This window comes from Pseudoduganella sp. SL102, from assembly GCF_027856995.1.
In the GTDB taxonomy this organism is placed as follows: domain Bacteria; phylum Pseudomonadota; class Gammaproteobacteria; order Burkholderiales; family Burkholderiaceae_D; genus Rugamonas; species Rugamonas albidiflava.
The window spans coordinates 512576-627918 of sequence record NZ_CP115554.1; the positions used below are offsets into that span (position 1 = coordinate 512576).

Below are 115343 nucleotides of genomic sequence, written 5' to 3' on the forward strand. Positions count from 1 at the left end.
CATAGCGCAGCCGGTCCGCTGCCGGGACGGGGCGGCCGTCGAGGATGTCGGCGCCCACGCGGCGCGCCACTTCCATGAAATGATGGAACATCCGGCGTTTCAATGTGCCCGCATCTTCCATGCGGATCATCACCTGCGTCAGCATGCCTTCGAAGATGCGCGGCGGGGCGAAATAATAGGTGGGGCCGATTTCACGCAGGTCGATCGTCACCGTTTCCGCCGACTCCGGGCAATTCACGGTGAAGCCCGCCACGAGTGCCTGGGCAAAGGAAAACAGGCAATCGCCCACCCACGCCATCGGCAGGTAGGACAGCACGTTTTCACTGTCCGTCAGCCGTTCGAAACCGGTGCCGCCGGCGCCGGCGGCGATCAGCGCCGCATGCGTCTGGCAAACGCCCTTCGGCTTGCCGGTGGTGCCGGAGGTGTACAGGATCACCGCGTTGTCCGATCCGCGGCCCGCTTCCACGGCGGCGTCGAAACCGCCCGGGTTGGCCTGGTCCCACGCGCGCCCCGCTTCCTGCAGCCGCGCGAAGGACACCAGTTCGCGCTGGCGGTAGTGGCGCATGCCGCGCTCGTCGTCGTAGGCGATGTGCTCGATGCCGCCGTATTCGGCCTTCAGCTCGAACAGCTTGTCGACCTGTTCCTGGTCTTCCACGATCGCATAGCGGATCTCGGCGTTGTCCAGCACGTAGGCCATGTCCGCCGCCGGCGCATCCTGGTACAGCGGCACGGCCACGCCGCCCAGGCATTGCGCGGCCAGCATCGCCCAGTAAAGGCGCGGCCGGTTGTCGCCGATGATGGCCAGGTTCATGCCGCGCGTGAAACCAAGCGCGGCAAGGCCGCAGGCCAGGGCGCGTACTTCGTCGCCCGCCTGGGCCCATGTCCAGGCCTGCCAGATGCCCAGGTACTTTTCCCGGTAGGCGCACTTGTGCGGCCGGGTCCGCCCGTGTTCCAGCAGCAGGCGGGGGAATGTCTCCGGTATTGCGTCCATCAGTATCTCCCATTCGGATGCAGGGTGCGAGACGCGCTTTTTATGCAATGATATTAACTGCGATGCCTGCCCGGCGGTTGTCGTTTCAAAGACAATCGCCGCCACTTTCGATGGTGCGTTGCAATATGGGGCACATCATGAAGACAGCACGAATACAGCATAAACACAGCATAAACACAGCATGGATGAAGTGTGGACGACAAAATTCCCAGCCTGAAAGAAGCATTGCGCGGCGCCCTGTGGGCGCAGGCGCTGACGCCCGAGCAGATGGCGCGCGTGGAAGCCACCACGTTCGAGGTCTTCGTGCCGAAAGGCGGCTTCGTGTGCCACAAGGGGGAACTGGTCGACAACTGGATCGGCATCATTGCCGGCATGGTGAAGATGAACAATTTCTCGCCGTCCGGCAAGAGCGTCACCTTTACCGGCGTGCCGCCCGGCGGCTGGTTCGGCGAAGGCTCGCTGCTCAAGGACGAGCGCCGCAAGTACGATGCGATGGCCCTGCGCGACAGCCGCATCGCCCGCATGCCGGCCGACACCTTCCACTGGCTGCTGGAAACCAGCCTGCCGTTCACGCGCTTCCTGCTGATGCAGCTGAACGAACGGCTGGGCCAGTTCATCGGCATGGTCGAACACGAGCGGCTGCTCGATCCCGATACCCGGGTGGCGCGCTGCCTGGCCTCGCTGTTCAACACCCACCTGTATCCCGGCAGCGAGCGGCTGGTGCAGATCTCGCAGGAAGAAGTCGGCCTGCTGTCCGGCGCGTCGCGCCAGCGGGCCAACCAGGCCCTGCAGGTGCTGGAGCGGGAAGGGTTGTTGCGCGTGGATTACGGCGGCATCCGCATTCTCGACCTGGAAGGGCTCAGGAGCTTCGAGGCGCATGCCTGAACCGCGCCATCCCTGCAGGTTCTTGGCCTGATTTTCCATGGCTGTCCCAGCCGTGTTGTAAACGATTCGCGTTCTGTGTTAGTGCCTTAACAAATGGCAGCTCCTTCCTGCTTTAGCCTGTCTCGGACACGGTGAATCAGGAGCTTTTCATGTTACAGCTGAGCAGAAAACAAGCGGGGTGGGCGGCAGTGGCAGGGGCGCTGGCGGCCGCCTACATGGTGGTACGGACCAAGACGAAACAGGCCGAGGCGGAGAATCCCCCGGCTGGCCAGTTCGTGACCGTCGACGGGGTGAAGCTGCATTACCTGCAGCGGGGTGCCGGCCCCGTGGTCGTGCTGTTGCACGGCAATGGCGCCACGTCGCAGGATTTCGAACTGTCCGGCCTGATCGACATGCTGGCGCGCGACCATACGGTGATCGCCTTCGACCGCCCGGGCTTCGGCTACAGCGACCGGCCACGCAGCACCATCTGGACGCCGGCCGAGCAGGCCACCTTGCTGGCCGGGGCCCTGAAGACCTTGCAGGTCGACCAGGCCATCGTGCTGGGCCATTCCTGGGGCACGCTGGTGGCGCTGGCGATGGCGGTCGACAACCCCGCGCTCGTGCGCGGCCTCGTGCTGATGGGCGGCTATTACTACCCGAGCCCGCGCGCGGATGCGGTGCTGATGTCCGGCCCGGCGATCCCCGTGGTGGGCGATGTGATGCGCTTCACGGTGTCGCCGCTGCTGTCGCGCCTGCTGTGGCCGGGCCTCGTCAAGAAAATGTTCAGCCCGCGCCCGGTGGCCGACAGTTTCGAGCGCTGGCCCAAGTGGCTGTCGCTGCGCCCTTCGCAACTGCGCGCGTCCAGCGCCGAAGCCGTGATGATGATTCCGGGTGCCGCCAGCCTGCGGCATCGCTATCCGGAGATCACGATGCCGGTCACGATCTTCTCCGGCGACGGCGACAAGATGGTCAACCACGAGCACAATGCCGAGCGGCTGCACCGCGAACTGCTGCAAAGCCAGCTGCATACGGTGCAGGATGCCGGCCACATGCTGCATTACGTGGCGCAGGACGAGATCGTGCGCGCGGTACGCGATATCGCCGAGGGCCGCCCGCGCATGGCCTTCCAGCAGACCACGCATCCGCTGGACGTGGACAACGAGCAGCCGAGGGTGCTGCACTAATGAGCGGCTGCGCGGTATCATTCGGCCACGTGTCTTTCGCATGTGCCACCGATACCCACCATGTCCACCCTTGCTGCTTCCACCATCGCTGATTCCACCGCCGCCGACCGCCTGGCCGCGCTGCGCCAGGCCATGCGACACCACGGCGTCGATGCCGTCGTGGTGCCGTCGTCCGATCCGCACCTGTCCGAGTACCTGCCGCCGCGCTGGAAAGGGCGCGAATGGCTGTCCGGCTTCACGGGATCGGTCGGCACCTTCATCGCCACGCAGGATGTCGCCGGCGTGTGGACCGATGGCCGCTACTGGACGCAGGCTGAAAGCGAACTGGCCGGCACCGGCATCGCGCTGATGAAGATCTCGTCCGGCGCCAGCACGGAATACGTGAACTGGCTGGCGGCCACCATGGCCGCCGGGCAGGTCGTCGCGGTCGACGGCGCCGTGCTGGGCCTGGCCATCGCCCGGCTCCTGCAGGCGGCGCTCGATGCGAAAGGCGTCACGCTGCGCACCGATGCGGACTTGCTCGACGAAGTGTGGCGCGACCGGCCCGGCCTGCCGCACGATCCCGTGTACGAGCACGCGCCGCCGTATGCCGCCACGCCGCGCACGGAAAAACTGGCCGCGCTGCACGCGGCGATGCGCGAGCAGGGCGCCGACCGCCACCTGGTTTCCACGCTGGACGATATCGCCTACCTGTTCAACCTGCGCGGATCGGACGTGAACTTCAACCCTGTCTTCGTCGCGCATGCGCTGGTGGGGCTGGACCACGCCACGCTGTTCGTGGACGACGGCAAGGTCAAGCCATCGCTGGCGGCGAAACTGACGGCCGACGGCATCACCGTCGCGCCGTATGCGCGCGCCACCGCCGCGCTGGCCGAACTGCCGCCAGGCACCGTGCTGCTGCTCGACCCGCGCCGCATCACGCACGGCACGCGTCAGGCCGTGCCCGGCCACGTGAAAGTGGTGGAAGCGATCAACCCCAGCACGTTCGCCAAGTCGCGCAAGACCGAGGCGGAAGCCGTGCACGTGCGCGCCACGATGGAGCAGGATGGTGCGGCGCTGTGCGAATTCTTCGCCTGGCTGGAGGAAGCGCTGGCGCGCCGCCACGAAGCGCCGCTGGACGAGGTGGACATCGACCGCCACATCACGGCTGCCCGGGCGCGCCGGCCGGGCTTCGTCAGCCCCAGTTTCGGCACCATCGCCGGGTTCCGGGCCAACGGCGCGATCATGCATTACCGCGCCATCGAAGGGCAATGCGCCGTCATCGATGGCGATGGCCTGCTGCTGATCGATTCCGGCGGCCAGTACATCGGCGGCACCACCGACATCACGCGCGTGGTGCCGGTGGGCGACATCACGGCCGAACACCGGCGCGACTTCACGCTGGTGCTGAAAGGGATGATGGCATTGTCCGCCACCCGTTTCCCGCGCGGCACGAAGGCGCCGCTGCTCGATGCCATCGCGCGTGCGCCGATCTGGTCGGCCGGCATCGACTTCGGCCACGGCACCGGCCACGGCGTGGGGTTCTTCCTCAACGTGCACGAAGGACCGCACGCCATCACGCCTTCGATGATGCCGGAGGCGCATACGGCGATGGAACCGGGCATGATCACGTCGATCGAGCCGGGCATCTACCGGCCCGGCAAGTGGGGCATCCGCATTGAAAACCTGGTGCTGAACCGGGCCGACGGCACCACCGAGTTCGGCGAGTTCCTGCGCTTTGAAACGCTGACGCTGTGCCCGATCGACACGCGCTGCATCGACCGCGCACTGCTGCGCGACGACGAAATCGCGTGGCTGAACGATTACCATGCCACCGTGCGCGAGCGCCTGGCACCGCTGGTGAGTGGTGCCGCCCTCGCATGGCTCAATGAAAGGACCAAGGCATTATGAGTTCCCGTTCCACCAGGGCATCCAACGCGATCGACCGGCTCAAGCAGCGCAGCGGCAATCCGGGCTGGTCGATGTCGATCACCGGCAGCGGCCACTTCTTCCTGACCGAGGGGCCGGGCAAGCCGCCGCTGTGCCCGCCGATGGAGCTCGACGAATTCGTCGCCTTCGTCAATGCGCAGGGGCCGCAGACGCCGAAGCGCATCAGCAAGAACGATGTCGAATTCGAAAAACAGCTGGTGAAGAAGCCGCCCAAGGCCTGACATGACGCGCGACCTGCTGGGGGCCTACTGGACGTCCGCCGAACTGGTGACGAACGGCGTCATCTTCCTCAACCTGCTGGGCGCGCTGCTGCTCGGCATGCTGGTCGGCTACGAGCGCTCGTACCATGGCCGCGCCGCCGGCATGCGCACCTATGGACTGGTGTGCATGGCATCGGCCGCGCTGACGGTGATCGGCGGCTATCCCGAGCACTGGTTCGGCGGCCAGATGACCGCGCTGGTGGGCACCGATCCCACCCGCGTGATCCAGGGCATCGTTACCGGCATCGGCTTCCTGGGCGCCGGCGTCATCATGCGCGAGGGATTCAACATCAGCGGGCTGACCACGGCGGCATCGATCTGGGCATCGTCGGTGATCGGCATCCTGGTCGGCGTGGGCTTCTATGCGGCGGCGATGGGGCTGTCGCTGCTGTCGGCCGTGGTGATGATCTACCTGTCGAAGATCGAGGCGTGGTTGCCGTCGCGGCACGCGATCGCGATCACGCTGCGCTTCAAGCCGGGCTACGAACCGCAGGAAGCGCGGCTGCGCGCGATGGCGAACGAGCGCGGCTACGAGATCGCCGGCGGTTCGCTGATGATCGCGCTGCAAGGGGGGCGAATGGAGTGGCGCTTCGTTGCGCTGGCCCACAGCAAGCGCAGCGGCGCCCCGCTGGGCAAGCTGGCGGAGGAGATGGCGCACTACGAAGGCGTGGAAGGGTTCCAGATCACGCATGCCCGCAACTGAAAAAAATTTCGTGAGACCGGGGGCAGACCCAGATGCTGCTTGGATAAGCTCACCCCAAGTGCAAATTCCGGGGTCAGGGAGGAATACTGGCATGCATGCCAGGACTCCCTCCTGACCCCAGCCCTTCGCTGTTGGGGTGCATGCATGCACGTCCAATGCATTCAAAAACGGTGACAGGCTCCGATTTTCCTGAAACAGCCTGGCGCATCACATCGAGGACAACAATGCTCGTCACATCGCAAGACGTACTGGATTTCTGGTTCCTGCCGATTGGCGTGAAGGGCCATAACACGCAGCGGCCGGAATGGTTCCGCAAGGACGATGCATTCGATCGCCAGGTGTTCGCCGAGTTTGGCGATGCCGTGGAAGATGCGCTGGCGGGCGGCCTGCGCCAGTGGGACGACGAAGGCACCCAGGGTGCGCTGGCGCGCATCCTCGTGCTGGACCAGTTCACGCGCAATATCTACCGCGGCACGCCGAAGGCGTTCGCCGGCGATACGCTGGCGCTGGAAGCGGCGCTGGCGATCGACAACTCGGGCGCCAACCAGACACTGCCCCCGGTGCAGCGCGCGTTTTCGTACATGCCGTTCGAACATGCCGAGAACCTGTCGATGCAGGACCGCTCGGTGATCCTGTTCGACAAGCTGGCGGCATCGGCCACGGGCTTCGAAAGCATGCTCGATTTCGCGAAACGCCATCGCGACGTGATCCGCAAGTTCGGCCGCTTCCCGCACCGCAACGCGATCCTGGGCCGCACGTCGACGCCGGAAGAAGTGGAATTCCTGCAAACGCCGGGATCGGGATTCTGATGCGCACGCTGGCCATCGTCGGCGCCGGGCACGTTGGCCGCACGCTGGGGCGCCTGTGGCAGGCGGCCGGCGTGTTCGACATCGCCGGCGTGCTGGCCCGTTCGCCGGCCTCCGCGCAGCGCGGCGTGGACTTCATCGGTGCGGGCGTTCCCGTCGCGCACCCGGCCGACCTGCCCGCGGCCGACATCTACCTGCTGGCCGTGACGGATGACCAGATCGTGCCCGCCTGTGCGGCACTCGCGGCCACGCGGCCGCTGCAGGGCGCCATCGTGTTCCACTGCAGTGGCGCGCTGGCTTCCGGCACGCTCGAGGCGGCGCGGCAGGGCGGCGCGCTGCTCGCCAGCGTGCACCCGGTGCGCAGTTTCGCCGACCCGGCCGCCGTGGTGGCCGCGTTCGCCGGCACGTTCTGCGGCACGGAGGGCGACGCCGCTGCACTGGCCGTGCTGGTGCCGGCGCTGGAAGCGATCGGTGCGCGGCCGGTGGCGATCGATCCGGCGGCCAAGACGGTCTACCATGCCGCGGCCGTCTTCGCGAGCAATTACCTGGTCACCGTGCTCGATGCCGCGCTGCGTGCCTACCAGGCGGCCGGCATCCCCGCGGACGTGGCGCGCGAGCTGGCGCAGCCACTGGCGCAGGAATCGCTGTCGAATGCCTTCCGGATGGGCGCGGCCGAGGCACTGTCCGGCCCCATCGCGCGGGGCGATTACGCGACCGTACAGCGGCAGCAGGCCGCCGTGTCGGCCTGGGATGCCGATACCGGAACCCTGTATGGCGCACTCGTGCCGCCCACCGCCGCGTTGGCCGCTCGCAAGCCTCGATAACCGCCAGTTAATCTTGTCGTGTTGACGTCAAAGCGTTGCGCCCGAGCAAAAAAACTGTCACGATCATCGACAAAATTGGCGCGAGGCAATAAGCTAGGTCCTCTTATCACTTATCACCGACCGGCGCCGCGCCGGACAGGGGACCGTTATGTTATTTCTGAAGTCCACGACCGTTACCAAGGCGCCCGGTATCTACGAGGTCGACATTGCCGCGAAACCGCCCGGCAAGACCTATGGCGTCTACCTGGCGACCGACCCGGACAATCCGCCGACCGCCGTGCTGGAGGCGCTGGCCGCCGCCGGCTTCCTGCAGACCCACAGCTCCGCCTACACCCACAAGGATCGCGGCAAGGTGCTCGACCTGCATTTCCAGAAGGATGGCACGGACCTGTTCAAGGGCTGGAAGCTGGAAGAGTGCGAAGCCAACATGGCGCAGATCAACAAGATCTTCGGCGATGTCGGCGTGGCCTTCACGCCGCGTGTCATGAGCCTGGCCGAAGCCTACGCCTAAGCGAAAAAGTTTCCTGGAAAATCGGGTACGTCCCCATTTTCCAGGAAGCCTGCGCGTAACGGCAGGGACAAGAATCAGGGGCGGTCCGGTAATCCGGTCCGCCCCTGTTTTTCATTCCCGCCCCCGCCGATAGCTCAAGCCACATCGATGTGGTACAGGGCCCAGGGGCAGGCGCCGAAGCGCTCCGCCACGGGGCGCGCCGCCATCTCGGGCACCCGGTCCGCATCGTAGACCGCCCACAGCGGCCCCAGTCCGCCGAGCGCCATCGGTGCGCCATCCAGGTGCGTTGCGACAATGAAGCGCTGCTTGCGGGCCTGGGCGCCGGTAACGGATGCCGCGTAGCCGTCGACGGCGCGCAGCGTAATGCGGGTGCCGTCGGCCACGGCGACGCCTGCCGCCTTCAGCACGTCGGCCAGCAGTGGGCCGGACAGCGTGTGCACCTTGCCATCGTATTCCAGCGTGGGCCGGATCGTCAGCGCCGGCAGCGCGGCCAGCGCCCCGTAGTCGAATGCCCATGCCTTGTCGAACGACAGCTTCTGCTTGAACATCATCTGGTCCGCCACCGGGTCGAACCTGGCGCGGTTGGCTTTCGGAATAGTGCCCGTGACCGTCAGCAATGCCGGGCCGCGCTGCGCGGTCTTCGGCGCGGCCAGCGCCGGCGCCGCGCCGGTGGCCGCCAGCGCGGCCAGGAAGGTACGTTTCTCCATCAGGTTTCCTTGTTGTTCTCGTTGCGGGAGTGGCCCACCCGCGGCCGCTCAGCGATGGCCACTCAATGGTGTCCGCTCAGCGAGGTCCATTCACATATGTCCCTTCACTTGTGTCCATTATCATAGCGTGATGGACCTGTTCCCCGCCGATGCTACCCTGCAGCCGATCCCGATCGAGGATGGCGAACTGGCGTTCCTGCCGCAACTTCCCCTGTCCCTGCCGAACGCCGCGGTATTGCGCCAGCTGCTCGATGACATCGCCTGGCGCGAAGAAACCATCTACCTGTTCGGCAAGGCGCAGAAACAGCCGCGCCTGTCGGCCTGGTATGGCGAGGCCAGTTACACCTACTCTGGCCGCACCTTCCACCCGCTGCCATTCACGCCGCTGCTGCAGGACATCCGGCGCGCCGCCGAAGCGGCCACCGGCAAGCGGTTCAACAGCGTGCTGCTGAACTGCTACCGCAACGAACGCGACAGTATGGGCTTCCACAGCGATGACGAACCCGAACTCGGCCCCGAACCGGCGATCGCCTCCATCACGTTCGGCGCCACGCGCACCTTCATCCTGAAGCACAAGAAGCAGCCGGCCACGGTGAAACTGGACCTGACCGACGGCAGCCTGTTGCTGATGGCGGGCGCGCTGCAACAGCACTGGCGCCACGGCATCAACAAGGAAAGCAAGCCGCGCGGCTTGCGCATCAACCTGACATTCCGCCTGATTCGGTAGAACCGTTCCGCGACGACACTTTATTAGGGTTTCTTAAGGAAACGCCGTCAGTTTGGGCGCGTCCGCTTCGTTTCAATAGCCATTACATCTTCTAACAATTATTACGGAAATGGACCTTTTATAAATATAGTCCGGTGTTATCTTGGTCTCGTCGCGGTTCCAAACACACTGAACAGCGATCCCGCAGCACTGTAAAACCAACCATTTTGCTGAGAGATCAACCATGAAAAACACCCTTCTTGCCCTTGTCGCTTCCGCTGCCGCCTTCGGCGCCGTGTCCGCCCATGCCGCCGATGGTTCGCCCTATGTGGGTATCGGTGGCGTCGTGTCCGAGCACCGGTACAACAACATGGCCGGCGACACCACCGGCGCCGACAACGCCAAGCACGAGTACGGCGGCAAGTTCTTTGCCGGCTACCAGATCAATCCGATGTTCGCCGTGGAAGCCGGTTACACCGACTTCGGCAAGTCCGATTACAACTATGCGGTCAACGGTGCCCGCGGCCGTGGCGAGGCGGATTCGAAATCGTATTACCTGGCGGGCAAGGCCAGCTACCCGGTGGCTGAAAAGGTCAACGTGTTCGGCAAACTCGGCGTCGCGCACAACAAAAATGACGTGAGCGTTTCCGGCCTGGCCGGCAACTACCGAGGCGAGTCGAGCCGCAATGCCGCGTATGCCGCGCTGGGCGCGGAATACGCGGTGACGGAAAAGGTCGGGCTGTCGCTCGAATACGAGCACTACGGCAAGAACGAAGTGGATATCGGCCGCAGCAAGGGTGCCGTGTCCCTGAACGCGCGCTACAGCTTCTAAGCTGCGGCGCGGTGCACAGGTCGAGGCCGGGCGCGACAGCCGGGCCGCGTGTTCGATGCGGCCCAATGTCCCTGTGCCCGCCTCCCCGCAACACCTTTCTTCGTGACGGAAGAAAAAACGGACTCCCTCGGGAGTCCGTTCTCGTTCGTGCGGCCAGCATTGAAGCCGGCAGGATTCAAGCAGCCAGGATTCAAGCAGCCAGAATCCATGCGGCCCGAATTCTGGCGGCCAGAGTTCAAGCGGCCATCGTTCAGTTCGTGAGTGGCTTGTAGCGGATACGCTTCGGCTTGGCGCCTTCCTCGCCGAGGCGCTTCTTCTTGTCCGCTTCGTATTCCTGGTAGTTACCGTCGAAGAACGTGACCTGCGAATTGCCTTCGAATGCCAGGATGTGCGTGGCGATGCGGTCCAGGAACCAGCGATCGTGGGAAATCACCATCACGGAACCGGCGAATTCCAGCAGCGCATCTTCCAGCGCGCGCAGGGTTTCCACATCCAGGTCGTTCGACGGTTCATCCAGCAGCAGCACGTTGCCGCCCTTGAGCAGCGTCTTGGCCAGGTGCAAACGGCCGCGTTCGCCGCCGGACAGGTTGCCGACGATCTTCTGCTGGTCGCCACCCTTGAAGTTGAAGCGGCCCAGGTAGGCGCGCGACGGCATCTCGAAACGGCCCACGCTCAGCATGTCGGCACCGCCGGACACGTCTTCGAACACGGTCTTGTTGTTGGCCAGTTCGTCGCGGTTCTGGTCGACCAGCGAGACTTTCGCGGTCTTGCCGATGACGACTTCGCCGCTGTCCGGCGTGTCGATGCCGGCGATCATCTTGAACAGCGTCGATTTACCGGCGCCGTTCGGGCCGATGATGCCGACGATCGCGCCCGGCGGCACGATGAACGACAGGTTGTCGATCAGCAGGCGGTCGCCGAACGCCTTGGACACGTTCTTGAATTCGATGACATCGTTCCCGAGGCGCTCGGCCACGGGAATGAAGATCTCCTGCGTCTCGTTGCGCTTCTGGTATTCGTATTCGGACAGCTCGTTGAAGCGGGCCAGGCGGGCCTTCGACTTGGCCTGGCGCGCCTTCGGGTTCTGGCGCGACCATTCCAGTTCCGTCTTCAGCGCCTTCTGGCGTGCCGATTCGGTGGATTCTTCCTGCTGCAGGCGGGCCTGTTTCTGGTCCAGCCACGAGCTGTAGTTGCCTTTCCACGGGATGCCGTGGCCGCGGTCCAGTTCCAGGATCCATTCGGCGGCGTTGTCGAGGAAGTAGCGATCGTGGGTGATGCCGACCACGGTGCCCGGGAAGCGCAGCAGGAATTGCTCGAGCCATTCGACGGATTCGGCATCCAGGTGGTTGGTCGGTTCGTCGAGCAGCAGCATGTCCGGCTTGGACAGCAGCAGCTTGCACAGCGCCACGCGGCGTTTTTCACCGCCGGACAGCACGCCGATTTTCGCATCCCAGGGCGGCAGGCGCAGCGCGTCGGCGGCCATTTCCAGCTGCAGGTTCAGGTTGCCGCCATCGGCGGCGGCCAGGATCGATTCCAGGCGCTGCTGCTCGGCGGCCAGCGCGTCGAAGTCGGCATCTTCCTCGGCGTAGGCGGCGTACACGGCGTCCAGCTTCGCTTGCGCCTCGAACGCTTCGCCCAGGCCCGATTCCACTTCCTGGCGCACGGTCTTTTCCGGGTCGAGCTGGGGTTCCTGCGGCAGGTAGCCGATCGACAGGCCCGGCATCGGGCGCGCTTCGCCCTGGATGTCCGTATCGATGCCGGCCATGATTTTCAGCAAGGTCGACTTACCGGAGCCGTTCAGGCCCAGCACGCCGATCTTCGCACCCGGGAAGAACGAGAGCGAAATGTCTTTCAGGATCTGGCGCTTGGGCGGGACGATTTTGCCCACGCGGTTCATGGTATAGACGTAATTTGCCATTGAGAAATTCTCGAATTGAGTGATGTAACTTTAAAGAAGGTCAACAAGGATACGCCAAACGGTGCCGGAGGGCCAGTGAGCCGCCAGTCAGGCCGCCGTCCGCCGGCTGGCCCAGAACCCTTCCGCGATGTACAGTGCCAGCGCGCTCCAGATCACGATGAAGCCGGCCAGCCGCGCTGTCGAGAACCTTTCGTGGAAGACGAGCAGCCCGAGGATCATCTGGATCGTCGGCCCGATGTACTGCAGCATGCCGAGCACCGACAGCGGGATCTTGCGCGCGCCGGCGGCGAACAGCAGCAGCGGGATCGCGGTGATCGGGCCCGCAGCCACCAGCAGCGCGCGCGTCCAGTCGCTGGGCGTGTTGACGAAGGTGTTGGCGCCATGGACCGTCAGCCAGATGACATAGCCGCCGGCAAGCGGAAACAGCAGCAGTGTTTCGAACGACAGGCCTTCCAGCGCCGCCAGCGCGGCGGTCTTGCGCAGCAGGCCATAGGTGCCGAACGTGGCGGCCAGCGCCAGCGCGATCCATGGCAGGGCGCCGGCCTGCCAGGTGAGCCAGGCCACGCCGGTGGCGGCCACGCCGATCGCCAGCCACTGGCCGCCGCGCAGCCGCTCCTTCAGCACGAACAGGCCAAGCAGCACATTGAACAGCGGCGTGATGAAGTAGCCCAGGCTGGCGTCGATCACATGGCCGTTGTTGACGGCCCAGATGTAGATGAACCAGTTGGCCGACAGCAGCAGCGCGCTGGCGGCGAAGGTGGCCACGATCCTCGGCTGTTTCAGCACCGTGGGCAGCCATTTCCACTGCCGGCGCACGCTCAGCACGATGCACAGGAACAGCAGCGACCAGACCATGCGGTGCGCCAGGATTTCCAGCGGCGGCACTTCGCCGATCGCATGGAAATACAGCGGGAACAGCCCCCACAGCAGGAATGCGGTGGTGGCGTTCAGCACGCCGCGGTAGCTGTCCTCCTTGTGCGCCGCCTGCGTCATGCCAGTTCCAGGTGCAGGATCGGATACGGGTGGCCGAAGGGATCGCGCGCCGAGCGGCCAACCTGGCGAAAGCCCATCCGCGCGTAAAAGCCGGCGGCCTGGGCATTCTGCTCGTTCACGTCCACCCTGGTGGCGCCCAGGGTGCCGATCGCGAACGCCGCCAGCGCGCGGCCGGCGCCGCCGCCGCGCCGGTCCGGGTGCACGAACAGCATTTCGATGTTGCCGTCGGCCACGCCGATGAACGCATAGGGCGCGCCGGCAACGTCGCGCAGGCAGTACAGTGGCGCAAACGTGCCGAGCAGTTCGCGCACCAGTGGGACCAGCGTGGCCAGGGCTTCCTCGGACAGGAAATCGTGGGTGGCCCGCACCGCTGCCTCCCATATCTCGAACAGGCGGGGGGGATCGGCGGCGGTGGCCTTGTCGATTTGCATGCTGTCATCCTTCATGAGGCGCGACCTTATCACAATGGCGTAGCATGCGCTGGTCGTCGCCGGCTTGCTTTTAGAGGGCGGTTGGCCTATTGTGCAGTGCGCAAAAACATAATACGGGTGCAATTTTGACAGACAAAAAAAGCAGCCTCGCCACGCTGACGCTGGCGGCGGTAGGCATCGTCTACGGCGACATCGGTACCAGCCCTCTCTACACACTGAAAACCATCTTCGATCCCGACCATGGCCTGGCGCTGAACGAAGCCAACCTGCTGGGTGTCGTGTCGCTGATCTTCTGGGGACTGACGATCGTCGTCTCGCTGAAGTACGTCACGCTGGTGCTGCGTGCCGACAACCGGGGCGAGGGTGGCATCATGGCCCTGATGGCGCTGGCGCTGAATTCGGTCAGCAAGCGCTCCGGCTGGCATTTTCCCCTGCTCGTCCTGGGCGTGCTGGGCGCCACCATGTTCTACGGCGACAGCGTGGTCACGCCGGCGATTTCCGTGCTGAGCGCGATCGAAGGCCTGGAAGTGGCCACCCCTGCACTGGAGCACTACGTGGTGCCGCTGACCATCGTGGTGCTGGTGTCGCTGTATTCGGTGCAGCGCCACGGCACGGCCGGCATCGGCCGTTTCTTCGGGCCCGTGATGGTGCTGTGGTTCGCCGCGCTGGCGATCATGGGCATCGTCAACATCGTCGAACGGCCCGATATCCTGCGCGCCCTCAACCCGCTGCACGCGGTGCACTTCATGATCGACAACGGCTTCGTGGCGTTCGTCGGCCTGGGCGCCGTGGTGCTGGCGTTCACCGGCGCCGAAGCGCTGTACGCGGACATGGGCCACTTCGGCAAGCGGCCGATCCGCATGGCATGGTTTGCCGTGGCATTTCCCGCGCTGTCGCTGAACTATTTCGGCCAGGGCGCGCTGCTCCTGCACGCGCCGGAGGCGATCTCGAACCCGTTCTTCCAGCAGCTGGGCAGCTGGAGCATCTACCCGCTGGTGGTGCTGGCCACGATGGCCACCGTGATCGCCTCGCAGGCGACGATTTCCGGCACGTTCTCGATGACCAAGCAGGCCATCGCCCTGGGCCTGCTGCCGCGCATGCGCATCATGCACACGTCCGAGCACCAGATCGGCCAGATCTACATCCCGGCCGTCAACTGGCTGCAGCTGATCGTCGTGCTGATCGCCGTGATCGGCTTCGGTTCCTCGGATGCCCTGGCCGGCGCCTACGGCATCGCCGTCTCGGCCACGATGCTGGCCACCACGATCCTGACATTCTTCGTGATCCGCTACCGCTGGCACCTGCCGCTGCCGCTGTGCATCGCCGCCACCGGCTTCTTCCTGGTGATCGACGTGCTGCTGTTCTCGGCCTGCACGCTGAAGCTGTTCCATGGCGGCTGGATGCCGCTGCTGCTCGGTACCGCGCTGTTCACGATCATGCTCACGTGGCGCACCGGCCGCCAGCTGGTGTTCCAGAACCTGGAAAAGCATGCGATCCCGCTGGAAGACTTTCTTTCCTCGCTGTTCGTGGCGCCGCCGGCGCGGGTGCCCGGCACCGCGGTGTTCCTGCGCGGCGAAAGCGATGGCGTGCCGCATGCGATGCTGCACAACCTGTCGCACAACAAGGTGCTGCACGAACGGGTGGTCTTCCTTACCGTGCACATCCTGGAAGAACCGTATGTGGCGGCGGCGGACCAGGTGCGCATCACCGACCTGGGGCACCAGTGCTTCCAGGTCAACGTGGACTACGGCTTCAAGGACGAGCCGGACATTCCCGCCATCCTCGACCGGTGCGCCGACTACGGCCTGCGCTTTGAGATGATGGAGACCTCGTTCTTCATCGCCCGCCAGACCGTGATCTCGGCGCCGCAGCAGGGCATGGCGCCGTGGCGCGAACACCTGTTCGTGGCGATGTCGCGCAATGCCCGCGCCGCGGCCGACTATTACCAGATCCCGCCGAACCGCGTGATCGAGCTGGGCACCCAGGTGGAGATTTGAGATCGTTGCCGTGAATTTGTAAAGAAATGTTGTGCCAGGGGAGCGGCAGTGGCAGTCTGTTAAACTTTCGCTCCACCGGCAACCTGCCATCCACCGTTTTCAACGAATTTTCAACGAATTTCCAATCCAGGTAAGAGTGACCATATGAAATCGATTTTCCAAATTCTCGCGACGCTGGCCTGCGCGCTGTCCCTGACTGCTTGCGGCGGCAGCGACGACGCACCGGTGACGACCCCTGCCGCCCCGACCGTGACGAAGGTCGACCTGGCCGTGGGCACCGGCATCGAAGCCATCGCCGGCGACACCCTCACCGTGGCCTATACCGGCTGGCTGTACGATGAAACCAAGCCCGAAAACAAGGGCGCCCAGTTCGACCAGGCTGTCGCAGCCACTCCGTACACCTTCCAGCTCGGCAAGGGCATCGTGATCCCCGGCTGGGACCAGGGCGTGGTCGGCATGCGCGCGGGCGGCAAGCGCCGCCTGATCATCCCGGCGGCCCTGGGCTATGGCTCGGTGGCGCGCGAGAAGATCCCCGCCAACTCGACGCTGATGTTCGAGATCGAAGTGCTGACCATCAAGCGCTGAGCTTCGGTACAAAAAAATGGCGGCCTGCGGGCTGCCATTTTTTTTGCCGCGTTCGCGCCCGTCAAAGTCAGTCGCGCAAGGCGCCCACAGGCGCCAGCCGCAACGCGGCCAGCGTATGGCGCGCCGTGGCCAGCAGCGCCACCAGGGCCGCCAGCAGCGTTGCCGCCACGAGCGGCCACTGGCCCAGCGGCGCGCGCTCGACGAAGCCGGCCAGGTAGCGCTCGATCGCCAGCCAGGCCAGCGGCAAGCCGAGCAGTGCGCCGGCCGCCAGCAGGGCGGCGAATTCGCGGCCCAGCAGCCGGGCGATGGCGCCCTTGCCGGCGCCGTACAGCTTGCGCAGCACGATCTGCCGGCGGTTGCGCTGCACGCTGTAGGCGGCCAGCACATAGATGCCGAATGCGGCCAGGCCGACCGCGAGCGCGCTGGCCGTTCCCAGCATCCTTGCCAGCCGCGCATCTTCCTGGTAAGTCTGCGAGAACGGGGCGGCCGCCGGCTGCACGGCCATGATCCGGTCCGGGAAATAGCGCTGCCATATTGGTGCCAGCGCGCGTTCCGCTTCGTCCACGCCGGCCGCCGTGCGCAACGTGAGCACGCCATACTCCGGCGCCAGGATGTAGACGATCGGTTCGGTGCGCTGGCGCAGGTCGTTGTGGCGGATGTCCGGCGCGATGCCGACGATCGCGCCGCGCTCTGCGAACGGCGCCTGGCCGACCGCGGCTTGCGGAGCAGGGAAGTCCAGTGCGGTGGCGGCCGCGGCGTTCAGCACGAGGGCATTGCCATTGGCCCGGTCGGTATCGGCCCGGTACAGGCGGCCGAACTGCGGCCGGATGCCGTACACCTCGAAGAATTCCGGCGACACCGGCTTGATCTCGAAGCGCAGGTCGCGCCCGTCGCGGGTGCGGAAACCCTGCACGATCTTCCTGCCATCGCGGCCGACCGCCTCGGCCGACAGGGCCACGCCACCGGCCAGTGGCAAGCGGCGCACCGCTTCGGCGAAGGCCAGGATGGCCTCCGGCTTGGCATCCTGCGGCAAGTCCACCGTGACCAGCTGCCCGGGATTGAAGCCGGGATCGGCCTGGCTGGCGAAGCGCGTTTGCCATGCCACGGCGATGGCCATGCCGCCGAGCGCGATCGCGGTGGCGAACTGCAGCGCCGTCAGCCCCCGGCGCAGCCATAGCCCGCCTACCGTTTCGCTGTTGTCGCGCCCCGCCAGCGCCGCCGCCGGGCGCACGCGCAGCGCCACCAGGGCCGGCCAGCCGCCAGCCAGCACGCCGGTCAGCAGCGCCGCCAGCAGGGCAAGGGCGATACGCGCCGGGGCGAAGAAGCCTTGCAGCGTGCGGTCGACCAGGCCGGCAAAGGTGGGCAGCAGCATCCACGCGAGCATCATGCCCAGCACCGCGGCCAGCATGGACACCAGCACCGATTCGGCAAGGAACTGCGCCGCCATGCGCGGTGCACTGGCGCCGAGCAGCTTGCGCAGGCCCGATTCGCGCTGGCGCTGCTGGGCACGCACGGTAGCCAGGTTGACGTAGTTCGTCACGGCCAGCAGCAGCACCAGCAGCGCGATGCCAGCCAGCGCCAGCACGGTGGAACGCTTGCCGTAGCTGTCGCCGCTGCGGCTGGCCGCCATGTCGGGATCGAAATACGCATCCGGCAACGCCACGATCTTGACCTCGGTGCCGGGACCCTGCATGGTCTTGCCCATCGGGCCGCTGCGCATGCGCTGTTCCATCGGCGAGGCGTCGACGGCCGCCTGCAGCAGCGCTTCCAGTTGCCTGGCATCGGCGCCCGCCTTCAGCTTGAGGAAGACACCGCCGCGCTTCCAGTCCGGTACCAGCGTCCGTTCGGCCGCCGGGCGTGCACGACTCAACGGTCCGGCCAGCGCTTCCCAGCGGGTCGTGGCGTTGGCAGGCGGATCGGGCAGCACTGCCGCCACCCGCAGGGTCTCGCCGTTCACCTGCACCGTGCGGTCCAGGACGCCTGCCGCCGTGCCGAACAGCCGGCGGGCGGTTTCCTGCGTCACCGCCAGTGCATCGGGCCGGGACAGGACCGCTGCGACGTCGCCGGCCACGGGCACGATGCCGAAAATCCCGGCAAACGCCGGGTCGACGGCCAGCAGCGCCACTTCGTGCAGGTGTTCGCCGGCCCGTATGGGTGTGTCCAGCGGCACGGCGATGCTGGCCTGTTCCACCATGCCGCTGTCCAGTGCCACCTGGCGCAGCGGCAGCATCGCACGGGTATTCCAGTCCGGGCGGGGGAACCAGTTGATGCGCTGCTTCAGTTGCACCACCCGCGCGGCGTCGGGCACGTGGCTGTCGTAGCTGAAGCAGTAGCGCACGTAGCCGAGCAGCAGGAAGCACGCGGCGAAGGCCAGCGCCAGCCCGAGCACGGTCACCAGGGAAAAGCCGGGCTCGCGCAGCAGCAGGCGCCAGCCGATACGGAAATCACGCAACGTCATCGTTTCTCCTTCAGGATCGCAGGATGGTCCCGGGCGTGGCGCGCAGCGCCGCCACGGTATGGCGCAGGGTGGCAAGGGCGGCTACCAGCACGGCGATGGCGGCGGCGCCCAGCAGCGTCCAGCCGCCGATCGGCGCATGGTCGACAAAGGCGGCCAGGTAGGCGCGGATCGCCAGCGCGGCCGGAGGCAGGCCGATCACCGCGCCCAGTGCCAGCAGCACGGCGAACTCGCGTCCCAGCAGCCTGGCGATGGCGGCCCGGCCCGCGCCGTGCAGCTTGCGCAGCACGATCTCGCGGCCGCGCCGCTGCACGTTGTAGGCCGACAGCACGTAGATGCCGAACGCCGACAGCAGGATGGCGACGATGCTGGCGGCACCCAGCAGGGAGGCCAGCCGGAGGTCCTGCGCGTAGCTCTCGGCGAGGTAGCTGGCGGCCGGGCGCACTTCGGGCATATCGTCCGGGAAGAACTTGCCGAACAGGCCGATCGCCTGCCGTTCCAGTTCACGCAGGTCGCCATCGCCGCGGATCGTCAGCACCGAGGCGTCCAGCGCGTTCCGGTAGTACATCGGCTGCGGGTTTTCGCGCAGCGATTCATGGCGCAGGTCCGGCGCGATGCCGATCACGCGCGCCGTCATCCGCTTGCCGTCGTGCTCGAACGATACCAGGCCGCCCACCGCGGCTTGCGCCGAAGGGAATCCCAGAGCCAGCGCGCCTGCTTGGTTCAGCATGACGGTGCCCGGCGCCGCGTCCCGTTCGATCTTCGGATCGAAGGTGCGCCCCGCCACGGCCGCCACGCCATACACCTGGAAGAAATCGGCCGACACGTTGCGCGACACCAGCACGGTCTCGCGCCCGCCCAGCCGCCGGATCGGGCCATTCTGGCCGGCGAACGGCTGGCCCACCGCGTTCTCGGAAAACGCCACGCCGCGCACCTGCGGCAGGCGGCGCAGCGCTTCCCGGTACTGCAGGCCCTGCGGGCCTTGCCACAGCGCGCGCGGCAGCGACACCGTGAGCAGCGGCGCGGCATCGAAGCCCGGATCGGCCGCGCTGGCAAAGCGGGCCTGCCAGGCGATGGCCAGCGTGGATGCCGTCAGGCCCATCGCCACGGTCAGCTGCAGCACGGTCAGCACCCGCCGCAGCCACAGGCCGCCACGCGGTTCCATCTCGCGGCGCATGGCCAGCACGGCAGCCGGGCGCATGTCCAGCGCAATCCATAGCGGGTAAAGGCCGGCCAGCAGGCCGGTCACCATGCCGACGGCCAGCGCCGCCAGGACGCTGGCCGGCGACATCATCTGGTCGAGCGGGCGGTCCAGCATGCCGGACAGGGCAGGCAGCAGCAGCCAGGCCAGCAGCAAACCCAGCGCGGTAGCCAGCAGGGCAACCAGCAGCGCCTCGGCCAGCAGCTGGGCGGCGAGGCGGAAGGCGCCCGCGCCCAGCACCTTGCGCAGCACGATTTCCGGCTGCCGGCGCGTGGTGCGCACGGCGGCCAGGTTGACATAATTCGCCACCGCCAGCGCCAGCACCAGCAGGCCGATGAGGCCCAGGCCGATGACGATGGACCTGTCGCCATGGGCCGTGCTGCCGGGGCGTCCTTCCAGGCTGGTGTCGAAGTACAGGTCGGGCAACGGGGTCAGCGCCAGGTCGACCATCTTGCGCGCGCCCAGCGTGCGCCGCAGGTCGGGCGGCAGCTCGCGCAGCAGCGGCGAGTTGTCGAATACACGCTGCAGGTGGGCGGTGAAGTCCGCCGGGGCGATGCCGGGTGCCAGGCGCACGTACAGGTAGCCGGCGGTCATGCCCCACGATTGTTCCAGGTGCTCGCGGTATTCACGCGGCATCAGGATGCTGTCGAAGCTGTTCAACAGTTCGTAGTGCAGGGTTGCCGTTGCCGGCGGATCGGCCAGCAGCGCGGCCACGGTCAATGCCTTGCCCTCGATGTGCAGCACCTTGCCCAGTGCCTGGCGGGTGCCCAGCGTTTTCAGTGCCGCGCCATAGGTCAGCGCGACCGCATCGGGCCTTGCCAGGGCCTGCGCCAGGTCTCCTTCCGCCGCGGCCAGGCCGAACACCTTCGTGAAGCCGGGCGTCACCGCCACGGCCTTCAGCCGCTGCAGGCCGGACGGCGTGCGCACGCTGGCCATGCCCGGCATGGCCAGTACGGCTGCCTGTGTCATGCCGCTTTTTTCGGCCACGTGCACCAGCGGCAGCGGCATGCCTTCGAACCAGCCGGGCTTGCCGATTACGTTGATATGCTGCTTGACCGCGTATACCTCGTGCGCAGCCGGCACATGGCGGTTATAGCTGAACGAAAACGCCACGTACGCGAACAGCGCGAAACAGGTGGCGAAGCCGGCCGCCAGGCCGAGGATCGTGACGGCCGAATAGCCCGGCTCGGCCGCCAGCTGGCGCCAGGCGAGACGCCAATGCCTCATGCGGCACGCAGCGCGTCGACGATGATTCGGCCGTCGAGCAGGTTCAGGGTGCGCGACGCCTGTGCCGCGTGGGCCGGCGAGTGGGTCACCATCACCACCGTGGTACCTTCGGCGTTGATGGTGCGCAGCAGGCGCATCACGTCGTCGCCATGGGCGGTATCCAGGTTGCCGGTCGGTTCGTCGGCCAGCAGGATGGCCGGGCCGGCCACCAATGCGCGGGCGATCGCCACGCGCTGCTGCTGGCCGCCGGAAAGCTGCGACGGCCGGTGCTTCGCACGGTGCGCCACGCCCAGCTTGTCCAGCATGGCCGCCACCTTCACCTTGCGTTCGCGCGCCGGCATGCCGGTGTATTCGAGCGCCAGCTCGACGTTCTCGAACACCGACAGTTCCTCGATCAGGTTGAAGCTCTGGAAGATGAAGCCGATGCGGCCGCGCCGCAGTTCATTGAGCCGCGATTCGCTCCAGCCGGCCACGTTGCGGCCCTCGAACCAGTAGTCGCCGCTGGTCGGCACATCGAGCAGGCCCAGTACCGACAGCAGCGTGGACTTGCCGCAGCCCGAAGGGCCGGTGATCGCCACATACTCGCCGGCGTCGATCTCCAGGTCTATGCGGTCGAGGGCGGTGGTCTGCACTTCACCGGCCACGTGGATCTTGCTGACGCCAGAAAGTTTGAGCATGGGATATTCCTTTGTTGAGAGTGGGAGATTACTGCAAGTCGGCACTAGTCGAGCTGCAGCCGGGTCGAGTTGCCGAAGCCGGCATAGGTGGAAACGATCACGCGCTCGCCGGGCGCGAGGCCGGACAGCACTTCGATCTGCGCGTTGTTGCGCCGGCCCGCGCGGATCGGGCGGCGTTCGGCATGGGTGGCATCGGTGAACACATACACCCACGCCGCGCCGGAGTCCGACACGAAGGCACCGTTCGGCAGCAGCAATGCCGGTGCCGGCTCGCCCAGCGTGATCTGCGCGTCCAGGCTCTGGCCGGGGCTCAGCACCGGCTGGCCTTCGGTAAACAGCAGCTCGGCGGTGAAGCGGCCATCCTTGATCTGCGGGTACACCGTGCCGACCTTCACCGGATAGCGGCGGCCGTCCTGGGTGACCACGCCGAGGCGGCCGACCGATACGCGGTTCAGGTAGTACTCGTCGACCAGCGCGGACAGCTTGAAGCGCTGCGGGTCGTCGATGCGGCCGACGCGCTTGCCGGTGACGATCGATTCCCCCACCTGCAGGCGGAAGTCGGTGAGCCGGCCGGCGACGGGTGCGCGCACCGCCAGGGCGTCGACAGTCTGCTCCACCAGCCGAAGACCGGTGGCGAGGCCCGTGATCGTTTCCTCCAGGCGCCCGAGCGCATTGCCGCGCACCTTGTCTTCCGCCTCGATGCTGTGCTGTTCGAGCGCCAGCGCGCGCTGCGCCTTGTCATGCCTGTCCCGCGCTTCTTCCAGCGCCACGGCGGAAACGTAGCCCTGGCTGGCCAGCCGCTCGGTGCGTGCCAGGGTTTTCTGCGCCTGTTCCAGTGCGAACGACAGGTCGTCCAGCCGGCGCTGGCGCTCGGTGCGGTTGCTCTGTTCGGCCACCCGCAGGGTCGACAGGTTGGAGATCTGCTGCGCGTATTCGGACTGGCGCGCCAGCAGTTCCAGGTTGCGCTGCGGGTTCGAGATGCGGAACAGCAGCTGGCCCCGGTCGACCAGGTCGCCGTCGCGGGCATGCACTTCCTCGATGCGGCCGGATTCCACGGAATCGAGCATCACGGCGGTCAGCGGTTCGGCGTTGGCGCGCACGGCGATATCGTCGCGGAAGATGCCCCGCTCGACGGTGACGATGCGCAGGTCGGCGCCGTCGACCTGCAGGCCGCGCGGCATCCAGTGCCAGATCGCGAATCCGGCGGCCAGCACCGCCAGCAGGCCGGCGGCCGCCAGCGCGATGCTGCGGCCGCGGCGGCGGGGGACGACCGTGTCCATCGCCGCGCCGCTGGCCGGCCTGGTGGGAGAGGGGGGCAGAATGTGCATGCCCCTTCTATTGCAAGGCATGTGCCAGCCCTGTTTCCGCGCCTTCCGCCGGGGTTCTGGCCGGAAGCGGACAAGGCCGGGTGTCCGCTTCCGGACAGGTCGCGAAAGCGCTGTCCGCGGGCCGAATGCTGCTGCTAGAATGCCCCGATCCCAACGCGCCAGCCTTCATTCATGTCCGATTCATCCGCCCGCATCCTGATCCTCGACGACGATGCCGACGTGGCCTGCGCGGCGCGCATGCTGCTGCGCCGCCGCTACGGCGAGGTGGCGGTGCTGCACGATCCGGCGCTGCTGGGTGGCGTGCTGGCGCGCGGCGTGCCGGACGTGGTGCTGCTCGACTTCAATTTCGCCCCGGGCCGCACCGACGGCGCCGAAGGCCTGGCCGCACTGGACGTGCTGCGCCGCCAGCCGCAGCCGCCGGCCGTGATCGCGCTGACCGCGTATGCCGACGTGCCGCTGGCGGTGGAAGCATTGAAGCGGGGCGCCGCCGACTTCATCACCAAGCCATGGGATAACGCGCGGCTGGTAGCCGCCGTCGATGCGGCGCTGGCGCGGCGGCGGCCCGCGACTGGGACGGCGCTGCGCGGTGCTTCCGAATTGATGGGCGATTCGGCGCCGATGCAGGCGGTGCGCGCCATGATCGCCGGCGTGGCGCCCACCGAGGCCAACGTGATGGTGCTGGGCGAGAACGGCGTTGGCAAGGAACTGGTGGCGCGCGCATTGCACGCGCAATCGCGGCGCGCCGCCGGCACCTTCCTCTCGGTGGACATGGGCGCGCTGCCGGAAGCCACCTTCGAGAGCGAGTTGTTCGGCCATCGCAAGGGCTCGTTCACGGATGCCAAGGCCGACCGCGCCGGGCGCTTCCAGGCCGCGCGGGGCGGCACGCTGTTCCTCGACGAGATCGGCAACATGCCGCTGGCCGGGCAGGCCAAGCTGCTGACGGCGCTGGAGCGGCGGGAGGTGACCCCGGTCGGCGCCGACCGGCCGGAGAGCGTGGATGTGCGCATCGTCAGCGCCACCAATCTCGATGAAGCGCGGCTGTTCGATCCCGCCGTGTTCCGTGCCGACCTGCTGTTCCGGCTGAACACGATCGTGGTGCGCGTGCCGCCGCTGCGCGAGCGGCGCGACGACGTGCCGCTGCTGGCGCGGCACTACCTGGCGCTGTACGAGGCGCAGTACGGCCGGCCGGCCCGGTCGATCGCGCCGGCGGCGATCGATGCGCTGTGCGGGCACCCGTGGCCGGGCAATGTGCGGGCGCTGCGGCATGCGTGCGAGCGGGCCGTGATCCTGGGCGCGCATGCGGAGTACCGGATCGACGATTTCGGACTTGCCGCGGGCGCGATGCCGGCGCTGTCGCCTGCCGTCCCGGTGGCAGCCGGAGGAGTCGGAGGAGCGGGTGGAGTGCATGCGGTGACCGCCGCCGTACGCGAGGAGGCCACGCTGTCGTCGCTGGAGCGCGAGGCGATCGCCGCCGCGCTGGCGCAGGCGCAGGGCAATATCAGCCATGCCGCGCGGATGCTCGGCGTGTCGCGTGCGGCGCTGTACCGCAAGCTGGACAAGCATGGCATCTGAGCGGGGCCTGCAATCCGAGCAGGGCCTTCGGCTGGGCGTGCTGGCCGGCGCCGGTACGCTGGCCGGCCTCGGTGCCTGCGCGGCGTCCGTGGCGGATTCGCCGCGCCTGCTGGTGCTGTGCGGGCTGGGGGCCGCCGCGGCCACGGCGGTGCTGTGGCGCTGTCTCGGGAAGCTGCGGCTGCCGGTCGCACGTCCCGAAGCGCCGGTGCCCGCCGCGGCTTGGCCGGCATCGGCCCCGGTGCTGGCGCTGGAAGCGCGGCTCGAACATGCGCCGATCGCGCTGTTCCATATCGACGGCCTGACCGGGCCGGATACCGTCGCGCCGGTCAATGCGAATGCGCGGCGGCTGGTGGCGCCGGGGCGGGCCAGCGATCCGGCGGCGCTGTACGAACTACTGGCCGCGCAGCCGGCGGACGAGCGGCGCCTGGTCAGCTTCGACACGGAGCGCGGCCTGGAGCGGGCGCTGGTGGCCGTTTCCACGCTGACCGTGCAGGGCGACGGGCAGCGGCTGGTCGCACTGATGCCGGTCGAGAGCCAGCTGGAGGCGGAAGCGCTCAACGCGTGGCGTCAGCTGGTGCATGTGCTGACGCACGAGATCATGAATTCGCTGACGCCGGTGGCTTCGCTGTCGCGCACCGCGCACGACCTGCTGGGCGAGCTGTCCGCGGACTTGCCGGCCGATGCGTCGGAAGACCTGTCCACCGCGCTCGATGCGATTGCCCGGCGCGCCGCCAGCCTGGTCGATTTCGTGTCGAGCTACCGGAGCCTGTCGACGCTGCCGCAGGCACAGCCCGAGCGGGTGCACCTGGGGCGGCTGTTCGCGCGGCTGGCGGCCCTCGTCGGCCCGCACTGGCAGGCACGGGGCGGCAGCGCCGAGTTCTCCGTCGAACCGGCATCGCTGGAAGTGATGGTCGATCCCGGCCAGCTGGAGCAGGCCCTGATCAACCTGCTGAAAAACGCCTCCGAGGCGACCGCGCAGGTGGCCTCGCCGCGCGCCGCCATCACGGCCCGGCTGGGGCGCGGCGGGCGGCTGCGCATCGAAGTCTGCGACAACGGCCCCGGCGTGCCCGTCGACCTCGCCCCGCACATCTTCACGCCCTTCTTCTCGACGAAAAAACAGGGCCGCGGCATCGGCCTGGCGATGGTGCGGCAGCTGGTGCACGGCAACGGCGGCACCGTGCGCTACGCCCGCTCCGTGAGCAACGGCGCCCGGTTCATCGTCAGTTTTTGACAACAGCAATTCTCAATTCTAGGGACAGTCCCCCCAGGAGGGACAGTCCCCCCGACTTTTACAACAAGATATGTTGTAAAAAACTTGGGGACTGTCCCTGCCGTGTGTTGTAAAAAACTTGGGGACTGTCCCTGCCGTGGGGACTGTCCCTGTCGTGGGTTTGCTACATGCTGCAGTCGCTGTTTCAGCGCAGCATGTCGATGTGCGGGATACCGTCTTCGTCGTACGGATCGCTGATGGTGGCGAAGCCGAAGCTCTGGTAGAAGGCTTCCAGGCGCTGCTGGGCGCCGATGCGGATGCGGTGGCCGGGGTGCTGCTGTTCGGCGCGGCGGATGCCTTCGGCGACGAGCTGGCGCCCGATGCCGGTACCGCGGGCGGTGGCGGGGGTGAGGATGCGGCCGAGCGACATTTCGGTGTACTTGGCGCCGGGGGCGAGGCAACGCAGGTAGGCCGCCAGGCGGCGTTCGCCGGCGACTGTCTGCCAGGCCATCAGGTGATGGGCGGCCTGGTCGTGGCCGTCCAGGTCGGGATACAGGCAGGTCTGCTCCAGCACGAAGACTTCCTGCCGCTGGCGCAGCACTTCGTACAGGTCCCCGCGCGGGATGCTTTCAAACGCCAGCCACTGCCATTCGATCATTTCAATGCCCCATGTAAAGGGGCAATTGTAAGGGCAGTGGCCGGAGAGAACCGCTTAAACGACGGTCAGCGTGACGTCGATGTTGCCGCGGGTGGCGTTCGAGTACGGGCAGACGATGTGCGCGGCCTGCACCAGCTTCTCGGCCGTTTCACGGTCCAGGCCCGGCAGCGAGATCTTCAGTTCCACTTCGATGCCGAAACCGGTCGGGATCGGGCCGATGCCGACGCTGGCGTCGATCGAGGTATCGGCCGGCACGGCGATCTTGTCGCGGCCGCCGACGAATTTCATGGCGCCCAGGAAGCAGGCCGAGTAACCGGCGGCGAACAGCTGTTCCGGGTTGGTGCCTTCGGCGCCGTTACCGCCCAGTTTCCTTCGGCGTGGTCAGCTTGACGTCGAGCACGCCATCGCTGGACACGGAACGGCCTTCGCGGCCACCGGTGGATTTAGCGTGGGCGCGGTACAGGACTTTTTCGATCGACATGGTGCAGTTCCTTTCAGTTAGGTAATATTCGATTCAATAGCGCACTATTTACAGGGTACGTATCGATTGCTTTTTTTGCTGCCTGGGACGCGGTATGCGTCGTCCATGTGCACACTATACATAGATGGCGATTTAATCGCAAGCGATTTATTGTGAAATTGTCGTGACATCACAAGGCCGTTTCAAAACCTTCCAGCACGTTGACGACGTTGGTGCCCAATTCGCGCAGCGCGCTGCCGCCCTCGAACACGAAGCAGGTCGGCAGGTTCAGCCAGGCCAGGCGCTCGCCGAGCCGCAGGAAGTCGCCGCCGCCCAGGCCGAAGCCGCCATGCGCCTCGCCCTGGAAGGTATTGGCGCCCAGCGCCACCACGAGCGCTTCCGGCCGGTACATCGACAAGCGCACGCAGGCCGTTTCCAGCGCGGTAAACCAGGCTTGCGCCGTGGTGCGGGCCGGCAGCGGCAGGTTGACGTTGTAGCCGTGGCCGGCGCGGTCGCCGGTTTCGTCGGCATGGCCGCTGTAGAACGGATACACCTGGCGCGGTTCGGCGTGGATCGACAGGCACAGCACGTCGGCCCGGTCGTAGAAGATGCCCTGCGTACCGCTGCCATGGTGGTAATCGACGTCCAGCACGGCCACGCGCTGCAGGCCATCGTCGAGCAGGTGCTGGGCGGCCAGGGCGGCATTGTTCAGGTAGCAGCCGCCGCCGAAGAAATCCGCGCCGGCATGGTGGCCGGGCGGGCGGGTCAGGGCAAAGCTGCCGCGCTCGCCCACGCGCAGCGCGTGCGCCGCGTTGACGGCGCAATCGGCACCGGTTTTCGCGGCGACCCAGGTGCCCGCGGTGAGTGGCGTGGTGGTGTCGATCGAGTACAGGCCCAGGCGCGCGCCGAGGTCCTCCGGCTCGATGTCGGCGCGCAGCGTGCGCACCGGCCACTGGGAAGCAAACGCGTCCCGCTGGGCGTGGTCCGGCGACTGGGCTGCCCATTCGCTCCAGGCATGGCGCAGGAAATGCAGGTAGCGGGGCGCATGCACGCGCTCGAGCGACATCAGCGGCACGCCGTGCGGCGTGACGATGCGCCCCAGGCCGCGCCGCCCCAGTTCGGCCAGGATGGCGTCGATGCGATCGGGCGTGTCGTGCCCGGGAACCGCGTGCCCCTGCACGAGTTCGTGCCGGGGCCGCAGTTGGCCATGCTGTTCGTTAAAGAAGGTCAGCACGCCGGCGAGGGGGAATGGACTGCGGCGTCATGCGTGGTTCGGGCACAGGTTGCTGGCGCGGTAGGCTTTCACGTAGTCGTCGAAGCTGCCCGTCTGCGTGCGCTCCAGCTCGGCCTGTTCGGCCACCGAAGTGGCGGCCAGCGCGCCGAAATGCGCTTCCTGTTCCGGGTTCGGCGGATGCGAGCGGAAGTAGGCGGCGTGCCGTTGGCTTTGCGCGAGGCCGAAGGCGGCAAACGAATTGCCGTGCCGCGCCAGTTCCCGCAGCACGGCGGCCGACGGGGTGCGTTCCGGGTCGGCCAGCTTGGGGGCCTGCTGCGCCAGCGCGTCCGCGTGCTGGGTATCGCCGCGCAGCGCATCGAGCAGTTCGGCCGCGGGGCGGATCCGTTCCAGCAGGTCCTCGCCCCAGGCGCGCAGCGCGATCTCCTGGCCATCGCGCGTCAGCGTCAGGCCGGGGCGGCGCCCTTCCTTCACCGTGCGGGCGAAGTTGCGCGCCAGGATCTCGCCTTCCTCCTCGTCGATCGCCGGGCTTTCCTCGAGTGCGCAATAGAGCAGGAAGGCGTCGAGGAAGCGGCCGGTGGCCAGGCCCACGCCGACCGGCTCGAACGGATCGACGTCCAGGCAGCGCACCTCGATGTATTGCACGCCGCGGTTGCACAGCGCCTGGATCGGCCGCTCGCCGGTGCGGATCACGCGCTTCGGCCGGATCGTCGAGTAGTACTCGTTCTCGATCTGGATCACGTTGGTCGACAGCTGCTGCCATTCGCCGTTCGCATCGCGGGTACCGATCTTCTGGTACGGCTCGTAGGGCTGGTTCACGGCGCGGGTCAGCGTGGCGACGTAGCTGTCCAGGCTGTTCTCGTGGGGGCGCAGGCCGGACTGGGCATCGTTCTGGTAACCCAGGTCGCTCATGCGCAGGCTGGTCGCATGGGGCAGGTACAGGGTATCGGCCGACAGCGCTTCCAGCTTGTGCGGACGGCCGCGCAGGAAGCTGCTGTTCAGCGCCGGCGAGGTGCCGAACAGGTACATCAGCAGCCAGCTGTTGCGGCGGAAATTGCGGATCAGCGCCAGGTAGGCTTCGGACTGGTAGGCCACCGGGGTGAGCTGCCGGGTGGCCGGCTCGTGCTCGGCCAGGATGCGCCACAGGCGTTCGTCGAGCGAGTAGTTATAGTGGATGCCGGCGATGCACTGCATGGCCTTGCCGTAGCGCAGCGCCAGGCCGCGGCGGTACACATGCTTGAGCATGCCCAGGTTCGATTTGCCATACCAGGCGATCTGGATGTCCTCTTCGGCCGGCAACTGGCAGGGCATCGATTCGCTCCACAGCAGTTCGTCGCCCAGCTTGCTGTAGGCGAAGCGGTGGATGCCGTCCAGCTTGTCCAGCGTGGTGGCGATGTCGTTCTCGGCGGGCGTGATGAACTCGGCCAGCGTCTCCGCGTAATCGGTGGTGATCTCCGGATGCGTCAGTGCCGAACCCCAGCCGGCCGGATGGGGCGTGCGCGCCAGGTGGCCATCCGGCTGCACCCGCAGCGTTTCCCGTTCGATGCCACGCAAGCCGCCCCGCAGCACGTCGCGGTGCCGTTCCTCGGCCAGCAGGGCCAGGCGGCGCGTCAGTAGAGTGGACAATTGGCTTTCCTTTCTGTGCATCAGACCAAAATATTGGTGCGAGAGTAACCGAAATTGTGAAAACACGTACGCCGGTCCCTGAACTCGCGCCGTGCCGGGTGGGCCGTTCGCGGATTCTAGCAAAGCGGTATCGCCTGCTCGGGGCGGTGGCTAACCCTCGCCAGGCGTGCTGGCCCGCCCGCCGGTCACGCGGGCGATGCCGGCCAGGTCGTGCCAGCTCTGCACGCCGGCATACGATCGGGAAGAGAGCAGCGCCTGCACGGCGGCGGACTGGTCATAGCCGTGCTCCATCAGCAGCCAGCCGCCGGCCACGAGGTGCGCCGGGGCGCCCTCGACGATGGTGCGCAGCGCGGACAAGCCGTCGGCATGGTCGGTCAGCGCGCCGGGCGGTTCGAAGCGCAGGTCGCCCTCCGACAGGTGCCGGTCGCCGGCGGCGATATAGGGGGGATTCGAAACGATCAGGTCGAACGTTCCCTGCGCAACCGCGGTGAACCAGTCGCTGTGCTGGAAGTGCACGGTCACGCCGTTCCGCTCGGCGTTGCGGCGCGCGATGGCGAGGGCATCGGGGCTGACGTCGAGGGCCGTCACCTGTGCATCCGGGCGGGCGTGGGCGATGGCGACGGCTATCGCGCCGCTGCCGGTGCCCATGTCCAGCACGCGCCCGCGCGGCGGCAGGCGCTCCAGCGCCAGTTCGACCAGCAGCTCCGTTTCGGGACGGGGAATCAGCACGCCGGGACCGACCGTGAAATCCAGCCCGTAGAATTCGCGCCTGCCGACGATGTACGCGACCGGCTCGCCAGCCAGCCGGCGCTGCAGCAGGGCGGACACGCCGGCCGCTTCGGCGTCGGTCAGCGCGCGGTCGGATTGCGTGATCAGTGCCGTGCGGGTGATGCCGAGCGCATGGCACAGCAGGATGCGCTGGTCGACGGGATCGAGCAGCGGCGCGCGCTGGAGCGCCGCCAGCGTGGTGCCGGGAACGACCAGCATGCTCATGCCTGCCGGCGCGCCAGCACCCAGATCATGGTCGCGGCCAGGATCGCGAACCAGATGGCCGACCATTGCGGCACCGACAGGCCGGCGAACATTTCCGCCTTGTCGCACAGTCCCTCCGCCTCGAACAGCCACGGCAGGTAAGTAGCGGTGGGAATCTTGTTCAGCGCGGTCGTCATCGGATCGATGCCGCACGAGAAGCCAGGGTTTGCCAGCACGTACAAATGCTTGGCGACGACGCCGAGGCCGCCGATCGCCGCCGCCAGGCCGATGCCCGCGCCGATCTTCGGCTTGCGCCCGAACGCACCGACCAGGCAGCCGATGGCCACCGCGAGGAACAGGTAGCGCTGGATCACGCACATGGGGCAGGGCAGCATGTCCTTCACGTGCTGCAGGAACAGCGCGACGGCGACCACCAGCAGGGCGGCGGCGGCGGCGGACAGGAGGACGGTGCGCGGGCTCAGCGATTTCATCGTCATTAATATTGCTCGAATGGGAAGGCGCCAATTCTCGCATAAAGCGGCGCAGGCCGATGGACGCCGCCCGATCCCTGGCGGCCTAGTCGCCCAGCGCGGCGAGCTGCTCGGCCTGGTGTTCGGCGGACAGCGCCGTTGTCAGTTCGGCCAGGTCGCCATCCATGATCATGTCGAGCTTGTACAGCGTGAGGTTGATGCGGTGGTCCGTCATGCGGCCTTGCGGGAAGTTGTAGGTGCGGATGCGCTCGCTGCGGTCGCCGCTGCCGATCAGGCTCTTGCGGGTGGCGGCTTCCTTCGACTGCTGCTCGCGCAACTGCACGTCCTTGATGCGGGCCGCCAGTACCTTCATGGCCGAGGCCTTGTTCTTGTGCTGCGAGCGGTCGTCCTGGCATTCCACGACGATGCCGCTGGGCAGGTGGGTGATGCGCACGGCCGAGTCGGTTTTGTTGATGTGCTGGCCGCCGGCGCCGGAGGCACGATAGGTGTCGATGCGCAGGTCGGCCGGGTTGATGTGCACGTCTTCCACTTCATCCGCTTCCGGCATCACGGCCACCGTGCACGCCGAGGTATGGATGCGACCCTGCGTTTCGGTGGCGGGTACGCGCTGCACGCGGTGGCCGCCGGATTCGAATTTCAGTTTCGAGTAGGCGCCGGTGCCGACGATGCGGGCAATCACTTCGCGGTAGCCGCCCAGGTCGCTTTCCGATGCCGACACGATTTCCACCTGCCACCGGCTGCGCTCGGCAAAGCGGGTGTACATGCGCAGCAGGTCGCCGGCGAACAGCGCGGATTCGTCGCCGCCGGTGCCGGCGCGGATTTCCAGGAAGATGTTGCGTTCGTCATTGGCATCCTTCGGCAACAGCATTTTCTGGAGGTCGAGTTCCAGGCCAGCCAGGCGGCCCTTGCCGGCCTCGATTTCTTCCTGGGCGAAATCCTTCATGTCCGGGTCGCCCAGCATCTGCTGCGCCTCGGCGATGTCGCCCAGCACCTGCTGGTATTCCTTGTACAGTGCCACCAGCGGGCCCAGCTCGGCATGTTCGCGGGTCATCTTGCGGTAGCTGTCCATATTGGCCGTGGCGCCTTCGGACATCAGCAGTTCGTCCAGCTCCACGAGGCGGTTGGCGAGTTGGTCCAGCTTGGCCAGCATTGATGGTTTCATGGTGTGTTCCGGTATGGGTAGTCATCGCACCGGGGCCGGTGCGGCAGCGAAAAGAGGGGGGCCGCTAACGGCGGCCGCGGAACAGCTGGGGCAGCAGTTCGGCCAGCTGGGCGCGTTCGGCGCCCTGGGCACGGTGCAGCGCCTGCTGCGGGCCGTGCATGAACTTGGCCGTCAAGCCTTTCGACAGCGCTTCGAGCACGGCTTCCACGTCCTCGCCCTTGGCCAGCAGCTTGCGGGCGCGGTCGAGTTCGGCCAGGCGGATCGCCTCGCCATTTTCCTGCAAGCCCTGGATCACGGGCACCACGGCGCGGTCGTCGACCCAGTGCATGAACGATTGCACGCGCGTTTCGATGATCGCCTCGGCCTGCGCCACGGCGGCTTGCCGGTTTTCGATACCGGCCTGCACCACCTTGCCCAGGTCGTCGACGGTGTACAGGAACACGTCGTTGAGCCGGCCGACTTCCGGTTCGATATCGCGCGGCACGGCCAGGTCGACCATGAACATGGGTTTATGGCGCCGCGCCTTGATCGCGCGTTCCACCATGCCCAGGCCGATCAGCGGCAGCGACGACGCGGTGGAAGAAATCAGGATGTCGTACTGGTGCAGCTGCGTCTGCAGGTCGGCCAGGCGCACGGCCTTGCCGTTGAAACGGTGCGCCAGCAGTTCGCCGCGCTCCAGCGTGCGGTTGGCCACCGTGATCGACTTCGGGTTTTGCGCGGCGAAGTGCGTGGCGCACAGGTCGATCATCTCGCCGGCGCCGATGAACAGCACGTTCTGCTCGGACAGCTTGTCGAAGATGCGCTGCGACAGCCGCACGGAGGCCGCCGCCATCGACACGCTGTGCGCGCCGATCTCGGTGGTGCTGCGCACTTCCTTGGCGACCGAGAAACTGCGCTGGAACAGCTGATGCAGGTAGGTGCCGAGACCGCCCGCTTCATCGGCGGTGCGGATCGCATCCTTGATCTGGCCGAGGATCTGCGTTTCACCCAGCACCATCGAATCGAGACCGGACGCGACACGGAAGGTGTGGCGCACGGCTTCGTGCTGCGGCAGCATGTACAGGTGCGGGCGCAGTTCGGAATAGTTCAGCTGGTGGAAATCGGCCAGGAAATGCGCGCCGGCGTCGAGCGGATTGGCGGCGCCGCTGGCCGCATACAGCTCGGTGCGGTTGCAGGTGGACAGGATGGCTGCCTCGTCACTGCCGTGGCCGTCGAGCCGCTGGAACCAGTTGCGTGCCGCGCGCACGGCCGACCCCAGCTGATCAGGCGCGAACGCCAGCCGTTCGCGCAGGGCGACCGGAGCTGTAGTGTGGTTGAGGCCGACGGCAAGAAGTTGCATTTCCAGAAAAATCAACGACGTAGGCCTTGATTATAGCCTGATGTGCGGCAACCGGCTTTGCCCGGCCGGGCTGGCGGGGATGGGACAAATCGTCCCAGTGGGGGCTTGCCGCCCGCCATCGAACCACCATCGAGCCACCATCGAGCCGGCATCGGCCGCAGGCAGGCGCTCAATTGCCAAGTCTTAATTGCCGAGTCTTAATTGCCGAGTCTGAATTGCCAAGTCTTAATTGCCGAGTCTGAATTGCCAAGTCTTAATTGCCGAGTTTTTCGAGGCGGTAGCCGTAGCTGTAGACAGGCACGAGCCGGAAGCCGTTTTCCGGTTTCAGCTGGAGCTTATTGCGCACGCGCGACACATGCGTATCCATCGTGCGGGAAGGCACCTCGGTTTCCCGGATCCACACGGCCTCATGTATATAAGCGCGCGACAGCGGCCGGCCGATGTTGCGGAAAAACAGCAGAGCCAGGTAAAACTCCTTGTGCGTGACATCCAGCACATGCCCATCCATCAATAGCCGGCCCGGACGGGTTTCAAATACATATTGGCCGAACGTCAGTTGCTCGGCACCGTTTTGCGCCGGGAAGGCGCGGCGCAGCAAGGCTTGCACCCGGGCCACCATTTCGCTGCGGCGCAGGGGCTTGATCATGTAGTCGTCCGCGCCCGCGTCAAGGCCGGAAACGATGTCGTCTTCGCCGGAGCTGGTGGTGAGGAACATGACGGGCGCGCCGTCGTTGAGCTTTTCGCGCGCCTTGCGCATCAGCTCGGCGCCCCCCATATCGGCAACCTGCCAGTCGAAGATGAGCATGTCGTAACTGTCCTTGCGCAGCTGGCCGAGCAGTTCCTTGCCTGTCTGGAAGGCATGGCACACGTGGCCGGCGGAAGTCAGTACCTGGGAAATCAGCTCGGTCTGGCTTCGGTCATTGTCAAGGACTACGATTCTCATCTTATCGGCGGTTAAAGAACGGGGGTAAGGCTTGGTCACTGCGAATATAACAGGGTTTGCAATGTTGTTACTAATTTGACCAACAATTTCTGGCCAGAAACCCGGTCCGTGCGGGCCCGTGGGATCGGTACACGGTACACTGGTTAAACGCCGTTTTCAATGAACTTTTTTGTTTGGCAACTTTTTAGGAGACACATTCGTGGACAGCGGCTGGGAATTGTTGCCTTATTCTTCAGATAACATCGCCGAGGTGCGGGAACGCTGCCGGCGGCTCGTCCGCCGCCGCGCCGCGCTGGCCGCGGGCGTCTCCGCGGTGCCCATTCCCGGCATCGATATCGTCTCGGACGTGAAGCTGTTCACCCAGCTGATCGAGGAAGTGAATGCGGCGTTCGGCCTGACGGCCGCGCAGGTCGAGCGGCTGCAGCCGAAATACCGGATGATCGCCTACGAAGCGTCGGTCAGCGTGGGAGGCATGCTGGTGGGCAAACTGATCACGCGCGACCTGGTCTTCAAGCTGCTGGCAAAGAGCGGGAAGAAGCTGGTGGCCAAGCAGGCATCGAAAATCGTGCCGCTGGCGGGGCAGGTGGCATCGGCGGCGATCGGCTTCTTTGCCTTCCGGCAGATCGGCTACCAGCACGTGGATGCGTGCGCGAAGGTGGTGGAGGAATTGCTGGCGGCTAAGAACCGCTAGCCGCGCGTGCGGGCCGGTGCGGTCCGAATGGTCCGCACCGGTACGGCCGGGATTACGCGTCCGGCAGCACGACGTTGACGTCGAGCACTTCCAGGTTGCCCTGGCGGTCCAGCGAGATCTTGATGTCGTCGGCATTCACTTTCGTGTACTTCGAGATCACCTCGATCAGTTCCTTGTGCAGTGCGGGCAGGAAGTCCGGGCCGCTGCGGCCGTTGCGTTCGCGCGCGATGATGATCTGCAGCCGCTCCTTTGCGGCGTTGGCTGTTTTCGGCTTGCTGGGGAACAGGAAAGATAGCAGGGCCATTTACTTTCCTCCAAAGATGCGCTTGAACAATCCCGGTTTTTCATAGTCCGTGAAGCGCAGTGGCCGGGTTTCGCCCAGGAAGCGGGCGATGACGTCTTCATAGGCTTCGGCCACGTCCGTGCCCTTGAAGTGGATCGCAGGGTTACCCTGGTTCGATGCATGCAGCACCTGTTCCGATTCCGGAATGATGCCGATCAGCGGGATGCGCAGGATTTCCTGCACGTCCGTGTAGCTCAGCATCTCGCCCGCTTCCACGCGCTTCGGCGCATAGCGGGTGATCAGCAGGTGTTCCTTGACCGGTTCGCCGCCGGATTGCGCGCGGCGCGACTTCGCCTGCAGGATGCCGAGGATGCGGTCGGAATCGCGCACCGAGGACACTTCCGGATTGGTGACGACGATGGCTTCGTCGGCGAAGGTCAGCGCCATCAGGGCGCCATGCTCGATGCCGGCCGGCGAATCGCAGATGATGTATTCGAAACCCATGTCGATCAGCTCGGCCAGCACGCGCTCGATGCCGTCTTCCGACAGCGCATCCTTGTCGCGCGTTTGCGACGCCGGCAGGATGAACAGGTTGTCGCAGTGCTTGTCCTTGATCAGTGCCTGCGGCAGCGAGGCTTCCTTGTTGATCACATTGATCAGGTCATAGACGACGCGGCGCTCGCAACCCATGATCAGGTCGAGGTTGCGCAAGCCCACGTCGAAGTCGATCACGGCGGTCTTGTGGCCACGCATCGCGAGACCGGTGGAGAAGCTGGCGCTGGAAGTCGTCTTGCCGACACCGCCCTTGCCGGACGTTACAACAATAATTCTTGCCACGAATAATCCTTTTAGTGTGAAAGCTCAGGCGCGGGGCGCGGACGCGTTGCCTGTTGAATTGCCTTAATTGACAGATTGTATATCCAGTTTGTCGCCGCTGAGCCTGATTTGTGCGGGCTGCTTGGCCTGCTCGACGGGGAAACCATCCTCGAACGTCCGGTAAACACCCGCGATCGACACCAGTTCTGGCGACATCGACAGGGCGAAGATGCGCGCGGTCGCGTCGCCGGAGGCGCCGGCCAGCGCGCGGCCATTCAGGGTGTTGTACACATGGATACTGCCGTCGGCGATGATCTCGGCGCCGTTGTTGACGACGGCCATCACGATCAGGTCGCCGCCGCGCGCATAGATGCGCTGGCCGGCACGCACCGGGGTGTCGATGATGATCGTGCCGGTGTTGGCCGGCGCGGCAGGCGCGGCCGCCGGCACTGGAGCAGGAGCAGGAGCAGGAGCGGGAGCAGGAGCGGGAGCCGGAGCAGGAGCCGGCACTGCGGTGGATGGGCCGGCATCGTCGCGCTTGCCGGTATCGATCGACAGGCCGAGGGCCTGGATTTCTTCCAGCATGTCCGGCCGCGCGTTGCGCACGGCCACCGGATTCAGGCGGTACTTCTTCAGCAGCTCGATCGTGCCGGCCCAGTCGATGCGTTCGGAACCGGGCGCCAGGTCGCCGACGTCGATGACGGCGAGGTCGCCTTCAAAAAAATCGGCAACACCACCCGTCATGCCGCGCAGGGCGGCATCGAGGGCGATGCGGTCGGACGTGTGCAGGATCGCGGAGACGGCAACGACGGTGGAAATCTTGATTTCGATGGGCTTTTGAAACGGGCTTTTGGACATGACGGCAATAAAAAGTTCGGGCAGGCCCGGGCCCGAGCATTTTACTGTCAAAAAACAATTATCGGTGAGGCATTTTCACGTACGGAACAGCCTCCCGGCCCTGTATTCATGCGGCTTCAGCCGTGCCGCTGTCCGCTTCGGCGGCCACCTTGTTCAGCAACGGACCGGGCTCTGCAGCAAGCGCCGCATTGGCCGCTGCATTGGCCGCTGTCCTGGCCGTTTCACTTGCCGCTTCACTGGCCCACTCCGCGCGCATCTGCCGCGCCGCGTCGACCATGTGCCGCAGGGCCGCCTCGGTTTCCGGCCAGCCGCGCGTCTTCAGGCCGCAATCGGGGTTGACCCACAGCTGTCCGGCCGGGATGACGGCGCGGGCACGGCGCAGCAGCGCCAGCATCTCCTCGCGGTCCGGCACGCGCGGCGAGTGGATGTCGTAGACACCCGGCCCGATGTCGTTCGGGTAGCGGAAATCGCCGAAGGCGTCGAGCAGCGCCATGGCCGAACGGGAGGTCTCGATGGTGATCACGTCGGCATCGAGCGCGGCGATCTGCGGCAGGATGTCGTTGAACTCGGCGTAGCACATGTGGGTATGGATCTGCGTGCCGTCCCGCGCCACCGCGGCCGTCAGGCGGAAGGCGCGCACCGCCCGGTCCAGGTAGGCGGCGCGGCGTGCCTGGCGCAGCGGCAAGCCCTCGCGCAACGCCGGTTCGTCGATCTGCACGATGTCGATGCTGGCCTGCTGCAGGTCGTCCACCTCGTCGCGCATGGCCAGGGCGATCTGGTCGGCCGTGTCGGCGCGCGGCTGGTCGTCGCGCACGAAGGACCATTGCAGGATCGTCACCGGACCGGTCAGCATGCCTTTCACGGGCAGTGGCGTGAGGCTTTGCGCATGGCGCGCCCACGCCACGGTGATCGGCGCCGGCCGCGACACGTCGCCCCAGATGACCGGCGGCTTCACGCAGCGCGAGCCATACGACTGCACCCAGCCGTTCCGGGTGAACGCGAAGCCGGCCAGGTGTTCGCCGAAGTACTCGACCATGTCGTTGCGTTCGGCTTCGCCATGCACCAGCACGTCCAGCCCCAGCGCTTCCTGGCGGCGGATCGCGTGTTCGATCTCGGCGCGCATGGCCGCTTCGTACCCGGTGCCGTCCAGGTCGCCGCGTTTGTAGGCGGCGCGGGCCGAGCGGATCGCCGGCGTTTGCGGGAACGAGCCGATGGTGGTGGTGGGGAAGGGCGGCAGGTTCAGCTTTGCTCCCTGCAGCAGCCGGCGCTCGGCGAAGGGCGATTTGCGCTGCGCGGCATGGTCCGGCAGGGTAGCCAGCCGAGCCCGCACTGCCGCATCGCGCACGCGCGGGCTGGCGCGGCGCGTGGCGATGGCCGCGCGTGACGCCGCCAGCGCTGCGGCTGCCGCCCCGGGCTGCTCGATCGCGGTTTTCAGGACCGCCAGCTCATCGAGCTTTTCATGCGCGAAAGCCAGCCACGATGCCAGTTCCGGATCGAGCGCGGTTTCCGCCTCCAGGCTGTACGGCACGTGCAGCAGCGAGCACGAGGTGGACAGCCACAGCTGGCCGTTGCGCTTTTCCAGTATTGGTGCCAGCGTGCCCAGCGCCGCGTCGAGGTCGGTGCGCCAGATATTGCGGCCATCGACGATGCCGACCGACAGCACCTTGTGCACCGGCAGCCAGTCGGCCACGCTGACCAGTTCATGCGCGGCGCGCACGCCATCCACGTGCAGCCCGGCGACGGGCAGGCGGCAGGCCAGCGACAGGTTCTCTTCCAGCGGCGAGAAATAGGTGGCCAGCAGCAGCGGCGCGCCAGCCTGGTTCAGCTGCCAGTACGCGGTGTCGAAGGCGCTGCGCCATTCCTGCGGCAGGTCGAGCCCGAGGATGGGTTCCTCGACCTGTACCCAGGCCACGCCCTGTTCCTTCAGCCGCGCCAGCACCTGGCCATAGATGGGCAAGAGGCGGGGCAGCAGGCAGTCCAGCAAATCGCGGCGCGGCGTCGCATCGGTGCTCCTGGCCAGCCACAGGAAAGTCAGGGGGCCGATCAGCGTGGCCTTCACGGCATGGCCCAGTGCCAGCGCTTCGTCCACTTCGTCGAACAGGCGGGTGGAAGACAGTTCGAAGTGCGTGGCGGCGTCCAGTTCGGGCACCAGGTAGTGGTAGTTCGTGTCGAACCACTTGGTCATTTCCAGCGCCGGGCTGCCGCTGTCGTGGCCTGCGTGGCTGTCCTGGCCATTGGCGCTACCGTGGCCACAGGCGCAGTCGCCGCGCGGTGCACCGGCGCGTCCCCGCGCCAGCGTGAAATAGCGCTCCAGCGGTGTTTCAGCCTGGAAGCCGAACCGCGCCGGTTCGCAGCCGAACAGCTGGATGTGGTTGGCCACGTGGTCATAGAAGGCGAAGTCGCCCACGGTGACGAAGTCCAGGCCGGCATTACGCTGGCGCGCCCAGTGGCGCGCACGCAGCGCACGGCCTTCCGCTTCCAGCTCCACGGCCGCCAGTTCACCGCGCCAGTGGCGCTCCAGGGCCGTCTTCAGTTCGCGCTGTGCGCCGACGCGGGGAAAACCGGGGATGTGCGTGTAAATGTTTTTCATGTCACAAGAGTTAAATATTGGTGAAGTAGAGTGTGCGACAATGCTCTCTATAAGCCAAACGAAACATTTTGCGGTTTAACATGAAAATAATTCATTGACCATGCTGGAGATCCGCCATTTGCGCACGCTTGCCGCGTTGCGCTCCGCAGGCAGCCTCGTGCGTGCTGCCCAACTGCTGAACCTCACCCAGTCGGCACTGTCGCACCAGATCAAGCTGCTGGAAGACCGCTACGGCGGACCGCTGTTCGAACGCAAGTCGGTGCCGATCGGCTTCACCGCCACCGGCGCGCGGCTGCTGCGGCTGGCCGACATGCTGCTGCCCGAGATCGAGCTGGCCGAGCGCGACGTGGTACGGCTGATGCAGGGTGACCAGGGCCAGCTGCGCGTGGCACTGGAATGCCATACCTGTTTCGACTGGCTGATGCCGGTGATGGATGAATTCCGCAAGCGCTGGCCCGACGTGGAAATCGACCTGGTGTCGGGCTTCCACAGCGAACCGGTCGACCTGCTGCGCGCGGGCAGCGCCGACCTGGTGATCGGCTCCGACTACCGGAGCCAGTACGCGACATTCCCGCTGTTCCGCTTTGAAATCCTGACCGTGATGGCGCAGAAGCACCGGCTGGCCAGCCAGCGCCGCCTCGCCGCCGCCGACTTCGAAGGCGAAACGCTGATCACCTACCCGGTGCCGGAAGAGCGCATCGACCTGATCCGCGAAGTACTGCGGCCGGCGGACGTGCAGTTCGGCCGCCGCACGGCGGAACTGACGGTGGCCATCCTGCAGCTCGTGGCCAGCCGCCGCGGCATTGCCGCGCTGCCGAACTGGGCGATCAAGAACTATGTCGACTACGACTACGTGGTGGCCCGGCCGGTCGGCGACCATGGACTGTGGAGCGACCTGTACGTGTCGGTCCCGGAAGCATTGCGGCAAAAAGCATATGTGGCGGATTTCGTGAAGGTGATCCGCGAGCAGTGCGCCGCATCGCTGGATGGCATTAAATTGCTCTCATGACGCAGAGTTTGATATTTATCAAATAACTGGCCAGCTCTGCCAATTAGCATGAAAGCCTTTGCGGAATCTCAGCCATTTTGCTCAGGTGAATTTGTCCGGCAGCCGTAGCTCAGCAACGTCAGCTCAGCAACATCAGCTCAGCAACATCAGCTCAGCAACGGTAGCTTGGCAGCAGTAGCTCAGCAGCAGTAGCTCGGCAACATCAGCTCAGCACTATTCGCCCAGCACTATTCGCCCACCAGTATTGGCCGGGATCGGTCCGCTCCGCCGCTTTGCGAAAGGACGTCCCATGTTCATGCTTTCCCCGCAGTTCTTCAACGACTGGTCCGCTGCTGCCGCGTTTCCGATGACTTCGCCAGCGACATTGCCGGCGGCATTCTCGGCGGCATTTCCGGCCGCGCTGCCGAACGCGCTGCCAGCCGAGCTGGCCGATGTCACCCGCGGCCTGGCCGAATCCCAGGTGGCCGGCTGCAACGCGCTGTTGCGCGCCGCCTTTGAAAGCAGCGCCAGCCTGGTCGAGCTGAACGTGCATGCGGCGCGCGAGGGGATCGCGGCGGCCAGTGCCGTCTCGAACCAGTTGCTGTTCGTGCGCGAACCCCGCGACCTGGTCTGCCTGACGGCGTCGCACTCCCAGCAAGCCATGGAGCGTGCCCAGCGGTATGGCCGCCAGGTGGTGGGCGTGGCCAATTCGGCCCAGCATCGTTTAGGCGAGCTCAGCAAGGACTTCGCTGGTAGCTTGCCGCGCAACCCGATAGAATGAAAAGTAGTAGCGCTTCGACAACCCTGCTGACCTAGCTGGTCAGTGCACTGGAGAATGTACATGGAAGACGTAGTCATCGTTGCCGCGGCCCGTACCGCGGTCGGCAAATTTGGCGGCAGCCTGGCCAAGATCCCCGCAGCCGACCTCGGTGCGCACGTGATCAAGGGCCTGCTGGCGCAGACCGGCATCGATCCGAACCTGATCAGCGAAGTGATCCTGGGCCAGGTACTGACGGCCGGCGTGGGCCAGAATCCGGGCCGCCAGGCGGTGATCAAGTCCGGCCTGCCGAACGCGATTCCCGGCTACACGATCAACAAGGTGTGCGGCAGCGGCCTGAAGGCCACGTTCCTGGCGGCGCAGGCGATCAAGGCCGGCGACTCCGACATCGTCATTGCCGGTGGCCAGGAAAACATGAGCGCCTCGCCGCACGTGCTGAACGGTTCGCGCGACGGCTTCCGCATGGGCGACGCGAAGATGACGGACACCATGATCGTCGATGGCCTGTGGGACGTGTACAACCAGTACCACATGGGCATCACCGCCGAGAACGTCGCGAAGAAGTATGAAATCTCGCGCACCCAGCAGGATGAATTCGCGCTGCAGTCGCAGCTGAAGGCGGAAACGGCGCAGAAGGAAGGCAAGTTCAAGGACGAGATCCTGCCGCTGGAAATCGCGCAGAAAAAGGGCACGATCGTGTTCGACAGCGACGAATACATCAAGGCCGGTTCCACGCTGGAAGGCCTGCAGGGCTTGCGCCCCGCCTTCAACAAGGAGGGTAGCGTTACCGCCGGTAATGCCTCCGGCCTCAACGACGGCGCCGCCGCCGTGGTGATGATGTCCGCCGCGAAGGCCAAGGAACTGGGCCTGAAGCCGCTGGCGCGCGTCAAGGCTTACGCCTCGTCCGGCCTCGACCCGGCGTACATGGGCATGGGCCCGGTACCGGCCAGCACGCTGGCGCTGAAGAAGGCCGGCTGGTCGCCGCAAGACCTCGACCTGCTGGAAATCAATGAAGCCTTCGCCGCCCAGGCCTGCGCCGTGAACCAGGAAATGGGCTGGGATACCAGCAAGATCAACGTGAATGGCGGCGCGATCGCCATCGGCCACCCGATCGGTGCTTCCGGCGCCCGTATCCTGGTGACGCTGCTGCACGAGATGGTGCGCCGCGATGCCAAGAAAGGCCTGGCTTCGCTGTGCATCGGCGGCGGCATGGGCGTGGCGCTGGCCGTCGAACGCGAATAAGAAGAGTAGTGAAGGGGGGCCACATACGCAGTGGCCCTTTGTTTTTGTGTGCGGAGTACGCTAATTAGAGGGGATGTCATATGGCACGAGTTGCATTGGTAACGGGCGGCATGGGCGGTCTGGGCGAAGCAATCAGCATCAAGCTGCTTGCACTGGGCTACAAGGTGGTAACCACGTATTCCCCGAACAACACGAAGTACCAGGCCTGGCTGGACGAGATGAAGGAGAAGGGCTACAACTTCGCCGCCTATCCTGCCGACGTGGGCGACTACGAGTCGGCCCAGGCATGCGTTGCCGCGATTACCCGCGACATCGGCCCGGTCGACGTGCTGGTCAACAACGCGGGCATCACCCGTGACATGACGTTCAAGAAGATGGACAAGGTGAACTGGGATGCCGTGCTGCGCACGAACCTGGATTCCGTGTTCAACATGACGAAACCGGTCACCGACGGCATGGTCGAACGCGGCTGGGGCCGGATCATCAACATCTCGTCCGTCAACGGCCAGAAGGGCGCCTTCGGCCAGACCAACTATTCGGCCGCGAAGGCCGGCGTGCACGGTTTCACCAAGGCGCTGGCGCTGGAAGTGGCGCGCAAGGGCGTGACCGTGAATACCATCTCGCCGGGCTATATCGGCACCAAGATGGTCACCGAAATCCCGCAGGACGTGCTCGATTCGAAGATCCTGCCGCAAATCCCGATGGGCCGCCTGGGCAAGCCGGATGAAGTGGCTGGCCTGGTCGCCTACCTGGCATCGGATGAAGCCGCTTTCGTGACGGGCGCCAACATCGCCATCAACGGCGGCCAGCACATGTCGTAAGCTGCAATGGCGGCAAACTGCCGGGATCCGGCAGTGCAGGTAACAGGTAACAGGTAGCGCACGCGGGGACAGGTACCTGGTGTCGGGCAAGCCCGCACCGGGGCCTGTCCCCGCGTGTTTTCGGCTCCTGTCCTGGTAGCCGCACTGGCGACTGTCCTCGCGCCTGCCCTGGCGCCTGACTTGACGTCTGTTCTTACGTCCGTTCCGGTGCTTCCCTGTCATTCCCAACAATTTTCCATGCTTGCGAGGACCGCATGACCATCCTGCCCGACGGCGGCCTGTTCCTGGCTGAACTCGACGAACAACTGCTGCAGCCCGGCACCAAGGGCTTGCCGATCGCGCAGCCGCTGCGCCAGCACATGGTCGGCGTGCAGCGCTGGAACGTGCTCGCGGCCGACACCAGCTTTCCGGTGGCGGTGCTGAAGACCTCCAGCCTGCTGCACAACCTGGGCTGGATGCGGGCTTTTTGCGCCCGCTACGATGTGGTGCTGGCGCCGCACGGCAAGACCACGATGAGCCCGCAACTGTTCGGCGCGCAGCTGGCCAACGGCGCATGGGGCATCACGCTGGCCACGGCGCCGCAGGTGCTGGCCGCGGCGCGTTGCGGCGTGCGCCGCGTGCTGCTTGCCAACGAGCTGGTCGCCCCGGCCGACATCCGCGCGCTGCTGTCACTGCTGCGCGACGATCCGGGCTTTGAATTGTTCGTGCTGGCCGATTCGGCCGAAGGCGTTCGGCGGCTGTCCGGCGCCGCGGCCGGCGCCGGGATCGGGCGGCCGCTGCCGGTGCTGGTGGAGCTGGGCATTGCCGGCAAGCGCGCGGGCTGCCGTACGCTTGACGATGCGCTGGCGCTGGCACGCACCATTGCCGCGGCGCCCGGATTGCAACTGGCCGGCATCGAAGGCTATGAAGGCTTGCGGGTCAGCGATGACCGGGCCGCCGATGTCGAGCGCGTCGAGGCCTTCCTTGCCCAGGTAAGCGCGCTGGCGCGGCAGCTCGATGCGGAGGGATTGTTCGGCGGCCCGCAGATCCTGCTGTCCGCGGGAGGCTCGTCGTATTTCGACCTGGTGGCGCGCGCGTTCGGCGCGGTGGCGGGCCTGTCGCGGCCGGTACTGCCGGTGCTGCGCAGCGGTTGCTACCTGACCAGCGATCATGGCCACTACCTGGATCTGACGGCGGAACTGGCGGCGCGCGAAGGGGCCGAAGCCCAAGCGGCCGACGGGCTGCGGCCGGCACTCGAAGTGTGGAGCATCGTGCTGTCGCGGCCGGAGCCGGGCCTGGCGATCCTGTCGATGGGCAAGCGCGATGCGTCGTACGACCTGGGATTGCCGCTTGCGCTGGCCGTGCACCGCCCGGGCGCCGCCCATCCCGTGGCATTGCCGGATGGCGCGCGCATCGACAAGATGAACGACCAGCATGCCTATCTGCGGCTGCCGGACGGGGTGGACGTCCAGGTAGGCGACCTGGTCGGCTGCGGCATCTCGCATCCCTGCACCACGTTCGACAAGTGGCAGGTACTGCTGCTCGTCGACGACGATTACAATGTGCAACGTGCCATCAACACACTTTTTTGACGATTTTTTCGAGGAGCCGCCACATGCCCGACCCTTCCGCCTACCTGTTCCCGCCCGTCGACCCGCTGCGCACCGGCATGCTGCAGGTGGACGAGCTGCACACGATCTACTGGGAAGAGGTGGGCAATCCGCAGGGCATTCCCGTGGTGTTCCTGCATGGCGGGCCGGGGGCCGGACTGTCCGTGCAGCACCGGCGCTTCTTCGATCCACGCCACTACCGGGTGATCCTGTTCGACCAGCGTGGCGCCGGCAAGTCGACGCCGCTGGGTGAAACGCGCGGCAACACCACGCAACTGCTGGTGTCGGACATGGAGCGGCTGCGCGAGCTGATGGGCATCGACCGGTGGCTCGTGTTCGGCGGCTCGTGGGGCTCGACGCTGGCGCTGGCCTATGGCCAGACCCACCCGGAGCGCTGCCTCGGGTTCGTGCTGCGCGGGGTCTTCCTGTGCACGGCGCGGGAAATCGACTGGTTCATCGACGGCGCCCAGTGGTTTCATCCGGAAATCCACGAGGAATTCGCGGCCGCCATTCCCGAAGCGGAGCGCGGCGACCTGCTCCAGGCTTACTACCGGCGCATCATGGATGCCGATCCGGACATCTACTGGCCGGCGGTCCGGGCATGGAGCCGGTTCGAAGGGCGCCGCGTATTCCTGATGCCGCAGCCGGAAGAACCGCCGTGCGATACGCTGGACCTGGGGCTGGGCCGGCTGGAAGCGCACTACATGGCAAACCTGGGCTTTTTCGAGGAAGGCCAGCTGCTGAAGAACGTGGCGCGCATCGCCCACCTGCCGGCCGTGATCGTGCACGGGCGCTACGATGTGATCTGTCCGCCGGTCACCGCGTGGCAGCTGCACCGGCACTGGCCGGGCTCGGTCGTGAAAATGGTGCCGGACGCCGGCCATGGGGCCATGGAGCTGGGCATCAGCCGCGAACTGGTGGCGGCTACCGAAGCGTTCCGCCGCTTCGGGCGATTTTAAGCCAGCCGGCCTTCGCCGCCGTGCGGCGGCCCTGCTACACTTGCGCCTGGAGCGGGCGTGTCGTCCCGCGGAGCGCACATAATAATATGGCAATGAACATTCAGCTGGGCGACATCGGCCACATCATTCAACTGGCGATCGCACCGGTATTTCTCCTGAACGGTGTCTGCACCGCCCTGATGGTGCTGATCAATCGCCTGGCACGCATCATCGACCGTTCGCGCGTGCTCGAAGACCGCCTCGACATCGCCTACAACGACAATTACCTGACCGAGCTGGACGTGCTGTACCGCCGCTCGCACTACATCAACATGGCGATCACGCTGTCGACGCTGTGCGGCCTGTTCGTCGGCATCGTGATCGCCCTGCTGTTCGTGGGCGATACCACCGACGTCACGCTCGACAAATACATTGCCGGCCTGTTCGCCGCGTCGGTGGGCAGCCTGATTGCCAGCTTCGGCTTCCTGCTGCGCGAGATCTTCATCGCTTCGTCGGCGATGCGCGCGATGCGCCACGTGCGCCGGGCACCCAAAGCCGGCGAGCAAGCCACGAAATAAACGCCACGAAATAAACTTAGGCCCGAATTCATGCACGACTACCAACGCCCCCCGACCCTGCACCGCTATGGCCCCCGCAACGAACTGGACCAGGCGCTCAGCCTGGGCCATTTCGTGCTGCGGCCCGATGCCGGCTTCCTCACGCTGTCGTTCTCGCAGGCATGGAGCCGCGATTTGTTCGACCACTTCGGCGCCGATGCTTGCCTGGTCATCCATAACACCGAGGAATTCGGCGAACGCGTGCACCGCGCCGTGCAGCGCACGCTGCCGAACTGGGCCGGTATCGACGGCGCCGTCGAATATGGCAGCCGTGCGCGGCTGGGCTCGGCGTTCACGATGGCCGCGCAGGACGCGGCGGAGCAGGAATGGAAGTTCGCCTGGCGGCCGATGCATGCGCAGGCAAGCATGAACCCCGTGGTGATCCGGATCGGCAGCCTGGAGAATTTCGCCGAAGTACGGACGCGCGACCAGTACCCGGCCTGAGCGGTTCCGGCCCCGGCAACGACGGTCAGCGCGGCGCCGGCGGCACGGCCGCGCCGGTGCGGGCGATGTCCGTGCCGGCCGAGGGCAGCGCGCGCGGCGCGATACCCTTGTCGAGCCGCGCCATCACGGCGCCCATCATGCGCTCGATGTCGCCGCGGATGATGTTCGTGCCGAGGATGCCCGGCACGTAGAAATTGGGCATCATGCGGCCCGTGTACAGCACTTTGGTGCCGCCCGTTTCCGGCACGGGCACCAGTTCCCAGCGCGATTCGTAATGCTTCATGTCGCCGGAAATGAGCGCGATGTCGATCGACGACATCGGTTGCTCGGTCGCGCGCACGATCAGGTGGATCGAGCGGGACATGAACAGGAAGCGGGCATTGCCGAACTGTTCGATGATCACTTCATTGCCGTTGCGTGACAGAACCCGGCACGACACCAGGTCCGGCACGAATTCCTCCATCCTGTCATACCCGGTGAGGATGCGCCAGACCACCGGCAGCGGCGCCTGCACGGTGCCGCTGGCATCGATCTCGTACATGTGCAGCGCATCCTGCATGATGCGCTTGACGGCTACCTGCAGCTTGGGCGCGTCGGTACGCGGCCCCTGCGCGAACACCAGCGCGGGTGCACTCCACCCTAAACACAATAGCAGCAACAGTTGCCTCATGGTTCCAGCGTACGGTAACGGGGTGAGGAACACAAGGGTAGCCACGTGTGTACGGTTAGGTGGCGCACCGAGCCTGTTCCACGCCCGGCTGCCCGGTTCGCGTCCGCCCTGGGGCCGGGCCGGTCACGGGCACGAACCCGGCGGCGCTCAATGGGCGGCCACGGCCGGCTGGCGGAAGGTGTCGAGCACGTAGTCGCTCATGCTGTCGGCCAGGACCTGTTCGCCGATGAAGATCTTGCCGGCCTGCTCCTGGCGCAGCATGTCCGCTTCCTCGTCGCTGTGGGTGCGCACGACGGTGCGGATGCCCGGATTCAGCGCACGCGCCGTCTCGATCATCGCGCGCACGTGGAAGGTATCCGGGGTGGCGATCACCAGCATCCTGGCGTGGGCGATGTGGGCCTGGATCAGCACCGCTGGCTCGCCCGCGTTGCCGGCGACGGCGGGGATGCCGTCGCGCCGCAGTTCGTCGACCAGTTCGCGGTTCTGCTCCGCCACCACGTAGTGGATGCCGTGCTCGTTGAGCGTGCGGGCGATGTGGCGCCCGACGCGGCCGTAACCCACCAGCACGACCTGGCCGGACAGCTTGGTGCGCGCCGTGGTCATCGGCAGTTCGGCCAGCGGGTCGGCCGGCCGGTCGAACTTCGCCGCCAGCAGCTTGTTGCGGCCGAGCCAGCGCTCCAGCGGCCCGCTGGCGGCGAACACCAGCGGATTGAGGGCGATCGAGATGATGGCGCCGGCCAGCAGCAGGCTCTGGCCATCCTGCGGCATGAGCTTCAGCGAAATGCCCAGGGCGGCGAGGATGAACGAGAATTCGCCGATCTGCGCCAGGCTGGCCGAGACCATCAGCGCCGTCTTGACCGGATAGCGCAGCAGCACCACCAGCAGGAAGGCGGCCAGCGACTTGCCGAAGATGATGATCGCCACCACCGCCAGCAGCTGCAGCGGCTGTTCCATGATGATGGATGGTTCGAACAGCATGCCGACCGACACGAAGAACAGCACCGCGAAGGCGTCGCGCAGCGGCAGCGATTCCTGTGCCGCGCGGTGCGCCAGCGCCGATTCGCGCAGCACCATGCCGGCGAAGAAGGCGCCCAGCGCGAACGAGATGCCGAACAGCTTGGTTGCCGCGAACGCGATGCCGACGGCGGCCGCGATCACGCACAGCGTGAACAGTTCACGCGAGCCGGTGCGCGCCACTTGCCAGAGGATCCACGGGAACAGCTTGCGGCCCACCGCCAGCATGAAGACGACGAATACCGCCACCTTGCCCAGCGTGATGGCCAGCGTCATCCAGATGCTGGCATTCGGATCGACGCCGGCCGTGTCGCCGCCCAGCGAAGGCGCCAGCGCCGGCAGCAGCACCAGCACGATCACCGTTACCAGGTCTTCGACGACCAGCCATCCCACTGCGATACGGCCGTTGAAGGTATCGAGGATGCCCCGTTCTTCCAGCGCGCGCAGCAGCACCACGGTACTGGCGACAGACAGTGCGAGCCCGAACACCAGCCCGCCGCCGATCGACCAGCCCCACCAGTGCGCCAGGCCCATGCCCATTGCGGTGGCGGCGGCAATCTGCAGCAGGGCGCCGGGCAGCGCCACCTTGCGCACTTCCCACAGGTCTTCCAGCGAGAAATGCAGGCCCACGCCGAACATCATCAGCATGACGCCGATCTCGGCCAGCTGGCCGGCCAGCGCGGCATCGGCGACGAAGCCGGGAGTGGCGGGGCCCAGCAGGATGCCGGCGGCGAGATAGCCGACCAGGGCGGGCAGTTTGAGGCGGGCGGCGATGAAGCCGAGGACGAGACCGAAGCCGAGCGCGGCAGCGATGGTGGTGATCAGCGGAACGTCATGGGGCATGCAGGCGGGGTTCCTTTCAGGTGGCGCGGGACGGCGGATGCCGGCCCTTGCCGAAAGTATAAACGGCCGACGCTGCCGCCTCGGCCGTTTTTCCGCCGTTGGCTACATCAAAGCTTGCGAACGACCACGCTGCCGATCGAGTAGCCGGCACCGAACGAGCAGATGACGCCGACGGCGCCGGCCGGCAGGTCGTCCTGGTACTTGTGGAAGGCGATGATCGAGCCGGCCGACGACGTGTTCGCGTACGTGTCCAGCACCACGGGCGCTTCGTCGGCCGTGGCATCGCGGCCCAGGATCAGGCGGGCGATCAGCTGGTTCATGTTCAGGTTGGCCTGGTGCAGCCAGTAGCGGCGGACCTCCTCGGCCTGCAGGCCGGCGCTGGCGATCGACTGCTTGATCATCTCGGCGGCCATCGGGCACACATCCTTGAACACCTTGCGGCCCTGCTGCTTGAACAGCTTGTCCGGCTGGCCCACGCCGGCTTCGTCGAAGCGGTTCATGAAGCCGAAGTTGTTGCGGATGTTGTTCGAGAACGAGGTCTTCAGTTTCATGTCGACGATCTCGAACTGGTGTGCCGAGACGGCGGCATCGCGCGCTTCGATCACGATGGCCGTGCAGGCATCGCCGAAGATGAAATGGCTGTCGCGGTCGCGGTAATCCAGGTGGCCGCTGGTGATTTCCGGGTTCAGCACGAGCACCGCGCGGGCCTGGCCGGTCTGCACGGCGGTGGCGCCGGTCTGGATACCGAAGGTGGCGGACGAGCAGGCCACGTTCATGTCGAAGCCGAAACCTTCGATGCCCAGGGCCTGCTGTACCTCGACCGCCATGGCCGGGTACGGGCGCTGCATGTTCGAACAGGCGACGATCACCATGTCGATGTCGGCGGGCGTGCGGTTGGCGCGGGCCAGCGCTTCCCTGGCGGCGGCCACGCAGATCTCCGCCTGCAGCGACAGTTCCTCGTTGGCGCGCTCGGGGATGCGCGGCGCCATCCGTTGCGGGTCGAGGATGCCGGCCTTGTCCATCACATAGCGCGACTTGATGCCCGAAGCCTTTTCGATGAACGCGGCGGACGACGGTTCCAGCGCGACGACCGTGCCTGCCTCGATGGCGGCGGCATGTTCCCGGTTGAACAGTTCCACATAGGCGTTGAAGGCTTCCACCAGCTCTTCGTTCGAGATCGCGTGCGGCGGCGTGAACAGCCCGGTACCGCTGATAACGGCTTGTTTCATAAGCAAACTTTCGAATTCGTTAAGTGGCGCGAGCGCCGCTGAGGCGCAGATTTTACCTGAAGAAATGCCTGAAAAAACGGCGTAAAAAAACGACGCCCGAAGGCGCCGTCCTGCCATCCGGCGCAGCCCGCGCTTACTTTGCGGCGGCTTGCACGATCGCCGATTCCGGCTTGGCCGTCTGCACCGGCAAGCCCTTCAGGTGGTTCAGCGCCTGCGCCAGCTGGAAGTCGCCGGCGCCGCCGTACTCGAGCGGCTTGCGCTTCTTCTCCAGTGCCAGGATGCGAGCCTGCTCCTCCAGCTCGTCGCGGCGTTCCTTGGCGGCTTCCGCCTCGCGGTCGTTCGCCAGGTGCCGGGACAAGTCCGCCTCGCGCATGCGCAGCGCGTTCAGGCCGTCGCCATCGGCATATTCGTTCACTTTCAGGTCCGGCACGATACCCTTGGCCTGGATCGCGCGGCCGTGCGGCGTGTAGTAGCGCGCCGTGGTCAGCTTCAATGCCGTGTCGGCCGTCAGCTGCCGGATGGTTTGTACCGAACCCTTGCCGAACGTCTGCGTGCCGAGGATCGTTGCGCGCCCGTAGTCCTGCAGCGCGCCGGCCACGATTTCGGAGGCGGACGCGGAACCGGTGTTGACCAGCACCGCCAGCGGGATGCGCTTGACGGCGTCGGGCAGGCGCGCCAGCGGGTCACTGTCGCTGCGCAGCGAATAGTACTCGGCGCGCGCGTAGTAGATCTGCTTCGAATCGGGCAACTGGCCGTTGGTGGATACCACGGGCGTGTCTTTCGGCAGGAACGCCGCGGCCACGCCGATCGCTCCCTGCAGCACGCCGCCGGGATCGTTGCGCAGGTCGAGCACCATGCCCTTCAGGTTGGGATCCTGGCGGTACAGTTCGGTGATCTTGGCGGCCAGGTCGTCCACTGTCGGTTCCTGGAACTGCGCCACGCGCAGCCACGCGTAGCCCGGCTCGACGATCTTGCCCTTGACGCTCTTTTGCAGGATTTCCTCGCGCACCAGGTTGAACGTGAGGGGCAGCGGCTCATCGTCGCGCAGCACGGTCAGCGTGACCTTGCTGTGCGGCTCGCCGCGCATCTTCTTCACCGATTCATCGAGCGACATGCCTTTCAGCGGCATCGCATCGAGGCGGGTGATCAGGTCGCCGGCCTTGATGCCGGCGCGGTAGGCCGGCGAATCCTCGATCGGCGCGACGATGCGGATATAGCCTTCGTCGCCCTGGGCGATCTCGATGCCCAGGCCCACGAAACGGCCCTGCGAGCCTTCGCGCAGCTCCGCGTAGGCTTTCTTGTCGAGATAGGCCGAGTGGGGATCGAGCGAGGCGACCATGCCGGAGATGGCGTCGGTCAGCAGTTTCCTGTCTTCGACCTGCTCGACGTAATCGGACTTGATCAAGCCATACACATCGGCCAGCTGGCGCAATTCCTCCAGCGGCAAGGCAGGCTCCTCGGCACGTTGCGCCATCGCGGAAAACTGCAGCGATACGGCGATGCCGGCCACGACGCCGAGGCCGACCAGGCCCGCGCGGTTGAGTGCACCCTTCAGGCCACCCTTCGCGCTCTTGCTTGCGCTATTGCCCACGTTATCGCCCACGTCCGTGCCGGCGCCGTTGCTATCGCGATTGTTCACGCAGTTACTCATGTAGATGCCCTTCAAGACGCGCAGCGGTCACTCGACGGCCGCCGGATCAGTATAAACCCGATTTTCCACAATGTAGTGGCCTGCGCACGGCGCGCCGGCGCCTGGAGGCGATTTAGATTGCCCTTCGATTCATTTTTATAAACCGGACAACATTGCCGCTTCTTGACGGCTTGTACGTCTGCGTTAATGAGAGTAAGGAAATGTAAGAATGCCGGAAAGGCATGAAATCGCGTCCTACACTTGGCCCGTATTTCTCTCTACCCTGAAGTGGTTTTGGCCTGCGTTCCCAGCGCAGGCTTTTTTTTGCACGGAGCATTCATGAACACGTTGACGAAGGGCGCGGCCGCGCTGGCCGCCGCTTTGCTGATCGCCGGCCCGGCGGGCGCGCTGCCGATGATGGACATGCGCGCGCAGGACTTGCTGATGATGGCGCCTGCGCTGAAGGACTCGCTCAAACTCAATGCCAACCAGCAGACCCTGTGGCAGCAGACCGAGAGCCGGACCCGGGCGCTGCTGCGCGAGCGCCAGTCGCGCGCGGAACGGATGCAGGCCGCATCGCTGCAGGCCTTGCAGAAGGCCGATGTCGAATTGCGCGACCTGGCCGGCGCGCTCGACGGGGAAGGCGGCGCCGAACTTTCGGAGGAAAAGCAGCTGCGCGAGTGGTGGCTGACGGTGAACGATGCGCTCGACGAGCCCCAGCGCCGCGCGGTGGCCGTGTTCCTCGCCGAACAGCTGCAACGCAAGCCGGAAGGGCCGGGTGGCGGCAATGGCGGCGGTGGCGGACCGCGCGGCGAAGGCGGCGGCGGGCACCGTGGCGGGCCGGGAGGCGGAGCGGGCGGGGGCATGGGTGGTGGCATGGGAAACATCGGCGGCGGGATCGGCATCGGCCGCTGAGCGCTGGCGGCGCGCGGTGCAGGTCAGGTGCACGTGCACGTGCAGGTGCAGGTGCGCGCGTCCGCAACCTCGTGTACGCTAACGGATGGGCCAGCGACGCCATGCGGCAGCGCGCCACCCGCAACCAAGAGTCAATCCCGGGACCGGGCCCCACGAAGGACCGTTCCCCTTTCCGAAAGCGGCCACGTGAAACGACATCTCCTCTCCACCCTCATTCTTGCACTGTGCGCCACGGGCGCGATGGCAGCCGACACCGCTGCGCCGGTATCCGGCATCGACACCCAGTACATCGACCATGGCGTGCGCCCGCAGGACGACTTCTTCGAACACCTGAACGGCGGCTGGCTGAAGACGGCCGAGATCCCGGCCGACAAGGCCAGCTGGGGCTCGTTCATGAAGCTGCGCGACGATACGCTGCCACAGCTGCGCGGCATCATCGAAGCTCTGGCGGCGCGCAAGAACCTGCAGGGTGACGAAGCGAAGATCGCCGACCTGTACGCCAGCTACATGGACGAGAAAAAACTCGATGCGCTGGGCACCAGGCCGCTGAAAGCGGAGCTGGCACGCATCGCCGCCGTGAAGGACAAGGCGGCGTTGCCCGCACTGGTGGCGTACCTGAACCGCCTGGGCGTGGTGACGCCGTATGCGGTGCGCGTGTCGCAGGATGCACGCGAATCGTCGCGCTACGTGGCCTACGTGGCGCAGAGCGGCCTGGGCTTGCCGGACCGCGATTACTACCTGAAGAAGGACGACGCCAAGCTGGCCGACGCGCTGGCGAAATACGAGCTGCACATCGCCAGGGTGCTGGCACTGGCCGGCCAGAAGGATGGCGCCGCGCAGGCGAAGCATATCGTGGCGCTGGAGACCGCACTGGCGCAGGCGCAGTGGACCAAGGTGGAGAACCGCGATCCCGTCAAGCGCTACAACAAGGTGGCGATCGGGCAATTGGCCGCGCTGGCGCCCGGCTATGACTGGCAGGGCACCCTGGCCGCCGCGGGCATCACGGGCCAGACGGCGAAAGTGCCTGCCCAGGCGCCTGCTCAGGTTCCCGCTCAGGTGCCCGCTCAGTTGCCCGCTCAGTTTCCCAATTATGTGATCGTGATGCAGCCCAGCTACCTGCAGGGTTTCGTGAAGGTGCTGAACGACACCGATCTCGCTACCTGGAAGGCCTACTTCACGTGGCAGCTGCTGCGTGAAGCGTCGCCGTACCTGTCGAAGCCGTTCGCCGATGCGCACTTCGCGTTCTATGGCACCGTGCTGACGGGCGTGACGGAACAGCCGCCACGCTGGAAGCGTGGCGTGGGCGTGGTCGAAGGCGCGATCGGCGAAGGCCTGGGCAAGCTGTACGTGGCGCAGCACTTCCCGCCGGAGCGCAAGGAGCGGATGGAAAAGCTCGTCCAGAACCTGCTGGCGGCATACCGGCAGAGCATCGACACGCTCGACTGGATGAGCCCCGAGACCAAGAAGGAAGCGCAAGCCAAGCTGGCCAAGTTCACGCCGAAGATCGGCTATCCGGACAAGTGGCGCGACTACACGAAGTTCAAGACCGTGCGTGGCGACCTGCTGGGCAACCTGCGCCGTGCCACGGAATTCGACTATGACCGCAACATCGCCAAGCTGGGCCAGCCGGTCGACCGCGCCGAATGGGGCATGACGCCGCAAACCGTGAACGCCTATTACCGCTCGACGACCAACGAGATCGTGTTCCCGGCCGCGATCCTGCAGCCGCCGTTCTTCGATGCGAAAGCGGACGATGCCGTGAATTACGGCGCGATCGGTGCCGTGATCGGCCACGAGATCAGCCATGGCTTCGACGATTCGGGCAGCCAGTCCGACGGCGACGGCAACCTGCGCAACTGGTGGACCGAGCAGGACCGCGCCAACTTCAAGGCCAAGGCCGACCGGCTGGTGGCGCAGTACGACGGCTACAGCCCGCTGCCCGGCTACAACGTCAACGGCAGGCTGACCCTGGGCGAGAACATCGCCGACAACTCGGGGCTGGCGATCGCGTACAAGGCATACAAGCTGTCGCTGAACGGCCAGCCGGCGCCGGTGATCGACAGCCTGACGGGCGAGCAGCGCTTCTACATGGGCTTTGGGCAGGTATGGCGCGCCAAGATGCGCGAAGCGCAGCAGATCGTGCAGGTGAAGACCGACCCGCATTCGCCGGGCCGCTTCCGCGCCAACGGTACCGTGGTCAACCAGCCCGGCTTCTATGAAGCATTCGGCGTGAAGGAAGGCGACAAGCTGTATTTGAAGCCGGAAGAACGCGTGATCATCTGGTGACGAGCATCCAGTGACGAGCTGGCAAAAAGACCACAGCCCGTGGTCTTTTTGCATTCACGGCGGGCCGGTATGGTATTGTCGGCCGACCGGCATCGACCGGTAAACCCATTGTCCAAACTAGAGGGAAAACCACCTTGAAACGACACCTGTTAAGTGCATTGACGCTGAGCCTGTTGGCCGGCGTGTGCGGCGTTGCCGGCGCGGCCGACAAGGCCCCGACCAAGACCGCCGCATCGGGCATCGCGATCGAATATATCGACCCATCCGTGCGCGCCCAGGACGATTTCTTCGTTCACACCAACGGCAAGTGGCTCGCCACCACCGAGATCCCGGCCGATAAATCCAGCTGGGGCGCGTTCCACAAGCTGCACGAGGATACCCAGCCGCAGCTGCGCAAGATCATCGAGGACGCGGCCGCGAGCGCGAAGGATGCGGACCAGCAGCGCATCGGCGACTTCTACGCCAGCTTCATGGATGAAGCGCGCGTCGAGCAGCTGGGCGTCGCGCCGATCAAGGACAACCTGGCGAAGATCGCCGCGATCGGCGACAAGAAAGCGCTGCCGCAGCTGTTCGCCGAATTCAACCGCCATGGCGTGACGGCGCCGGTCAACCTGACCATCCACCAGGACAACAAGGATTCGACCAAGTACGTGGTCGATTTCTTCCAGGACGGCCTGGGCCTGCCGGACCGCGACTACTACCTGAAGAAGGATGACGCCAAGCTGGCCGAGGCGCTGGCCAAGTACGAGACCCACGTGGCGAAGATGCTGACGCTGGCCGGCGATGCGAATGCCGCCGCCAATGCCAGGGCCATCGTGGCGTTCGAGACCGAGATCGCCAAGATCCAGTGGAGCAAGGTCGAACTGCGCGACCCGGTGAAGGCGTACAACAAGTACGACATCGCCAAGGTCGGCGAGCTGATGCCCGGCTTCGACTGGAATGCCTACCTGGCCGCCACCGGCATCCAGGGCAAGGCCACGTATGTGATCGTCAGCCAGCCGACCTATTTCCAGGCACTGGACAAGGTGCTGGCCGATACGCCGATCGATACGCTGAAGGCCTATGCGCAGTGGCAGCTGATCCACGACGCGGCACCGTACCTGTCGAAAGCCTTCGTCGACGAGAACTTCGCGTTCTACGGCACCACGCTGTCGGGTGCGACCGAAAACCGGCCGCGCTGGAAGCGCGCCGTCAGCTCCACGGAAGCGGCGTTTGGCGAAGCGATCGGCAAGGTCTATGTGCAGCAGCACTTCCCGGCCGAATACAAGGCGCGCATGGAAGTACTGGTGAAGAACCTGCTGACCGCGTTCCGGCAAAGCATCAATACGCTGGACTGGATGACGCCGGCCACGAAGAAGGAAGCGCAGACCAAGCTGGCCAAGTTCACCACCAAGATCGGCTACCCGAACAAGTGGCGCGATTACTCGGCGCTGACGGTCAAGCGCGACGACCTGCTGGGCAATGTGCAGCGCGCCAACGAGTTCAACTACAACAAGGAATTGAACAAGCTGGGCAAGCCGATCGACCGCGACGAGTGGCTGATGACGCCGCAAACCGTGAATGCCTACTACAACCCGGAAATGAACGAGATCGTGTTCCCGGCCTCGATCCTGCAGCCGCCATTCTTCGATCCCAAGGCGGATGATGCGGTGAACTACGGCGCGATCGGCGGCGTGATCGGCCACGAGATCAGCCACGGCTTCGACGACCAGGGCGCCCAGTACGATGGCGACGGCAACCTGCGCGACTGGTGGAGCCCGGCCGACCACAAGAACTTCAAGGCCAAGACCAGCCAGCTGGTGGCGCAATACGGCGCCTACAGCCCACTGCCGGGCTATAGCGTGAACGGCGAGCTGACACTGGGCGAGAACATCGGCGACAACTCCGGCCTGGCCGTGGCGTACAAGGCCTACAAGCTGTCACTGAAGGGCAAGAAGGCGCCGGTGATCGATGGCCTGACGGGCGACCAGCGCTTCTACATGGGGTGGGCGCAGGTATGGCGCATGAAGATGCGTGAACCTGCGCAGATCGTGCAGATCAAGACCGATCCGCACGCTCCCGGCCAGTTCCGCGCCAACGGCACGATGCGCAACCAGCCGGGCTTCTACGAAGCCTTCAAGGTGAAGACCGGCGACAAGATGTACCTGGCGCCGAAGGAGCGCGTGATCATCTGGTAAGCGTATTGATGAATGCGCCGGCTGCATGGCCGGCTCCCGGAATGCCCCGCGTGAGCGGGGCATTTTGTTTGCGCGGCCGCTGTCAGGAAATCGACTTCAGGCGATTCAGGATACCTTCCTCTTCCCGCACGGAGAAGAAGAATGGGAAGAGTGATCGCTGGGCCTGGCTGGGGGCCTTGTCGGCGGTGCCGCCGAATTGCCTGATCTGTTCCGCCATCTCGGTCAGCTCGGCGGCCAGCAGGTAGGCGGGCGCCTGCACACGGGGGTTCTCCCGCACGGTTCCCACGCGTTTGAATCCCAACATGCTTTCGTAGAAGCGGCGATGGCGCGGATTGACTTCGATCAGCGCATGGGTGCGGCCATGGATATGGTAGGAGTAAATGAACAGCGTGTGAAACAGTGCCGCCAGCGCGTGTTTCGAGCGTACGGTGTGGTCGAATGCGAGCTTGGTGATTTCGCACAGCTTTCCGCCGTCATGGCGCAGCGCATCGACGTGATCCTTGAAGATCTCGTCCGCCAGCAGGCCGGACGACGAGTCGATACCCAGGGTCACGGTACCGATCGTCGTGCCGTCCTTTTCCGATGCGGCCAGCGTGATCCGGTTGGGATTGGATTCGACCTTGTGGGAGGAACCATAGCCGCGCCACGCATACATCTTGTTGATCAGCAGGCTGGCGGAATTGCGGCCGTCTTCGGTATCGGCCAGGCGGATGCCGAAGGTCTTTGTATCGATGAGGACATTTTGAAGAGCGCCGGAGGGTTCAGCCTCCGATACGGGCAAATCGTTCTTCAACCCGAGATCGTTGTCCAGATGATCTCCCGGCCCGGAGGCATTTGCCCTTTTGCTAAAGGTTGCCATGAGTTCCCCTCCGTTGATACTCAATGATGCGTCTTTGCCGGTCCAGCGATCCCTTCGGCCGGGCTATCCAGGCACTCCTGCCGAGGAAAAGCCGAAGAATCAGTGCGCCTGCTCGTGTTCAAGTCAACTATTGCAAGGTCCGGTACCGGGTTCAGGGGGAAGGCTGGAGCACAAGCCTTCGGTGATCGCCAGGTGCCATGCGTGTTCATCCATCTTTTGCGGCTGAGAGAAGCCCCGTCATTATCGTTGCGTTATCTCATGTACAGTTGCAGTGCCCGCATTGCAGCGATGATATACCGAAGCCAGGCTCAAGGATCGCAAAGATTGATGGATGCAGGCCTGCAAGCGGATGTGGGGTGCTCGGGGACGTCATACCCACCCGGATTGTCACCGCTGACAGGGTGCTGCTCCGATGGTCAATCGATCCTGAACATTCTTCGGCATGACCTCGCGCCGAGCGACGCAACGGTCATGCCGGGGGCAATGCGCTTTCCGGTATCGTTGCTCAGCCTTTTGGCGGCTGGGCGGCTTCGGCGGCGGAAGGGGCGCCGGCGGCAGGTGCTGCGGTCGCAGGTGCGGCGGCAGCAGGGGCGGGCGCTTCGGGTTCCTTGAACTTGGCGCCGGACTGGTTGGCCATGAACACGACCGCGCGCGCTACTTCGACATCGTCCAGATCCGGATTGCCGCCCTTGGCCGGCATGGCGCGCAAGCCTTCGATCGCATGCTTGACGACCGTGTCATAGCCTTGCGCCAGGCGTGCCGCCCAGGCACCGCTGTCGCCCGTTTTCGGGGCCCCCGCAATACCCGCGCCATGGCACGCCTGGCAGGTCGACGTGTAGACCGCTTCAGCTGTCTGCAACACTTTTGGTGCGTTCGCATCCTTGAACGTGAAGCCTTCGTCGGCGACCGGTTTCAGGCGGCTCGCGATGGCTTCGGGCGACATGGCATCGGAGCCGGCACCGGTCAATTTTTGCTGAGTGACGAACTGGACCAGCAGGACAATGCCGAAGATGGTGACAAGAAAAAATGCGATGACTGCTGCTGCAAGTTGCTTCGGAGTCCGGATGACGGATTGGTGCTCGTGGTGTGCGTCGCTCATGATTTCCTTAGTACAAGTGGCTGGTAGACCAGCGCGTTAATGTTGTGCACATCTGGGTACTTGGGTATGGCAGACTTCTGGCCGAGAAACCGGCTGATTATAGTCCCAAAATTATGGAGCGGGAAACAACTCGGCCATGCGGGAAACGCCACGCCGTCACCGCTTCGCAGGGGCGGGGCACGATCCCGGTGAGCAAAATACTTGTGCTTTCGGATAGACGCGCGGCACGAAAGCCGGTATCCTTCGGTTCTCCGTGCGGCTGTAGCTCAGTGGATAGAGTATTGGCCTCCGAAGCCAAGGGTCGCTGGTTCGATCCCAGCCAGCCGCACCAATAGAATCAATGCGTTACGAGGGTATTCGGTATCCGGACAGACATGGTTTTCTGTTCGTGTAACCCTCAAGTAACCTTCCTGCATTACCCCCCTGTATTACCCCCCCTGTATTACCTCTCCTGTATTACCCCCTTATTACCCCCTTATTACCTTCCTGTATTGCTTCTCCTGCGTCACCCCCCTGCATCACCCCCTGTTGTTGCCCGTACTTATTCCGGTTCTCGCCGCCCGCCGATATGACGCATGGCCGACTGCCGCATGCTCCGAAGCCCAGGTTCCCATAGCCGCTCGTCGGCTGCACGCGAGTTGCGGCAAGGCACACTGACTTTCAGATTACTACTTTTGGTGACGAACACCATGGCACGTGCCAAGCCCATGCCAAATGTGCACAACCCGGCTGAATCTCCGGAAACCAATAAATACCTTGCTGAGCAGCCTGCCGACGGCCGTGCCGATGCCTCTTTTCACGCCTGGAAATTGTCGTATAATCAACTGAGCGAATTTCTTCGGAATAATTATAAGGGTAACAAATGGTCATCCAGGTGCCGCTCTTTTCATCGAAGATCGCCAATGAAGGCGTGGACTTGGCCGGCGCATTGCACCGCGTGCTCGAGCGGAACTGGTACGTGCTCGGTACGGAGGTGGCCGCCTTCGAAGCGGAATTTGCCGCCTATCAAGGGGCCGAATCGTGCATTTCCGTGGCGAACGGCACGGATGCCCTGGAAATCGCCTTGCGCACGCTGGGCATCGGCCCGGGGAAACGGGTAGCACTGGTGGCCAATGCGGGGTTTTATGGCAGCACCGCGGTGCATGCCGTGGGCGCCGAGCCGTGCTACGTGGATGTCGATGAGGCCACGCTCACCATGGCGCCCGCCGCCCTGCAGGCGGTGCTGGCCACGGGCGTCGATGCCGTCATCGTCACGCATCTGTATGGCCAGATGGCCGACATCGAGCGGATCGCCGCGCTGGCCACGGATGCCCGGGTGCCCCTGATCGAGGATTGCGCCCAGTCGCATGGCGCCATCCGCAACGGCACCCGCGCCGGCAGCTTCGGCGACCTGGCCTGCTTCAGTTTTTATCCGACCAAGAACCTTGGCGCCATCGGCGATGGCGGTGCCATCACGACCAGCGACAAGGAACTCGAGACGCGGGCCCGCCGCCTGCGCCAGTATGGCTGGGGCAAGAAGTACCATGTGAGCGAAGCGGGCGGGCGCAACAGCCGGCTCGACGAATTGCAGGCCGCCGTGCTGCGTGAAAAACTGCCCATGCTCGACGACTGGAATGCCCGGCGCCGCGCCATCGCCGCCCGGTATTCCGCCGCCTTTGCCGGCCTGCCCATCCGCTTGCCGGCCTCGAACGGCGGCGATCATGTCGCCCACCTGTATGTGATCCGCGTGCCGGACCGCGCCGCTTTCATCGCCAGCATGAGCGCCGCCGGCATTGCCACCGATATCCACTATCCCGTGCCCGACCATCTGCAGCCTGCCTACGCGCAGGCTGGCAACGTCGCCTTGCCGGTGACGGAAGCCGCCAGCGGCTCGGTCGTCACGCTGCCGTGTTTTCCGGGGCTCGACGATGAAAGTGTCGAGCGTGTCATTGCCGCGGTGCGCAGCCACTTCGGCACCGGCCACTGACATGCTCAGCCTGATTGTTCCTGTCTACGGGAATGAAGGCTCGCTGCCCGAACTGCTGGCCGCGGTCACCCGGCTGAACGACAGCGTTGGCGGCGATTTCGAAACCGTCTTCGTTGTCGATGCCAGCCCCGACAACTGTTATGTGTTGTTGCGCAAACAGCTGCCGCAACAGCGCTTCCGGTCGCAACTGGTCCTGTTGTCGCGCAATTTCGGTTCCTTTGCCGCCATTCGCATGGGCCTGCAGTTTGCCAGGGGCAGCCGCTTCGCCGTGATGGCGGCCGACTTGCAGGAACCGCCCGAACTGGTGTTGCGGATGAACGACATCCTGCAGCGCGATGAAGCCGATGTGGTGGTCGGCGTGCGCGAGGGGCGCAGCGATCCGCTGGCTTCGCGGCTGATGTCAGGCGCTTTCTGGTGGCTGTACCGCAAGTATGTGATGCCGGACGTTCCACCCGGCGGCGTCGACATGTTCGGCTGCAACCGCGAATTCCGCGATACCCTGCTCACGCTCGAAGAGCGGCATTCATCGCTGATCGGGCAACTGTTCTGGATCGGTTACCGCCGCAGCGTGGTGCCCTATACACGGCTGGAGCGCCAGCATGGCAAGTCCGGCTGGACCTTCCGGAAGAAATGGAAGTACCTGATGGACAGCGCATTCTCGTTTACCGACCTGCCCATCAAGTTGCTGATCCGCGTGGGCGCCGCCGGCACCGCCCTCGTGACGGCGCTTGCCGTCGTGGTGGTGGTGGCCCGTCTCAACGGGCTGATCGCCGTGCCGGGTTACGCCATGACCATCCTGACGATGGCCCTGCTCGGTTCCATCAACCTGTTCGGTCTCGGTATCGTCGGCGTCTATGCCTGGCGCACCTATGAAAACACCAAGCAGCGGCCCAACGCCATCCATCGCCAATCCCACGTCTTCGAGGGCGCCCATGTACATGCACACCAACGTTGATTATTTCATCCACGAGCGCGCCATGTGCGAGTCGCCGCACATCGGCAAGGGCACCCGTGTGTGGGCATTCGCCCATGTGTTGCCGGAAGCGCGCATCGGCGCGGACTGCAACGTCTGCGACAACGTGTTCATCGAGAACGATGTGCGCGTGGGGGACCGCGTGACGATCAAATGCGGCGTGCAGTTGTGGGATGGTGTCACGCTCGAGGACGACGTGTTCGTCGGGCCGAACGCCACCTTCACCAATGACATCTTCCCGCGCAGTAAGAAATTCCCCGAGAAATTTGCCCGCACGATCATCCGGCGCGGCGCCTCGGTCGGTGCCAATGCCACCATCCTGCCGGGCATTACTGTCGAGCAGGGCGCGATGATCGGCGCCGGCGCCGTGGTCACCCGCTCGGTGCCGCCGAATGCCATCGTGGTGGGCAACCCGGCGAAGATCGTCGGCTATGTCGATGCCAAGCCGGTGCCTGCCGGCGATACCGCGCCGGCGGGAGCCCTGGGAGCGGGATTGAATGTCAGCGCCACCGATGTACGCGGCGTGACCCTGCACAAGATGAAGGAAGCGGCGGATATTCGCGGCAGCCTGTCGGTGGGCGAATTCGACCGGGATATTCCGTTCGTGCCGGCGCGTTATTTCCTCGTGTATGGCGTGCCCACCGCGGAAACCCGCGGCGAGCATGCGCACCACGAGTGCCACCAGTTCCTGGTGGCCATCAAGGGCTCGGTGCACGTGGTGGCGTTCGACGGCAGGAAGCGCGAGGAATTCGTACTCAATGCCGCGACCACGGGCCTGTACCTGCCGCCGATGACCTGGGGTATCCAGTACAAATACTCGAGCGATGCCGTGCTGCTGGTATTCGCCTCGCACCACTACGACAATGCCGACTACATCCGCAGCTATGACGAATACGTCGAGCTGATCTCGCACCGGTATGCATAAGGGCAGCGGCCTGCGTTTCCTGCTTGCCGGGGGATTGAACACCGCTGTCACCTACCTGATGTACCTGGCGCTGCTCGACGTGGCCGGCTACCAGGCCAGCTATGCCATCGCCTTCGTGTGCGGTATCGGCATCAGCTATGTGCTGGGCCGCGTGTTTGTCTTCAAGGTGCACCAGGGCTACCGCTCGGTCCTGATGCTGCCGCTGGTGTACCTGGTGCAGTACGCGGTCGGGGCTGCCGTCGTGTGGACGTGGGTCACCTGGCTGCGCCAGCATCCGGCGCTGGCGCCAGCCGTGGCCATCCTCGTCACGCTGCCGCTGACCTATCTTTTGAGTAAGTTCGCGTTCGCGGGAAAAATCCGATGAGTGCGATAACCGCGTGGCTGCGGCGCCAGTGCTTCAGCTGGCGGGAACTGTTTATCCTGACGCTGGTCGGTATCGTGGCCAATGTGTACTTCCTGGCGAACTATTCGCCGTCCATCGATGACGAGCTGGCAGCGGTGCGCGCCAGCAGCGAAATCTGGATCGCGCAGGGGCGCTTTACCACGTATCTGTTGGAAACCCTGCTGTTCCCGCAGGCGTCCATTCCCTTCAGCCCGTATCTCTTCCTGGCCTTGATGCTGGCGCTGACGCACATGCTGCTGGTGCGTGCCCATGGCGTGACGCCGGGGTGGCGCAGCTACGCGGCCTACTGCCTGTTCGTGACTTACCCGACCTGGTGGCTGATCGAGGAATTTTCGGCCAATGTGCCGGCAACCGGCATCGGCTTCCTGCTGGCCGCCGCCGCGCTGTGCCTGCAGGCGGAAGCGCCAGCCGATGCGCTGCGCCGCTGCTTTCGCCACTTCTCTCGCCACGAGGCCGGCCGGCTGCTGGCCATCGGACTGTTGCTGGCGCTGTGCGCCGGGGCTTACCAGACCCTGCTGCTGCTGTTCGCCTGCGGGACGATCGGCGTCGCCCTGTGCCGTTCGATCCAGGGCGATGCCGCTTTCCCGTGGCGGCAGACGTGCCTGCGGATTATTCACGGCGGCGTCTGCCTGGTGGCGGGGGCGTTGTTGTATTTCGCGTTGAACAAGCTGGCGCTGGGCCTTTCCGGCACCCGGCCGGAATACGTGGCCGGCTTCATCAATCTCGACAATCTGAAAGCGCCGTACTGGCTGGTGGGCTCGATTGCCTTGGAGGCGTGGGAAATCTATTCCGGCTCGGCCGGGCAATTCGGCGCGGCGATGCCTGCCGCGGCCGTGGCACTGGCCTGCACGGCGATCGCGGTGGCCCGCGCCCGCGCCGGCGTGGCGCTGCCGAACTTGCTGTTGTTCGCACTCCTGCTGGGAACGCCTTTCCTGCTGTGCTTGCTGACGGGGCCCGCCAGCCTGCCGCTGCGTGCGATGGTGGCGTTGCCCTATGTGATCTGGCTGTCTGCGCTGCTGGCCTTTACGTACCAGCGTGGCGCCGCCTGGATCGCCGGCCTGGTGGTGTTTGCGCTGTTCCAGCTGCAAATCGTGAACCTGACGTCGCAATACATCGCCACCGCTACCCTGGTCCAGCACCAGGACCGCTTCATGGGGTTCGACATCGGCCGCCGCTTGCTGCTGCTGCGTGGCGGCGACGAGGCCGGAAAGCCGATCTGGCTCGACGTCTACGGCCACGGCGCGGAAGAGCGGGTATCCCTGTTCGCCGCCGCCCAGACGGGCGTGACCAGGGGCTCCTTCTTTGGCTGGGACAAAGGCAATCTCCAGCGCATCGCCGCTTATTTGCGGGTGCTCGGCTTCGACACTGTCCGTCCGGCACCGCCCGCTGCGCGCAGCGCGCTCACCACCCAGTTCGAACAGATGCCGGTGTGGCCACACGAGGGTTCGTTGCGCCGCAGTGGCGATTATTACCTGCTCAAGCTGGGCAAGACGCCGGATGCGGCCCATGTCGTCCCGGCCGAATAGTTATGACATCGCGAGGAGATTTGCTCCAGCTCATGCGTTGTATTGATCGATGCCTGGGGCAGGGCTGGGAAACTGAGCTAACCGTACTGTCGAAAAACTTTACAGTTGATTTGTGAAATAACAAGCTGTCGCGATAAGTGGTTGATTTTATTGCATGGTCAAGTCTGGCACGGTCCGTGCTTAATATCATTGAGGCAAGACCAACCGCTTATTTCCAGGAGAAATCATGAAACTCAAATCACTGCTCGCCGCAGTCGTCCTGTCCGCCATCGGCGTTACGCCAGCATTCGCAGGCGTGGCGGGCATGGCTGACCTGTCCATTTCCCAGCTGCTGGTGGTGGATCCAGCCAATCCTACCCAGCCGAGCCCGTTCGCTGGCCAGATCCGGATCACCAGCGATTCGCGCACCGGTACGGCAGCGTCGAACTATAACAACGTACAAGGTACCGGGATCGGCGCCGCCAGTATCACGGACACCCGCACCGACGGCACGACCGCCTCGGTCGACGTGCAATACCGTGCCGCCGGCCCGGATGCTGGCGCAGTCAATGCCATCTACGGCGGTTCGGCCGAGAACAACACCGCCGCGAACTTCGTGGCGAACAACGGCAATTACGCGCTGGGCGACATGAATATCACGGGCAATGCACTGGCTGGCGGTGCCAACGGCCTGACCCGCGCCGACTCGTCGGCCGATAACCCGAACGCATCGGGCGGCGCCAATGCCACGATTCTGAACGGCGTGACGGTCATCACCGACTTCACGGCAGGTGTGACGGCCGACCTGGCATTTGCACTGACCTACGACGCATTCGTCAGCGCATTCGTCGATGCGCTGCTGCCGGCAAACCAGAATTCCCTGGCTTCCGGCGCCATCACCTTCAACCTGACGCTGCGCAACCTGACGACCGGTACCACCCTGCTGAGCTGGAGCCCGGAAGAACTGAATCAAGGCTTCCAGTCCACGGGCTTTAGTGAAAATGCCGTGCATGACGAGGCAGGCACGATCGTTTCCGACACCATCAATGTCGTGGCCGGTAACCGCTACAGCCTCGTGATCAACCAGGCATCGAACTCGACGATCCAGCTGCAGGCAGTGCCGGAACCGGAATCGCTGCTGCTGGTCGGCCTGGGCCTGCTGGCCATGGGTGTGACCGCACGCCGCAAACGTCTGCAATAATCGCGAGGCAGTCAGTCCTTTCGCAAGCCCGGGCATGCCCGGGCTTTTTCCATTGGTTTTCATGCATTGGTCATCATGCCAAGACATACCGCTGACACTTCCAACGTTACAGGCCTGGCGCAACCGGGAGGGCGTATCCTGCGGCCACGCACCACCGCCCAGGTACAGCGCATCGTCCGGCTCGCCAATCGCCGGGGATGGACCATCAATCCCGTTTCGACCGGGCTCAACTTCGGCTATGGAAGCGCGTCTCCCGTCCGGCCCACCGATATCCAGCTCGATCTCAGCCGGATGACGGCGATCCGCAATGCCGCGGAGATCTCGCGCGGCAATCCGGTGGCCGTCGTCGAGCCCGGTGTCACCCAGCAGGGGCTGTATGCCTGGCTGCAGCAGCATCATCCCGATCTTGCCTTCAACGTCACCGGCTCGGCACGCGAGACCAGCATCATCGGCAACGCGCTGGACCGCGGCGTGGGCTATTTCGGTCCGCGCAAGGAAGACCTGTTCGGCCTGGAAGTGGTGATGGGAACCGGTGAACTCGTGCACACCGGTTTTCGCCGGCTCGGCGAAGCCTCGCCGCTGGCGCACAGCCATCCTTACGGACTGGGTCCGATTCTCGATGGCCTGTTTTTCCAGGGTAACTTCGGCATCGTGACGAGTGCCTGTTTCCGCCTGGTCCCCAGGCGCCCGCAGGCCGTCGCGGTATCGCTCGGACTGCGCGACGGCAAGGACCTTGCGGCCTTCATCGACCGGCTCGCCGAGCTGAAACGGGAAGCCGTGATGGACTCCGTCACGCATATCGGCAACCGCCAGCGCAGCCATGCATCGCTGATGTACGGCATCACTACCTACCTTGAAAAGGAGTGCGGCCGCACGCCGGAGGCAGCCGCCGCGGAAGCTAGGGAAGCGCTGGCGCTGATCGCCAAAGGCGACTGGACCAGCCTGGGGGCCGTTACCGGCTCGGTAGCGCAGGTGCGTGCCAATCTTGCCGAAGTGCGCAAGCGGATTGGCGATATCGCGACAGTGCGCGTGTTGAGCGAGGAAAAGCTGGCACTGGGTTACCGGGTGATGCACGCGCTGCGCTTCTTCCGCGTGGCACGAACGAATGCCGCGGCCATCGCCGCGATCCGGCCACTGCATGTGCTGGCGCTCGGCCAGCCCACCGATGCGGCGATCGACAATCTGCTGTGGCGGTATGGCCGCAGCGACCTGTCGGCCACGCAGCTCGACCAGACGAACTGCGGCCTGATCTTCATCAACCCCGCCTTGCCGATGAATGGCGCCCTGGTGGCGAAGATCGTCCGCGAGCTCGAGGAGGTAGCCCGGCCGTTCGAACTGTACATGACGATCAATATCGAAACCGCCACGTCGCTGGTAGCGGTGATCAACCTGTTGTTCGACCGTAGCAATGCGGACGTGGCGGCGGCGGCCCGCGCGACCGCCGATGCCCTGCATGCTCACCTGCGCTCACGGCAGCTCGAGGTTTACCGGGCACGCGCGGACATGATGGAAAGCGTGGTCGACCCGGCCGATCCTTATTGGCAGGCCGTCGGGGCGATCAAGCAGGCGCTCGACCCGAACGGCGTCATCGCCCCCGGTCGCTACAGCCCCTGACCAGGCTCATATCCTGATGCCAATGGTGATACCGTCGGCAGGCTTGGCACCGGCGTAATGGCCGCCGGCAGCAACCGGTCAGAGCTGTTTCAGCAGGGCGCGCGCCTGTTCCGCCTGGGCGACGTCGCTTTTCGCGGCCAGCAGGGTTTCCAGCTCCTTGCGCGCCGCCGCCTTGTCGTTGTTGCGTGCGTGCGCGGCGGCAAGATGGTAGCGGATGTCGGCTGCGCCGGGTTCCGCTGCGCTGGCCTTCTTCAGCAACGGCAAGCCGCGCGCCAGATCGCCTTTGTCGACCAGCATCCAGCCGAGCGTATCCATCACGGCGCCGCTCTGCGGGAGTGCCTTCAAGGCTTGCTCCGCGGTTGCCAGGGCCCGTGCATCGCCTGCGGACTGGTACGCCAGCGCCAGGTTGTTCAAGATGATCCCATTGCCTGGCAGCTCTTTCAGCAGCGCCGTGAACGTGTCGATCGCGGCCGGGTATTTCTTTTGCGAGACATACAGTTCGCCAAGGTAGACGCCGATGGCATGGTCCTTCGGCCGTTCGCTGCGCCATTGCTGGACCAGCCTTAACGCTTCGTCGGGACGGCCCGCCTGGCGGTAGGCATTGGCCAGCTTGATGCGCAGTGGCGATGACCCCTTGCTTTCCTGCAAAGCGCGCTGGTAGAGCGGAATCGCCAAATCCGGCTTTTGCTGGGCTTCGCGCACTTCCGCTTCGACGATCAATCCAGGAAGCTTGCTGGCCGGCCGGCTCTGCACTTCACGGGCGAACATGATCGCTTGCTCATGATTACCGCGACGCACTTCGACAGCGATGCGTGCCAGTTTGATCGCTACGTCATCCGGACGCTCGGTATGTGCCTTGCGCAAGACATCGGCTGCAAGGTCGCGTTCACCCAATTCCTCGTAGGCAGCAGCCAACCGTGCCGTAATGCCGCTCGTGCGCGGTGTCACGATGGCCAGCCGGCCATAGGCATCCAGGGCGGCGGTCTTGTTGCCGTTGGCTGCGTGCGCCTTGCCCAGCATGTCGAGAAGCGTCGGGTTTTCAGGGTCCGCGACTTGCATGGCGGAGATCAGCGTCAGCGCCTTGCGTTTCTCGCCGAGGGCAAGATACTGCTGCGTCAGCCGGAGGGCTGGTCCAGCCAGCTTTGGCTCGGCCGCATGGGCTTTTTCCAGCCACTTCGTGGCGTCGGCCTGCTTGTTTTCCGCGATTGCGAGGTCGGCCAGGGCCAGCATCGCTTCAGCGCTGCCAGTTTTCTTGTCCACAAACGCCTGGTAGCGCTGGCGTGCCGCGTCCAGTTTCTTGTCGGCGATGTCCATCCGCGCCAGGTTACTGACGGCCGTGAAATAAGACGGTTCCAGCTGCATCGACTTTTCAAACGCGGTGCGCGCGGCGGCGCGGTCGTTCAGGCCCAGCAGCGCGCCACCCTTGAGGTTGTGCAGCAGCGCACTGTTCGGCACACGCTGCACCATCTGGTTGAGCACGGCCAGTGCTTCGGGGTACTGTCGCAACTGCAGATGCGTCATGCCCAGCACGATGCCGGCGTCGACCGCGGTCGGCGCGCTCAGTTCCAGGCCTTTGCGCATGGCCTTTATCGCGCCGGCACTGTCACCCTTGCTCATTTTCGTCAGGCCGAGTCCGACATGGAGCTGCGCGTCCGCCGGCTTCAGCCCGATCGCCCGCTCGAACGTGGCAATGGCGTTGTCGTACTGCTTCAGGTTCAGGTACGCGCGGCCTGCGATGTTGAGCAGCGCCGTATCGGTGGAGGTATCGAGCGATGTCTTCAGCTGGACCAGCGCGTCCTGTGGCTGGTTCAATCCCACGTAGACCGACGCGAGCATCTTCCGCGCATAAATGTTGCCCGGGTCCGACTCGATGTAGCGTTTCAAGTGCTGCTCGGCCTGAGGGAGCGAACCCAGCGTGAACTGGGTGGCCCCGGCCAGCAGTTGGCTGGGCATATGGTCCGGAGCCGCCTTCAGGAGGTTCTGGATACTGGCCAGGGCTTCCTTGTATTGACCTTGCGTGAATTCGAGCTGCGCTTGCGCATGATAGGCCAGCAGGTTTCCCGGAGCGGCCTTCTTGAATGCGGCAATACTGTCGCGTGCGGCATCGAATTTCTTCTGCTCGATGTCCAGGTAAGCCTTTTGCAGGTAGGCAGCTCCGGTCTCCGGATTGGCCTGCAATACCTTGTCGTACGTTACCCGTGCCGCATCCAGCTTGCCCATGGCCTTGTCGATATCGGCCCGGAACATCAGCGCCTCGACGTCGGTGGGATTGTGCGAAACGGCGCTGTCGGCCAGGCGCAGGGCGCCGGCGATGTCGTTCTTCAACAGTGCATGCCGCGCCAGGCCGTTCAGCGCATTGCTGTTGTTCGGTTCGAGTTTCAATGCACTATCGAAAGCCTGGCGGGACTCGTCCAGCTTTTGCAGGGCAAGGAAGGCGTCGCCGCGCAGGCTCAGCAGGGTCGCATCGGCCGGGGCCGATGCTGTCTCATCCAGGACAGCTTGCGGCTTGTTCAGCAGCAGCAGAGACTTGGCAAGCATCGGTAACACGTCGGCCCGTTTGCTGCCGAGATCGATAGCTCGCCGCAGTTCCTTTTCAGCCGAGACATGGTCACCCGTTTTCAGGTACAGGCGGCCAAGCGCCAACCGCGCGGCAGCGTCGTCAGGCCTGGCCTGCAGCGCATTCTTGAGCTGGATGATCGCCGCCTTGCTGTCGCCCTTGCTTTCGTATTGCCTGGCCTGGGCGATCAGCTGTTCGGGCGACTCATCTTTCGAGCACCCTGCCATGGCTGCAAGAACCACCACGAGGGCTGCCGCTACTTGCTTTTTAGTCATGCTGTGATGCATAGATCGTCCTATCGATAGCACTGTCGAGCGCGGGCTTCCCGGGCGCCAGCATCGAAGATCATATACTGAGGAAACACAAAGGTGTTAATAAAATTAAATTATGGAAAGCGCAAGATCGGTGACTACTTGGTTAAAACGCGACACCACACAACGCGCCAGTTAGTGCGCCCCCGCGCGACACTTCGCACGCCGTCGGACATCCAAAAAGAGCGCCGCAGCGAGACCGTAAGTTCCCATAAGCACGTTACTTCCCTCTGTAATTTCTGGTAGGAAACACAACCGATGCGCCTGCGCAACGCTTTGCTTTTTTTCCTGTCAATTCGACAATTTCCTGACATTCTTAGTTAACAACAAGGTTATGCTTTCCGGCATTGCCAAAGCAGTTATTGCGTTCGAATTCAACAAAAGATCTTGCGTTAGCGCTGAGTCATGGTCGGGTTGCCCGTGTAAAATCTGGTCGTATCATTCCTGCAATTTCTGGTAGACAACTTCGACTGACAGATGTGGGGAACCGCTGGGTTCAAGCGCGCCAACTGAGAAGCATCGTTATCAATATTGCATTAGTTGAATTTTTGATATATAGTTGGCATAAAGACAAATTGTAATTCTCGAACGGAACCCGTATGGAAAACGATCAGATCGTTGCGGTAGTGGGGCTGGGTTATGTGGGCTTGCCTCTGGCAGTAGAGTTCGGCAAAAAGCGTACGACAATCGGCTTTGACCTGTCGAACGCGAAGGTCGAGAATTACAAGCGTTTCATCGACCCGACCGGCGAGGTCTCGACGGACGAGCTGAAGGCGGCTCGCCATTTGACGGTCACCACCGATCCGGCCGCGCTGGCGCAGGCCGACTATATCGTGGTTGCCGTGCCCACCCCGGTCGACACGGCGCACAATCCCGATTTCGGGCCGCTGATCGGCGCTTCCACCAGCGTTGGCAAGCACATGAAGCGCGGCGCCATCGTGGTCTATGAATCCACCGTCTATCCCGGCGCCACCGAGGAAGTCTGTATTCCGATCCTGGAAAAACAGTCCGGCCTCAAGTGGAAGAAAGATTTCCATATCGGCTTCTCGCCGGAGCGCATCAACCCGGGCGACAAGCAGCACACACTGACCACTATCCTGAAGGTCGTTTCCGGTGACGACGCGGCAACGCTCGAAACCGTGGCTCAGCTCTATGAATCGATCATCACCGCCGGCGTGTACCGCGCTTCGAGCGTGAAAGTCGCCGAGGCGGCAAAGGTCATCGAGAACACGCAGCGCGACCTCAACATCGCCCTGATGAACGAGCTGGCCATCATCTTCGACAAGATCGGCATCGACACGCTCGAAGTGCTGCAGGCCGCCGGCACCAAGTGGAACTTCCTGCCGTTCCGGCCGGGCCTGGTGGGTGGGCACTGCATCGGCGTCGATCCCTATTACCTGACCCACAAGGCCGAGATGATCGGCTATCACCCGCAGGTGATCCTGGCCGGCCGCCGCATCAACGACGGCATGGCCAAGTACGTGGCGGAGAAAACGGTCAAGGAGCTGATCGCCACGGGCTGCCACGTGAAGGGCGCCAAGGTGAACGTGCTGGGACTGACGTTCAAGGAAAACTGCCCGGACCTGCGCAATTCGAAGGTGGCGGACGTGGTGGCGGAACTGCAATCGTATGGCCTGGAAGTGCATGTGTACGACCCGGTCGCCGATGCCGACGAAGCGATGCACGAATACGGCATCAAGCTGGAAAGCTGGGAGGCGCTGCCCCGCGCGAATGCCTTGGTGGCCGCGGTATCGCACAAGGAACTGCTGGCGTTGTCGCTGACCGACCTGGCATCGAAGCTGGACGATTGCGGCTGCTTCATCGACGTCAAGTCGCAATTCCCGCTGTCAGGCCTGCGCGAAGCGGGTTACGCCGTCTGGCGCTTGTAAGCGCCGAACCATAAAGGCATGCACGCCGTGAGCAAGTTCGACAACCTGACGGAACACCTTCGCAGCCAGCCGTATCGCTGGCTCGTGACAGGTGCCGCCGGCTTCATCGGCTCCAACCTGGTCGAGGCGTTGCTGAAACTCGGCCAGCGCGTGACGGGCCTGGACAATTTTTCCACTGGCCACCAGCACAACCTCGACCAGGTGCGCGAAGCGGTTGGCGAGCAGGCCTGGGCAGCCTTTCATTTCATCGAAGGCGACATCTGCAATGCCGATACCTGTGTCCGCGCCTGTGACGGCATTGATTTCGTGCTGCATGAGGCGGCGCTTGGTTCCGTAACCCGGTCCATCGAGAATCCTCAGCGCACGCACGATGTGAATGTGACCGGCTTCGTCAACATGCTGGTGGCGGCGCGCGATGCCAGGGTAAAGCGTTTCGTGTACGCGGCATCGAGTTCCACCTATGGCGACCACCCCGGCTTGCCCAAGGTCGAAGACCGGATCGGCAAGCCCCTGTCGCCCTATGCCGTGACGAAGTACGTCAACGAACTGTATGCCGAAGTGTTTGCCCGCTGCTACGGCATCGAGGCGATCGGCCTGCGCTACTTCAACGTGTTCGGCCGGCGCCAGGATCCGCAAGGCGCGTATGCCGCCGTCATCCCGCAATGGGTGGCGGCGATGATCGGCAACCTGCCGGTGTTCATCAATGGCGACGGCGAAACCAGCCGCGATTTCTGCTTCATCGACAACGTGGTGCAGGCCAACCTGCTGGCCGCGCTGGCCACCGCGCCGGAAGCGGCCAGCACGGTCTGCAACGTGGCGCTGAATCAGCGCACCAGCCTCAATGAGCTGTACCACATGATGCGCGAACTGCTGCAGGAGCGTTTTCCGCACCTGCGGGAAGCGCAACCGCAATACAAGAACTTCAGGGCCGGCGACGTGCGCCATTCGCAGGCCGATATCACCCGGGCGCGTGAATTCCTGGGCTATGCACCGACGCATGACATCGCGGCCGGGCTCAGGGAAGCAATGGATTGGTACGTGCAGCACCTGGCTAGCGCCAGCTGAAAAGTGGTTCCACAAGCCGCGTTCGACGGTACGGGAATAAAAACTAGGTGTATGCCCTGGGGGGTAAAAAATGTTAAGAATCTCCAACCACTACATATCCAAAGTAGTGTTCAGCCTGCTGTTCCTGGAAGTCCTGATCCTCATCGGTTCATTCTATGCGGGTGCCGGACTGCGTATCTTCGACGGCGACGAGTTCGTGCTGCCGAAGCTCGACCATTTCTTCATGTCCGCCTGCGTGTTCGCGGCCGCGATCGTGTTTTCGATGAGTGCCCTGGGCATGTACCAGGTCAAGGTCAGCGAAGGCTTGCGCAATCCGTTCTTCCTGCAACTGATGCCGTCGTTCGCGATGGGCTTCTGCATCCTCACGCTGGTGTTCTACCTGGCGCCCGACCTGTATTTCGGCCGCGGCATCCTGATCCTGGTGTTCTGCATTTCGGGGACCGGGATCGTGCTGGCGCGCATCGTGTTCCTGAAAAGTTCCGAGCTGTCGATCCTCGAATCGCGCATCATGTTCGTCGGCTGCGGCCAGCTGGCCAAGGAATGCGGCGAGCTGGTCACGCGCAGCGGCAGCTATCACAAATACCACGTCGCAGGCTACGTGGCGGTGCCCGGCGAGGACATCACGGTGCCGCGCGAACGCCTGCTGGCACTCGATCCCGGTAGATCGCTGGTCCAGCTGGCGCGGCAGAACCGCGTCAGCGAGATCGTCGTATCCGTTCAGAATCGGCGCGGCGGCACCTTCCCGATCAAGGATTTGCTCGACTGCAAGCTGTACGGCATCAACGTCACCGACTCCACCACGTTCTTCGAACGTGAAACCTGCCAGATCCGCGTCGATTCCGTACAGCCGAGCTGGCTGGTGTTCGGCGGCGGCTTCGACCAGAGCTGGATGCGCACGTTCATGAAGCGAAGCTTCGACGTTACCGCCAGCCTGCTGTTGCTGGTGGTGACGCTTCCCGTGATGCTGGTGACGGCGCTGGCGATCTATATCGAAGACCGCGCCCCGATCTTTTATTCGCAGGAGCGGGTCGGCAAGAACGGCAACGTGTTCCGCGTGCTGAAGTTTCGCAGCATGTTCACCAATGCGGAACAGGGTGGCAAGCCGCAGTGGGCCGCCAAGAACGATCCCCGTGTCACCCGAACCGGCAACATCATCCGCAAGCTGCGGATCGACGAGTTGCCGCAGATTTTGAATGTGCTGAAGGGTGAAATGAGCTTTGTCGGCCCGCGGCCGGAGCGGCCGTACTTCGTCGAACAGCTGACCGAGCGCGTGCCGTACTACAACGTGCGGCACAGCATCAAGCCCGGCATTACCGGCTGGGCACAGGTGCGCTACGGGTATGGCGATTCCGTCGAGGACGCCGTACAGAAACTGCAGTACGACCTGTATTACGTGAAGAACAACAGCCTGCTGCTCGACGTGCTGGTGTTGATCGACACCTTCAAGGTCGTGATGTTCCGGGGAGGCCGCTGAGCGGCCCCGGGCTGCACGGCCGCGCGGAGTGCTGATGCCGGTCAGTACCGCTTCCTTCAGCTACGCCAGCGCCGCGCTGGCGTTCGTGCTCTTGTGCGTGCCGTTGTTGACACGCTGGCGTGGCCGGCCGCACACCCGCCTGATTGCCGTCGCGTGCGCCGTGATGGCGCCATGGAGCATCGCGATGATCGGCCTGGCCCATGGCGCCGTGCCGGTGATGGCCGCCGAGTTGGCCGAACTGCTGCGCAACGCCACGTGGACCACCGTCCTGTTCGCCATGCTGGGCCAGCTGCGTGCGCCCGGCGGGGCGCGCCGCCGCAGTGGCATGCTGACGTTCTCAGCTGCACTGTACCTGCTGCTGCTGGGTGCGACCCTGGCCGAAGCGGCCCTGCCTGCCGGCCTGCATTTCCAGGTCAGCGTGATCGGCCGCGTCGGTGTCGCCGTGCTGGGCATGCTGCTGATCGAGCAGCTGTACCGCAATGCCGGCACGCAGAGCCGCTGGGCCATCAAGTTTGCCTGCCTGGGACTGGGCGGTATTTTCGCGTATGACTTCTACATGTACAGCGACATGCTGCTGTTCCGTGAACTGAACGGCGACCTGTGGATTGCCCGCGGCGTGGTCAACGCGCTGACCGCGCCGCTCCTGGCACTGTCGTTGCTGCGCAGCGCATCCTGGACCGGGCAGCTGGCCGTGTCACGCCGGATGCTGTTCCATTCGGCGGCGCTGATCGGTTCCGCGATCTACCTGCTGACGATGAGTTCGGCGGCCTATTACCTGCGGTTCGTGGGCGGCAGCTGGGGTTCGCTGATGCAGCTCGTGTTCCTGTTCGGCGCTTCGATCCTGCTGGCAGGGATCCTTTTCTCGGGCAGCTTCCGTGCCTGGCTGAAGGTGTTCATCAGCAAGCATTTCTACCGCTATAACTACGACTATCGCGACGAGTGGCTGAGCTTTACCCGCACGCTGTCGCATCCGGGGCCGGGTCTTGGGGAACGCACGATCCAGGCATTGGCGGCACTTGTGGAAAGCCCGGGTGGCGCGCTGTGGATCCGGCGCGATGCGCGTTGCGAGCCGGCCGCGCACTGGCATACCGCGCCGCCCACGGCCATCGAGCCGTCCGATTCGCCGTTCTGCCGCTTCATCGAACAAAAGCAGTGGGTCGTGGACCTGGACGAGCGGGTGACGGGCGAGCCGGTGCTGCCGCAATGGCTGCGTGCCTTCCCACGCGCATGGCTGGTGGTGCCGCTGATGCTGCATGGCCGCCTGCTTGGCTTTACCGTCCTGCAGCAGCCGCGAATTCCTGTTGCGCTGAACTGGGAAGTCCTGGACCTGCTGAAGGTGGCGGGTACCCAGGCGGCCAGTTACCTGGCCCAGCAGGAAGCCGACAATGCGCTGATGCTGGCGCGCCAGTTCGACTCGTTCAACCGCTTGTCGACCTTCGTGGTCCACGACCTGAAGAACCTGGTGGCGCAGCTGTCGCTGCTGACGGCGAATGCGGAAAAGCATCGCGACAATCCGGAATTCCAGCGGGACATGCAGGATACGGTAAGCTATTCGGTGCAAAAGATGAAACTGATGCTGCAGAAGCTCAGCCGTACCGCCACCACCGAGCATGCGCGGCCGCTGGCCGTGGACCAGGTGCTGGCGGGGGCGGTGGCCTTGAAGGCGGCATTCGAACCGAAACCGGCACTGCATGTGGGGCAGTCCGGCTTGCGCGTGCTGGCCGATGCCGAACGCCTGGAGCGTGTGCTGGGGCACCTGATCCAGAACGCGATCGAGGCCACGCCGCGTGATGGCCGGGTGTGGGTGCGCGTCGATGGCGGCGAGCACGCGGTCATGATCGAAATCGGCGATACGGGCCAGGGCATGGATGAGGAGTTCGTGCGCGAGCGCCTGTTCAAACCGTTCGACTCGACCAAGTCGGCCGGGATGGGCATCGGCGCCTTTGAAAGCCGGGAGTATATCCACGAACTGGGTGGCCAGCTCGACGTGCGCAGCGAACCAGGGCGAGGCACCACGTTTACGGTGACGCTGCCGCTGTACGGCGCGGGCGCCCTTGGAGCCGCCGCCTGAGGGCCGGGAAGGAAGCGCCGACATGAACGTGACTTGAACGCGCAGAATTGAACGTGCGAAGATCAGGCGCCGATAGTGAAAGCGCTGGTATTGACAGCACGGAGCGCTGAAGCGCCGATAGCTGAAGCGGATTTAAAGCCGGGAGCCCGGCAAGAGGACTGTTGTGACGCAAACCAAACCAAAGCTGTTGATCATCGAGGACGATCCCGGCCTGCAAAAGCAGTTGCGCTGGAGCCTGGACGCCTATGACGTGGTGGTGGCCGGTGATCGCGAAGCCGCGTTGGCGCAGTTGCGCCGCCATGAACCGGCCGTGGTGACGATGGACCTGGGGCTGCCACCCGATCCGGATGGCGCCACGGAAGGCCTGGCCACGCTCGAACAGATGCTCGCGCTGCTGCCGGACACGAAGGTGATCGTCCTCACCGGCAACCAGGACCGCGGACACGCCGTCAAGGCCATTGCCATGGGGGCATACGACTTCCACCAGAAACCCTGCGAGCCGGACTTGCTCAGCCTGGTGATCCAGCGCGCCTTCGTGCTGCACGGCTTGCAACAGGAACACCGCCGTTTGCAGCAGGGGCAGGCAGACTCGCCGCTGTCGGGACTCATCAGCCGAGATCCCGGCATGCTGAAGGTATGCCGCAACATCGAGAAAGTGGCCCCCAGTTCCGCCACGGTGATGGTGCTGGGCGAAAGCGGCACCGGCAAGGAAGTGCTGGCGCGTGCGCTGCACCAGCTTTCACCGCGCGCCAAGGAGCGCTTCATGGCCATCAACTGCGCGGCGATTCCCGAAACGCTGCTGGAATCGGAGCTGTTCGGCTATGAGAAGGGGGCATTTACCGGCGCGGTCAAGCAAACCAAGGGTAAGGTCGAACTGGCCAACGGCGGCACGTTCTTCCTCGACGAGGTGGGCGACCTGCCGATGGCGCTGCAGGCGAAACTGCTGCGCTTCCTCCAGGAACGCGTGATCGAGCGGGTGGGCGGCCATGATGAAATTCCCGTCGACGTGCGCATCATCTGCGCCACGCACCAGAACCTGAAAACGCTGGCCGCCACCGGCAAGTTCCGTGAAGACCTGTATTACCGCCTGTCGGAGATCGTCTTGACCATCCCGCCGCTGCGGGACCGCAATGGCGACGCGGTATTGCTGGCCCAGCATTTCAAGAACCGCTTCTGTACCCAGGAGGGGCGCGCGATGCTGCACTTCGCCCCCGATGCGCTGGCGCAGATCGCCCGCTACGACTGGCCGGGCAACGTGCGCGAAATGGAAAACTGCATCAAGCGGGCGGTCATCATGGCCGATGGCCCGGCCATCACGGCGGACGATCTCGGCCTGGGGCTCGGCCCGGTCGAAGACGAGCCACTGAACCTGCGCCAGGTGCGCGACGAGGCCGAGTACAAGGCGATCGTCAAGGCGCTGGCGCGGGTCGAGGGCAACATCGTCAAGGCTTCCGAGCTGCTCGGTGTCAGCCGCCCGACGCTGTATGACCTGATGGACCGCCACGCGATCCGGCCCACGGTAGCCTCGGCCTGACGGGCGCCGATGGGCTTCCTGCTGTTGCTGTATGCGGCGCTGCTGGTCTACGGCAGCTGGTATCCGTTCGCATGGGGCGAGCCGGTGGCGCCACCGCTCACTTTCCTGCATACATTGCCGACGTACCTGGACAAGGGCGACGTCATCCAGAACGTGCTGGTCTACATGCCATTCGGCTTGCTGGTGGTGGCCTGGTGCGGCCGGCGCATGCCGTTCGTGGCCGGATTGCTGCTGGCCGCCGTGGCCGGTACCGGGCTCAGCCTGGGCATCGAAGCCGTCCAGCAGTACCTGCCGTCGCGGGTACCGTCACTGGTCGACGTGGCGATGAACTTCGGTGGCAGCGTCATCGGCGCAATGTTCGGCGGGCTGGTCAGCCGCCGCACCGCGCCGGGCGCCACGCTGCTGCGCCTGCGCGACGACTGGTTCCGGCCCGGACCGCTGGCCAGCACGGGCCTGATCGTCATCGCCCTGTGGATGCTGTCGCAAACCACGCCGCTGGTACCGTCGCTCGACATCGCCCAGCTGCGCGGCAAGCTGGGTTACCTGTACCGTTCGATGATGGCACCTTACTGGTTCAGCTGGGGCAAGCTCGCGACGTTGTGGTGCTACCAGGTGGGGCTCGGTATCCTGCTGTGCACGCTGCTGCATGCCGGCCGGCCGCTGCTCCGGCTGTATGTACTGCTGACGGCGTTTGTCTGCGCCTGGAAGATGCTGGTCGTCGGGCGCGTGCTGTCGCTGGAACTGATCGCGGCGCTGGCGCTGGCGTTGCCGGCGCTGGTCATGCTGCGCAACCTGCGGCCCAACGTGCTGGCGGGTGCCGGGGTGCTACTGTTCGCTGCCGGGCTGGCGATCTATGAACTGCTGCCCGGCGATGCCGCGGTGTTCCAGCAGGCGTTCAACTGGGTACCGTTCGAAGGCCAGATGAATGACCTGTCGGGGCTGGAGAATATCCTCGAGTTCCTGTGGCCGCCGATGGCGATGGCATGCCTGTTGCGGCAAGCGCTGCCGTTCCACCGGCAGGATGCCGGCGCCGTGCTGGGCACGGCGGTGCTGGCGCTGGGCATGTTCCTGCTGGAGTGGCTGCAGCTGTCGCTGCCGGGACGCTACGGCGATATCACGCAGGTGGTGCTGGCATGCATCGGCTGGATCATTCCATGGTGCGTCCGGGGCCACGGCATGCGGGCCGCCGGGCCGCGGGGACGTACGGCTGTGCGGCCCGGGTGACACCGGGCCGCACAGCGATCATTGCGCCGCGGTTTCCGAGGCTGCCTTCGCGGCGGCATCGTCCCCGGTTTTCGGGGCCACCTTCGCGGCCGCATCGTTCCCGGTTTCAGCCTTGTCTTCCTTCCCGGGCAACGGTTCCACCTTGCCATCCCATTTGCGGGCACCGACCAGCATGTTACGCAGGCCATCGAGCGGGAAATCGTGCTGGTAAGCGACCTTGGCGTGCTTTACGGCGAGGTCGTACTGCTTGGCACGGAAGTAGGCGATGCCGAGGTTGTAGTTGACGGACGGGTTGTCCGGCGCCATGTCGTAGGCTTTCTTCAACATCGGCATGGCGCGCTCCGCCTGCCCCATGCTGTACAGGTATTTGCCGTACGCACCCCAGGCCATGCCGTCGTCCGGCTGGAAGCGCACGGCGCGCTCGAAATAGCATTCGACCGGATACCTGGCGTTGAACAGCTGGGTGACCTTGGTGCGCATCGCCACCGCCGCCATCGTCGTCAACGCTTTCACGTGGTTGGGGAATACCCGCAGCGTGTAGTCGAGGTCACCACCGATCGCGCCGGTGTTGCCCTTCACGCCAGCGGCAACTTCGTCGGTATAGTGGGCCATTTCAACGAGGTACAGGGCGTCGGGCGGCGCATCGCGGTAATCGAAGGGCCCGAGTGCGTTGTCCAGTTCGCCACAATACGGTTTGGCGCTGGCAACCGCGGTGGCCAGCAGCAACGTGGCGGGCACCAGGTATCGCAATGTCGATTTCAGGGTCAGCATGCTTCGCTTCCTTTCACCTGCGTGGTGGGCACGGCGACGGTCACCGCGTTCAACAGACGCGCCAATTCGGCAGTGCGGGCGCGCCGGGAATTGGCGGCCACCGCCTCGTCGGAAGCAAGCGGCGCGTGGCCCGCTTCCGCCAACTCGAGAAAGCGCAGCAGCGCCGCCTGGATGCCGGCCTTGTCGTCGAGCGGGCCGATGGTATCGATGCCGGCGTGGCGCAAGGCGGCGGCGGTATCGCCCGTGGCGTCCGTCAATGCCAGTACTGGCCGGCGTGCGCGCAGGTATTCATACAGCTTGGCAGGAATCTGGTGATTGCAGTTGGTGGCCTGCAAAACCAGCAGGCCATCCGCGCCCAGCATTTCGGCCAGCGCGTCGCGGTAGGCGATGTGCGGCGCCAGGCTGACGATGTCGCCGATGCCGTATTTTTCGATCAGCGGTACCAGGAAGTCGTCGTGTGCGGTGGCGCGCAGCACGACGCGCAGGCGCAGGGCCGTGACGGTGCCGCCGGCCTTCAGGTCGGCCAGCGCTTCGAAGAAGGGTACCGGGTCGCGTTCGGACGGGTAGATGATGCCGCTGTGGATCAACGTGAACGGCCTGCCGGCGATGGGCGCGGCCGGCTTTTGCGAGGCGGCGGCAGTGCTGAAGTTTTCCTCGTCATAGCCGTTTTCGATCAAGGCAAAGCGGCTGACGGGAATATCCGGGAAACGCTTCGTGTACGTGACGATCGCGCCCGGCGTGGTGCACACGGCCAGCGCGCAATTGCGCACCGTTTTCTCCTCGATCCAGCGATAGAAGCGCCGCGTCAGCGGATCGGCGGGATAGTCCACATCCGTCATCGGGTCACGCAGGTCGGCGATCCATGGCAGGCCCGTCAGCTTGTGCAGCACCAGGCCGATCAGCTTTGCGCTGGCGATCGGGTACGTGGTCCAGATCACCTGCGGCTTGTACTTGCGGATCATCTGCAGCCCGGCCGGAATCGCACCCAGGCACCAGGACACCCAGCGGTCGGGCAGCGCCATCCAGCCGACATAGCGGCCACGCACGGAAAGGTGGCGCGAGGTATCGAGCGCGAAGGCGCGGTGCACGATCGCTTCCCGGGGAATTTCGGCCATCTGGTCGTTGCCGCTGTTGGCGTAGGCGCGCGGGCTGGCGGACAGTACCAGCGGTTGCCAGCTGTGCTGGGGCAGGTATTGCGAGAACTTCAGCGTGCGCTGGATGCCGCTGCTGCCGCGCATCGGCGGATAGTGATAGGCCACCATCAACACGCGGTTCATGCCCGCGCCCCGGTTTCGGCGACCCATGCCGCCGTCCAGGCGGCGACCTGGTCGCGCCATTCGCGGCGCGAGAACGTATGATCCGCCGCGTGCAGCGTATGACGCTGCACGCGCGGCGCGGCCAGCAGCTTTCGCCATTGGCGCGATGCCTTCACCATGTCCAGGAACTCCTGCGCCGTCAGGTCGGCGCCACTGATGATCAATAAAATCGGTCCCGCAAATTCCTGCCAGCCGGCCAGCATGCGGGCATGCAGGTCCGGGCTGGCCGGCATGGCGGGAACCGCGGCCATTGCTTGCGCGGCTGGCGGCGCGACCGGCGCTTCGGCAGGGCCGCGCAGCGATGCCCGCAACAGGCCACTGAACGAACGCAGCGCCTTGCAAAACTCGAACTGTCCGCTGGCGATCTTCTTCCACAGTGCCGGCTGCAGAAGGCGTTCCACGTAATAGTGCTTCAACGTGGCGCGGGCCAGGCCATCCGGCGTACGCGCCCAGGGATTGAGGAGCACCAGGCCGGAGACCCGGCGGTCATGCCGCGCATAGAACAGCGCCGCGCTGGCCGCATCGCACAAGCCCCAGATCACGACTTCCTGCAAGCCCGGCACTGCGGCCATGAAGCGGTCGATGGCGGCGCGCAGGTCGGCATCCACGCCCTCGAAATTGCGTGCCGGGCCGCTGCTGTCGCCCATGCCGCGGTAATCGAAGCGCATGGCGGGGATGCCCTGTGCCGCGAGCGCCCGGGCCAGCAAAGCGAACTGGCGGTGGCTGCCGGCACGGTATTGCGGCCCGCCGACAACGATCAGCACACCGCGCCGTGCGGGCGCCGCGGCCGGGCTCAGGATCGCCGTCAGCCATTCATCGGCGCATGGAAAGGCAAGGGCTTGTTCGTCAGGCTGCATGGCACGGCTCGGATAGCGATTGGAGGGTGGCATCCAGCAGTGCGGGGCACTCCTCGATTTCCTGCGTGGCCCAGAATTGCGGTCCGGCGACGACGCGCGTAGAAATGGTCGCGCCACCGGCAGCCAGCGCCGCCGCGGCGCGCGCGGCAACAGGGGTCAGCGGGCGGCCGCTTTCAGCCGCCATTTCAAACCAGTGCACCGGGCAGGCCGGCGGCGCGAAAGCCTCGGCGGTGCGCGCGTCGATCGCCAGCGCGAGGGCGGGATCGAGCAGGTATCCGGCGATTTCCAGCGGCTGGCCTGCCGCGAGACTTTGCTTCAGCGCGGCGGTGCCACCGCCGCCGCTATTACTATCCTTGCCATCCTTGCCATCCTTGCCATCCGCCAGCATCTGGCTCGCCACTTTCAGGCGCAGGAATTGCGTGAGGAACTGGCTGCCGTTGGTCACCGGTTGCCACAGCAGCAGGGCGGAGGGGGCATGGGCCTGGGCCACGTCCAGGGCCAGCAGGGCGCCGAGGCGCAAGCCCCACAGCCCGGCAACGCAGCCGCTTTGCTGTTCGAGCCAGGCCATGCCGCGCGCCGCATCCTGGCGCCAGATGTCCCAGCGTGCATCGCCGAAATCGCCGGCGCTGTCGCCGCAACCGTACAAGTCCATCTGCAGCACCGCGTATCCGCAGCGCGCCAGTGCGCGCGCCTGCAGCGCGGCCATGCGGCGCGACTTGTTCATTTCCTCGGCAAACGGGTGGAGGTAAAGCCATGCGCCGCGGCATGCCGTGGCGGGCGCATGGTACAGGCAGAAACGCGCCGCCGCGCCGGAGCCCAGGAAGAATGGCTGCGCCGGGGGCGCGGCGGCGATGGCGTTCATGTCAGGCCGTGAGCTTGTACTTCACGAAGGCAGCCAGGCTGCCCAGCGTGGCGAAGGTTTCCGCGCTGATCTCGTCATCGTCGACACTGAAGCCGAACTGTTCTTCCAATGCGCCGATCAACTGGACGACCGCCATCGAATCCAGTTCCGGGATGCTGCCCAGGAGGGCGGAATGCTCGTCCAGCGAGCGGCCCGCCGGGCCCAGCGCGAGAACGTCGATGACAATCTGCTTTACTTCGTCGAGATACATGTTTACTCCGTGGTTGAGGTTTGCTGCCGCGTGGCGACGGGCGCAGGGCCGGAAGCGGATTTGCCGCGCAACCTCTGCACCATGGCGTTACGATCACCGGCGGCGGCATGCAGCTGGCGAAGTACCGGCCAGCGGTAATGGTTGACATGGTACATGGTCCGGATTTCGTCGGTCCAGCGCGTATGCCATTCCATCACTTTGCCGTAGAACTCCAGCCGCGCGTACTGCTTTTCGTCAAACAGCCGCTGGCAGCATTCCTCCCTCATCAACAACGTTGGCGACAGGCTGGCCGGCACCGATTCGTCGTAGGTTGTTTTCAGCACGATCAAGGCACCGTCGCCTTCGATGCACAGGTCCATTGCCACCAGCTGTGGCGCCAGCCCGGGGGCTTCGAACCAGTAGCGGTACACCGCGGCCTGGCCGCGGCGTGCGAACGCTTCGAGCATGCTGGTGTAGAAGCGGCCCTGGTCATTGTCCGGATGGATCGCGGTACCCAGCTGCGCCTTCCAGCCGGCGCTTTCCAGCCGGCCGTAGTCGGCCACGGCGGCGGCCATCTGTTCGGGCAGGCGGTCGATCTGCATGCGCGTGACGACGCCATCCTTCTGCAGCCGCGAGCGCTGTTTTTTCAGGTTGTTCCGCAAGTTCTTGCCGCGCGCATTCCAGTATTCCTCGAAGGTGCCGGCGATCGGCACGTGGGCGGTGCGGATGTAATCGAGCGTGCCGGTGACGGCGCTGTCGGCCGGGCGCGCTTCCAGTTGCGGATCGCGCTGCTTCAGGCCGACCATCAGCGCGAAGCCGGGAAGCTTGCGCGTCAACGATGGCAGCAATCGTTCGAGCTCGATGGCGCCATGGTGCAGCCACAGGCCGATCGGCGCCTGCGATGGCTGCAACGCTTCCCACACGCCGCGGCCGCGTGGCTGGAGAATGCCCATCGCGACCGTTTCGCCAGCCAGTTCGCATATCGCGAGCTGGCAGCGCGGATCGCCGAATTCCGCCAGCAGCGGCTGCACGAACTCGGGTTCGAGCAATGGCGTTCTGCTGGTGGCCGCATTCAGCCGCTGCCACGCCCGGGCATGGTCGGCAAACGCGCTTGCCGGATACAGGTGCCATGTCATTGCGGTCATTGCGGGGCTCCTTGTTCACCTTTGACCGCGCTGCGCACCTGGCCGATCATCCATTCGATTTCGTCATCGCGCAATTCCTGGTGGCAGGGAAATTGCAGCACGCGACGCGACAGGTCCACGCTGTTTTCACACACGCTCGCGTCGACGCCTGGCCACAGGTATTCGCCGAAGCGGATCACCGGCACGCCGGCGCCCTTCAACTGGCGAAACAGGGCCTGGGGCTCGTCGCACAGCAGCGGGAACACCCATGGGTAGACGCCATCCGGCAGGGTAGTGAATAACGGACGGCAGCCCGGCAGTGCGGACAGCGCGTCGTACAGGCGCCGATAATTGCGGCGGCGTAGCTCACCCATCCGGCGGCGCGACACGAGCCGCAGCATCGACCGCGAATACAGCGAGGAACGCTTGGTCAGCCAGGCCGGATCGAAACCGAAGCCACCGTCGGACGATCCCGGTGCCAGTGCCGGCGCCTCGCCATGGCGGCGCGCCTTGATCACGCCCCATAGCGCGTTCTTGGCGGCCATCGGCAGCTTCATCAGTGCGCGCAGCAGCGGCAGGCGGCCGTACGCAAAACCATTCTCGATCGAGTTCAGCAGCACTTTCGCCTCGAAGCCGGCGCCGGCGGACTGCAAGGCCACGCCGTCGAGCCGGTGGCGCGCCGATACCAGGCAGCCGCCTTCGTACACGGGGAAGAACTTCATGCTGCTGGCGATCGCGTAATCGCCCCATGAGCCCAGTGGACGGCCGGCATGCTGGCCCAGGAACGAGTGGGCGCAGTCTTCCAGCAACTGGATGCCGCGCTCGTCGCAAAAGGCGCGCAGTGCTGGTAGGGGTTGGTGGAAGCCGTAATAGTTGGTTGCCAATAGCGCCTTGATGTTACCGGTGCTGGAAGCCTTGGCGGCCAGGTCGTCCAGGTCGACAGTGGTGTCGGGGCGGATACGGTAGAACAGCGGCGTGGCGCCGGCCCAGATGACGGGTTCGATCATCGATGCGCAGTGGTAGGACGGCACGAGCACCGCGTCGCCCGGACCCACGCCCATCTGTTTCAGCGCCAGGGCGATGGCCACGCGGCCACTGGTCACGAAACGGACCTCGCCGGCATCGAGAATCGACGGCGCCGCGGGGCCGCCCATGCGCAGGAAGGATGCCAGCGACAACGCGGGCGCGACCGGCAGGCGCGAGCGCGGATAGTCGGCGGGGACGAGTGGCGGAGACTGCACTGCTGCGGGCCTGACATCTGCCGGCTTCACATCTGAAATGCTGATCTTTCCCATGGTCGTCTCGGTTGCAGCCAATTTCCAGGATAAAACTAACGGCGTTTCACATCATACATCAAAAGATTGCCAAAAATTCACGTTAATTGTTGTTTTCGGAACAATGGAAGAGCTATTTTTCCGCCAAACCTTGCCAAAAAACAGGTAGGAATAGATTGTAAAATGTTAATATTCCCGCCTAGGTTTCCGTGTGGTTACAAATCAGTTACATTTGCGGACCAGCCCTTTGCAGGACATGACATGAGCGACCTGATCCACGACTTCATTTTCCGCTCGGCCCGCCGGACTCCTGGCGCCGAAGCCCTTGTGCACGGTGGCCGCCGCCTGGATTACGCAGGGCTCGCCGACCTGGTCCAGCGCACCGCTGCCGCCCTGCTGGTGTCCGGCCTCGAGCGGGGCCAACGCGTGGCGGTCTACATGGAGAAGAATGTTGAAAACGTCGGCGCCATGTTCGGCGCGGCGGCCGCCGGTGGCGTATTCGTGCCGGTCAATCCGCTGCTGAAGCCGGAGCAGGTCGCTTATATCCTGGCCGACTGCAATGTCCGCGTGCTGGTCACGACGATCGACCGCCTGAAGCTCCTGTCGGAAGTGCTGCCGGCTTGCCGCGATCTGCGCCTGGTGGTGGCGGTGGGCGGGGGCGACTCGCTGCCCGCGATGCAAAACGTCGAAGTCCTGTCGTGGGATGCCGTCATCGCGCGCGGTCTCGGTGAAACGCGCACACCGCATCGCGTGATCGATGGCGACATGGCCGCGATCCTCTACACGTCCGGCAGTACCGGCAAGCCGAAAGGCGTGGTGCTGTCGCACCGGAACATGGTGGCCGGCGCGCAGAGCGTGGCCAGTTACCTGGACAACACGCCGCAAGACCGCATCCTGGCCGTGCTGCCGCTGTCGTTCGACTATGGCCTGTCGCAGTTGACGACGGCATTCCATACGGGCGCCACGGCCGTGCTGATCAACCACCTGCTGCCGCGCGACGTGCTCAATGCCGTCGTCGCCGAGCGCATTACCGGGCTGGCCGCCGTGCCGCCGCTGTGGATCCAGCTGGCGCCGCTGGCGTGGCCTGCCGATTGCACGCTGCGCTACCTGACCAATTCCGGTGGCGCCATGCAGCGCCCCACGCTCGACGCGCTGCGCCGTGCGTTGCCGAACGCGCGGCCGTTCCTGATGTATGGCCTGACCGAAGCGTTCCGTTCGACGTACCTGCCGCCGGAAGAACTCGATCGCCGCCCCGATTCGATGGGCAAGGCGATCCCGAATGCCGAGGTGGTGGTGCTGCGGCCGGATGGCACCGAGTGTGCCCCGCACGAGCCGGGTGAACTGGTCCATCGGGGCGCGCTGGTATCGCTCGGCTACTGGAACGATCCCGCCAAGACCGCCGAGCGCTTCAAGCCGGTGGCGCCGCGCCATTACGGCCTGCCGCTGGTGGAACTGGCCGTATGGTCCGGCGACACGGTGCGCCGCGACGAGGACGGCTTCCTGTACTTCATCAGCCGCAACGACGAGATGATCAAGACTTCCGGCTACCGCGTCAGCCCGACCGAAGTCGAGGAAGTGGTGTATGCGCGCGAGCACGTGGCCGAAGCGGCCGCCATCGGCGCCAGGCATCCGGTGCTGGGCCAGGCGATCGTCGTCATCGTCTTGCCGCGCGAGGGCGCGGCCCTGACGGGGAATGACCTGCTGGCCGCCTGCAAGCCTTGCCTGCCAGCCTACATGCTGCCGCAGAAAGTGGTGATCGCCGATGGTGCCCTGCCGCGCAACCCGAACGGCAAGATCGACCGCAAGCTGCTGTCGATGCAATATGAGAACGTCTTCCTGGAGCTGCAGCAATGAGCGCGCCCCGTCCCCAGCACGCGCCGCTGCTGCAGTTTCCCGTCGTCGACGACTGCCTGCACATTGGCGGCATGCCGCTGACGCGGCTGGCGCAGCGCGTCGGCCAGACGCCGTTCTACGCGTATGACCGGGGCGCGCTGACGGCGCGCGTGGCCGAACTGCGCCGCCACCTGCCGGCCGACGTGCACCTGCACTATGCGATGAAAGCCAATCCGATGCCGGCGGTGGTGCAGCACATGGCCGCCCTGGTGGATGGCATCGACGTGGCTTCCGGCGGCGAGCTGCGGGTAGCGCTCGATACCCCGATGAATCCCGTGCATATCAGCTTTGCCGGCCCGGGCAAGAGCGACCTGGACCTGTCGTGCGCGATTGCCGCCGGCATCGTGCTGAACCTGGAGTCCGAGGGCGAAACCGACCGTGCGGCACGCATCGGCGACCGCCTCGGCATCACGCCGCGTGTCAACGTGCGCGTCAATCCCGACTTTGAACTGAAATCTTCCGGCATGAAAATGGGCGGCGGGCCGAAGCAGTTCGGCGTCGATGCCGAGCGCGTGCCGGCGCTGCTGCGGCGCATCGGTGAACTGGGCCTGGATTTCCATGGCTTCCACATCTTCTCCGGCTCGCAGAACCTGAAGGCCGCGGCGCTCCACGAAGCGCATGAAAAAACCTTCGCACTGGCGCTGCGGCTGGCGCAGGATGCGCCACGCGCGCCGCGCATCCTGAATATCGGCGGCGGCTTCGGCATCCCGTACTTCCCGGGCGAGGATCGGCTCGACCTGGCGGCCGTCGGCAGCAACCTGCATGCGGTCATGGACGACGTGCGTCCGCAGTTGCGCGGCGCGCAGGTCGTCATCGAGCTGGGCCGCTACCTGGTCGGCGAAGCCGGCGTGTATGTGTGCCGCATCGTCGACCGCAAGGAATCGCGGGGCAGCGTCTACCTGGTGACGGACGGCGGCCTGCATCATCACCTGTCCGCGTCCGGCAACTTTGGCCAGGTGATCCGCAAGAACTACCCTGTCGTCATCGGCAACTGCGTGCATGGCGGCGAGCGCGAAAAGGCGTCGGTCGTCGGACCGCTGTGCACACCGCTGGACGTGCTTGCCGACGGAATGGACCTGGCCCAGGCACAGCCTGGCGATCTGGTCGCGGTACTGCAGTCGGGCGCCTACGGCGTGTCGGCCAGCCCGGCCGGCTTCCTCAGCCATCCAGCCGCACCGGAAGTCCTGGTCTGACACGGCTGGCCCGAACCACATGAATTGATGCGAGCGAGAGGTGCACGATGAGCGGTATTTGCGGATGGATCGGCCACGGTGCGCAAGACCGTGAGCTGATCGGCAGGATGGCCGTGCCACTGGCGCGGTTCGACGGCAGTGCCGTGCACCAGGCCGAGGGTAGCCGTTCCGCCGTGGCCGTGGCGGGCGCCGGCGATGTCCATCGCCAGGAGGGCTTGCTGATCGCGCTGTGGGGCCATCCCGTGCTGCGCGATGCGGCGCTGGCCGAGCAGGCCAGCGTGCGCGGCACGGCGGCGGTGCTGGCCGCGCAACGCCACCTGGGCGCGGAAAAACTGTGCGCATTGCTGGGCGGGCCGTTCGCGCTGTGCATCCTCGACGAACACGCCGGCGAGGCGATCCTGGCGATCGATCGCCTGGGCGTGCATCCATTGACCTGGCAGCTGGCTGGCGAGGCGCTGCTGTTCGCTTCGTCGGCGGACGCACTGGTCCGCCATCCGCTGGCACGCGCCGGCATCGATCCGCAGGGTATCTACAACTACGTGTACTTCCACATGGTGCCGGCGCCGGGCACAGTGTACCGGGACCAGCAGCGCCTGCTGCCAGGCCATTACCTGCATTACCGCCAGGGCCGCGTGGAAACCCGTCCGTACTGGAAGATGACGTTCCAGGAAGATGGCAAGCGCTCCTTCGAAGACTTGAAGGCGGACTTCCTCGCGCAGCTGAAGAACGGCGTGCGCGAAGCCTCCGCCGGGGCGAAGGTGGGGGCATTCCTGTCCGGAGGAACCGACAGTTCGACCATCGCCGGCATGCTGTGCGACGTCGGGGGCGTGCCGGCCGAAACGTATTCGATCGGTTTCGCCGCGCAGGGCTACGACGAGATGGAATATGCGCGCATCGCGTCGCGCCATTTCGGCACGAAACATCATGAATACTATGTGACGCCCGATGACGTGGTGGCGGCGATCCCCAGCGTGGCCGCGGTCTGCGACCAGCCGTTCGGCAACGCTTCGGCGGTGCCGGCTTTCTACTGCGCACAGATGGCACGCAAGGATGGCGTGACGCGCATGCTGGGCGGCGACGGCGGCGATGAACTCTTCGGCGGCAACGAACGCTACGCCAAGCAGCACGTGTTCGCCCGCTACGAGCAGGTGCCGTCGCTGTTTCGCAAGGCGCTGCTGGAACCCGCCATCTTCAACTTCCCGGGCGGCGACCGGGTCACCCTGCTGCGCAAGGCGCGCAGCTATATCGAACAAGCCTCGGTAGCGATGCCGGCCCGGCTGGAAACCTACAACCTGCTGGGCCGCTACGGCGCGCGGCAGGTATTCACCGACGACTTCCTGGCCGGCACCGACACCAGCCAGCCGCTGGCCGGCCTGGCGCAAACCTATGGCGCCAGCGAGGCGAAAAGCCTGATCAACCGGATGCTGGCGCTGGACCTGAAGATCACGCTGGCGGACAACGACCTGCCGAAAGTCATGAAAGCCTGCGAGCTGGCCGGCGTGGAAGTGGCGTTCCCGTTCCTGAACGATGCGATGGTCGCCTTTTCCGCCGGCCTGACGCCGCAGCAAAAGCTGAACGGCACCCAGCTGCGCTGGTTCTTCAAGGAGGCCCTGAAAGGCTTCCTTCCGCCGGAAATCATCACCAAGCAAAAGCATGGCTTCGGGCTGCCGTTCGGTGTCTGGCTGCAGGAGCACAAGGCCTTGCAGGAGCTGGCGTCGGACAGCTTGACCGACCTGAAATCGCGCGGCATCGTGCGCGGCGACTTCATCGAGCAGCTGACCGGCACGCACTTGCGTGAACATGCCGGATACCACGGCACCATGGTGTGGGTGCTGATGATGCTGGAGCAGTGGTTCCGCCAGCGTCCGGGGAGCTGACATGCGCACCCGGGTCTGCATATCGATCGACACCGAATTTTCCATCGGCGGCGCGTTCACCAGCCCGGACAGGCAGCCCGTCGCGGAACCGATGGTCTGGTGCGAGGTCGGCGGCCGCTCGCAGGGCCTGGGTTTCCTGCTCGACCAGTTCGAACGCCACCGGATCCCCGCCACGTTCTTCGTCGAAGCGGCGCACCGTTACTATTTCAAGGACCAGGACCCGATGGGCGGCATCGTTCGCCGCATCGCCGCCGGCGGACATGAAGTGCAATTGCACACGCATCCCTGCTGGGCCGTGTTCCAGCACGAAGACTGGCGCGAGCGGGTGCGCCGCGAACCGCTGCAGGATGAGTTCTTCGGCCGCGCCGAAGAAGACACGGTGAACCTGCTGCGCCAGGGCCAGCAGACGTTCGCGTCCTGGGGCTTGCCGGCACCGACGGTTTTCCGGCCGGGGAACATGCAGCACGACGATGCGATGTTCGCCGCGATGGCCCGCTGCGGCATCCCGTACAGTTCCTGCGTCGGCCTCGCGGTATTCGACAGCAACGATCCCCGTTATCGCCTGTACAGCGGCGCGCACCGCCGCCACGGCGTGCTGGAGATGCCGGTACTCACATTCCAGGATTGGCAGCTCGGTGGCCGCCGCCACCTGAAGACGCTGACGATCGCCGGGACCAGCTTTGCCGAGACGAAGCTGTTGCTGGAGCGCGCCCATGAACAGCAGGTTCCCCTGGTCGTGCTGCTGACCCATCCGTTCGAATACGTGCAGCGGCGCGATGACCAGATGCGTACCGCGCGCGGCAATGCGCTGCACCAGGACCGCCTGGCGCGCCTGTGCCGCTACCTGGACGGCAACCGCGACCGCTTCCTGCCTACCGGCATGGGCGAGGCGGGCAGTGCCTTGCAGGCGGCTCCGGATGAACGCAATGTGCTGTTGCACGGCAGCGGGTGGCGCAGCATTCGCCGGCTCGCCGAGCAGGCCGTGAACGACCGCTACGGCAGCTGGGCGCTGGCGCGACAGGGAGCGCCCGCATGATCGCCGCCCTTCGCCACCGCATCGATGCGCGCTTCGGGACGTGGCGTGGCCTGGTGCGGCTGCTGCTGGCGCACGCCGAGCGCACCGCCGGCCGCCTGCGGCCCTTCGACTTGCATGATCCGCAGGCGGTGCGCCGCGTGGTGTTCGTCTGCCTGGGCAATATCTGCCGCAGCGCGTATGCCGAGCAGGTGGCGCGCGCCGAAGGGTTGCACACGGCATCGCTGGGTCTGTCGACCACGACCGGCGTTGGCTCGCCGGAGCCGGCACTGGCGGCCGCCGCGCGCCAGCGCATGCCGATGGATGCGCATCGCGCGCGCGACTGGCAGGATTTCACCGTGCAGCCTGGTGACCTGCTGCTGGTCATGGAAGTTCGGCAGGCGCACGAGGTGACGCGCAGGCTGGGCGGCCGGCGCGACGTGCAGGTGGCACTGCTCGGCAACTGGTGCACGCCACCGTTCCCGCACCTGCATGATCCATTCACACTGTCCGACGCGTATTTCGATACCTGTTTCACCCGTGTCCGCCAGGCTGTTGGCCGGCTGGCGAACGACGTTCCGAATGCACGCGCCGCGCCGGCGCAAAAGAGGGGCTAGCGATGAGCCGCGAATTCTCGCTTTACCTCGACGCCTTGCGCTTCCTGGCGGCGTTGATGGTGGTCGTCTACCACATGAACATGCGCTGGCTCAGCACCGGGATCCTGCCACTGTCCGGTCATGGGCACGCCGCGGTGATGGTGTTCTTCGTGCTTTCCGGCTACGTGATCTCGACCATTCACGCCAAGCGGGAAAATACCCCGGCCGAATACTGGGCCAGCCGCCTGTCGCGCTTTTACTCACTGGCCATTCCGGTGGTTTTGGCGACGCCATTGCTGGATCTTGCCGGTGCGGCACTGCGTCCGGACATCTACCAGGGCTGGACCACCCATGGCCTCGCGCCGGTGCGCATCGCCACCAGCCTGGCATGGCTGAACGAGGTCTGGACGATCTCCATCATGTCGTTCTCGAACACGCCCTACTGGTCGCTGTGCTACGAGATGTGGTACTACATCATGTTCGCGGTCTGCGTGTTCACCGCCGGCCGCACGCGGGTGCTGTTGCTGGCCGGTTGCGCACTGGTGGTGGGGCCGAAGATTCTCCTGCTGGCGCCGGTGTGGGCCATGGGCGTCATGGTGCATCGCTGGCGGCCGCTGCAGTGCACGTCCTTCGCCACCGGCCTGGCCCTGTTCATTGGCTCGATCGTTGCATTCGTGCTGTTCCAGCATTACCGGCTGACCGACCTGGGCAGTGTCTGGATGCGCAGCCTGGTCGGCGAAACCTGGCATCATCAGTTGACGTTTTCCCGTTTCGCGCTGACCGATTACCTGCTGGGCATGATCGTGGCCGCCCACTTCGTCGGCGCCCGCGCTGTCGCACCGATGCTGCTGGGCCGCATCCTGGTGCCGCTGGAGCGGCCGATCCGCTGGCTGGCCGGCTACACGTTCTCGCTCTACCTGATGCACCAGCCGCTGCTGCTGTTCTTCGGCGCCGCGATCGACGGCGACCCGGGCGGCTACCTGTATTTCTTCGCAGTGCTGGGCGCCATTCTCGTCACCGTGTGGCTGGCGGGTTCCATCACCGAGGGGCGCCGGCACCTGTTGCGCGCGTGGCTGCTGGCACGGTTGCAATCCCTGCAGGGATCACGCTGGCTTGCCGCGCGAGGCGCCCCGTGACGGCGAACCTTCACATGCCAGCCGTGGTGCTGGGTATCGATACGCCCATCGGACTGGCGATCGTGCGCAGCCTGGGCCGGCGCGGCGTACCGGTCTATGGCGTCGCACGCAGCGTTGCCGCGCCAGGGCTGTCGTCACGCTATCTGCGTGAAGGCATGCTGCGCGCGGAAGATGCGGCGGGCACGCTCGACCAGCTGGAGCAGCTGGCGCAGCGGCTTGGCACCGCCTGCCTGTTCGCGATCTCGGAAGGCGACATCGCATTGCTGAACCGGCACCGCGAACGCCTGGCCGGCTACCGGCTGATGTTCCCGGACGCGAGGCGGATGGAAACCGTGCTGGACAAGCAGAAGACCTATGCCGCGGCCGAAAAGGCCGGCGTGCCGGTTCCCCGCACGGTACAGCCGGCCACCTTCGCGGAAGCGCAGGCCGCGGCACCGGCGCTGCGCTATCCCGTCGTGCTGAAATGGGCCGAGCCGAACGAAGCCGGCATCCTGTTGTGCCGTGCGGGGCTGGAACTGGACAAGACCCGCTATTGCCACGACGCCGATGAATTGCTGGACTACCTGCGGCAATTCGAGCCGGTCGGCCGCTATCCGATGATCCAGGAATATTGCGCAGGGTATGGCCTGGGGCAGTTTTTCCTGATGCATGAGGGCCGGGTCCACTGCGTCTTCCAGCATCGCCGCCTGCACGAATGGCCGCCGGAAGGGGGCGTGTCGACACTGTGTGAATCGGTGTCGCTCGAGCACCATGCGGCGTTGCGGGAGCGCTCGCTGGCGCTGCTGCGGGAACTCGACTGGGAAGGCATCGCAATGGTCGAGTACCGCTATGACCCCGACCGCAAGGAAGCGGCGCTCATGGAGATCAACGGTCGTTTCTGGGGCAGCCTGCCGCTGGCCTGCCATGCCGGCGCCGACTTTCCCTGGCTGGCCTACAGCCTGCTGGGTATCGGCGCCGCGCAGCCACAGCCCCGTTACCGCGCCGGCCTGCGCTGCCGTTTCATGATTCCGGAAACGAAGCGGCTGGCGCGCCTGTTGTTCCAGCCAGGCGTGGTGGCGGATCGCAAGCTGGTGTTCTCGCGCGGCGGCGAACTGGCCGGGTACCTGCGCGACTTCCTGCGTCCGTCCACGCGCTATTACCTGTTCACCTGGTCGGATCCGGCCCCATTCCTGCGCGACCTGTGGCACGTGGTCCGTCGCACCGGCTGACGAATACCTGAGGAGCTTGGATGCAGAGAATGGAAACCCCCGGCGTATGCAACAGTGCCGCATGCAGAGAGGCCGCACCGTGAAGATCGCCGTTGTCATTCCGTACTACCAGCGCCGGCCGGGCATCCTGGCGCGGGCGTTGCGCGCAGTGGCGCTCCAGACGGTCGATGCGCAGCTGGACGTGATCGTCGTCGATGACGGTTCGCCCGTGCCGGCGCGCGATGAAGTGGCACAGTTATCGGCCGGGGAACGGTCGCACGTGCGGATCGTGGAACAGAAGAACGGCGGTCCGGCGGCAGCCCGCAACGCGGCGCTCGATCACGTCACGCCCGATACCGAACTGGTCGCTTTCCTCGACTCCGACGATACCTGGGAGCTGGATCATCTGGCCAGCGCACTGCGTGCGCTGAGCGCCGGCTACGATTTCTACTTCGCCGACTTTTACCAGCTGAACCAGACCATCAGCGCATTCGAACGCGCCGGACGCATCGAACCGGCCCGCCATGCCCTGCTGCCGGGCGAGCGCCATCTTCACGTGTACCAGGCCGACATGCAGTCGCAGATCCTGGGCGGCAACGTGATCGGCACGTCAACCGTCGTGTACCGCTTCCGTTCGTTCCGTACCTTGCGCTTTCGCGAGGAATTCGTGTATGCCGGCGAGGATTACCTGTTCTGGCTCGACCTGTCGCGCATGACGGACCGCATCGCGTTCTCGTCCGCACGCGAAGTGGTGTATCGGGATGGCGTCAATGTGTTCGCCGGATCCGGTTGGGGAACGGAAAAATCGTTGATCCGCCTGCACTACGAAATGAAATACAAGAAGGCCATCGCTCGCCTGTATCCGCTGACCGAGCGCCAGGTGAAGGAAAACCGCGAAGCGGTGCTGGCACTGCGGCGCGGCTTCGTGGCGGACGTGCTGCATCGCGTGGCGCACCGCAAGCCGTTCCTCGACGTGATGTGGAAGCAGCTGCGGATCGACGCGCGCAGCGTGCTGTGTTTCATCCCGCTTGCGATCGGCTTGATGCTGCGCCGGGAGCGCAACGCGTGAGCCGGGTCCTCGTCAGCATCCTGAACTGGAATGGCGCGGCGCAAACCCTCGATTGCGTGAGCGATCTGCTGCGCCAGCAACTGCCGGCCAGTGTCACAGCCGACATTCTGGTCATCGATAACGGCTCGGCCCCAGCCGATGCGCAGGCCCTGGCACACGGCCTGGCCGGCTTGCCCGTCGCGTTGCGTCGCGAGGCCGTCAACCACGGTTTCGCGGGTGGACACAACCTGGCGGTCGACCGCGCCCTGGACGACGGCCATGACTTCCTGTGGCTGGTCAACAGCGACGCGGTGATGGGCAGCCCCACCGTGCTGGCGCAACTGCTGGCGTTGATGGCGGCGGACGATCGATGCGGCGCCGCTTCGCCGCTGCTGGCGATCCTCGACCAGCCCGAGAAAGTCTACTTTTGCGGTAATTTCCACGACTGGTCGCGGCTCGATACCCAACGCGCCAGCAATGTCGACGATGCACGCAGCAAGGCCGGCCGGCTACAGGCCCAGCAGTGGGTACCCGGCACCGCGATGTTGCTGCGAACGCAGGCACTGCGCGCGGCCGGCAAGCTCGACGAGCGCATGTTCGCCTATTACGAAGACGACGAACTGTGTGCCCGGCTGGCCGCACACGGCTGGCATAGCGCGGTGGCGTACGACGCGCGCGTGCTGCATGCGATGCCCCGGCGTGAAACCGACCGCCCGGCGTACTACTTTTACCTGATGGCACGCAATTACCTGATTTTCTGGCACGGCAGCACGCCGGCGGCGCATCGGCACCGTCTCGGGCTGAAGCTGCTCGACCGCGCGCTATACGACGTGAACCGCCTGTACTACCGGGGATTTCCCGAGCAGGCGCGGGCAGCATTGCTCGGTGTGGACGACTTCCTGCGCCGCCGATATGGCCGGCCGGCACTCGACCGTCATGCGGGGCTTCGCCTGCGCGTGTTGCGTGCCCTGTTGTGGGTGCCTCATCTGCGTGCATTGCGCCGGCTCGACCGCACTGCGTGACGTGTCGGGTCGACGCATTGGCGGTCTCAGCCTATTGATCGGGCAGCTTCCTCGTGTCATTATTCCATGCTCAACCTTGCCGGCGGATCAAGCTGGGCTCGGTTGGCCAAGAGACGGGATCTCTGCCGTTGTGGGCCGGTGGACGTCATTTGAACTACCGAATCGACTCGCTCATTCCGGCACGCCCGTCGGATCGGAGGGTGGTTGGCAAGAAATCATGGACATAACGCCATATTGCTGAAAAAAGCAGCCTCGACGGCCCCCTAAACGCCCTCAGGTGCATTACCATCTGGCTATAGTCCGCTTCACGTCCGGCAACAAGACCGGACTCCGCGCGTTGCCAGGCCGTCTCCCTGCAGCCTGGCATGCGAAGGCAATCAAACAGAATGCTGGGCTATGTCTCGCAGCAAGAATACTTCATAAGTATAGTATTTAATAATTTGTAATGCACAATATAATTAGTAGTTCACAATAAATAATAATTAGCAGTTGTTGAAGGTGCACGGCAGGATTGGTAACTTGCTCCGTTACCAATCAAAAATGTCGAGCCTCTCAACAGGGGAGTGTGCTATGGCCTCAGAGTTTACCAAGGACGGCAACACCGATCAGCTTTTAACGGACGATTATGAATCCGGCGAGCCCTTGATCTGTGCTGTCGAAGAAGATAACTCTGCAAACATAACGCATGTGACTATCAATCAATCCGATTTCGGCATCCGCGTTGCCGATAATGACTCCGGGCGTGCTTCCGCGAGCATGCTCATCAACAAGATGTATGCCTGGCGCGGCTATGCAGGCACACACCGGATCGATAACAACCCTAACCGTATCACCCTGGCAGCCTCCGACAAGGGGGAAGTCATCGGTACCGTAACGCTGGGCATCGATTCATCGATGGGAATCCTGGCCGACGAGGTATTTTCGGACTACATCGAGGAATTTCGAGCGCGTGGCGCGAAGGTCTGTGAAATTACCAAGCTTGCTTTCGCTCCGCACGTGAAGTCGAAAAGCGCACTGGCTTCGCTGTTCCATGTGCTTTTTATTTATGGCCATTATCTGCACAACTGCACCGATGTATTTATCGAGGTAAATCCCCGCCATCGTCGATATTATATGAACATGCTGGGTTTCAACCAGGTCGGTGAATTGCGGAGCAATCCGCGCGTCGATGCGCCGGCGTACCTGCTGCATGTGAGCATGGATTATGTCAATGAACAGATCCGCAAGCTCGGTGGTACCAGCATGCATCCTGCCGGTGAGCGTTCTTTATACCCTTTCTTCTTTTCGCCACGCGAAGAGCAAGGGATTGCCAGCCGTTTGCTGCAGATTGGCTGAGTTCTTGTTGCGCCCGCGACGATGTGGCGATGGCCACATCGTCGTCGCGGCGTGTGCCGTTGTCGCTCAGGCACGGGCGGCAACGATCCGAAGTGCCCAGCGAGGGCATGCAGGCTCCAGGCCCGCAACAATGTCAAACGGTGGCGAACCCCTTACCGGGCCGGGAAAGCGGCCGGGGCCGAACCGCGGTAGCGGTGGACTGGCAAGGAGTACAGACGTGCGATGCGCGTGACGTAATCGCGCGTTTCCCGATAAGGGGGAACGCCGCGATGGCGCAGCACGGCACCCTCGCCGGCGTTATAGGCAGCGGCCACCAGCCGCACGTCGCCGTCGAACATGGCCAGAAGCTGGCGCAGGTAGGCCAGGCCGCCGCGCACATTGGATTCAGGGTCGAATGGATTACTGACACGGAACCGCTGCGCGGTTTCCGGAATGAGCTGCATCAGGCCCTGGGCATTCTTGGGCGACACGGCATCCGCCCGAAAACCGGACTCGACCGCAATAACGGCCATGGCAAGATCGGGATCGACTTCGTACGCAGGGGCGAGCCGCTCGACAATGCGCCGTACCGGCACGCTGGCATCGGGGTAATCGGGACGGTCCCACGGGTCGGGATCCAGGTCCACCCGCAGCGGCAGCGGCGGCGGAACCATGCAGGCCGGCAGTGATGCATCCTCCCGCGGCGGCAATGCCTGGACCAGGCGCGTGGCCTGGACATGCCCCTGGTCCGCCGCCGCCGAGAACAGCCGCCATGCCAGCGCATCGTCGCGCGGCATGCCGCGGCCATTTGCCGCCATCCAGCCGAGTGCATACTGGCCATCGGCCGACCCCAGCCGCGCGGCCTGGCAGTACAGGGCGGCCGCTGCCGCCGGGTCGCGCGGCATGCCTTCGCCGTGCTCCAGCTGGGCGGCCTCGGCCAGCAGGCCGGTCACATCGTTTCCTGCAGCGCCGGCCGTGCCGCAGGTCGCCGCGAACAGCCATAGCACGATGAACGAGCAGCGTCCCATGGCGTTACTTGCGGCCATCGCGCGCGCTGTGGCGCGCCAGGCTGGCGTTAAGCTGGGCGATGATTTCGGAAGCAGCCTGGACGATCTGGTTCGAATCGAAGCCGGCGCGCGCCATTTCCCGATAGAACGAGCGCGCCAGCAGGCGGGCCACATGGTCCGGTTTCTGGTAGACGATCTTGGCGGCGGTTCCCTGTAGTTCCTGGGCCAGTGCGAGCTGTGTAAAGCGGGAAGCCAGGATGCCCCGCAATTGGCGCATCTGCACAGCCCGGCCAACGAACAGGGCGACGGTCTCGAGCAAGGCCAGGTCTTGCTCGTCGAAGCAGCCTTTGGCGGTGCCGCAACTGGCCGTTAGCGTGCCGGCCACGCGGCCTTCGATGCGGATCGGGGCCAGCATCAGGCTGCGGCCGGGAGCCGCCGGCCGGCGTGCCATCACGGCGTAGGGCGAAGCGAGAATATCGTCGACCAGCATCGAAGTGCCGTTGGCAAAGACCTGGCCGGCCAGGCCTTCGCCGCGCGCGACCAGCGTGGCGGCGGCCTCCTGGGTTAATGGACCATGGCTGGCAGCAATGCTCATCCGGGCGTTCTCGCCCTCGCCATTGACCAGCATTACCGAACAGATTTCCGCGCCTACCAGGGTGGCGGCAAGCGCAGCGTGTGCGGCGAGGTCATCGTGGGCGGCAGGAATATCGTGGCACAGCTGATGGATCTTGCTCAACGGGTCGTCGGCCATCGGAACCTCCAGGGGCTTTTCATTCTAGCGGCCGTGGCCGCAAGTTCATGCTGCTTCTGGCCCGGACTTGCGCGGCGACAGAAACGCTTTGTGGAACAGGTGTCGTGCGAGCAGCAGTGGCGGCATCCGCAGCCAGTTGCCACGCAGGTAGAGCACGAAGCGCGCCACGGGACTGAAGCGGTCGCCGCAGCTGGCGTGGTCCGGCACCAGGACGCGGCGGAACAGCGCATCCATCAGCGCCAGCAGCGCGGGCGATGGCCACGACAGTTCGTTGCGCACCGTTTCCGGCACGGGCGTGTCCAGCAACATCACACCGTAGCGCAAGGCATAGAACAGCGGTCTTTCGAGTTCCAGCAGGCGCGCACGGGGTACCAGTTCGGCCCAGAAACGGCGGTCGGTACCGAAATGGCACAGCAAGCGATGGATGTCGAACAGGTCGCGTAGTCCGTTGTTGAACTCGCCGTCGCTGAACAGGTGGACGGCACTGTGCAGCACCATGTCCGCCGGTGCCAGTACGTGCAGCCCCGGCGTGCCGGCCACGGGTATGGCAGCGGCCCGCAATAGTGCCGGGTCGGGCCGCAACGCGGCTGTCTTCGGCAAAATTGCGTGGTGGACGTCGATCATCGAGGAACGCCGCAGGTGACGCATCGGCGGTAACTCGTGCATCCATTCGCGGTAATAGCGCTGGTCGTAGGCGTCATGGTGGGTTCCGGCCCAGCCGGCCAGCATCAGTGCCGCTTCCGCCTCGCCGATGCGCTCTTCCGGCACCAGCACGTCGATGTCCGAGAACAGCCGGCCCGGTGCGGGCGGCAGTCCAGCCAGCGTGTAAGCCGCGCCTTTGAGCAGGATGAGCGGCACGTCCAGCCCGGCGAGCGCCTGCCGGATCAGCCGGACTTCCCACAGCACGCCCTGGCGGTGGCGGCAAGCCAGCACCCTGGCCCATGCCAGCTGCTCGCGCGCCGCCGGCACGATGCGGTCCAGCAGGCCACGTTCTTCCAGCAGGCACGACAGGATAGCCAGCAGGTTTGCGGCACCGGCCTGCCGCAGCAGCAAATCCCAGCCGGCATCATCCAGCGCCGGCAACCGTTCCGGGGAACGCAGCGCGGCGGTGAGCAACGAATCGAGATGGTCGCGCGTCATGGCAGGCTGTCGAAGAAGGCGAGCGCTTCGTCCAGTACGCCATAGCGGAACCGGTAGCCCTGGCTGCGTTCGACAAGATCGGCGAGGGCAGTGAACCCTTCCGCACCGAGCAGGCTGTAGTTGAAGCAGTTCTGGGCCAGCTGCATGAAGGTGTCGGCGCGCGGCATCGGCTCGGCGGTCACTGCGGCACCGGCCTCGAAGCGGGGGAACACGACCCAGGCCGGCAATGCGGCCTCGCCGGCCCGTGCCACGCTGTCGGCCGGAGCGCGCAAGTGCGCGACAGTGCCTTTCACGGTGTCCGTGACAGCGCGGCTCATCACGCTGCCGGGGACGTACTCGCGAATGACGCCGATCGAGGCATTCTTCAGGCTGATTGGCCGGGGCAGGGGGTGCAGCTTGCCGTCGTCCAGGCGCAACAGCGTCAGCTCATCGGACAGCAGCCGCCAGCCGCCACGGCCCACCAGGGCCGCGCACAGCGTGCTTTTGCCGGAACCGGGCGGTGCCGGCAAGATCACGGCCCGACCTGCTTTCTCGACCACGGCCGCATGCACGATCAGATAGCGGTTGGCGCGGCTCGACACGCACCAGTTCAGCCCCCATTCGAACATCGGGAACGCCTGGTCCAGCGGCAGCGGCTTGAACATCGAGCGGCCATCGTACAGCAGCGTGACTTGTGGCCGCAGCCAGCGTCGCAGCGTGACGGGACGGACCAGGTCGAGGTGAAAATCGGCAAAACCTTCGCGCAGCGGATAGTCGCCGTACAGCAGATGAATGCCGTCGGCGACGCTGGCGATGGGCGAGCGCAGCAGCGTGGTGAAGCGGCCGGTGCGCAGGTGAATGCCCGGCCCGGCAAGGTGCTCGCCCAGCTGGGCACGGGTCAGGCTGCCAACGGTCGTCATGTGCGGCTCAGCAGGGTTCAATCAAGTCGAGCCGGCACAGCGTGGCCAGCAGCTCGGCCAGCTCCAGTGCGGCCAGCTCTTCCGGGGTCACGTCCCCGTCGCGCAATGCCAGCAACAGCGCCATCGCTTCTTCCGACAACAGATGGGTATCGCCGGACAGGTCGTTATAAAGTACGAAGGCGCCGTCCCAGCCGCGGTGCAGCAGGGCCTGGCCAGAAACGAGACGCCAGGTTGAAGCCATCAGTACATGGTGCCTTGCAGGTACTCGACGATCTTGGCGCCATCCCACTTCACGCCGGCAGTCGGCGTGTAATAGCCTTTGGCCTGGTATTCCAGCCAGATGCGCTGCAGCATGGGCACCGTCTGGAACGTCGACAGGCCTGCGCGCACGTTCAGGTAGGCCGCGATGAGGTGCCGGCCAATGCCGTTCCTGTCCCATTTTTGCGGATCCAGGATGCCGGACTGGCTGGCGTTGCCATACGTCTTTGCGTTCTGGCTGTTGCAGCTGAAGACACGGGTATAAGGTGCGTTCTTGTCGCAACCAGACGGCCAGCCATGGTTCTTCCAGTAGCCGGGTGACCGGCCAGAGCAGGTTGGCGGCGGGCCGCGGAAGCTTTGCAGGCCGCCGGACAGGAAGCCCGATGGGGTTGTGCATACCTCGGCTGCCATGCCGGGCTGGCTGTGCAGTGTCAGCAATACGCCGGAGGCGGCAACGCCAGCGCGGGCAAAGCGGCGCCGCGCCGCGCCTTCAGACGACAATTCTGCCGTGACGGGAACTGGTGCGTCATGCTGTTGTTCGGTGGCCACGTCGGTTTCCTTCTTGGTGGTCGGTCAGTTGATTGGCTATTGCGAAAATACTAAGCAATTACCGTTCCCGAGCGTCGAGCCTTGGTCGTAAACTTTGTAAATCAATGACTTGGGGCAAAGGAACGCGCCATTTCGATTGATTTTACGCAATGGCTGTAAAAATTCTCGACAGCGGATAGCTTAGAAGAAGCTTTCCGGAATCACCAGGATGTCGCCAGGGCGCATCGACACGTTCGCCGAGATATCGCCTTCCTTGATCAGGTCGTTCAAGCGCACGCGATATTGTTGCTGTTTGCCGTCCACGTTGCGGATGATCGTGGCCTTGTTTCCAGCGGCGAATTCCGTCACGCCGCCCACCGCGATCAGTACGTCCATCAGCGACATGTCGCGCCGGTAGGGCAATGCCTGCGGTCGCGCGGCCTGGCCGATCACGCGGATCTGTTCGCCGTAAGTTCCCGTGAAACCGGTGACGATGACGGTGACGACTGGCTGCTGGATGTACTTGGCCAGCGCCTTTTCGATGTCGCGCGCCAGCTCGGTAGGAGTCTTGCCGCTGGCCTCGAGATCCTCGACCAGCGGGGTGGTGATCTTGCCGTCCGGCCGCACGGGCACGCTTTGCGACACTTCAGGATTGCGCCAGACAACGATATTGACGTTATCGCCAGGACCGATCAGGTAATGGGACGCCGGCGCCGGCCCCGCATCGACCATCGTATTGCCCGAACTGGCGCAACCGCCCAGGGCACCCAGCATGATCGCGCATGCTGCCAGCCATTTGAACAGCGTTTGGTATTTCACGGGACTCTCCAGTCTGGTCGTTGCAACGATAAGGTCCGAGCTGCAGTGAAAACTGCGGTCTGAACGTTGACATCGAGGTGTGGCATCGACATGCGGCACCGCTCAGCGTTGTCAGCCATTACCAACTCGTAACTTTCATTGTGTAAATTTTGTGTTGCTTATTTTATACGAGACAACCAAGCGGCCGTGCAATTTTTCACTTCTTGGTATCACTTTGCTGCAACAATTCCCTGACGTAGTGCACCGGGATGGCGTAGGAAATTCCGCTCGGCTGGCTGATGGCATTTTCCTTCTGGCCCTTCAGGAAAGTCATGTTCAGCACGCCGTGCACGAGGCCGCTATCGGGGTCATACACAGGACTGCCGCTGTTGCCCGGATAGGCGGTGCCGTCGAGTTGCAGGATCTTGAAAGGGCGGCGTTGCAGCTGGTTGATCGCGCGTGCATCGAGCCCCCGCGAAGTCAGCGAGGGCAGCATGATCGGCGTGATGGCCGATAGCATGGCCCGGTGGGTGACGGGGGTCAGTCCCAGGTTCATGCCGAGAGGGAAACCGGTGAAGGCCAGTGCCTGCCCTTCGGCAACAGCGCCGCTGCCGTCCAGCTGCAGTGCGGGGAGCGGTTTGCCGGTGAGCCGCAGGTGCGCCAGGTCGTGCTCGCGGTCGAGGGCGGCCACGGTCGCGGGACGAAAGTCCAGCTTGTCGCCCGTGCCGATGACGATGCCCAGCGTTTCCATCTTCTCCACGTCCAGGTTCGGCAGCGCATGGGCATTGGTGATGATCGACAGGCCGTCGCCCACGGCAAAGCCGGTAGCGACGAAGACGATGGCGGGACTACGGGTGCGAAGCAGGGTGCCGATGCCCACGACGGAAGGCTTGATGGACGGGATCGTGTCTTTCAGCGCTGCGGAAACCGGCGGCGTGAACGCGAGCATAGCAATCAGGCAGACTGGCAGCACACGGTACAAAAGACGGGTCACGGGGTTCATCAGGGCAGGATATCAGAAATACATTAACTTATAGTGACAAAAAATTGCCTGAATAAAATTGTTTTTACGTATTGTCAGCGGTTTGCAACGCTCTAACGCGTGACATGTTGTAAAGAAAAATTAATATCAACAGGCAACGCTTCCTGCGCGTTTTCTGCGGTATGATAGAGCAATTGATGTAATTTAAGCAATATTCAGGAAGGCTGGTGGGCTGTAGCAAACTGAGTGGTTGTGGTGTCCTGAATGGCTTAGCTGAAAGCGAGTTAACAAGATGGCAGAAATGATGGCCCTGCTTTTGAGCTTCCTCAAAGCAATTGGCAAGTACCGCTGGTATGCGGTGGCGATCACCTGGCTGGTTGCCGTTGTCGGCTGGACCGTGGTGTCCAGGCTGCCCAATGATTACCAGGCTTCGGCGCGCGTTTACGTTGATACCCAAAGTATCTTGAAACCCCTGCTCGCCAGCATGACCACGCTGCCAAATACCGAACAGCAGGTGATGTTCATGCGGCGCACGCTGATCAGCCGCCCGAACGTGGAGCGCGTGCTGCGGATGGTCGATCTCGACATCACGGCGAAGACACCGAAAGAACACGAGAAGATCGTCGATGAGCTGATGAACCAGATCAGGATCATCGGCACCGAGCGCGACGACATCTACACGATTTCCTATAACAATCCGAATCCGAAGCTGGGCAAGGACGTCGTGCAATCGTTGCTGACGATCTTCGTCGAAGGCAGCTTTGGTGGAAAGAAGCAGGAATCGGAAAAGGCCATCCAGTTCATCGATGACCAGATCAAGATGTACGAGGAAAAGCTGGCCACCGGTGAAAATGCGCTGAAGGAATTCAAGATCCGCCATATGGGCCTGCTGCCACGGCAGGGCGGCGACTACGCCTCCGCCTACGGCGACCTGAGCGAGAAAATCAGCCAGGCCCGGCTGGAGCTGCTGGAAGCGGAAGAAGCGCGCAACGCGATCAAGCGCCAGATCGCTGGCGAAGACATGGCACCGGTGACCGATACGGCGGAACGGGCCATCGTCAATCCGGAAATCGATGGCCGCATTTCGACGGTGGAAAAGAACCTCGACCAGTTGCGCCTGCAGTTCACCGAGGAACATCCGGATATCGTGGCGGCCAAGCGCCTCCTCGGCCAGCTGGAACAACGCAAGAAGGAAGAAGCCAAGAAGGTTCGCGCGGCCGACCCGGGTGCCAGCTACAGCCCGATGCTGCAGCAGATGAATGTCCAGCTCTCCGTCGAGGAAGCGCGCATCGCATCGTTGAAAGCACGGGTGGGTGAATATTCGTCGCGCCTGGCGCAGATGCGCTCCCTGAGCACCCAGGCGCCGGAAGTGGAAGCCCAGCTGGCCCAGCTGAACCGCGATTACGCCGTGAACAAGGAAAACTACGAAAAACTGGTGCAGCGCCGCGAATCGGCCAAGCTGTCGGGCGACCTGTCCACGGTCACCGATATGCTGACCTTCCGCGTCGTCGATCCACCGGCGGTGCCCAGCGTGCCGGCCGGGCCGAACCGGCCACGCCTGTACACGCTCGTCCTGCTGGGCGCGCTCGTCGCCGGCCTGGGCACCGCACTGTTGCTGAGCCAGATCCGGCCGACCTTCCTCAGCCAGACCAACCTGCGCGAAGTCACCGGCCTGCCGATCCTTGGCAGCATCGGCATGAACTGGACGGACCAGCAGAAAGTGCGCCGCCGCCGCCGCCTGTATGCCTTTGCCGCCGCCGTCGCCTCGCTGATTACCGCGTATGGCGGAGTATTGGCCTTCACTGTTTTCCGGCAAGCCTGAGCCGGGGAAAGCACAGGATACATCGTGAGCATCATTGAAAAAGCCGCCAGTCGTATCGGCAAGTCCGCGGAACCCGCAGCGCCGCTGGCCCATGTTCGTGTTCAGTCCGCTGCGCAGCCTGCTGCGCCTGTACCGGATCCGGTCATGGACAGCCAGGATGTCGCAGTGGCCGAGTTGCCCGAAGTCGAGGCGCGGGCGCAGGGACCTGCGGTCGCGTTGTCCAATCCGGAGCCGGCGGCACCGGAACCGCTGCGCCGCAGTGGCCGCATGATCGAACTGGACCTGGCCCGCATGAATGATGCCGGCCTCGTCACCGCGGCCGGTGGGCGCACCAACCTGGTCGAGGATTTCCGCATCATCAAGCGGCCGCTGATCAAGCGGGCTTTTGTGGCACGCAAGCCGAACGCCAATCCGGGCAACCTGATCATGATCACGAGTTCGCTGCCGGGCGAAGGCAAGACGTTTACGTCGATCAACCTGGCAATGAGCATTGCCATGGAACTCGACCATACCGTGCTGCTGGTCGATGCCGACGTGGCCCGTCCTTCCGTGCTGCGCACGCTCGGGCTGCCGGCCCAGCGCGGGCTGATGGACATCTTGCTGGATGAACACCTCGACATGTCCGAAGTGATGCTGCGCACCAACGTCAACACCTTGTCGATCCTGCCGGCAGGCACGTCGAATCCGCGCGCCACGGAATTGCTGGCCAGCCAGGCGATGAAGTCGCTGGTGCTGGAAATCGCCAGCCGCTACCCGGACCGGATCGTGATCTTCGATTCGCCGCCGTTGCTGCTGACGAGCGAAGCGCACGTGCTGGCCAGCCACATGGGCCAGATCGTGGTGGTCGTCGAGTCGGAGAAAACGACCCAGCACGCGGTCAAGGAAGCGCTGCAGCAGCTCGAAGGCTGCAGCAATGTCAATCTCGTCTATAACAAGTCGCGCGAGCTGAACACGTCCAGCAAGTACGACTATCACTATGGCTAAACGTCGTGCCCGCTGTGCCGTGCTGGGCTCGGCGATGCTGCTTGCGCTGCTGCCGTCGGCGGTGCGCGCGGCATGGCAGGTCAAGCCGAGTGTCGAATTGCGCGAGACATGGTCGGATAATCCGCAGCTGCGCAGCGACAACGAAAAGCAGAGCCAGTTCATCACTTCGGTATCGCCAGGCGTCACGATCACGAACGACACTCCGCGGCTCCAGGTAGCGGCATCGTATAGGTTGAACGCGTTCGCCTATTCGGATCGCCGGGCGACGGGAAACGATCGCTTCAACAACTCGCTGAACGCGACCGTCAAGGGCAATGTCATCCAGGATCTCCTGTTCGTCGACGCGACCGCCGGCATTTCGCAGGCGCAGGTCTCGGCCTTCGGCCCGGTCAGCAACAATGGGTATTCCGATACCAATCGCAGCGAGGTGCGTTCCTACCGCGTATCGCCATTCATCGTGCATCAGTTCGGTGCCTTCGCCACCACGCAACTGCGTTACGCGCACGACCTGGTCGACAGCGACCAGGTCGGTTTCGGTCGCAGCACCTCGGACGTGATCGACCTGTCGCTCAACAGCGGGCCGTCTTTCAAGACGCTTGGCTGGGGCTTGCAGCTGAACCGTGAAGCCGTGGACGACAGTATCGCGCCAAGATCGATCAACAGCTCGGCGCTGGCCAACCTGCGCTATTCGCTGAACCGGCAATTCAACCTGACGGCCACCGGCGGCTACGACAAGTTCGACTACGACGGCATGGGCGAGGGAACCAAGGGCGCTTCCTGGTCGCTGGGTTTCGGCTACGAACCCAGCACGCGGACCAGCGTGCGGATGTCGGCTGGCCGCCGCTATTATGGCAACAGTTACTTCCTGGCCGTTTCGCACCGCAGCCGCAATACGGTATGGAGCATCAACTACAGCGATGACGTGACCTCCAGCCGCAGCAACTTCCTGCTGCCGTCGTCGGTCGATACGGCGGCCATGCTGAGCCAGATGTACCAGGCCAATTTTCCCGACCCGGTCATGCGCGCTGCGTTCGTCGAAGCCTACATCCGCGCCCTGGGCCTGCCGCGCTCCCTGCCGAATGCGATCAACTATTTCAGCAATCGCTATGCGTTGCAGCGGCAGTTCAACGCATCCGTTGCGTTGCGCTCCGCACGCACCACGACGACGGTCACGCTGTACAAGTCGCGTCGTGAAGCGCTGTCCCTGGTGCAATACGACAGCCCGCTGCTGGGCAGCGAGCAGCAGAACCTGAACGACAACACCGACCAGACCGGCATTTCGCTGAACGTCGGCTACCGGCTCAGCGCACTCACCGCTGCGGCACTGTCCGCCAGTACCGGCCGCAGCAAATCACTCAGCGGCAACCTCAGCGAAAACAACCGGCAACTACGGTTCAACGTGTCGCACAGCTTCCAGCCACGTTTGAGTGGCACGGTGGAAGTTCGGCGCAGCTCTGGCGGGCTGGCCTTGCAGAACAGCTCCTATGCGGAGAATGCAGTGTCGGCCTCCCTTTCGATGAATTTCTGACCGAGCGAGACCTTTTCATGTACGAGAGTTACTACGGGCTCAGCGACAAGCCCTTCCGCTTGCGCCCGGACCCCCACTTCTTTTTCGGTAGCAAGGGCCACAAACGGGCCATGGCTTACCTGGACTACGGGTTGGCGCAGGGCGAAGGCTTCATTGTGATCACCGGCGAAGTCGGTGCCGGCAAGACGACGCTGGTGCGCAACCTGTTCCGCCAGCTCGAATCGGATCGCATCGTGGCCGCGCACATCGTCAACACCCACGTCAACGCGGACGACATCCTGCGCGGCGTGGTGGCGGCCTTTGGCCTGCCGTTCGAGGACAGCGCCAGCAAGACCACGCTGCTGGCTCGCCTGGAGACCTTCTTGCGCGGGTGCGACCAGGCAGGCAAGCGGGCGCTACTGGTGGTTGATGAAGCGCAGAACCTGACCCCCCGCGTGGTGGAAGAATTGCGCATGCTGTCCAATTTTCAGTCCGATGACAAGCCCCTGCTGCAGACGTTCCTGCTGGGCCAGCCGGAGTTCCGCGCTACGCTCCATAACCCTGGCATGCAGCAGCTGCGCCAGCGCGTGATCGCCACCTATCACCTGGGACCGATGGATGAGCTGGAGACCCAGGCCTATATCGAACACCGCTTGCTCACCGTGGGCTGGCAAGGCGATCCGTCATTTACGCCGGCGGCCTATGCGGCCATCTACGAATTCACGGGAGGCATTCCGCGCAAGACCAATCACCTGTGCGACCGCCTGCTGCTGATGGGTTTCCTGGAGGAGATGCATGCCTTCACCGATGCCGACGTCGATACCGTGATTCGCGATATCCAGCAGGAGTTCGACGCACCCTCCGCCACGCAGGCTGCCGCGGGAACATTGGCGGAGCCGGGCGGGTTCGATGCGGAAAGCGCCGTGTTCGCGAACCAGTACCCGGCCGTGCTGGATGAGCGCATGCTGCGGCTGGAACGCTCGATGGGCTCGGTCCTGTCGATCCTGAAGCGGATCGTCAGCACGCCGGCCGGCGCCAACCAGGCCGTGGATGAATGACATGACCGACAGCGGCAAATTGGTTTCCATCGTGTGCGTCATCGACGCGCCTTCGCTGATCGCGGCCCGCGTCGCCGGTCGGCCGGACGAACGCCAGGAGATGCCATGAACGCGCCCATACGCCCCTTGCACGCGCCCGCGCCGAATGCAGCCGCGCTGCGCAACGCGATGACGATCGACGTCGAGGATTATTTCCAGGTGTCCGCCTTCGCCGACCATATCGCGCGCGACAGCTGGCCGTCGCGCGAATGCCGGGTCGAAGCCAATATCGAACGCATCCTTGCGATCCTGGAAGAGGGCGGCGCGCGGGGCACATTCTTCACGCTCGGCTGGATCGCCGAACGCTATCCGGCCATGGTGAAGCGTATCGTGGCCGGCGGGCACGAACTGGCCAGCCACGGCTACGGGCATTTGCGGGCGTCGGACCAGACCCGCGAACAGTTCCTGGACGATGTCGCCCGCAGCAAGGCCATTTTGGAAGACATCGGCGGCACCCCTGTGCTGGGTTACCGCGCACCCAGCTTCTCGATCGGTCCCGCCAACCTGTGGGCACTGGACGTGCTGCAGGAGGCGGGTTACCGCTACAGTTCGTCGATCTATCCGATCGCGCATGATCACTACGGCATGCCCGACGCACCCCGTTTCGCGTTCTACCCGGGCGGCACGGATGGCTTGCTGGAGGTGCCGATCACCACGGTGCGCATGATGGAGCGCAATCTGCCCGCCGGCGGCGGCGGTTACTTCCGTTTGCTGCCGTATGCCCTGTCGCGCCGCCTGATGCGGCGCGTGAACGACAAGGACGGGCAGCCGGCCATCTTTTATTTCCATCCGTGGGAAATCGATCCGGGCCAGCCGCGCATCGGCGGCGTCGGCGCCAAGACCCGCTTCCGGCACTATGTCAACCTGGAGCGGATGGAACGCCGGATCCGCGCGCTGACGCATGATTTCCAGTGGGACCGCATGGACCGCATCTTCCTGGAGCGTGCATGAGCGCCATCATCGAACAGGCCATGCAGCGCGCCCAGGCAGGCGTGGCCGCTGCCGCGGAACCGGCCACGCCGCCGCTGGCCGAGCCGGCCGCACAACCGGGGCCACTGTCGGTGCGGCTGCTGGGGGCCGAGAGCGCCGATCGGGCGCGCTGGGATGCGTTCGTCCAGGCCTGCCCGGAAGCCACGTTCTTCCACCGTGCCGGCTGGCAGCGGGTGATCGAGGAAGCCTTCGGCCACCGTACCTGGTTCTTCCTGGCCGAGCGTGATGGGCACATCGAAGGCGTGCTGCCGCTGGCGCAGATCAAGAGCCGCCTGTTCGGCCACGCATTGATCGCACTGCCGTTCTGCGTGTACGGCGGCGTGGCGGCACACACGGGTGAAGCCCGGGCGGCACTCGACGCCGAAGCGTTGCGGCTGGCAGGTTCGTTGAACGTGGGCCACCTCGAATACCGCAACTACACGCCCGCCCACCCGGACGACGCGGCCTGGCTGGGCAAGGACCTGTATGTGACCTTCCGCAAGGAAATCAGCGGCGACGACGAGGCCAACATGAACGCCATCCCGCGCAAGCAGCGCGCGATGGTGCGCAAGGGCATCAAGCTGGGATTGACGGGCGAGGTCGACCAGGATGTCGAGCGTTTCTTTACCGCCTATGCGAACAGCGTGCATCGCCTGGGCACCCCGGTGTTCTCGAAAAAGTATTTCCGCTTGTTGAAGGAAGAGTTTGGCGACGATTGCGAAGTACGCGTCATCGTGCAGGGCGAAGGCAGCGACAAGCGCCTGGTGGCCGGCGTGCTGAGCTTTTTCTTCCGCGACGAAGTGCTGCCCTATTACGGTGGCGGCATGCCGCTCGCGCGCGACGTGGCCGGGAACGACTTCATGTACTGGAACCTGATGCAGGCGTCCGCTGCGAAGGGATACCGCATTTTCGATTTCGGCCGCAGCAAGCGCGGCACCGGCGCGTTCGACTTCAAGAAAAACTGGGGCTTCGTGGCCCAGCCGCTGCCGTATGAATACCGCCTGGTCGCATCGCATGACCTGCCCGATGTGAATCCGCTGAACCCGAAGTACCAACTGTTCATCAAGCTGTGGCAGAAACTGCCGTTGCCGCTGGCGAACGTGCTGGGTCCGCATATCGTCAAAGACCTGGGGTGACACCGTGGAAGACCTGCTGTTGCTGGTGCATCGCATTCCCTATCCTCCCAACAAGGGGGACAAGATCCGCTCCTGGCACCTGCTGCGGCACCTGGCTGCGCGCTATCGCGTGCACCTGGCAACCTTCGTCGACGACCCGGACGACTGGCAGTATGTGGCGCATGTGCGCAAGTTGTGCGCCTCGAGCCATTTTGCGCCGCTGAACCCTCGCCGCGCGCGGCTGCGCAGCCTGCGCGCGCTGCTGGCAAACCGCGCACTTTCCCTGGACTACTACAGCGACCGTTCCACCCGTGCCTGGGTGCGCCGCACCATGCGGGATGCGGGCATCGAACGCGTGGTGGTGTTCTCGTCGCCGATGGCGCAGTACACGCAGGACATGCCCGAGGTGCGCCGCGTGGTCGACCTGTGCGACGTCGATTCCGAAAAATGGCGTGCCTACGCGGACAAGAAGGCGTGGCCGGCCAGCCTGCTGTACGGTTACGAGGCGGACCGCCTGTTGCGCTACGAGCGCCAGGTGGCGGCCGACAGCGATGCGGCATTGTTCGTGTCGGCCCCCGAGGCCGAGCTGTTCCGTACCCTCGCGCCGGAAAGCGCAGCCCGCGTCGGCTGGTTCGGCAACGGCGTCGATACCGCCTATTTTTCGCCCGATGCCGGCCATGCCAACCCTTACGCCTCCGGCGAAACCGCCCTGGTGTTCTGCGGCGCGATGGATTACTGGCCGAACGTCGACGCGGTCCAGTGGTTTGCGCAGGACGTCCTGCCGCTGGTGCGCGCCCGCGTGCCGCAGGCATCGTTCGTGATCGTCGGTGCACGGCCGGCACCGGAAGTGCAGGCGCTGGCGAAGCTGCCCGGCGTGACCGTCACCGGCACCGTGCCGGACGTACGTCCCTATGTCGTCCACGCGGCGTTGTCGGTGGCGCCGCTGCGCGTGGCACGGGGTATCCAGAACAAGGTGCTGGAAGCGATGTCGATGGCGAAGGCCGTCGTCGTCAGCCCCCAGGCGCTGGAAGGCATCGACGCCGCGACCGGCAGCGAGGTGCTGCTGGCCGAGCATGCGGCGGACGTGGCCGACACGATCGTTGCCGCCCTGGCGGATGACGGCTTGCGGGCGGCCGTCGGCCATGCGGCCCGTGCGCGCGTCGAGGCTTCGTATGGCTGGGATGCCCGGCTGGCACCGCTCGATGCGCTGCTGGAGGCGCCCCGGCAGCCTGCCGGTACCGCGCCGCTGCGGGCCGCCATCCCTTCACCGACATGGAACCGGGCATGAATACCGTTACCGTTACCGAAGAAGCCAGGCTGGCCGCGGCGCGATCCGGGAACGATGCGCCGCCCACGGCGCAATGGTGGATCGCCGGCCTGGCCGTGCTGTTCCCGCTGCTCGCCTATCTCGACACGGCGGCGTCGATCGTCTCGATCTGGGAACGCTCGGAAACCTTCGCGCACGGGTTCATCATCGTGCCGATCTCGCTGTGGCTGGCCTGGCGCCGCCGCGCGCAACTGGCGTCGTTGCCGGTGCGTCCCTGCTGGCCGGCCCTCGCGGTGCTGCTGCTGTGTGGCGCGGCCTGGATGCTGGCCATGCTGGGCGACGTGCTGGTGGTGCGGCAGTATGCGTTCGCCGTGATGATCCCGCTGGCCGTGCTGGCCGCGTACGGCAAGGCGATCGCCCGCGCGCTGGCGTTTCCGCTGGCGTTCCTGCTGTTCGGCGTGCCGGTCGGCGAGGGCTTGATCGAACCGCTGATCGGCATCACCGCCAACTTCACGGTCGACGCCCTGCGCCTGACCGGCATTCCCGTGCTGCGCGAGGGGAACAACTTCAGCATCCCGAGCGGCGACTGGTCGGTGGTGGAGGCATGCAGCGGCCTGCGCTAC

General features: G+C 64.9%; 100 protein-coding genes, 1 tRNA gene and 1 pseudogene (2 of these 102 running past the window's edge). 58 read left to right on the forward strand and 44 right to left on the reverse strand.

Annotated elements, in window-relative coordinates; translation table 11 throughout:
• Positions 1-991 carry the 5' portion of an AMP-binding protein gene (locus OU994_RS02270; protein ID WP_281609459.1) on the reverse strand. The gene continues 956 nt to the left of window position 1, outside the view, so only the first 991 of its 1947 coding nucleotides appear in the window; its start codon is at positions 989-991; its stop codon lies off the left edge, out of view.
• 267 nt (positions 992-1258) lie between these two features.
• On the opposite strand from OU994_RS02270, the gene OU994_RS02275 reads away from it, so the two are divergent.
• From OU994_RS02275 to OU994_RS02310, 8 genes are all read left to right on the forward strand, one after another.
• Positions 1259-1876 carry a Crp/Fnr family transcriptional regulator gene (locus OU994_RS02275; protein WP_281611564.1) on the forward strand — a complete coding sequence of 206 codons (618 nt, stop codon included), beginning with the start codon at positions 1259-1261 and terminating at the stop codon, positions 1874-1876.
• Positions 1877-2025: 149 nt separating this feature from the next.
• The gene (locus tag OU994_RS02280; RefSeq protein WP_281609460.1) at positions 2026-3042 is read left to right on the forward strand and encodes an alpha/beta fold hydrolase; all 1017 of its coding nucleotides are present in this window, start codon (positions 2026-2028) and stop codon (positions 3040-3042) included.
• A 60-nt stretch (positions 3043-3102) separates the two neighbouring features.
• Positions 3103-4932 (forward strand): aminopeptidase P family protein, encoded by a 1830-nt coding sequence (locus OU994_RS02285; RefSeq protein ID WP_281609461.1) that lies wholly within the window; start codon positions 3103-3105, stop codon positions 4930-4932.
• Complete coding sequence (locus tag OU994_RS02290) at positions 4929-5192, forward strand: hypothetical protein (protein WP_131148345.1); 264 nt, start codon at positions 4929-4931, stop codon at positions 5190-5192. Before OU994_RS02285 ends, OU994_RS02290 begins: the two co-directional genes overlap by 4 nt.
• A gap of 1 nt (position 5193) precedes the next feature.
• Complete coding sequence (locus OU994_RS02295) at positions 5194-5934, forward strand: MgtC/SapB family protein (RefSeq protein ID WP_281609462.1); 741 nt, start codon at positions 5194-5196, stop codon at positions 5932-5934.
• 224 nt (positions 5935-6158) lie between these two features.
• On the forward strand, positions 6159-6743 hold the full coding sequence (locus OU994_RS02300; RefSeq protein ID WP_131148343.1) for a DUF924 family protein: 585 nt from the start codon (positions 6159-6161) through the stop codon (positions 6741-6743).
• Positions 6743-7564: a Rossmann-like and DUF2520 domain-containing protein gene (locus tag OU994_RS02305; protein WP_281609463.1), complete on the forward strand. Its 822-nt coding sequence runs from the start codon at positions 6743-6745 to the stop codon at positions 7562-7564. Before OU994_RS02300 ends, OU994_RS02305 begins: the two co-directional genes overlap by 1 nt.
• 148 nt (positions 7565-7712) lie before the next feature.
• Entirely contained in the window at positions 7713-8075 is a 363-nt protein-coding gene (locus OU994_RS02310; protein ID WP_281609464.1) for a hypothetical protein, read from the forward strand.
• A 134-nt stretch (positions 8076-8209) separates the two neighbouring features.
• Here the strand turns inward: OU994_RS02310 and OU994_RS02315 are convergent, their stop codons facing one another.
• Positions 8210-8782, reverse strand: a complete 573-nt coding sequence (locus tag OU994_RS02315) for a molybdopterin-dependent oxidoreductase (RefSeq protein WP_281609465.1) — start codon at positions 8780-8782, stop codon at positions 8210-8212.
• 130 nt (positions 8783-8912) lie between these two features.
• Here OU994_RS02315 and OU994_RS02320 point away from each other — a divergent pair, with 130 nt between their 5' ends.
• Entirely contained in the window at positions 8913-9509 is a 597-nt protein-coding gene (locus OU994_RS02320) for an alpha-ketoglutarate-dependent dioxygenase AlkB (protein WP_281609466.1), read from the forward strand.
• Between the two features lie 223 nt (positions 9510-9732).
• Positions 9733-10320, forward strand: a complete 588-nt coding sequence (locus OU994_RS02325; protein WP_281609467.1) for an outer membrane beta-barrel protein — start codon at positions 9733-9735, stop codon at positions 10318-10320.
• 250 nt (positions 10321-10570) lie between these two features.
• Here the strand turns inward: OU994_RS02325 and ettA are convergent, their stop codons facing one another.
• From ettA to OU994_RS02340, 3 genes are all read right to left on the reverse strand, one after another.
• Positions 10571-12238 carry an energy-dependent translational throttle protein EttA gene (gene ettA, locus OU994_RS02330; RefSeq protein WP_131148337.1) on the reverse strand — a complete coding sequence of 556 codons (1668 nt, stop codon included), beginning with the start codon at positions 12236-12238 and terminating at the stop codon, positions 10571-10573.
• An 87-nt stretch (positions 12239-12325) separates the two neighbouring features.
• Positions 12326-13231, reverse strand: a complete 906-nt coding sequence (rarD, locus tag OU994_RS02335) for an EamA family transporter RarD (RefSeq protein WP_281609468.1) — start codon at positions 13229-13231, stop codon at positions 12326-12328.
• Positions 13228-13662 carry a GNAT family N-acetyltransferase gene (locus tag OU994_RS02340; protein ID WP_281609469.1) on the reverse strand — a complete coding sequence of 145 codons (435 nt, stop codon included), beginning with the start codon at positions 13660-13662 and terminating at the stop codon, positions 13228-13230. The genes rarD and OU994_RS02340 overlap by 4 nt, the downstream gene beginning before the upstream one ends.
• Positions 13663-13784: 122 nt before the next feature.
• Between OU994_RS02340 and OU994_RS02345 the strand changes: the two genes are divergently transcribed.
• Positions 13785-15659 carry a potassium transporter Kup gene (locus tag OU994_RS02345; RefSeq protein ID WP_373922601.1) on the forward strand — a complete coding sequence of 625 codons (1875 nt, stop codon included), beginning with the start codon at positions 13785-13787 and terminating at the stop codon, positions 15657-15659.
• Between the two features lie 144 nt (positions 15660-15803).
• Positions 15804-16244, forward strand: a complete 441-nt coding sequence (locus OU994_RS02350) for an FKBP-type peptidyl-prolyl cis-trans isomerase (RefSeq protein WP_281609471.1) — start codon at positions 15804-15806, stop codon at positions 16242-16244.
• A 67-nt stretch (positions 16245-16311) separates the two neighbouring features.
• Here the strand turns inward: OU994_RS02350 and OU994_RS02355 are convergent, their stop codons facing one another.
• Genes OU994_RS02355 through OU994_RS02370 form a run of 4 tightly spaced genes read right to left on the reverse strand, consistent with a single transcriptional unit; the run spans position 16312 to position 23132 of the window.
• Positions 16312-18702 carry an ABC transporter permease gene (locus OU994_RS02355; protein ID WP_281609472.1) on the reverse strand — a complete coding sequence of 797 codons (2391 nt, stop codon included), beginning with the start codon at positions 18700-18702 and terminating at the stop codon, positions 16312-16314.
• A gap of 10 nt (positions 18703-18712) precedes the next feature.
• On the reverse strand, positions 18713-21127 hold the full coding sequence (locus OU994_RS02360) for an ABC transporter permease (RefSeq protein WP_281609473.1): 2415 nt from the start codon (positions 21125-21127) through the stop codon (positions 18713-18715).
• Positions 21124-21804, reverse strand: a complete 681-nt coding sequence (locus tag OU994_RS02365) for an ABC transporter ATP-binding protein (protein ID WP_131148331.1) — start codon at positions 21802-21804, stop codon at positions 21124-21126. The genes OU994_RS02360 and OU994_RS02365 overlap by 4 nt, the downstream gene beginning before the upstream one ends.
• A 44-nt stretch (positions 21805-21848) precedes the next feature.
• Positions 21849-23132 (reverse strand): efflux RND transporter periplasmic adaptor subunit, encoded by a 1284-nt coding sequence (locus OU994_RS02370; protein WP_281609474.1) that lies wholly within the window; start codon positions 23130-23132, stop codon positions 21849-21851.
• A 171-nt stretch (positions 23133-23303) separates the two neighbouring features.
• Here OU994_RS02370 and OU994_RS02375 point away from each other — a divergent pair, with 171 nt between their 5' ends.
• Together OU994_RS02375 and OU994_RS02380 are read left to right on the forward strand one after the other, a co-directional pair.
• Positions 23304-24704, forward strand: a complete 1401-nt coding sequence (locus OU994_RS02375) for a sigma-54 dependent transcriptional regulator (RefSeq protein ID WP_281609475.1) — start codon at positions 23304-23306, stop codon at positions 24702-24704.
• Positions 24694-25935 (forward strand): PAS domain-containing sensor histidine kinase, encoded by a 1242-nt coding sequence (locus OU994_RS02380; protein ID WP_281609476.1) that lies wholly within the window; start codon positions 24694-24696, stop codon positions 25933-25935. The genes OU994_RS02375 and OU994_RS02380 overlap by 11 nt, the downstream gene beginning before the upstream one ends.
• Positions 25936-26119: 184 nt before the next feature.
• Here the strand turns inward: OU994_RS02380 and OU994_RS02385 are convergent, their stop codons facing one another.
• From OU994_RS02385 to OU994_RS02425, 9 genes and pseudogenes are all read right to left on the reverse strand, one after another.
• A complete protein-coding gene (locus tag OU994_RS02385) occupies positions 26120-26572 on the reverse strand; it encodes a GNAT family N-acetyltransferase (protein WP_281609477.1) in 453 nt (150 codons plus the stop codon).
• A gap of 54 nt (positions 26573-26626) precedes the next feature.
• Positions 26627-27053: pseudogene (locus OU994_RS02390) on the reverse strand (organic hydroperoxide resistance protein).
• 169 nt (positions 27054-27222) lie between these two features.
• The gene (locus tag OU994_RS02395) at positions 27223-28266 is read right to left on the reverse strand and encodes a histone deacetylase family protein (protein ID WP_281609478.1); all 1044 of its coding nucleotides are present in this window, start codon (positions 28264-28266) and stop codon (positions 27223-27225) included.
• Between the two features lie 27 nt (positions 28267-28293).
• Positions 28294-29889, reverse strand: a complete 1596-nt coding sequence (gene gshA, locus OU994_RS02400) for a glutamate--cysteine ligase (protein ID WP_281609479.1) — start codon at positions 29887-29889, stop codon at positions 28294-28296.
• Between the two features lie 150 nt (positions 29890-30039).
• Positions 30040-30876 carry a peptide chain release factor N(5)-glutamine methyltransferase gene (gene prmC, locus OU994_RS02405; protein ID WP_281609480.1) on the reverse strand — a complete coding sequence of 279 codons (837 nt, stop codon included), beginning with the start codon at positions 30874-30876 and terminating at the stop codon, positions 30040-30042.
• 2 nt (positions 30877-30878) lie between these two features.
• Positions 30879-31358: a disulfide bond formation protein B gene (locus OU994_RS02410; RefSeq protein WP_307731787.1), complete on the reverse strand. Its 480-nt coding sequence runs from the start codon at positions 31356-31358 to the stop codon at positions 30879-30881.
• A 79-nt stretch (positions 31359-31437) separates the two neighbouring features.
• Positions 31438-32514: a peptide chain release factor 1 gene (gene prfA, locus OU994_RS02415; protein WP_281609481.1), complete on the reverse strand. Its 1077-nt coding sequence runs from the start codon at positions 32512-32514 to the stop codon at positions 31438-31440.
• Between the two features lie 64 nt (positions 32515-32578).
• Complete coding sequence (hemA, locus tag OU994_RS02420; protein WP_131148322.1) at positions 32579-33853, reverse strand: glutamyl-tRNA reductase; 1275 nt, start codon at positions 33851-33853, stop codon at positions 32579-32581.
• 253 nt (positions 33854-34106) lie between these two features.
• Complete coding sequence (locus tag OU994_RS02425; protein ID WP_131149396.1) at positions 34107-34796, reverse strand: response regulator transcription factor; 690 nt, start codon at positions 34794-34796, stop codon at positions 34107-34109.
• A gap of 199 nt (positions 34797-34995) precedes the next feature.
• On the opposite strand from OU994_RS02425, the gene OU994_RS02430 reads away from it, so the two are divergent.
• Positions 34996-35487: a hypothetical protein gene (locus OU994_RS02430; RefSeq protein ID WP_281609482.1), complete on the forward strand. Its 492-nt coding sequence runs from the start codon at positions 34996-34998 to the stop codon at positions 35485-35487.
• Positions 35488-35539: 52 nt separating this feature from the next.
• On the opposite strand, the gene minE is transcribed toward OU994_RS02430, so the two are convergent.
• From minE to metE, 4 genes are all read right to left on the reverse strand, one after another.
• Positions 35540-35791 (reverse strand): cell division topological specificity factor MinE, encoded by a 252-nt coding sequence (minE, locus tag OU994_RS02435; RefSeq protein WP_131148321.1) that lies wholly within the window; start codon positions 35789-35791, stop codon positions 35540-35542.
• Complete coding sequence (minD, locus tag OU994_RS02440; protein ID WP_281609483.1) at positions 35792-36607, reverse strand: septum site-determining protein MinD; 816 nt, start codon at positions 36605-36607, stop codon at positions 35792-35794.
• Between the two features lie 63 nt (positions 36608-36670).
• The gene (minC, locus tag OU994_RS02445) at positions 36671-37444 is read right to left on the reverse strand and encodes a septum site-determining protein MinC (RefSeq protein ID WP_281609484.1); all 774 of its coding nucleotides are present in this window, start codon (positions 37442-37444) and stop codon (positions 36671-36673) included.
• A gap of 106 nt (positions 37445-37550) precedes the next feature.
• Positions 37551-40034, reverse strand: coding sequence for a 5-methyltetrahydropteroyltriglutamate--homocysteine S-methyltransferase (gene metE / locus OU994_RS02450; RefSeq protein WP_281609485.1), 2484 nt, complete (start codon positions 40032-40034; stop codon positions 37551-37553).
• Positions 40035-40134: 100 nt separating this feature from the next.
• Here metE and OU994_RS02455 point away from each other — a divergent pair, with 100 nt between their 5' ends.
• The 8 genes from OU994_RS02455 (at position 40135) to OU994_RS02490 (ending at position 47451) form a co-directional block, all read left to right on the forward strand.
• A complete protein-coding gene (locus tag OU994_RS02455; RefSeq protein ID WP_131148317.1) occupies positions 40135-41043 on the forward strand; it encodes a LysR family transcriptional regulator in 909 nt (302 codons plus the stop codon).
• A gap of 289 nt (positions 41044-41332) precedes the next feature.
• Positions 41333-41803 (forward strand): phasin family protein, encoded by a 471-nt coding sequence (locus tag OU994_RS02460; protein ID WP_281609486.1) that lies wholly within the window; start codon positions 41333-41335, stop codon positions 41801-41803.
• A 60-nt stretch (positions 41804-41863) separates the two neighbouring features.
• Complete coding sequence (locus tag OU994_RS02465) at positions 41864-43042, forward strand: acetyl-CoA C-acetyltransferase (protein ID WP_281609487.1); 1179 nt, start codon at positions 41864-41866, stop codon at positions 43040-43042.
• 80 nt (positions 43043-43122) lie between these two features.
• Complete coding sequence (phbB, locus tag OU994_RS02470; protein WP_131148314.1) at positions 43123-43863, forward strand: acetoacetyl-CoA reductase; 741 nt, start codon at positions 43123-43125, stop codon at positions 43861-43863.
• A gap of 254 nt (positions 43864-44117) precedes the next feature.
• Positions 44118-45434 (forward strand): amino acid deaminase, encoded by a 1317-nt coding sequence (locus OU994_RS02475; protein WP_281609488.1) that lies wholly within the window; start codon positions 44118-44120, stop codon positions 45432-45434.
• Positions 45435-45457: 23 nt separating this feature from the next.
• Positions 45458-46411: a prolyl aminopeptidase gene (gene pip, locus OU994_RS02480; RefSeq protein WP_281609489.1), complete on the forward strand. Its 954-nt coding sequence runs from the start codon at positions 45458-45460 to the stop codon at positions 46409-46411.
• Positions 46412-46503: 92 nt separating this feature from the next.
• Entirely contained in the window at positions 46504-46968 is a 465-nt protein-coding gene (locus OU994_RS02485; protein ID WP_281609490.1) for a DUF2721 domain-containing protein, read from the forward strand.
• A gap of 30 nt (positions 46969-46998) precedes the next feature.
• Complete coding sequence (locus OU994_RS02490) at positions 46999-47451, forward strand: hypothetical protein (protein WP_281609491.1); 453 nt, start codon at positions 46999-47001, stop codon at positions 47449-47451.
• A gap of 25 nt (positions 47452-47476) precedes the next feature.
• Here the strand turns inward: OU994_RS02490 and OU994_RS02495 are convergent, their stop codons facing one another.
• The 4 genes from OU994_RS02495 to OU994_RS02510 form a co-directional block, all read right to left on the reverse strand.
• Entirely contained in the window at positions 47477-48121 is a 645-nt protein-coding gene (locus OU994_RS02495) for an SRPBCC family protein (RefSeq protein ID WP_281609492.1), read from the reverse strand.
• A 147-nt stretch (positions 48122-48268) separates the two neighbouring features.
• Positions 48269-49978, reverse strand: a complete 1710-nt coding sequence (gene ybaL / locus OU994_RS02500; RefSeq protein ID WP_281609493.1) for a YbaL family putative K(+) efflux transporter — start codon at positions 49976-49978, stop codon at positions 48269-48271.
• 107 nt (positions 49979-50085) lie between these two features.
• Positions 50086-51207 (reverse strand): beta-ketoacyl-ACP synthase III, encoded by a 1122-nt coding sequence (locus OU994_RS02505; RefSeq protein WP_281609494.1) that lies wholly within the window; start codon positions 51205-51207, stop codon positions 50086-50088.
• A 133-nt stretch (positions 51208-51340) separates the two neighbouring features.
• Positions 51341-52681 carry a S41 family peptidase gene (locus OU994_RS02510; protein ID WP_131149393.1) on the reverse strand — a complete coding sequence of 447 codons (1341 nt, stop codon included), beginning with the start codon at positions 52679-52681 and terminating at the stop codon, positions 51341-51343.
• Between the two features lie 495 nt (positions 52682-53176).
• Here OU994_RS02510 and OU994_RS02515 point away from each other — a divergent pair, with 495 nt between their 5' ends.
• The 3 genes from OU994_RS02515 to OU994_RS02525 all read left to right on the forward strand — a co-directional run bounded on the left by OU994_RS02515 (position 53177) and on the right by OU994_RS02525 (position 58215).
• Positions 53177-53752: a hypothetical protein gene (locus tag OU994_RS02515; RefSeq protein WP_281609495.1), complete on the forward strand. Its 576-nt coding sequence runs from the start codon at positions 53177-53179 to the stop codon at positions 53750-53752.
• A gap of 186 nt (positions 53753-53938) precedes the next feature.
• Positions 53939-56038 (forward strand): M13 family metallopeptidase, encoded by a 2100-nt coding sequence (locus OU994_RS02520; protein ID WP_373922535.1) that lies wholly within the window; start codon positions 53939-53941, stop codon positions 56036-56038.
• 134 nt (positions 56039-56172) lie between these two features.
• Positions 56173-58215 carry a M13 family metallopeptidase gene (locus tag OU994_RS02525; protein ID WP_281609496.1) on the forward strand — a complete coding sequence of 681 codons (2043 nt, stop codon included), beginning with the start codon at positions 56173-56175 and terminating at the stop codon, positions 58213-58215.
• Between the two features lie 82 nt (positions 58216-58297).
• On the opposite strand, the gene OU994_RS02530 is transcribed toward OU994_RS02525, so the two are convergent.
• Both OU994_RS02530 and OU994_RS02535 read right to left on the reverse strand, forming a co-directional pair.
• A complete protein-coding gene (locus OU994_RS02530; protein WP_281609497.1) occupies positions 58298-59074 on the reverse strand; it encodes an N-acetyltransferase in 777 nt (258 codons plus the stop codon).
• A gap of 505 nt (positions 59075-59579) precedes the next feature.
• Positions 59580-60173, reverse strand: a complete 594-nt coding sequence (locus tag OU994_RS02535; protein ID WP_131148301.1) for a cytochrome c5 family protein — start codon at positions 60171-60173, stop codon at positions 59580-59582.
• Positions 60174-60428: 255 nt separating this feature from the next.
• Between OU994_RS02535 and OU994_RS02540 the strand changes: the two genes are divergently transcribed.
• From OU994_RS02540 to OU994_RS02575, 8 genes are all read left to right on the forward strand, one after another.
• A tRNA-Arg gene (locus OU994_RS02540) sits at positions 60429-60504 on the forward strand.
• A 531-nt stretch (positions 60505-61035) separates the two neighbouring features.
• Positions 61036-62139, forward strand: a complete 1104-nt coding sequence (locus OU994_RS02545; protein WP_281609498.1) for a DegT/DnrJ/EryC1/StrS aminotransferase family protein — start codon at positions 61036-61038, stop codon at positions 62137-62139.
• A gap of 1 nt (position 62140) precedes the next feature.
• The gene (locus OU994_RS02550; RefSeq protein WP_281609499.1) at positions 62141-63094 is read left to right on the forward strand and encodes a glycosyltransferase family 2 protein; all 954 of its coding nucleotides are present in this window, start codon (positions 62141-62143) and stop codon (positions 63092-63094) included.
• The gene (locus tag OU994_RS02555) at positions 63078-64037 is read left to right on the forward strand and encodes a WxcM-like domain-containing protein (RefSeq protein WP_281609500.1); all 960 of its coding nucleotides are present in this window, start codon (positions 63078-63080) and stop codon (positions 64035-64037) included. Before OU994_RS02550 ends, OU994_RS02555 begins: the two co-directional genes overlap by 17 nt.
• A complete protein-coding gene (locus tag OU994_RS02560) occupies positions 64030-64401 on the forward strand; it encodes a GtrA family protein (RefSeq protein WP_131148297.1) in 372 nt (123 codons plus the stop codon). The genes OU994_RS02555 and OU994_RS02560 overlap by 8 nt, the downstream gene beginning before the upstream one ends.
• On the forward strand, positions 64398-65966 hold the full coding sequence (locus tag OU994_RS02565) for a glucosyltransferase domain-containing protein (RefSeq protein ID WP_281609501.1): 1569 nt from the start codon (positions 64398-64400) through the stop codon (positions 65964-65966). Before OU994_RS02560 ends, OU994_RS02565 begins: the two co-directional genes overlap by 4 nt.
• Before the next feature lie 226 nt (positions 65967-66192).
• Positions 66193-67146: an EDSAP-1 family PEP-CTERM protein gene (locus OU994_RS02570; protein WP_281609502.1), complete on the forward strand. Its 954-nt coding sequence runs from the start codon at positions 66193-66195 to the stop codon at positions 67144-67146.
• Positions 67147-67221: 75 nt separating this feature from the next.
• The gene (locus tag OU994_RS02575; RefSeq protein WP_281609503.1) at positions 67222-68760 is read left to right on the forward strand and encodes an FAD-binding oxidoreductase; all 1539 of its coding nucleotides are present in this window, start codon (positions 67222-67224) and stop codon (positions 68758-68760) included.
• Positions 68761-68838: 78 nt separating this feature from the next.
• On the opposite strand, the gene prsT is transcribed toward OU994_RS02575, so the two are convergent.
• Entirely contained in the window at positions 68839-71604 is a 2766-nt protein-coding gene (gene prsT, locus OU994_RS02580) for an XrtA/PEP-CTERM system TPR-repeat protein PrsT (RefSeq protein WP_281609504.1), read from the reverse strand.
• A 623-nt stretch (positions 71605-72227) separates the two neighbouring features.
• Here prsT and OU994_RS02585 point away from each other — a divergent pair.
• The 6 genes from OU994_RS02585 to OU994_RS02610 all read left to right on the forward strand — a co-directional run bounded on the left by OU994_RS02585 (position 72228) and on the right by OU994_RS02610 (position 80885).
• Positions 72228-73517: a nucleotide sugar dehydrogenase gene (locus OU994_RS02585; protein ID WP_281609505.1), complete on the forward strand. Its 1290-nt coding sequence runs from the start codon at positions 72228-72230 to the stop codon at positions 73515-73517.
• 18 nt (positions 73518-73535) lie between these two features.
• On the forward strand, positions 73536-74582 hold the full coding sequence (locus tag OU994_RS02590; protein ID WP_281609506.1) for an SDR family oxidoreductase: 1047 nt from the start codon (positions 73536-73538) through the stop codon (positions 74580-74582).
• A 70-nt stretch (positions 74583-74652) separates the two neighbouring features.
• Entirely contained in the window at positions 74653-76056 is a 1404-nt protein-coding gene (locus tag OU994_RS02595; protein ID WP_281609507.1) for a TIGR03013 family XrtA/PEP-CTERM system glycosyltransferase, read from the forward strand.
• A gap of 34 nt (positions 76057-76090) precedes the next feature.
• Complete coding sequence (prsK, locus tag OU994_RS02600; protein ID WP_281609508.1) at positions 76091-78127, forward strand: XrtA/PEP-CTERM system histidine kinase PrsK; 2037 nt, start codon at positions 76091-76093, stop codon at positions 78125-78127.
• A 163-nt stretch (positions 78128-78290) separates the two neighbouring features.
• A complete protein-coding gene (prsR, locus tag OU994_RS02605) occupies positions 78291-79661 on the forward strand; it encodes a PEP-CTERM-box response regulator transcription factor (protein ID WP_281609509.1) in 1371 nt (456 codons plus the stop codon).
• Positions 79662-79670: 9 nt separating this feature from the next.
• Positions 79671-80885 carry a VanZ family protein gene (locus OU994_RS02610; RefSeq protein ID WP_281609510.1) on the forward strand — a complete coding sequence of 405 codons (1215 nt, stop codon included), beginning with the start codon at positions 79671-79673 and terminating at the stop codon, positions 80883-80885.
• 18 nt (positions 80886-80903) lie between these two features.
• Here the strand turns inward: OU994_RS02610 and OU994_RS02615 are convergent, their stop codons facing one another.
• The 7 genes from OU994_RS02615 to OU994_RS02645 are packed head-to-tail and all read right to left on the reverse strand — an operon-like array spanning position 80904 to position 87285.
• Entirely contained in the window at positions 80904-81656 is a 753-nt protein-coding gene (locus OU994_RS02615; RefSeq protein WP_281609511.1) for a tetratricopeptide repeat protein, read from the reverse strand.
• Positions 81650-82933 carry a glycosyltransferase gene (locus OU994_RS02620; RefSeq protein ID WP_281609512.1) on the reverse strand — a complete coding sequence of 428 codons (1284 nt, stop codon included), beginning with the start codon at positions 82931-82933 and terminating at the stop codon, positions 81650-81652. The genes OU994_RS02615 and OU994_RS02620 overlap by 7 nt, the downstream gene beginning before the upstream one ends.
• Positions 82930-83829 carry a hydrolase 1, exosortase A system-associated gene (locus tag OU994_RS02625; protein WP_281609513.1) on the reverse strand — a complete coding sequence of 300 codons (900 nt, stop codon included), beginning with the start codon at positions 83827-83829 and terminating at the stop codon, positions 82930-82932. Before OU994_RS02625 ends, OU994_RS02620 begins: the two co-directional genes overlap by 4 nt.
• Entirely contained in the window at positions 83819-84691 is an 873-nt protein-coding gene (locus tag OU994_RS02630) for a hydrolase 2, exosortase A system-associated (protein WP_281609514.1), read from the reverse strand. Before OU994_RS02630 ends, OU994_RS02625 begins: the two co-directional genes overlap by 11 nt.
• A gap of 1 nt (position 84692) precedes the next feature.
• Positions 84693-84941: an acyl carrier protein gene (locus tag OU994_RS02635; protein WP_281609515.1), complete on the reverse strand. Its 249-nt coding sequence runs from the start codon at positions 84939-84941 to the stop codon at positions 84693-84695.
• 2 nt (positions 84942-84943) lie between these two features.
• Positions 84944-86065: a GNAT family N-acetyltransferase gene (locus tag OU994_RS02640; protein WP_281609516.1), complete on the reverse strand. Its 1122-nt coding sequence runs from the start codon at positions 86063-86065 to the stop codon at positions 84944-84946.
• Entirely contained in the window at positions 86062-87285 is a 1224-nt protein-coding gene (locus OU994_RS02645; RefSeq protein WP_281609517.1) for an aminotransferase class I/II-fold pyridoxal phosphate-dependent enzyme, read from the reverse strand. The genes OU994_RS02640 and OU994_RS02645 overlap by 4 nt, the downstream gene beginning before the upstream one ends.
• A 294-nt stretch (positions 87286-87579) precedes the next feature.
• Here OU994_RS02645 and OU994_RS02650 point away from each other — a divergent pair, with 294 nt between their 5' ends.
• The 10 genes from OU994_RS02650 to OU994_RS02695 all read left to right on the forward strand — a co-directional run bounded on the left by OU994_RS02650 (position 87580) and on the right by OU994_RS02695 (position 99617).
• Positions 87580-89172, forward strand: a complete 1593-nt coding sequence (locus tag OU994_RS02650) for an acyl-CoA ligase (AMP-forming), exosortase A system-associated (protein ID WP_281609518.1) — start codon at positions 87580-87582, stop codon at positions 89170-89172.
• Positions 89169-90404: a pyridoxal-dependent decarboxylase, exosortase A system-associated gene (locus OU994_RS02655; protein WP_281609519.1), complete on the forward strand. Its 1236-nt coding sequence runs from the start codon at positions 89169-89171 to the stop codon at positions 90402-90404. Before OU994_RS02650 ends, OU994_RS02655 begins: the two co-directional genes overlap by 4 nt.
• Positions 90405-90451: 47 nt before the next feature.
• Positions 90452-92281, forward strand: a complete 1830-nt coding sequence (locus OU994_RS02660) for an asparagine synthetase B (RefSeq protein WP_281609520.1) — start codon at positions 90452-90454, stop codon at positions 92279-92281.
• A 1-nt stretch (position 92282) separates the two neighbouring features.
• On the forward strand, positions 92283-93317 hold the full coding sequence (locus OU994_RS02665; RefSeq protein ID WP_281609521.1) for a polysaccharide deacetylase family protein: 1035 nt from the start codon (positions 92283-92285) through the stop codon (positions 93315-93317).
• Positions 93314-93910, forward strand: coding sequence for a hypothetical protein (locus tag OU994_RS02670; RefSeq protein WP_281609522.1), 597 nt, complete (start codon positions 93314-93316; stop codon positions 93908-93910). Before OU994_RS02665 ends, OU994_RS02670 begins: the two co-directional genes overlap by 4 nt.
• Positions 93911-93912: 2 nt before the next feature.
• Positions 93913-95025, forward strand: a complete 1113-nt coding sequence (locus OU994_RS02675) for an acyltransferase (protein WP_281609523.1) — start codon at positions 93913-93915, stop codon at positions 95023-95025.
• Complete coding sequence (locus OU994_RS02680; RefSeq protein ID WP_281609524.1) at positions 95022-96233, forward strand: ATP-grasp domain-containing protein; 1212 nt, start codon at positions 95022-95024, stop codon at positions 96231-96233. The genes OU994_RS02675 and OU994_RS02680 overlap by 4 nt, the downstream gene beginning before the upstream one ends.
• A gap of 61 nt (positions 96234-96294) precedes the next feature.
• Positions 96295-97281 (forward strand): glycosyltransferase family 2 protein, encoded by a 987-nt coding sequence (locus OU994_RS02685; protein ID WP_281609525.1) that lies wholly within the window; start codon positions 96295-96297, stop codon positions 97279-97281.
• On the forward strand, positions 97278-98282 hold the full coding sequence (locus OU994_RS02690) for a glycosyltransferase family 2 protein (protein ID WP_281609526.1): 1005 nt from the start codon (positions 97278-97280) through the stop codon (positions 98280-98282). The genes OU994_RS02685 and OU994_RS02690 overlap by 4 nt, the downstream gene beginning before the upstream one ends.
• Before the next feature lie 570 nt (positions 98283-98852).
• Positions 98853-99617, forward strand: coding sequence for an N-acetyltransferase (locus tag OU994_RS02695; protein WP_281609527.1), 765 nt, complete (start codon positions 98853-98855; stop codon positions 99615-99617).
• 152 nt (positions 99618-99769) lie between these two features.
• On the opposite strand, the gene OU994_RS02700 is transcribed toward OU994_RS02695, so the two are convergent.
• From OU994_RS02700 to OU994_RS02735, 8 genes are all read right to left on the reverse strand, one after another.
• Entirely contained in the window at positions 99770-100549 is a 780-nt protein-coding gene (locus OU994_RS02700) for a transglycosylase SLT domain-containing protein (protein ID WP_281609528.1), read from the reverse strand.
• A 79-nt stretch (positions 100550-100628) separates the two neighbouring features.
• On the reverse strand, positions 100629-101354 hold the full coding sequence (locus OU994_RS02705) for a GAF domain-containing protein (protein WP_281609529.1): 726 nt from the start codon (positions 101352-101354) through the stop codon (positions 100629-100631).
• Positions 101355-101399: 45 nt separating this feature from the next.
• Positions 101400-102494 (reverse strand): nucleotidyltransferase family protein, encoded by a 1095-nt coding sequence (locus OU994_RS02710; protein WP_281609530.1) that lies wholly within the window; start codon positions 102492-102494, stop codon positions 101400-101402.
• Positions 102491-103393: an HprK-related kinase A gene (locus tag OU994_RS02715; protein ID WP_281609531.1), complete on the reverse strand. Its 903-nt coding sequence runs from the start codon at positions 103391-103393 to the stop codon at positions 102491-102493. Before OU994_RS02715 ends, OU994_RS02710 begins: the two co-directional genes overlap by 4 nt.
• A gap of 7 nt (positions 103394-103400) precedes the next feature.
• Positions 103401-103634, reverse strand: a complete 234-nt coding sequence (locus OU994_RS02720; protein ID WP_281609532.1) for an HPr-rel-A system PqqD family peptide chaperone — start codon at positions 103632-103634, stop codon at positions 103401-103403.
• Entirely contained in the window at positions 103634-104200 is a 567-nt protein-coding gene (locus OU994_RS02725) for a hypothetical protein (protein ID WP_281609533.1), read from the reverse strand. Before OU994_RS02725 ends, OU994_RS02720 begins: the two co-directional genes overlap by 1 nt.
• Positions 104201-104380: 180 nt before the next feature.
• On the reverse strand, positions 104381-104953 hold the full coding sequence (locus OU994_RS02730; RefSeq protein WP_373922602.1) for an XrtA/PEP-CTERM system exopolysaccharide export protein: 573 nt from the start codon (positions 104951-104953) through the stop codon (positions 104381-104383).
• A gap of 241 nt (positions 104954-105194) precedes the next feature.
• Positions 105195-105926 carry a serine protease gene (locus OU994_RS02735; protein WP_281609535.1) on the reverse strand — a complete coding sequence of 244 codons (732 nt, stop codon included), beginning with the start codon at positions 105924-105926 and terminating at the stop codon, positions 105195-105197.
• Between the two features lie 337 nt (positions 105927-106263).
• Here OU994_RS02735 and OU994_RS02740 point away from each other — a divergent pair, with 337 nt between their 5' ends.
• From OU994_RS02740 to xrtA, 8 genes are all read left to right on the forward strand, one after another.
• Positions 106264-107781, forward strand: a complete 1518-nt coding sequence (locus OU994_RS02740; protein ID WP_307731916.1) for an XrtA system polysaccharide chain length determinant — start codon at positions 106264-106266, stop codon at positions 107779-107781.
• 144 nt (positions 107782-107925) lie between these two features.
• Positions 107926-108765 carry an XrtA-associated tyrosine autokinase gene (locus OU994_RS02745; protein ID WP_131148263.1) on the forward strand — a complete coding sequence of 280 codons (840 nt, stop codon included), beginning with the start codon at positions 107926-107928 and terminating at the stop codon, positions 108763-108765.
• Positions 108758-110293, forward strand: a complete 1536-nt coding sequence (locus OU994_RS02750; RefSeq protein WP_281609537.1) for a TIGR03016 family PEP-CTERM system-associated outer membrane protein — start codon at positions 108758-108760, stop codon at positions 110291-110293. The genes OU994_RS02745 and OU994_RS02750 overlap by 8 nt, the downstream gene beginning before the upstream one ends.
• A gap of 17 nt (positions 110294-110310) precedes the next feature.
• Complete coding sequence (locus tag OU994_RS02755; protein ID WP_131148261.1) at positions 110311-111330, forward strand: XrtA/PEP-CTERM system-associated ATPase; 1020 nt, start codon at positions 110311-110313, stop codon at positions 111328-111330.
• Positions 111331-111435: 105 nt separating this feature from the next.
• Positions 111436-112320, forward strand: coding sequence for an XrtA system polysaccharide deacetylase (locus tag OU994_RS02760; RefSeq protein ID WP_281609538.1), 885 nt, complete (start codon positions 111436-111438; stop codon positions 112318-112320).
• Complete coding sequence (locus OU994_RS02765; protein WP_281609539.1) at positions 112317-113474, forward strand: FemAB family XrtA/PEP-CTERM system-associated protein; 1158 nt, start codon at positions 112317-112319, stop codon at positions 113472-113474. The genes OU994_RS02760 and OU994_RS02765 overlap by 4 nt, the downstream gene beginning before the upstream one ends.
• A gap of 4 nt (positions 113475-113478) precedes the next feature.
• Positions 113479-114741: a TIGR03087 family PEP-CTERM/XrtA system glycosyltransferase gene (locus tag OU994_RS02770; RefSeq protein ID WP_281609540.1), complete on the forward strand. Its 1263-nt coding sequence runs from the start codon at positions 113479-113481 to the stop codon at positions 114739-114741.
• A protein-coding gene (gene xrtA, locus OU994_RS02775; protein WP_281609541.1) for an exosortase A crosses the window boundary here: on the forward strand, positions 114738-115343 show its beginning. Its footprint extends 948 nt past the window's final position; the window shows 606 of its 1554 coding nt (coding positions 1-606); it begins with the start codon at positions 114738-114740; the stop codon falls past the right edge of the window. The genes OU994_RS02770 and xrtA overlap by 4 nt, the downstream gene beginning before the upstream one ends.

Excerpts from the sequence above, each read along its gene's own strand:
- OU994_RS02280 (WP_281609460.1), top strand. The coding sequence starts at position 2,026 with ATGTTACAGCTGAGCAGAAAACAAGCGGGGTGGGCGGCAGTGGCAGGG.
- OU994_RS02760 (WP_281609538.1), top strand. The coding sequence starts at position 111,436 with ATGAACGCGCCCATACGCCCCTTGCACGCGCCCGCGCCGAATGCAGCC.
- OU994_RS02565 (WP_281609501.1), top strand. The coding sequence starts at position 64,398 with ATGAGTGCGATAACCGCGTGGCTGCGGCGCCAGTGCTTCAGCTGGCGG.
- rarD (WP_281609468.1), bottom strand. The coding sequence starts at position 13,231 with ATGACGCAGGCGGCGCACAAGGAGGACAGCTACCGCGGCGTGCTGAAC.
- OU994_RS02290 (WP_131148345.1), top strand. The coding sequence starts at position 4,929 with ATGAGTTCCCGTTCCACCAGGGCATCCAACGCGATCGACCGGCTCAAG.
- OU994_RS02765 (WP_281609539.1), top strand. The coding sequence starts at position 112,317 with ATGAGCGCCATCATCGAACAGGCCATGCAGCGCGCCCAGGCAGGCGTG.
- hemA (WP_131148322.1), bottom strand. The coding sequence starts at position 33,853 with ATGCAACTTCTTGCCGTCGGCCTCAACCACACTACAGCTCCGGTCGCC.
- OU994_RS02660 (WP_281609520.1), top strand. The coding sequence starts at position 90,452 with ATGAGCGGTATTTGCGGATGGATCGGCCACGGTGCGCAAGACCGTGAG.
- OU994_RS02350 (WP_281609471.1), top strand. The coding sequence starts at position 15,804 with ATGAAATCGATTTTCCAAATTCTCGCGACGCTGGCCTGCGCGCTGTCC.
- OU994_RS02515 (WP_281609495.1), top strand. The coding sequence starts at position 53,177 with ATGAACACGTTGACGAAGGGCGCGGCCGCGCTGGCCGCCGCTTTGCTG.
- OU994_RS02535 (WP_131148301.1), bottom strand. The coding sequence starts at position 60,173 with ATGAGCGACGCACACCACGAGCACCAATCCGTCATCCGGACTCCGAAG.
- OU994_RS02325 (WP_281609467.1), top strand. The coding sequence starts at position 9,733 with ATGAAAAACACCCTTCTTGCCCTTGTCGCTTCCGCTGCCGCCTTCGGC.
- OU994_RS02625 (WP_281609513.1), bottom strand. The coding sequence starts at position 83,829 with ATGCAGCCTGACGAACAAGCCCTTGCCTTTCCATGCGCCGATGAATGG.
- OU994_RS02695 (WP_281609527.1), top strand. The coding sequence starts at position 98,853 with ATGGCCTCAGAGTTTACCAAGGACGGCAACACCGATCAGCTTTTAACG.
- OU994_RS02665 (WP_281609521.1), top strand. The coding sequence starts at position 92,283 with ATGCGCACCCGGGTCTGCATATCGATCGACACCGAATTTTCCATCGGC.
- OU994_RS02630 (WP_281609514.1), bottom strand. The coding sequence starts at position 84,691 with ATGAACGCCATCGCCGCCGCGCCCCCGGCGCAGCCATTCTTCCTGGGC.
- OU994_RS02275 (WP_281611564.1), top strand. The coding sequence starts at position 1,259 with ATGGCGCGCGTGGAAGCCACCACGTTCGAGGTCTTCGTGCCGAAAGGC.
- OU994_RS02305 (WP_281609463.1), top strand. The coding sequence starts at position 6,743 with ATGCGCACGCTGGCCATCGTCGGCGCCGGGCACGTTGGCCGCACGCTG.
- OU994_RS02340 (WP_281609469.1), bottom strand. The coding sequence starts at position 13,662 with ATGCAAATCGACAAGGCCACCGCCGCCGATCCCCCCCGCCTGTTCGAG.
- OU994_RS02635 (WP_281609515.1), bottom strand. The coding sequence starts at position 84,941 with ATGTATCTCGACGAAGTAAAGCAGATTGTCATCGACGTTCTCGCGCTG.
- OU994_RS02620 (WP_281609512.1), bottom strand. The coding sequence starts at position 82,933 with ATGAACCGCGTGTTGATGGTGGCCTATCACTATCCGCCGATGCGCGGC.
- OU994_RS02375 (WP_281609475.1), top strand. The coding sequence starts at position 23,304 with ATGTCCGATTCATCCGCCCGCATCCTGATCCTCGACGACGATGCCGAC.
- OU994_RS02570 (WP_281609502.1), top strand. The coding sequence starts at position 66,193 with ATGAAACTCAAATCACTGCTCGCCGCAGTCGTCCTGTCCGCCATCGGC.
- OU994_RS02615 (WP_281609511.1), bottom strand. The coding sequence starts at position 81,656 with ATGCTGACCCTGAAATCGACATTGCGATACCTGGTGCCCGCCACGTTG.
- prmC (WP_281609480.1), bottom strand. The coding sequence starts at position 30,876 with ATGCTGGTCGTTCCCGGCACCACGCTGGCGGCGCTCCAGCGCGCGCCG.
- OU994_RS02355 (WP_281609472.1), bottom strand. The coding sequence starts at position 18,702 with ATGACGTTGCGTGATTTCCGTATCGGCTGGCGCCTGCTGCTGCGCGAG.
- OU994_RS02360 (WP_281609473.1), bottom strand. The coding sequence starts at position 21,127 with ATGAGGCATTGGCGTCTCGCCTGGCGCCAGCTGGCGGCCGAGCCGGGC.
- OU994_RS02675 (WP_281609523.1), top strand. The coding sequence starts at position 93,913 with ATGAGCCGCGAATTCTCGCTTTACCTCGACGCCTTGCGCTTCCTGGCG.
- metE (WP_281609485.1), bottom strand. The coding sequence starts at position 40,034 with ATGAAAAACATTTACACGCACATCCCCGGTTTTCCCCGCGTCGGCGCA.
- OU994_RS02490 (WP_281609491.1), top strand. The coding sequence starts at position 46,999 with ATGCACGACTACCAACGCCCCCCGACCCTGCACCGCTATGGCCCCCGC.
- OU994_RS02710 (WP_281609530.1), bottom strand. The coding sequence starts at position 102,494 with ATGACGCGCGACCATCTCGATTCGTTGCTCACCGCCGCGCTGCGTTCC.
- OU994_RS02655 (WP_281609519.1), top strand. The coding sequence starts at position 89,169 with ATGAGCGCGCCCCGTCCCCAGCACGCGCCGCTGCTGCAGTTTCCCGTC.
- OU994_RS02365 (WP_131148331.1), bottom strand. The coding sequence starts at position 21,804 with ATGCTCAAACTTTCTGGCGTCAGCAAGATCCACGTGGCCGGTGAAGTG.
- OU994_RS02285 (WP_281609461.1), top strand. The coding sequence starts at position 3,103 with ATGTCCACCCTTGCTGCTTCCACCATCGCTGATTCCACCGCCGCCGAC.
- OU994_RS02315 (WP_281609465.1), bottom strand. The coding sequence starts at position 8,782 with ATGGAGAAACGTACCTTCCTGGCCGCGCTGGCGGCCACCGGCGCGGCG.
- OU994_RS02715 (WP_281609531.1), bottom strand. The coding sequence starts at position 103,393 with ATGACGACCGTTGGCAGCCTGACCCGTGCCCAGCTGGGCGAGCACCTT.
- OU994_RS02755 (WP_131148261.1), top strand. The coding sequence starts at position 110,311 with ATGTACGAGAGTTACTACGGGCTCAGCGACAAGCCCTTCCGCTTGCGC.
- OU994_RS02685 (WP_281609525.1), top strand. The coding sequence starts at position 96,295 with ATGCAGAGAGGCCGCACCGTGAAGATCGCCGTTGTCATTCCGTACTAC.
- OU994_RS02530 (WP_281609497.1), bottom strand. The coding sequence starts at position 59,074 with ATGGCAACCTTTAGCAAAAGGGCAAATGCCTCCGGGCCGGGAGATCAT.
- OU994_RS02475 (WP_281609488.1), top strand. The coding sequence starts at position 44,118 with ATGACCATCCTGCCCGACGGCGGCCTGTTCCTGGCTGAACTCGACGAA.
- ybaL (WP_281609493.1), bottom strand. The coding sequence starts at position 49,978 with ATGCCCCATGACGTTCCGCTGATCACCACCATCGCTGCCGCGCTCGGC.
- OU994_RS02735 (WP_281609535.1), bottom strand. The coding sequence starts at position 105,926 with ATGCTCGCGTTCACGCCGCCGGTTTCCGCAGCGCTGAAAGACACGATC.
- OU994_RS02560 (WP_131148297.1), top strand. The coding sequence starts at position 64,030 with ATGCATAAGGGCAGCGGCCTGCGTTTCCTGCTTGCCGGGGGATTGAAC.
- OU994_RS02705 (WP_281609529.1), bottom strand. The coding sequence starts at position 101,354 with ATGGCCGACGACCCGTTGAGCAAGATCCATCAGCTGTGCCACGATATT.
- OU994_RS02590 (WP_281609506.1), top strand. The coding sequence starts at position 73,536 with ATGCACGCCGTGAGCAAGTTCGACAACCTGACGGAACACCTTCGCAGC.
- OU994_RS02495 (WP_281609492.1), bottom strand. The coding sequence starts at position 48,121 with ATGAGGCAACTGTTGCTGCTATTGTGTTTAGGGTGGAGTGCACCCGCG.
- ettA (WP_131148337.1), bottom strand. The coding sequence starts at position 12,238 with ATGGCAAATTACGTCTATACCATGAACCGCGTGGGCAAAATCGTCCCG.
- OU994_RS02455 (WP_131148317.1), top strand. The coding sequence starts at position 40,135 with ATGCTGGAGATCCGCCATTTGCGCACGCTTGCCGCGTTGCGCTCCGCA.
- OU994_RS02650 (WP_281609518.1), top strand. The coding sequence starts at position 87,580 with ATGAGCGACCTGATCCACGACTTCATTTTCCGCTCGGCCCGCCGGACT.
- OU994_RS02550 (WP_281609499.1), top strand. The coding sequence starts at position 62,141 with ATGCTCAGCCTGATTGTTCCTGTCTACGGGAATGAAGGCTCGCTGCCC.
- OU994_RS02670 (WP_281609522.1), top strand. The coding sequence starts at position 93,314 with ATGATCGCCGCCCTTCGCCACCGCATCGATGCGCGCTTCGGGACGTGG.
- minC (WP_281609484.1), bottom strand. The coding sequence starts at position 37,444 with ATGTCCAAAAGCCCGTTTCAAAAGCCCATCGAAATCAAGATTTCCACC.
- OU994_RS02320 (WP_281609466.1), top strand. The coding sequence starts at position 8,913 with ATGGACCTGTTCCCCGCCGATGCTACCCTGCAGCCGATCCCGATCGAG.
- OU994_RS02595 (WP_281609507.1), top strand. The coding sequence starts at position 74,653 with ATGTTAAGAATCTCCAACCACTACATATCCAAAGTAGTGTTCAGCCTG.
- OU994_RS02410 (WP_307731787.1), bottom strand. The coding sequence starts at position 31,358 with ATGACGATGAAATCGCTGAGCCCGCGCACCGTCCTCCTGTCCGCCGCC.
- OU994_RS02610 (WP_281609510.1), top strand. The coding sequence starts at position 79,671 with ATGGGCTTCCTGCTGTTGCTGTATGCGGCGCTGCTGGTCTACGGCAGC.
- phbB (WP_131148314.1), top strand. The coding sequence starts at position 43,123 with ATGGCACGAGTTGCATTGGTAACGGGCGGCATGGGCGGTCTGGGCGAA.
- OU994_RS02510 (WP_131149393.1), bottom strand. The coding sequence starts at position 52,681 with ATGGCGCAACGTGCCGAGGAGCCTGCCTTGCCGCTGGAGGAATTGCGC.
- OU994_RS02380 (WP_281609476.1), top strand. The coding sequence starts at position 24,694 with ATGGCATCTGAGCGGGGCCTGCAATCCGAGCAGGGCCTTCGGCTGGGC.
- OU994_RS02730 (WP_373922602.1), bottom strand. The coding sequence starts at position 104,953 with ATGCTGGGTGCCCTGGGCGGTTGCGCCAGTTCGGGCAATACGATGGTC.
- OU994_RS02750 (WP_281609537.1), top strand. The coding sequence starts at position 108,758 with ATGGCTAAACGTCGTGCCCGCTGTGCCGTGCTGGGCTCGGCGATGCTG.
- OU994_RS02555 (WP_281609500.1), top strand. The coding sequence starts at position 63,078 with ATGCACACCAACGTTGATTATTTCATCCACGAGCGCGCCATGTGCGAG.
- OU994_RS02585 (WP_281609505.1), top strand. The coding sequence starts at position 72,228 with ATGGAAAACGATCAGATCGTTGCGGTAGTGGGGCTGGGTTATGTGGGC.
- prsT (WP_281609504.1), bottom strand. The coding sequence starts at position 71,604 with ATGCATCACAGCATGACTAAAAAGCAAGTAGCGGCAGCCCTCGTGGTG.
- OU994_RS02460 (WP_281609486.1), top strand. The coding sequence starts at position 41,333 with ATGTTCATGCTTTCCCCGCAGTTCTTCAACGACTGGTCCGCTGCTGCC.
- prsK (WP_281609508.1), top strand. The coding sequence starts at position 76,091 with ATGCCGGTCAGTACCGCTTCCTTCAGCTACGCCAGCGCCGCGCTGGCG.
- prfA (WP_281609481.1), bottom strand. The coding sequence starts at position 32,514 with ATGAAACCATCAATGCTGGCCAAGCTGGACCAACTCGCCAACCGCCTC.
- OU994_RS02485 (WP_281609490.1), top strand. The coding sequence starts at position 46,504 with ATGAACATTCAGCTGGGCGACATCGGCCACATCATTCAACTGGCGATC.
- OU994_RS02745 (WP_131148263.1), top strand. The coding sequence starts at position 107,926 with ATGGACAGCCAGGATGTCGCAGTGGCCGAGTTGCCCGAAGTCGAGGCG.
- OU994_RS02385 (WP_281609477.1), bottom strand. The coding sequence starts at position 26,572 with ATGATCGAATGGCAGTGGCTGGCGTTTGAAAGCATCCCGCGCGGGGAC.
- OU994_RS02740 (WP_307731916.1), top strand. The coding sequence starts at position 106,264 with ATGGCCCTGCTTTTGAGCTTCCTCAAAGCAATTGGCAAGTACCGCTGG.
- OU994_RS02640 (WP_281609516.1), bottom strand. The coding sequence starts at position 86,065 with ATGACCGCAATGACATGGCACCTGTATCCGGCAAGCGCGTTTGCCGAC.
- OU994_RS02545 (WP_281609498.1), top strand. The coding sequence starts at position 61,036 with ATGGTCATCCAGGTGCCGCTCTTTTCATCGAAGATCGCCAATGAAGGC.
- OU994_RS02465 (WP_281609487.1), top strand. The coding sequence starts at position 41,864 with ATGGAAGACGTAGTCATCGTTGCCGCGGCCCGTACCGCGGTCGGCAAA.
- OU994_RS02295 (WP_281609462.1), top strand. The coding sequence starts at position 5,194 with ATGACGCGCGACCTGCTGGGGGCCTACTGGACGTCCGCCGAACTGGTG.
- pip (WP_281609489.1), top strand. The coding sequence starts at position 45,458 with ATGCCCGACCCTTCCGCCTACCTGTTCCCGCCCGTCGACCCGCTGCGC.
- OU994_RS02370 (WP_281609474.1), bottom strand. The coding sequence starts at position 23,132 with ATGCACATTCTGCCCCCCTCTCCCACCAGGCCGGCCAGCGGCGCGGCG.
- OU994_RS02505 (WP_281609494.1), bottom strand. The coding sequence starts at position 51,207 with ATGAAACAAGCCGTTATCAGCGGTACCGGGCTGTTCACGCCGCCGCAC.
- OU994_RS02720 (WP_281609532.1), bottom strand. The coding sequence starts at position 103,634 with ATGGCTTCAACCTGGCGTCTCGTTTCTGGCCAGGCCCTGCTGCACCGC.
- OU994_RS02425 (WP_131149396.1), bottom strand. The coding sequence starts at position 34,796 with ATGAGAATCGTAGTCCTTGACAATGACCGAAGCCAGACCGAGCTGATT.
- OU994_RS02310 (WP_281609464.1), top strand. The coding sequence starts at position 7,713 with ATGTTATTTCTGAAGTCCACGACCGTTACCAAGGCGCCCGGTATCTAC.
- OU994_RS02300 (WP_131148343.1), top strand. The coding sequence starts at position 6,159 with ATGCTCGTCACATCGCAAGACGTACTGGATTTCTGGTTCCTGCCGATT.
- OU994_RS02575 (WP_281609503.1), top strand. The coding sequence starts at position 67,222 with ATGCCAAGACATACCGCTGACACTTCCAACGTTACAGGCCTGGCGCAA.
- minE (WP_131148321.1), bottom strand. The coding sequence starts at position 35,791 with ATGGCCCTGCTATCTTTCCTGTTCCCCAGCAAGCCGAAAACAGCCAAC.